The 115,343-nt window shown below is 38.8% G+C and carries 110 protein-coding genes, 6 pseudogenes and 1 riboswitch (1 of these 117 cut by a window edge); of the genes and pseudogenes, 57 read left to right on the forward strand and 59 right to left on the reverse strand.

Annotation, left to right across the window (positions count from 1 at the left end; translation table 11 throughout):
• The 3 genes from BTO21_RS14655 to BTO21_RS19975 form a co-directional block, all read right to left on the reverse strand.
• A partial coding sequence (locus BTO21_RS14655; RefSeq protein WP_170064519.1) for a GIY-YIG nuclease family protein occupies positions 1–666 on the reverse strand: 666 nt, incomplete at its 3' end.
• A gap of 143 nt (positions 667–809) precedes the next feature.
• Entirely contained in the window at positions 810–1,871 is a 1,062-nt protein-coding gene (locus BTO21_RS14660; protein WP_045032013.1) for a protein kinase domain-containing protein, read from the reverse strand.
• Between the two features lie 267 nt (positions 1,872–2,138).
• Positions 2,139–2,279 carry a DUF1367 family protein gene (locus BTO21_RS19975; protein WP_107251652.1) on the reverse strand — a complete coding sequence of 47 codons (141 nt, stop codon included), beginning with the start codon at positions 2,277–2,279 and terminating at the stop codon, positions 2,139–2,141.
• A gap of 393 nt (positions 2,280–2,672) precedes the next feature.
• A riboswitch (TPP riboswitch) is annotated at positions 2,673–2,773 on the forward strand.
• Between the two features lie 108 nt (positions 2,774–2,881).
• Between BTO21_RS19975 and thiD the strand changes: the two genes are divergently transcribed.
• From thiD to thiE, 7 genes and pseudogenes are all read left to right on the forward strand, one after another.
• Complete coding sequence (thiD, locus tag BTO21_RS14665; protein WP_045032011.1) at positions 2,882–3,724, forward strand: bifunctional hydroxymethylpyrimidine kinase/phosphomethylpyrimidine kinase; 843 nt, start codon at positions 2,882–2,884, stop codon at positions 3,722–3,724.
• Positions 3,714–4,481, forward strand: a complete 768-nt coding sequence (locus tag BTO21_RS14670; protein ID WP_045032009.1) for an ABC transporter ATP-binding protein — start codon at positions 3,714–3,716, stop codon at positions 4,479–4,481. The genes thiD and BTO21_RS14670 overlap by 11 nt, the downstream gene beginning before the upstream one ends.
• Before the next feature lie 73 nt (positions 4,482–4,554).
• Positions 4,555–5,277: pseudogene (locus BTO21_RS14675) on the forward strand (ABC transporter permease); the annotation flags it as partial.
• Positions 5,278–5,339: 62 nt separating this feature from the next.
• Positions 5,340–6,302 carry an ABC transporter substrate-binding protein gene (locus BTO21_RS14680; RefSeq protein WP_412779371.1) on the forward strand — a complete coding sequence of 321 codons (963 nt, stop codon included), beginning with the start codon at positions 5,340–5,342 and terminating at the stop codon, positions 6,300–6,302.
• An 11-nt stretch (positions 6,303–6,313) separates the two neighbouring features.
• On the forward strand, positions 6,314–7,033 hold the full coding sequence (tenA, locus tag BTO21_RS14685; RefSeq protein ID WP_045032006.1) for a thiaminase II: 720 nt from the start codon (positions 6,314–6,316) through the stop codon (positions 7,031–7,033).
• Positions 7,026–7,856 (forward strand): hydroxyethylthiazole kinase, encoded by an 831-nt coding sequence (thiM, locus tag BTO21_RS14690; RefSeq protein ID WP_045032004.1) that lies wholly within the window; start codon positions 7,026–7,028, stop codon positions 7,854–7,856. The genes tenA and thiM overlap by 8 nt, the downstream gene beginning before the upstream one ends.
• Positions 7,856–8,512, forward strand: coding sequence for a thiamine phosphate synthase (gene thiE, locus BTO21_RS14695; protein ID WP_239998007.1), 657 nt, complete (start codon positions 7,856–7,858; stop codon positions 8,510–8,512). The genes thiM and thiE overlap by 1 nt, the downstream gene beginning before the upstream one ends.
• Positions 8,513–8,656: 144 nt before the next feature.
• On the opposite strand, the gene BTO21_RS14700 is transcribed toward thiE, so the two are convergent.
• The gene (locus BTO21_RS14700; protein ID WP_045032002.1) at positions 8,657–8,977 is read right to left on the reverse strand and encodes a YkgJ family cysteine cluster protein; all 321 of its coding nucleotides are present in this window, start codon (positions 8,975–8,977) and stop codon (positions 8,657–8,659) included.
• A gap of 242 nt (positions 8,978–9,219) precedes the next feature.
• On the opposite strand from BTO21_RS14700, the gene BTO21_RS14705 reads away from it, so the two are divergent.
• Positions 9,220–9,867, forward strand: coding sequence for a MarC family protein (locus tag BTO21_RS14705; RefSeq protein ID WP_045032001.1), 648 nt, complete (start codon positions 9,220–9,222; stop codon positions 9,865–9,867).
• Positions 9,868–10,077: 210 nt separating this feature from the next.
• Positions 10,078–11,682: an ABC-F family ATPase gene (locus tag BTO21_RS14710; protein ID WP_082056907.1), complete on the forward strand. Its 1,605-nt coding sequence runs from the start codon at positions 10,078–10,080 to the stop codon at positions 11,680–11,682.
• 59 nt (positions 11,683–11,741) lie between these two features.
• On the opposite strand, the gene BTO21_RS14715 is transcribed toward BTO21_RS14710, so the two are convergent.
• Positions 11,742–12,713 carry a Gfo/Idh/MocA family protein gene (locus BTO21_RS14715; protein WP_045031997.1) on the reverse strand — a complete coding sequence of 324 codons (972 nt, stop codon included), beginning with the start codon at positions 12,711–12,713 and terminating at the stop codon, positions 11,742–11,744.
• A 163-nt stretch (positions 12,714–12,876) separates the two neighbouring features.
• Here BTO21_RS14715 and BTO21_RS14720 point away from each other — a divergent pair, with 163 nt between their 5' ends.
• Positions 12,877–13,377: a peptidylprolyl isomerase gene (locus BTO21_RS14720; RefSeq protein ID WP_045031995.1), complete on the forward strand. Its 501-nt coding sequence runs from the start codon at positions 12,877–12,879 to the stop codon at positions 13,375–13,377.
• A 68-nt stretch (positions 13,378–13,445) separates the two neighbouring features.
• Here the strand turns inward: BTO21_RS14720 and BTO21_RS14725 are convergent, their stop codons facing one another.
• The 4 genes from BTO21_RS14725 to BTO21_RS14740 form a co-directional block, all read right to left on the reverse strand.
• Positions 13,446–13,814: a DUF3703 domain-containing protein gene (locus tag BTO21_RS14725; protein WP_232572586.1), complete on the reverse strand. Its 369-nt coding sequence runs from the start codon at positions 13,812–13,814 to the stop codon at positions 13,446–13,448.
• Positions 13,815–13,866: 52 nt separating this feature from the next.
• Positions 13,867–14,181, reverse strand: coding sequence for a heavy metal-binding domain-containing protein (locus BTO21_RS14730; RefSeq protein WP_045031992.1), 315 nt, complete (start codon positions 14,179–14,181; stop codon positions 13,867–13,869).
• Positions 14,182–14,430: 249 nt separating this feature from the next.
• Positions 14,431–14,712, reverse strand: a complete 282-nt coding sequence (locus tag BTO21_RS14735) for a hypothetical protein (RefSeq protein ID WP_045031990.1) — start codon at positions 14,710–14,712, stop codon at positions 14,431–14,433.
• A 138-nt stretch (positions 14,713–14,850) separates the two neighbouring features.
• A complete protein-coding gene (locus BTO21_RS14740) occupies positions 14,851–15,171 on the reverse strand; it encodes a hypothetical protein (RefSeq protein WP_045031988.1) in 321 nt (106 codons plus the stop codon).
• 335 nt (positions 15,172–15,506) lie between these two features.
• On the opposite strand from BTO21_RS14740, the gene BTO21_RS14745 reads away from it, so the two are divergent.
• Positions 15,507–16,628 (forward strand): TDT family transporter, encoded by a 1,122-nt coding sequence (locus tag BTO21_RS14745; RefSeq protein ID WP_045031986.1) that lies wholly within the window; start codon positions 15,507–15,509, stop codon positions 16,626–16,628.
• An 88-nt stretch (positions 16,629–16,716) separates the two neighbouring features.
• Here the strand turns inward: BTO21_RS14745 and BTO21_RS14750 are convergent, their stop codons facing one another.
• Complete coding sequence (locus tag BTO21_RS14750) at positions 16,717–17,616, reverse strand: DMT family transporter (protein ID WP_045032017.1); 900 nt, start codon at positions 17,614–17,616, stop codon at positions 16,717–16,719.
• Positions 17,617–17,839: 223 nt separating this feature from the next.
• Here BTO21_RS14750 and BTO21_RS14755 point away from each other — a divergent pair, with 223 nt between their 5' ends.
• Positions 17,840–19,306 (forward strand): C69 family dipeptidase, encoded by a 1,467-nt coding sequence (locus BTO21_RS14755; RefSeq protein WP_045031984.1) that lies wholly within the window; start codon positions 17,840–17,842, stop codon positions 19,304–19,306.
• Between the two features lie 179 nt (positions 19,307–19,485).
• Positions 19,486–20,619, forward strand: a complete 1,134-nt coding sequence (locus tag BTO21_RS14760; RefSeq protein ID WP_045031982.1) for a ribosomal protein uL16 3-hydroxylase — start codon at positions 19,486–19,488, stop codon at positions 20,617–20,619.
• A 56-nt stretch (positions 20,620–20,675) separates the two neighbouring features.
• Here BTO21_RS14760 and BTO21_RS14765 read toward each other — a convergent pair whose 3' ends face one another.
• Entirely contained in the window at positions 20,676–21,260 is a 585-nt protein-coding gene (locus tag BTO21_RS14765) for a MarR family winged helix-turn-helix transcriptional regulator (RefSeq protein ID WP_045031980.1), read from the reverse strand.
• A 162-nt stretch (positions 21,261–21,422) separates the two neighbouring features.
• Here BTO21_RS14765 and BTO21_RS14770 point away from each other — a divergent pair, with 162 nt between their 5' ends.
• Positions 21,423–22,145: a hypothetical protein gene (locus tag BTO21_RS14770; protein WP_373455604.1), complete on the forward strand. Its 723-nt coding sequence runs from the start codon at positions 21,423–21,425 to the stop codon at positions 22,143–22,145.
• Between the two features lie 111 nt (positions 22,146–22,256).
• Here the strand turns inward: BTO21_RS14770 and BTO21_RS14775 are convergent, their stop codons facing one another.
• From BTO21_RS14775 to BTO21_RS14840, 14 genes are all read right to left on the reverse strand, one after another.
• Entirely contained in the window at positions 22,257–22,931 is a 675-nt protein-coding gene (locus tag BTO21_RS14775) for a DUF3313 domain-containing protein (RefSeq protein ID WP_082056906.1), read from the reverse strand.
• Between the two features lie 163 nt (positions 22,932–23,094).
• Positions 23,095–23,529 (reverse strand): thiol-disulfide oxidoreductase DCC family protein, encoded by a 435-nt coding sequence (locus BTO21_RS14780; RefSeq protein ID WP_082056905.1) that lies wholly within the window; start codon positions 23,527–23,529, stop codon positions 23,095–23,097.
• 96 nt (positions 23,530–23,625) lie between these two features.
• A complete protein-coding gene (locus BTO21_RS14785; RefSeq protein ID WP_045031974.1) occupies positions 23,626–24,738 on the reverse strand; it encodes an NADH:flavin oxidoreductase in 1,113 nt (370 codons plus the stop codon).
• Between the two features lie 228 nt (positions 24,739–24,966).
• Entirely contained in the window at positions 24,967–25,248 is a 282-nt protein-coding gene (locus tag BTO21_RS14790; RefSeq protein ID WP_065191892.1) for a hypothetical protein, read from the reverse strand.
• Positions 25,249–25,337: 89 nt separating this feature from the next.
• Positions 25,338–25,808, reverse strand: a complete 471-nt coding sequence (locus BTO21_RS14795; protein ID WP_181314560.1) for a pyrimidine dimer DNA glycosylase/endonuclease V — start codon at positions 25,806–25,808, stop codon at positions 25,338–25,340.
• 61 nt (positions 25,809–25,869) lie between these two features.
• Positions 25,870–26,340 carry a YbaK/EbsC family protein gene (locus BTO21_RS14800; protein WP_105026886.1) on the reverse strand — a complete coding sequence of 157 codons (471 nt, stop codon included), beginning with the start codon at positions 26,338–26,340 and terminating at the stop codon, positions 25,870–25,872.
• Positions 26,341–26,626: 286 nt separating this feature from the next.
• Complete coding sequence (locus tag BTO21_RS14805) at positions 26,627–26,875, reverse strand: DUF3297 family protein (protein ID WP_045031971.1); 249 nt, start codon at positions 26,873–26,875, stop codon at positions 26,627–26,629.
• Between the two features lie 153 nt (positions 26,876–27,028).
• A complete protein-coding gene (locus tag BTO21_RS14810; RefSeq protein ID WP_045031969.1) occupies positions 27,029–27,619 on the reverse strand; it encodes a sugar O-acetyltransferase in 591 nt (196 codons plus the stop codon).
• 141 nt (positions 27,620–27,760) lie between these two features.
• On the reverse strand, positions 27,761–28,255 hold the full coding sequence (gene msrA, locus BTO21_RS14815) for a peptide-methionine (S)-S-oxide reductase MsrA (protein ID WP_045031968.1): 495 nt from the start codon (positions 28,253–28,255) through the stop codon (positions 27,761–27,763).
• 233 nt (positions 28,256–28,488) lie between these two features.
• Positions 28,489–28,926: a DUF6691 family protein gene (locus BTO21_RS14820; protein WP_065191888.1), complete on the reverse strand. Its 438-nt coding sequence runs from the start codon at positions 28,924–28,926 to the stop codon at positions 28,489–28,491.
• Entirely contained in the window at positions 28,926–29,348 is a 423-nt protein-coding gene (locus BTO21_RS14825; RefSeq protein ID WP_045031966.1) for a YeeE/YedE family protein, read from the reverse strand. Before BTO21_RS14825 ends, BTO21_RS14820 begins: the two co-directional genes overlap by 1 nt.
• Before the next feature lie 12 nt (positions 29,349–29,360).
• Entirely contained in the window at positions 29,361–29,660 is a 300-nt protein-coding gene (locus BTO21_RS14830; RefSeq protein WP_045031964.1) for an ArsR/SmtB family transcription factor, read from the reverse strand.
• Between the two features lie 346 nt (positions 29,661–30,006).
• Positions 30,007–31,014: a transposase gene (locus BTO21_RS14835; RefSeq protein WP_105026887.1), complete on the reverse strand. Its 1,008-nt coding sequence runs from the start codon at positions 31,012–31,014 to the stop codon at positions 30,007–30,009.
• A gap of 107 nt (positions 31,015–31,121) precedes the next feature.
• The gene (locus tag BTO21_RS14840) at positions 31,122–31,763 is read right to left on the reverse strand and encodes a glutathione S-transferase family protein (protein WP_045030357.1); all 642 of its coding nucleotides are present in this window, start codon (positions 31,761–31,763) and stop codon (positions 31,122–31,124) included.
• A gap of 217 nt (positions 31,764–31,980) precedes the next feature.
• Here BTO21_RS14840 and BTO21_RS14845 point away from each other — a divergent pair, with 217 nt between their 5' ends.
• Positions 31,981–32,595, forward strand: a complete 615-nt coding sequence (locus BTO21_RS14845) for a hypothetical protein (RefSeq protein ID WP_045030354.1) — start codon at positions 31,981–31,983, stop codon at positions 32,593–32,595.
• Positions 32,596–32,691: 96 nt separating this feature from the next.
• On the opposite strand, the gene BTO21_RS14850 is transcribed toward BTO21_RS14845, so the two are convergent.
• The gene (locus BTO21_RS14850) at positions 32,692–33,723 is read right to left on the reverse strand and encodes a hypothetical protein (RefSeq protein ID WP_045030352.1); all 1,032 of its coding nucleotides are present in this window, start codon (positions 33,721–33,723) and stop codon (positions 32,692–32,694) included.
• A gap of 246 nt (positions 33,724–33,969) precedes the next feature.
• On the opposite strand from BTO21_RS14850, the gene BTO21_RS14855 reads away from it, so the two are divergent.
• Positions 33,970–34,668 (forward strand): DUF305 domain-containing protein, encoded by a 699-nt coding sequence (locus BTO21_RS14855; RefSeq protein ID WP_045030350.1) that lies wholly within the window; start codon positions 33,970–33,972, stop codon positions 34,666–34,668.
• Positions 34,669–34,811: 143 nt separating this feature from the next.
• Here BTO21_RS14855 and BTO21_RS14860 read toward each other — a convergent pair whose 3' ends face one another.
• Positions 34,812–35,510 carry a pseudouridine synthase gene (locus tag BTO21_RS14860; RefSeq protein ID WP_045030364.1) on the reverse strand — a complete coding sequence of 233 codons (699 nt, stop codon included), beginning with the start codon at positions 35,508–35,510 and terminating at the stop codon, positions 34,812–34,814.
• Between the two features lie 247 nt (positions 35,511–35,757).
• Between BTO21_RS14860 and BTO21_RS14865 the strand changes: the two genes are divergently transcribed.
• From BTO21_RS14865 to BTO21_RS14875, 3 genes are all read left to right on the forward strand, one after another.
• Positions 35,758–36,138, forward strand: a complete 381-nt coding sequence (locus tag BTO21_RS14865) for a hypothetical protein (RefSeq protein WP_045030348.1) — start codon at positions 35,758–35,760, stop codon at positions 36,136–36,138.
• A gap of 120 nt (positions 36,139–36,258) precedes the next feature.
• The gene (locus BTO21_RS14870; protein ID WP_045030347.1) at positions 36,259–36,462 is read left to right on the forward strand and encodes a hypothetical protein; all 204 of its coding nucleotides are present in this window, start codon (positions 36,259–36,261) and stop codon (positions 36,460–36,462) included.
• A gap of 2 nt (positions 36,463–36,464) precedes the next feature.
• Positions 36,465–37,001: a protein disulfide oxidoreductase gene (locus tag BTO21_RS14875; RefSeq protein WP_045030345.1), complete on the forward strand. Its 537-nt coding sequence runs from the start codon at positions 36,465–36,467 to the stop codon at positions 36,999–37,001.
• A gap of 113 nt (positions 37,002–37,114) precedes the next feature.
• On the opposite strand, the gene BTO21_RS14880 is transcribed toward BTO21_RS14875, so the two are convergent.
• Positions 37,115–38,605, reverse strand: coding sequence for a cobyric acid synthase (locus BTO21_RS14880; RefSeq protein WP_045030344.1), 1,491 nt, complete (start codon positions 38,603–38,605; stop codon positions 37,115–37,117).
• 141 nt (positions 38,606–38,746) lie between these two features.
• Between BTO21_RS14880 and BTO21_RS14885 the strand changes: the two genes are divergently transcribed.
• The 3 genes from BTO21_RS14885 to BTO21_RS14895 all read left to right on the forward strand — a co-directional run bounded on the left by BTO21_RS14885 (position 38,747) and on the right by BTO21_RS14895 (position 41,679).
• Positions 38,747–39,598, forward strand: a complete 852-nt coding sequence (locus BTO21_RS14885) for a CPBP family intramembrane glutamic endopeptidase (protein WP_045030340.1) — start codon at positions 38,747–38,749, stop codon at positions 39,596–39,598.
• Between the two features lie 90 nt (positions 39,599–39,688).
• Complete coding sequence (locus BTO21_RS14890; protein WP_045030338.1) at positions 39,689–40,783, forward strand: nucleotidyltransferase family protein; 1,095 nt, start codon at positions 39,689–39,691, stop codon at positions 40,781–40,783.
• Between the two features lie 101 nt (positions 40,784–40,884).
• Positions 40,885–41,679, forward strand: coding sequence for an alpha/beta fold hydrolase (locus BTO21_RS14895; RefSeq protein ID WP_105026888.1), 795 nt, complete (start codon positions 40,885–40,887; stop codon positions 41,677–41,679).
• Positions 41,680–41,732: 53 nt separating this feature from the next.
• On the opposite strand, the gene BTO21_RS14900 is transcribed toward BTO21_RS14895, so the two are convergent.
• The 3 genes from BTO21_RS14900 to BTO21_RS14910 all read right to left on the reverse strand — a co-directional run bounded on the left by BTO21_RS14900 (position 41,733) and on the right by BTO21_RS14910 (position 44,692).
• Positions 41,733–42,551 carry an alpha/beta fold hydrolase gene (locus BTO21_RS14900; protein WP_045030335.1) on the reverse strand — a complete coding sequence of 273 codons (819 nt, stop codon included), beginning with the start codon at positions 42,549–42,551 and terminating at the stop codon, positions 41,733–41,735.
• Positions 42,552–42,640: 89 nt separating this feature from the next.
• Positions 42,641–43,993 (reverse strand): MATE family efflux transporter, encoded by a 1,353-nt coding sequence (locus BTO21_RS14905; RefSeq protein WP_065194619.1) that lies wholly within the window; start codon positions 43,991–43,993, stop codon positions 42,641–42,643.
• A gap of 120 nt (positions 43,994–44,113) precedes the next feature.
• Positions 44,114–44,692 carry a nucleoside triphosphate pyrophosphohydrolase family protein gene (locus BTO21_RS14910; RefSeq protein WP_045030331.1) on the reverse strand — a complete coding sequence of 193 codons (579 nt, stop codon included), beginning with the start codon at positions 44,690–44,692 and terminating at the stop codon, positions 44,114–44,116.
• Between the two features lie 321 nt (positions 44,693–45,013).
• Between BTO21_RS14910 and BTO21_RS14915 the strand changes: the two genes are divergently transcribed.
• The 4 genes from BTO21_RS14915 (at position 45,014) to BTO21_RS14930 (ending at position 48,778) form a co-directional block, all read left to right on the forward strand.
• Complete coding sequence (locus BTO21_RS14915; protein WP_045030329.1) at positions 45,014–45,736, forward strand: glycerophosphodiester phosphodiesterase family protein; 723 nt, start codon at positions 45,014–45,016, stop codon at positions 45,734–45,736.
• A 344-nt stretch (positions 45,737–46,080) separates the two neighbouring features.
• A complete protein-coding gene (locus tag BTO21_RS14920; RefSeq protein ID WP_045030327.1) occupies positions 46,081–47,433 on the forward strand; it encodes a cation:proton antiporter in 1,353 nt (450 codons plus the stop codon).
• Between the two features lie 181 nt (positions 47,434–47,614).
• Positions 47,615–48,334 carry a DUF4336 domain-containing protein gene (locus BTO21_RS14925; protein ID WP_045030323.1) on the forward strand — a complete coding sequence of 240 codons (720 nt, stop codon included), beginning with the start codon at positions 47,615–47,617 and terminating at the stop codon, positions 48,332–48,334.
• A 177-nt stretch (positions 48,335–48,511) separates the two neighbouring features.
• Positions 48,512–48,778: a hypothetical protein gene (locus BTO21_RS14930; protein ID WP_045030322.1), complete on the forward strand. Its 267-nt coding sequence runs from the start codon at positions 48,512–48,514 to the stop codon at positions 48,776–48,778.
• A gap of 37 nt (positions 48,779–48,815) precedes the next feature.
• Here the strand turns inward: BTO21_RS14930 and BTO21_RS14935 are convergent, their stop codons facing one another.
• Positions 48,816–49,682, reverse strand: a complete 867-nt coding sequence (locus tag BTO21_RS14935; RefSeq protein ID WP_045030321.1) for a LysR family transcriptional regulator — start codon at positions 49,680–49,682, stop codon at positions 48,816–48,818.
• A 114-nt stretch (positions 49,683–49,796) separates the two neighbouring features.
• On the opposite strand from BTO21_RS14935, the gene BTO21_RS14940 reads away from it, so the two are divergent.
• The 3 genes from BTO21_RS14940 (at position 49,797) to BTO21_RS14950 (ending at position 53,166) form a co-directional block, all read left to right on the forward strand.
• Entirely contained in the window at positions 49,797–50,864 is a 1,068-nt protein-coding gene (locus BTO21_RS14940) for an HlyD family secretion protein (protein WP_045030319.1), read from the forward strand.
• 35 nt (positions 50,865–50,899) lie between these two features.
• Positions 50,900–51,916 carry a DUF2955 domain-containing protein gene (locus BTO21_RS14945; protein ID WP_045030318.1) on the forward strand — a complete coding sequence of 339 codons (1,017 nt, stop codon included), beginning with the start codon at positions 50,900–50,902 and terminating at the stop codon, positions 51,914–51,916.
• 509 nt (positions 51,917–52,425) lie between these two features.
• On the forward strand, positions 52,426–53,166 hold the full coding sequence (locus BTO21_RS14950; RefSeq protein ID WP_105026889.1) for a siderophore ferric iron reductase: 741 nt from the start codon (positions 52,426–52,428) through the stop codon (positions 53,164–53,166).
• Between the two features lie 68 nt (positions 53,167–53,234).
• Here the strand turns inward: BTO21_RS14950 and BTO21_RS14955 are convergent, their stop codons facing one another.
• A complete protein-coding gene (locus tag BTO21_RS14955; RefSeq protein WP_045030317.1) occupies positions 53,235–55,841 on the reverse strand; it encodes a GNAT family N-acetyltransferase in 2,607 nt (868 codons plus the stop codon).
• Positions 55,842–55,970: 129 nt separating this feature from the next.
• On the opposite strand from BTO21_RS14955, the gene BTO21_RS14960 reads away from it, so the two are divergent.
• The 8 genes and pseudogenes from BTO21_RS14960 (at position 55,971) to fhuB (ending at position 68,010) form a co-directional block, all read left to right on the forward strand.
• Complete coding sequence (locus BTO21_RS14960) at positions 55,971–57,551, forward strand: pyridoxal phosphate-dependent decarboxylase family protein (protein WP_082056876.1); 1,581 nt, start codon at positions 55,971–55,973, stop codon at positions 57,549–57,551.
• Complete coding sequence (locus tag BTO21_RS14965; RefSeq protein ID WP_045030316.1) at positions 57,551–58,861, forward strand: lysine N(6)-hydroxylase/L-ornithine N(5)-oxygenase family protein; 1,311 nt, start codon at positions 57,551–57,553, stop codon at positions 58,859–58,861. Before BTO21_RS14960 ends, BTO21_RS14965 begins: the two co-directional genes overlap by 1 nt.
• Before the next feature lie 250 nt (positions 58,862–59,111).
• Positions 59,112–61,538 (forward strand): GNAT family N-acetyltransferase, encoded by a 2,427-nt coding sequence (locus BTO21_RS14975; RefSeq protein WP_045030315.1) that lies wholly within the window; start codon positions 59,112–59,114, stop codon positions 61,536–61,538.
• Positions 61,539–61,540: 2 nt separating this feature from the next.
• Positions 61,541–61,847: pseudogene (locus BTO21_RS20280) on the forward strand (helix-turn-helix transcriptional regulator); the annotation flags it as partial.
• Between the two features lie 223 nt (positions 61,848–62,070).
• Positions 62,071–64,275 carry a TonB-dependent siderophore receptor gene (locus tag BTO21_RS14980; protein WP_045030314.1) on the forward strand — a complete coding sequence of 735 codons (2,205 nt, stop codon included), beginning with the start codon at positions 62,071–62,073 and terminating at the stop codon, positions 64,273–64,275.
• A 71-nt stretch (positions 64,276–64,346) separates the two neighbouring features.
• Positions 64,347–65,114, forward strand: a complete 768-nt coding sequence (locus tag BTO21_RS14985) for an ABC transporter ATP-binding protein (RefSeq protein ID WP_045030313.1) — start codon at positions 64,347–64,349, stop codon at positions 65,112–65,114.
• Positions 65,108–66,040 (forward strand): iron-siderophore ABC transporter substrate-binding protein, encoded by a 933-nt coding sequence (locus tag BTO21_RS14990; protein ID WP_045030312.1) that lies wholly within the window; start codon positions 65,108–65,110, stop codon positions 66,038–66,040. The genes BTO21_RS14985 and BTO21_RS14990 overlap by 7 nt, the downstream gene beginning before the upstream one ends.
• Positions 66,037–68,010 (forward strand): Fe(3+)-hydroxamate ABC transporter permease FhuB, encoded by a 1,974-nt coding sequence (gene fhuB, locus BTO21_RS14995; protein ID WP_105026891.1) that lies wholly within the window; start codon positions 66,037–66,039, stop codon positions 68,008–68,010. Before BTO21_RS14990 ends, fhuB begins: the two co-directional genes overlap by 4 nt.
• A 353-nt stretch (positions 68,011–68,363) precedes the next feature.
• Here the strand turns inward: fhuB and BTO21_RS15000 are convergent, their stop codons facing one another.
• The 10 genes and pseudogenes from BTO21_RS15000 to modA all read right to left on the reverse strand — a co-directional run bounded on the left by BTO21_RS15000 (position 68,364) and on the right by modA (position 76,091).
• Entirely contained in the window at positions 68,364–69,302 is a 939-nt protein-coding gene (locus BTO21_RS15000; protein WP_045030311.1) for a DUF4268 domain-containing protein, read from the reverse strand.
• A 570-nt stretch (positions 69,303–69,872) separates the two neighbouring features.
• A pseudogene (locus tag BTO21_RS15005) lies at positions 69,873–69,998 on the reverse strand (type I restriction-modification system subunit M N-terminal domain-containing protein); the annotation flags it as partial.
• A 27-nt stretch (positions 69,999–70,025) separates the two neighbouring features.
• A pseudogene (locus BTO21_RS15010) lies at positions 70,026–70,968 on the reverse strand (nucleotidyl transferase AbiEii/AbiGii toxin family protein).
• A 2-nt stretch (positions 70,969–70,970) separates the two neighbouring features.
• Positions 70,971–71,375, reverse strand: coding sequence for a DUF6088 family protein (locus BTO21_RS15015; RefSeq protein WP_045029559.1), 405 nt, complete (start codon positions 71,373–71,375; stop codon positions 70,971–70,973).
• A gap of 166 nt (positions 71,376–71,541) precedes the next feature.
• Positions 71,542–72,134, reverse strand: a pseudogene (locus tag BTO21_RS15020) (tyrosine-type recombinase/integrase).
• Positions 72,135–72,549: 415 nt separating this feature from the next.
• The gene (locus BTO21_RS15025; RefSeq protein WP_052672652.1) at positions 72,550–72,744 is read right to left on the reverse strand and encodes a transcriptional regulator; all 195 of its coding nucleotides are present in this window, start codon (positions 72,742–72,744) and stop codon (positions 72,550–72,552) included.
• A gap of 124 nt (positions 72,745–72,868) precedes the next feature.
• Positions 72,869–73,162: a Bor family protein gene (locus BTO21_RS15030; protein WP_045029560.1), complete on the reverse strand. Its 294-nt coding sequence runs from the start codon at positions 73,160–73,162 to the stop codon at positions 72,869–72,871.
• 176 nt (positions 73,163–73,338) lie between these two features.
• The gene (gene modC / locus BTO21_RS15035) at positions 73,339–74,439 is read right to left on the reverse strand and encodes a molybdenum ABC transporter ATP-binding protein ModC (RefSeq protein ID WP_045029562.1); all 1,101 of its coding nucleotides are present in this window, start codon (positions 74,437–74,439) and stop codon (positions 73,339–73,341) included.
• Positions 74,439–75,128 carry a molybdate ABC transporter permease subunit gene (modB, locus tag BTO21_RS15040; RefSeq protein WP_045029563.1) on the reverse strand — a complete coding sequence of 230 codons (690 nt, stop codon included), beginning with the start codon at positions 75,126–75,128 and terminating at the stop codon, positions 74,439–74,441. The genes modC and modB overlap by 1 nt, the downstream gene beginning before the upstream one ends.
• Before the next feature lie 189 nt (positions 75,129–75,317).
• Positions 75,318–76,091 (reverse strand): molybdate ABC transporter substrate-binding protein, encoded by a 774-nt coding sequence (gene modA, locus BTO21_RS15045; RefSeq protein WP_045029565.1) that lies wholly within the window; start codon positions 76,089–76,091, stop codon positions 75,318–75,320.
• A 355-nt stretch (positions 76,092–76,446) separates the two neighbouring features.
• Between modA and BTO21_RS15050 the strand changes: the two genes are divergently transcribed.
• Positions 76,447–77,853: an amidohydrolase gene (locus BTO21_RS15050; protein WP_105026892.1), complete on the forward strand. Its 1,407-nt coding sequence runs from the start codon at positions 76,447–76,449 to the stop codon at positions 77,851–77,853.
• A 152-nt stretch (positions 77,854–78,005) separates the two neighbouring features.
• Here BTO21_RS15050 and BTO21_RS15055 read toward each other — a convergent pair whose 3' ends face one another.
• Positions 78,006–78,632 (reverse strand): class I SAM-dependent methyltransferase, encoded by a 627-nt coding sequence (locus BTO21_RS15055; protein ID WP_045029567.1) that lies wholly within the window; start codon positions 78,630–78,632, stop codon positions 78,006–78,008.
• 171 nt (positions 78,633–78,803) lie between these two features.
• Here BTO21_RS15055 and BTO21_RS15060 point away from each other — a divergent pair, with 171 nt between their 5' ends.
• Positions 78,804–80,858: a hybrid sensor histidine kinase/response regulator gene (locus tag BTO21_RS15060; protein ID WP_105026893.1), complete on the forward strand. Its 2,055-nt coding sequence runs from the start codon at positions 78,804–78,806 to the stop codon at positions 80,856–80,858.
• Between the two features lie 53 nt (positions 80,859–80,911).
• Here the strand turns inward: BTO21_RS15060 and BTO21_RS15065 are convergent, their stop codons facing one another.
• A complete protein-coding gene (locus BTO21_RS15065; protein WP_045029570.1) occupies positions 80,912–82,066 on the reverse strand; it encodes a M12 family metallo-peptidase in 1,155 nt (384 codons plus the stop codon).
• 289 nt (positions 82,067–82,355) lie between these two features.
• Positions 82,356–83,529 (reverse strand): annotated as a pseudogene (gene cqsA / locus BTO21_RS15070) (alpha-hydroxyketone-type quorum-sensing autoinducer synthase).
• A 211-nt stretch (positions 83,530–83,740) separates the two neighbouring features.
• Between cqsA and BTO21_RS15075 the strand changes: the two are divergent.
• Positions 83,741–84,397, forward strand: coding sequence for an HAD family hydrolase (locus tag BTO21_RS15075; protein ID WP_045029574.1), 657 nt, complete (start codon positions 83,741–83,743; stop codon positions 84,395–84,397).
• Positions 84,398–84,473: 76 nt separating this feature from the next.
• Here the strand turns inward: BTO21_RS15075 and BTO21_RS15080 are convergent, their stop codons facing one another.
• The 3 genes from BTO21_RS15080 to BTO21_RS15090 are packed head-to-tail and all read right to left on the reverse strand — an operon-like array spanning position 84,474 to position 88,020.
• Positions 84,474–85,043, reverse strand: coding sequence for a PqiC family protein (locus BTO21_RS15080; protein ID WP_045029576.1), 570 nt, complete (start codon positions 85,041–85,043; stop codon positions 84,474–84,476).
• Between the two features lie 2 nt (positions 85,044–85,045).
• Positions 85,046–86,686, reverse strand: a complete 1,641-nt coding sequence (gene pqiB, locus BTO21_RS15085; RefSeq protein ID WP_045029664.1) for an intermembrane transport protein PqiB — start codon at positions 86,684–86,686, stop codon at positions 85,046–85,048.
• Positions 86,687–86,697: 11 nt separating this feature from the next.
• Entirely contained in the window at positions 86,698–88,020 is a 1,323-nt protein-coding gene (locus BTO21_RS15090) for a paraquat-inducible protein A (protein ID WP_045029665.1), read from the reverse strand.
• 558 nt (positions 88,021–88,578) lie between these two features.
• On the opposite strand from BTO21_RS15090, the gene BTO21_RS15095 reads away from it, so the two are divergent.
• Complete coding sequence (locus BTO21_RS15095; RefSeq protein WP_105026894.1) at positions 88,579–90,090, forward strand: diguanylate cyclase domain-containing protein; 1,512 nt, start codon at positions 88,579–88,581, stop codon at positions 90,088–90,090.
• A 51-nt stretch (positions 90,091–90,141) separates the two neighbouring features.
• On the opposite strand, the gene BTO21_RS15100 is transcribed toward BTO21_RS15095, so the two are convergent.
• From BTO21_RS15100 to BTO21_RS15110, 3 genes are all read right to left on the reverse strand, one after another.
• Positions 90,142–90,564, reverse strand: coding sequence for a PACE efflux transporter (locus BTO21_RS15100; RefSeq protein WP_045029582.1), 423 nt, complete (start codon positions 90,562–90,564; stop codon positions 90,142–90,144).
• A 114-nt stretch (positions 90,565–90,678) separates the two neighbouring features.
• Positions 90,679–91,674, reverse strand: a complete 996-nt coding sequence (locus BTO21_RS15105) for a RelA/SpoT domain-containing protein (RefSeq protein WP_105026895.1) — start codon at positions 91,672–91,674, stop codon at positions 90,679–90,681.
• 164 nt (positions 91,675–91,838) lie between these two features.
• Positions 91,839–92,051, reverse strand: coding sequence for a KTSC domain-containing protein (locus BTO21_RS15110; protein WP_045029583.1), 213 nt, complete (start codon positions 92,049–92,051; stop codon positions 91,839–91,841).
• Between the two features lie 203 nt (positions 92,052–92,254).
• Between BTO21_RS15110 and BTO21_RS15115 the strand changes: the two genes are divergently transcribed.
• The 4 genes from BTO21_RS15115 to BTO21_RS15130 all read left to right on the forward strand — a co-directional run bounded on the left by BTO21_RS15115 (position 92,255) and on the right by BTO21_RS15130 (position 97,069).
• Entirely contained in the window at positions 92,255–93,244 is a 990-nt protein-coding gene (locus BTO21_RS15115; protein ID WP_045029585.1) for a CobW family GTP-binding protein, read from the forward strand.
• Between the two features lie 116 nt (positions 93,245–93,360).
• Positions 93,361–94,746, forward strand: a complete 1,386-nt coding sequence (locus BTO21_RS15120) for a TldD/PmbA family protein (RefSeq protein ID WP_045029587.1) — start codon at positions 93,361–93,363, stop codon at positions 94,744–94,746.
• Complete coding sequence (locus BTO21_RS15125; RefSeq protein WP_045029589.1) at positions 94,746–96,089, forward strand: TldD/PmbA family protein; 1,344 nt, start codon at positions 94,746–94,748, stop codon at positions 96,087–96,089. The genes BTO21_RS15120 and BTO21_RS15125 overlap by 1 nt, the downstream gene beginning before the upstream one ends.
• Before the next feature lie 179 nt (positions 96,090–96,268).
• The gene (locus BTO21_RS15130) at positions 96,269–97,069 is read left to right on the forward strand and encodes a TOBE domain-containing protein (RefSeq protein ID WP_045029590.1); all 801 of its coding nucleotides are present in this window, start codon (positions 96,269–96,271) and stop codon (positions 97,067–97,069) included.
• A gap of 549 nt (positions 97,070–97,618) precedes the next feature.
• On the opposite strand, the gene fabG is transcribed toward BTO21_RS15130, so the two are convergent.
• Positions 97,619–98,353, reverse strand: coding sequence for a 3-oxoacyl-ACP reductase FabG (gene fabG / locus BTO21_RS15135; protein ID WP_045029592.1), 735 nt, complete (start codon positions 98,351–98,353; stop codon positions 97,619–97,621).
• 236 nt (positions 98,354–98,589) lie between these two features.
• On the opposite strand from fabG, the gene BTO21_RS15140 reads away from it, so the two are divergent.
• Positions 98,590–99,507, forward strand: a complete 918-nt coding sequence (locus tag BTO21_RS15140) for a LysR family transcriptional regulator (protein ID WP_045029593.1) — start codon at positions 98,590–98,592, stop codon at positions 99,505–99,507.
• A 66-nt stretch (positions 99,508–99,573) separates the two neighbouring features.
• Here BTO21_RS15140 and BTO21_RS15145 read toward each other — a convergent pair whose 3' ends face one another.
• Entirely contained in the window at positions 99,574–101,550 is a 1,977-nt protein-coding gene (locus BTO21_RS15145; protein WP_045029595.1) for a DEAD/DEAH box helicase, read from the reverse strand.
• A gap of 745 nt (positions 101,551–102,295) precedes the next feature.
• Between BTO21_RS15145 and BTO21_RS15150 the strand changes: the two genes are divergently transcribed.
• The 4 genes from BTO21_RS15150 to BTO21_RS15165 all read left to right on the forward strand — a co-directional run bounded on the left by BTO21_RS15150 (position 102,296) and on the right by BTO21_RS15165 (position 106,685).
• Complete coding sequence (locus tag BTO21_RS15150; protein WP_045029596.1) at positions 102,296–104,308, forward strand: exoribonuclease II; 2,013 nt, start codon at positions 102,296–102,298, stop codon at positions 104,306–104,308.
• A gap of 106 nt (positions 104,309–104,414) precedes the next feature.
• Positions 104,415–105,011 (forward strand): DUF1415 domain-containing protein, encoded by a 597-nt coding sequence (locus BTO21_RS15155; protein ID WP_082056857.1) that lies wholly within the window; start codon positions 104,415–104,417, stop codon positions 105,009–105,011.
• A gap of 141 nt (positions 105,012–105,152) precedes the next feature.
• Entirely contained in the window at positions 105,153–106,406 is a 1,254-nt protein-coding gene (locus tag BTO21_RS15160) for a nucleotidyl cyclase domain-containing protein (RefSeq protein WP_065191846.1), read from the forward strand.
• 96 nt (positions 106,407–106,502) lie between these two features.
• On the forward strand, positions 106,503–106,685 hold the full coding sequence (locus BTO21_RS15165; RefSeq protein WP_045029599.1) for a hypothetical protein: 183 nt from the start codon (positions 106,503–106,505) through the stop codon (positions 106,683–106,685).
• Between the two features lie 68 nt (positions 106,686–106,753).
• Here BTO21_RS15165 and BTO21_RS15170 read toward each other — a convergent pair whose 3' ends face one another.
• A complete protein-coding gene (locus BTO21_RS15170) occupies positions 106,754–107,053 on the reverse strand; it encodes a PepSY domain-containing protein (RefSeq protein WP_232572575.1) in 300 nt (99 codons plus the stop codon).
• A gap of 285 nt (positions 107,054–107,338) precedes the next feature.
• On the opposite strand from BTO21_RS15170, the gene BTO21_RS15175 reads away from it, so the two are divergent.
• Both BTO21_RS15175 and BTO21_RS15180 read left to right on the forward strand, forming a co-directional pair.
• Positions 107,339–108,724 carry a class II fumarate hydratase gene (locus BTO21_RS15175; protein ID WP_045029601.1) on the forward strand — a complete coding sequence of 462 codons (1,386 nt, stop codon included), beginning with the start codon at positions 107,339–107,341 and terminating at the stop codon, positions 108,722–108,724.
• Positions 108,725–108,914: 190 nt separating this feature from the next.
• Positions 108,915–109,412 (forward strand): hypothetical protein, encoded by a 498-nt coding sequence (locus BTO21_RS15180; protein WP_045029602.1) that lies wholly within the window; start codon positions 108,915–108,917, stop codon positions 109,410–109,412.
• A 175-nt stretch (positions 109,413–109,587) separates the two neighbouring features.
• Here the strand turns inward: BTO21_RS15180 and BTO21_RS15190 are convergent, their stop codons facing one another.
• Positions 109,588–109,830: a hypothetical protein gene (locus BTO21_RS15190; protein ID WP_045029605.1), complete on the reverse strand. Its 243-nt coding sequence runs from the start codon at positions 109,828–109,830 to the stop codon at positions 109,588–109,590.
• Between the two features lie 229 nt (positions 109,831–110,059).
• Here BTO21_RS15190 and BTO21_RS15195 point away from each other — a divergent pair, with 229 nt between their 5' ends.
• Positions 110,060–110,383, forward strand: a complete 324-nt coding sequence (locus BTO21_RS15195) for a hypothetical protein (protein WP_045029607.1) — start codon at positions 110,060–110,062, stop codon at positions 110,381–110,383.
• An 86-nt stretch (positions 110,384–110,469) separates the two neighbouring features.
• Here BTO21_RS15195 and BTO21_RS15200 read toward each other — a convergent pair whose 3' ends face one another.
• On the reverse strand, positions 110,470–110,808 hold the full coding sequence (locus BTO21_RS15200; RefSeq protein ID WP_065207604.1) for a hypothetical protein: 339 nt from the start codon (positions 110,806–110,808) through the stop codon (positions 110,470–110,472).
• 234 nt (positions 110,809–111,042) lie between these two features.
• On the opposite strand from BTO21_RS15200, the gene BTO21_RS15205 reads away from it, so the two are divergent.
• Together BTO21_RS15205 and BTO21_RS15210 are read left to right on the forward strand one after the other, a co-directional pair.
• Complete coding sequence (locus tag BTO21_RS15205) at positions 111,043–111,762, forward strand: HAD family hydrolase (RefSeq protein ID WP_239998031.1); 720 nt, start codon at positions 111,043–111,045, stop codon at positions 111,760–111,762.
• Between the two features lie 395 nt (positions 111,763–112,157).
• The gene (locus BTO21_RS15210; protein ID WP_045029610.1) at positions 112,158–112,925 is read left to right on the forward strand and encodes a DUF2076 domain-containing protein; all 768 of its coding nucleotides are present in this window, start codon (positions 112,158–112,160) and stop codon (positions 112,923–112,925) included.
• Positions 112,926–113,004: 79 nt separating this feature from the next.
• Here the strand turns inward: BTO21_RS15210 and BTO21_RS15215 are convergent, their stop codons facing one another.
• Entirely contained in the window at positions 113,005–113,763 is a 759-nt protein-coding gene (locus BTO21_RS15215) for a hypothetical protein (protein WP_045029612.1), read from the reverse strand.
• A gap of 59 nt (positions 113,764–113,822) precedes the next feature.
• Complete coding sequence (locus tag BTO21_RS15220; RefSeq protein ID WP_239998029.1) at positions 113,823–114,287, reverse strand: septal ring lytic transglycosylase RlpA family protein; 465 nt, start codon at positions 114,285–114,287, stop codon at positions 113,823–113,825.
• 535 nt (positions 114,288–114,822) lie between these two features.
• Between BTO21_RS15220 and BTO21_RS15225 the strand changes: the two genes are divergently transcribed.
• Both BTO21_RS15225 and BTO21_RS15230 read left to right on the forward strand, forming a co-directional pair.
• Positions 114,823–115,155: a DMT family transporter gene (locus BTO21_RS15225; RefSeq protein WP_065192100.1), complete on the forward strand. Its 333-nt coding sequence runs from the start codon at positions 114,823–114,825 to the stop codon at positions 115,153–115,155.
• Positions 115,134–115,343 carry the 5' portion of a DUF1501 domain-containing protein gene (locus BTO21_RS15230; protein ID WP_082056859.1) on the forward strand. The gene runs 81 nt beyond the window's last position, so only the first 210 of its 291 coding nucleotides appear in the window; it begins with the start codon at positions 115,134–115,136; its stop codon lies off the right edge, out of view. The genes BTO21_RS15225 and BTO21_RS15230 overlap by 22 nt, the downstream gene beginning before the upstream one ends.

Genomic DNA, 115,343 nt, shown 5'->3' on the forward strand with positions numbered 1-115,343 from the left:
CATTAAGCACAAATCTTTGAGTAATTCATTACCCCCATGCCCCGTCTTAGAATACTCACTCCAACGTTGCCAAATCCCTTCTTTACCATAGGCAGAACCAATATATTGATTTCCTGTAACTTTATCCAATATTAGATAAATACCATTAATCGAAGATAATTGAAGATACCATTCTCGGTTTGCACTTAGATTTTCACCCAGTTTTTTAAGTTCTGTATACTCTAAAGTAAAATCTAAAAGTCCTGGGAACTCACCTAAATATCCTTTAGGGAGTAATTCAACAATATTTTTAGGGTTACTATCCACCCATTGATGCCAAGTTATAGCACTTTTACCCCAATCTATAACAAGGCGTTCTTTAAAGTCATCAAAACCATCAACTTCATTTAATACGTATTCATAACCACAGGAATTTTCTTTAATACCATCAACTTTAAACATTCCTATAAATACTGCTCTAGATTGTTCAATACCTACAAACGATGCAATATAGTCACATTTTTCAAATACATTCTTGGATTGATCTGCTTGATATTTTAATAACTCGGCACGATCTTTTATTAATTCTCTATATTGCTTTCTGTTATCTTTATGTCTTACATATTTCACTTTATATTTGTCAAGAATATCAGTTTTTAATGATAGAACTTCTTTGAAAGTTAACACCAAACTCTCCAATTAATATAATGTAGCCATAAACGGTATAAAAAATACGGCTATGCTTGAGCGAAACGAAAATACCGTGTGTTTGGAGTCCGATTTAATGGACTTGTTGAACGAAGCTGCAGCACTACACATATCCTTATTTATTATATTTTTGTTTCTTCAACAGTTAAATTACCTTGTTTGGATTCATTATAACTATTTTCATACTCCGCTATACTGCTTTGAAAATACGTAGCCATATCTGGTTCAATTTTACTAAACTCATCAAAAAGAACATAATAACAATCATTTAAAGATGGGCGGTCTTTTGGACAAACAGACAAAAGACTAAGTATCAGGTCTTGGATTATCTTATTCTCGCAATCCACTTTCCTTTCACCAGTTTGTGCCCAACCTGACCAGCCACCTGATTTCTTGTAGCTAGGACTTCGGCTTAATGCAAAAGTTACGGTTTTACCTGTTGGATGTTTACCATCAAATAACAAAGCTAATATAACCCCTAAAGCAAAAAGGTCGGGATCAAAAAACTCAGTTTCCTTAGAATTTTCATATTGTTCAGGAGCACAAAAAGCAAATTTACCACCTTTTCTACCTTTAACTGAATCTTTAACATAATAGTCAGCCATACCAAAATCACTTATCATCATGCGATAACGAAAACTCTTATGTAACTGTTTCGGTGGAAAAGGTTCGTAGTTATCTTTAAAAAATCGAGGTTTCCCTTGTGAGTCAAATTTGTATGCTAAGTCTTCAAATAAGATATTTGGGGGATTTAGGTCTTGATGGTACATCAAGCCAGAGCTTCGCATATCAAGCAGACCTTTTACGATCTGAATTGAGTAATTAAATGCAGATATCGTATCTACACCTTTTTTGATTAGATCGGATAATGTTCCATCTGTAGCACTACGCATACAAACATAAACTTCATCATTAATTTTATGCACGTATTGTATAGGCACGACAAACCTGCTTTTAATTCTCGACCACTTTTCTATTTCCTCAAGAAATATTGGGAAGGAGTCAGGTTTGATTAATTTACATTTTTTGTAAGCGATAAATTCAGGATAAACAAACAACGCACCATTTTGAGGAATATTTTTTACCAAATATACTTTCCCAGAATTACCCTCAAAGGTTTTGAGTACAACCCCTTTAAACACAGGATATAGTACTTCAATTTCGTTGAATATGTTAAGTTTCATCTATACACCCCCAAATATTAACAACACTTATTGCTTTCACGCAAAACATACTCATATATTTCATCAGACATATTCCACTTGACTAGCTGTAATAATATCCTCTTACCTTCATTTTTAACTTTTCCAGCGGAATGTCTTAATACAAGTATCTTCATAGTTACCCGCTAATTAAATACAAAACAATTCGTTTGAATTACTATACAGTACGCTATACCAATAATGCAACATTAGACATAACAATTATATTTATTAACATAAAACACAATACTATAAATACCCCAGCAACCTATTAACAGCCAATTCCACTTCTTGCTCATCGCCAAAGTAACTATTTAAAATGCTATTCCACAAGACCCCGAACGATGCCTGATATAGCTCAATGTCATCCATTTTGGCAAACCAGAACATGGACAGCCATATCTTTATTTTAAAAACTCAACGTGCGGTAAGTAGATTCCCTATCGCCCTCGCGGGCATTCACTGTAGGGAATGACGGCTGTTGTTTGGGTTATCTGAAAGAATGAACATAGGAACATAGGACAGCCATATCTTTATTTTAAAAACTCAACGCGCGGCAAGTAGATTCCCTATCGCCCTCGCAGGCATTAAAACAGTCGTGTCCCATCTGTGCCCCATTTGAAAAAATAACGGTCGTTGATACATAAAAAACTACACCCCATCACAACAATAAAACCTTCACCAATTTAATCTATTATTTATTAACAATCTCGCGTAATATTTGTAACTCATTATTTCTTAATAAAATATAGTGACAATTCAATTATTCTGAATTAGGATAATTGCCATTAGTCGGGGGGCTTTAAGCTGAGATCACTGTAATGGTGGGACCCGTTGAACCTGAACCAGTTAACACTGGCGGAGGGAACTAACTATCAACGGATTACCAACGTTAATAGATGCAAGCTAAGTCAACTGCACACTCTCATACCGCAGTTTACACTTTCCCGCTTGATAACTTGTTCCTGATGCTAGCGCGTAAGGAATAAAGTATGTCACACACCCCATCATCGCATCACACAACGACCCCTATTGTATTGACGATTGCAGGATCAGACAGTGGCGGTGGCGCAGGCATTCAAGCCGATATTAAAGCCATTTCAGCAACAGGTAGTTATGCTTGCTCGGTGATCACCGCTATTACCGCCCAAAATACGCAAGCTGTTAACGGCATCTTCGCCATTCCTCTTGATATGGTCGAACAACAACTGGACGCTGTATTCAGTGATCTCAATGTTCAAGCAGTGAAAATAGGCATGCTTGCCGACAGTGATATTATTCGGCTGGTTGCTGCTAAAATACGCCATTACCAACCTAAGTTCTTAGTTATTGATCCGGTGATGGTTGCCACCAGCGGTGATGTGTTATTACAACAACATGCCATTACTACCCTCAAAACAGAATTACTGCCACTGGCTGATATTATTACCCCTAACCTACCAGAAGCCGCTGCATTAACGGGTTTAGAAATCCCACAATCACTGGCTGATATGCAAGCGATGATCAGTGCGTTACGGGAGATTAATCCTCATGCGGTGTTACTCAAAGGTGGGCATTTAGAACAAAGTAGTGATAGCACTGATTTACTCATTCTCGCCACTGACGTTATTGAACTGACAACCCCTCGTATTCATACCAACAACACCCACGGCACGGGTTGTACTTTATCTGCGGCTATCGCATCTTATTTAGCTCAAGGCAATGATCTTACAACGGCAACTACCTTGGCTAAACGCTACATTACCGCCGCCATAACCGCCGCCGATGAACTCAACATTGGTCATGGTCACGGCCCTGTGAATCACTTCTTTGCAGGTCATCATCATGTCCGTTGATTTGGAAATTACCATAACTAATGGAAGTTTACGCTATCACTCCAACCCCCGTTCAAACGCAAATAAGGCGGTAATTGAAAACCTTAATCTGGCTATTGCCGCCAATAAATGGACTTGTCTGGTAGGTAAAAGTGGTTGTGGTAAAAGCACCTTGATCAAGTTTTTAGCCGGATTACTCTCTGAAAGTACGGAATGGCAAGGTCAACTGACAATCTCAGACAATCAGCCTTTAACGGGGCGAGTCGCTTATATGGCACAACAAGATCTGTTATTACCTTGGTTAACGGTGTTAGAAAATGTCTGTATTAGCAGTAAGTTCGGTCATCACAACTCAACACCCAATCTAAAACAGCGGGCAATGACATTATTAGAACACGTTGGTTTAGCAGATAAACATCAACTACTACCACAACAATTATCGGGCGGTATGCGCCAACGAGTCGCCCTCGCAAGAACGCTGTTACAAGATCAACCGATTGTCTTAATGGATGAACCGTTTTCAGCATTGGATGCCGTCACTCGCTATCGCCTTCAAGATCTGTTTGTAAAGTTACTCAAGCATAAAACTGTAGTGTTGATTACCCATGATCCTCAAGAAGCGATTCGATTAAGTGATCAGCTGTATATTTTGCAAGGCGAACCCGCTTTCGCGACGGCATTATCGTTGCCGCCAACATTGCCACCACGGCGCTTTGATGCTGAATCAGCCAGCCACCAGCAACGTATTTTTGACATATTGGCACACGATCATGACTGATATTACACCCTTACTCACTCCCCAATCGACTCATAAACCACAGCGCTCTCCTCGTGAGCTTGCCGCGCCAATACGGTTTTTGATCAGCATTAGTGTACTCCTCGGATTATGGCAACTGACGGTGGTGGTATTCAACTTACCGAGCTTTATTTTACCGCCACCGCTTGATGTCGCGCAGCGGTTAATAACGCGCTATGACGTATTGCTACGTAACACTTGGGTTACAGGTCAAGAAATCATCCTCGGGCTGATACTCGGTTTATCATTAGGGCTGTTTTTTGCCTTACAAATGCTGTTGTTTAAACCTGTTAAACGGTGGTTATTACCGTTACTGATTGCCAGTCAAGCCATCCCTGTATTTGCTATCGCTCCGGTATTAATGCTGTGGTTAGGCTATGGCATTGGTTCTAAAGTGGTAATGGCAGCGTTGATTATCTTTTTTCCTGTAACTACTTGTTGCTATGACGGCTTACGCAATACCCCCTCCGGTTATCTTGAATTATCCGCCACCATGGGCGCGACCAAGTGGCAACAGCTTAGATATATTCGCTTTCCTGCCGCCTTACCTGCCCTAGCTTCTGGTATTCGAGTTGCGGTGGTGATTGCCCCGATAGGTGCTGTCGCTGGTGAATGGGTTGGCGCAAGTCAAGGCTTAGGCTATTTAATGCTCCAAGCCAATGCGCGGATGATGATTGATGAAATGTTCGCAGCATTATTCATTTTATCGTTGTTGTCGGTATCACTGTATTTCATTACCGACAAATTATTAAAACGCTTTATTCCGTGGCAACTGTAAAGACACACATTAAACAGACACTTAAATATTCATTTTAATACTGACTTTTTAAAGGATTGATTGTGAAACGTATTTTGTTAATTACTGCAACAATGTTGATGTTATTTGGCTTCTCGGTTAGCGCTGATGCGACAACATCACCGCAAAAGCTCACCAAGATAAGTCTGATGCTCGATTGGTTTGTTAACCCTAATCATGGTCCGATTATTATTGCCCAAGAACGGGGCTATTTTAAACAGCATGGTTTAGTGGTCGATATTCAACAGCCCGCAGATCCCTCGTTACCTCCAAAATTAGTCGCCGCCAATAAAATCGATCTTGCCGTTTCTTATCAACCTAGTCTTACGATTGATGTTGCTGCTGGCTTACCTTTAATTAAAACCGCAACCTTGATTGCGACACCGCTTAATACATTAATGGTATTAAAGAAAAGTGGCATCACTGATTTATCACAACTGAAAGGAAAAACGATCGGAATTTCAATTGCAGGTAATGAAGATGCCACCATTGGCACCATGCTGGCTGATCACGGCGTTAAATTAAGTGAGGTGAAAATAGTCAATGTCGGCTGGGCACTGTCATCATCATTAGCATCAGGAAAAGTGGATGCGATTTGGGGCGGATTACGTAACTTTGAAACCAATCAATTAGCGTTAGAAGGCTACCCGACTACATCGTTTTTCCCAGAAGAGAACGGCATTCCTAGTTATGATGAATTGATCTTTGTTGCTAACAGCAAACATTATAACCGCCAAGCAATCACTGCCTTTAATGCCGCTATTACTCAAGCGACCACCTATATCATCAATCACCCAGATGCAGCGTGGAAACAGTTTATTCAATACGCGCCAGATACGTTAGATAACAAGCTTAACCATAATGCATGGAACGACACGTTAACGCGGTTTGCTTTGCGTCCTGCGGCTGTCGATTTTAAACGCTACGATGATTACGCCCAATTTCTATTTAAACACCACGTTATAACGCAACTGCCTCAAGCCAAAAATTACATTGGCAGCTTCTAAGGAGAGATCACATGACATACCAAGATTTAATTGATGCTTGCCAACCCCAATGGACCACCTATACCCAGCATCCATTTGTGATGCAACTTGGTCAAGGCACACTGCCTCACCATTGTTTTATGCATTATTTAAAACAAGATTTTTTGTTCTTAAAACAATATGCGCGTGCTTATGCATTAGCGATTTATAAAGCTCGCACTTTAGCCGATATGCGTCGAGCGCTACCAAGTGTGGCCGCTTTATTGGATCATGAAATTGCTCACCATGTTGATTACTGTGGTGCTTGGCATTTAACCGAACAAGATATGGAACAAGAGCCAGAAGATGTCGCAACAGTGGCTTATACCCGTTATGTATTAGATGCTGGTATGCAAGGGGATATTATCGATTTATATGTCGCTCTTGCGCCGTGTGCGATTGGTTATGCGGAAATTGGCAACTTACTGGTTAATGATACAAAAACCGTGTTTGACAATAATCCCTACCATAGTTGGATTGCGTTATATAGCGGTGAGGATTATCAACAAGGTGTCGCTGCTGCAACGATCTATTTGAACAATTTACTCGCAGAAATTTCGGTTCATAGTCAACGTGGTCAGCAATTAATTCAGACCTTTAAAGTCGCAACAGAAATGGAAATCGCGTTCTGGCAGCAAGGACTCAATGCAGGAGCTATTAACAATAAATCAAAGACTATCAACAATAAATCAGGAGCTGTCGACAATGCATAATCCATCACAGCAAACGCCTACTTCAGCCTCTTTGACCAAAAGCATTATCGCAGCACTGGCGCTAGTCAGAGAACAAAAACCATTAGTGGTTAATATCACCAATTATGTAGTAATGAACAATACTGCTAACGCTTTATTAGCCATTGGCGCGTCACCGATTATGGCGCATTCACGTCAAGAAATGGCTGAGATGATGCACATTGCAGGCTCATTAGTGATCAATATTGGCACCCTTGATAGTGAATGGATTGAACGAATGCTATTTGCTGTTGAACAAGCGAATACTAATAACAAGCCGATTATATTAGATCCTGTCGGCTGTGGCGCGAGTGTATTACGCACTCAAACTGCTCGCACTCTGGCAGCAAAAGCCAATAATCTGATCATTCGTGGTAACGCATCTGAAATCATTGCCCTTGCAGGTGAAACCAGCCAAACCAAAGGGGTTGATGCGCTTGATAGCAGCGATACCGCATTAACCGCTGCACAGGTGTTAGTCACGCAGTACCACGCCAATGTGGTTATCTCTGGTGAAGTTGATTATGTAGTGACAGCGTCACAGACTATCAGCCTTAGCAATGGTCACCACATGATGCCTTATGTCACTGGCATGGGCTGTTCATTAACCGCATTAACAGGTGCATTTGCGGCTATTGGTGAAATTTCGGGGCTAGCGGCGACTGCAATCTATGCTATTGCGGGTGAAATTGCAGCGGCACAATCAGCAGGACCTGCATCATTACAACTCAATATCATTGATAGTTTATATCAAATCAGTGCCGAGCAGATTTGTCAGCGACTTAATATTGCAGTGGTAGCGTGATGATGACGAAAAATCACAATCCTTATTTGTTGTATTTAGTCACCGATGATCAGCAAAGCCTGCCCGCCCTTGAACATGTTGTGCGTGAAGCCGTTGCGGGCGGCGTGACAATGGTGCAAATACGTGAGAAACACGGTGATGTGCGGGCATTTATTCAACGTACTCAAACCGTTAAAGCGATTCTGCAACACGCTTATGCGACAACAGGTCGTCATATCCCCTTAATCATTAATGATCGGGTTGATGTTGCTTTAGCGGTGGATGCTGATGGCGTACATCTGGGGCAAACAGATATGCCAGTAGCGCTTGCGCGACAATTGCTAGGGAAGGATAAACTGATTGGACTGTCAATTGAAACTGAGCAGCAACTGTTAGATTGTGCCAGCCTACCGATTGATTACATTGGGCTTAGCGCTATTTTTGCAACAGCAACTAAAACTAATCTGGTTACTCATTGGGGATTAGACGGTTTACAAATTGCAGCTGCAATTTGTCCATTTCCGATTGTGGCGATTGGTGGTATTAATCACACCAATTTAACTGAAGTAATGGCAGCAGGAGCTAATGGCGTTGCGATTGTTTCCGCGATAAGTCATGCCGACGATCCTTGCCAAGCGACAGCAGGAATATTGGCAGCAATAAGCTCAAGTCAATAAACTCCAATCAATAAAGCGGTAATACATAGAACTGTAACACGATAATATCATCAACAATAATCAAGGTAGCTGAATATACCTTGGTTATTGTTTGGAGGATTATTAAAATATACTGACTATTGTTAATCTTGTTGTGATTAACGTTTAATCTTGCTGTGGTGAGCGTGGCGGCATCGTGGCACGTTCAATGCTGCACTCATATGACCCCATTTCAAACTCACGACAAATCCACGGTCGATTTTCGTAAATAGTACATAACAAAGTATCGCGATCAACAGCGGCACACCAGCCATCATCAAGGCGTAGCATTACTTCACCACCCCATTCATCAATATCAATGTATTCTTCAGGTACACCCGTATCCGTAATAATCATCACTTCTAAACGGCAACAACATGCTTGGCACGTACTGCAAGTCATACTTGGATCGGGTTCAGTGCTTATATTGGTTATATCAATGGTCATCTTTAATCATCGCCATGTTTTCTTGCGCGCATAGTAACTCAAACCCATACTAAAAACACGGTTCTCATGGCATTCAGTCATCGAACCCAATCAATTTTCTCCGTATAAAAAATAAGACAATTATAATATTTAGACGGTAATTCTATTGATTACCCTTTTTGTACAGATATTTACGTTCACCTTCAAAAAATCCATGCTATTGTAATCAAATAAATAACAAAAAATTAACCAAAAGGATGGTTATGCACGATATTACAACAATGATAATTACAGTATTTATGGGCTTTTTTGCCATGATGAACCCGATTGCTAATACTGCTGTTTTTGTCGGAATGACAGGAAATCAAACCCCTGAACAGCGTAGAAAAACCGCCTTTAAAGCCCTTACCGCCGCCTTTTTTATTATCGCCACCTTCTGTCTTTTAGGTAAAGGGATCTTTGAATTATTCAGTATTACTTTACCTGCACTACGATTATCAGGCGGAATTCTAGTCTTTTTAGTCGGTTATCACATGTTACAAGGTGATAGTTCAAAGCTGCATTCAGAGTCTAAAATTGATGACGTCACCGAAGAAAAAGATATTTCTATATCACCTTTAGCATTACCTATTTTAGCGGGTCCTGGCACTATCGCGACCGCGATGAACTACTCAGCATCAGGATCATTTTTACACACTATTATCACGATTGTTGCTTTTGCAACCTTATGTTTAATTACCCTTGTGTGTTTTCTTTACGGCCCGAAACTGGTTGATAAGGTCGGTGAAGCTGGCATTACAATCACGACACGTCTAATGGGATTAATTTTGACAGTCATCGGCATGCAGATGCTAATCCAAGGTGTCCATGACGCTTTCTTGTTGTTTGATACTGCTAATTTAACAAAATAATCACCTCAAATTAGTCCCTTTCCCTCAAGGTAACAGCCTTAGTCTTTCTTTTTACAAGGCTGTTATCTTGCATTGGTTACATTTTCGCCCTCGACATTTACAAGCAAACCTCTGTATAATGCGCCCCCTTTACATCTATCTCTGTTTTCGTGCATCTTCTTTTGGCTTTGCTGCCAAAAAATCATCGAATAAAACTGCTAGGAATACCTCTTGATATCTACCGCAAACATTACAATGCAATTTGGCGCTGAGCCGTTATTTGAAAACATTTCAGCTAAATTTGGTAACGGTAACCGCTATGGTCTTATCGGCGCTAATGGTTGCGGCAAATCAACCTTCATGAAAATTCTTAGTGGTGCATTACCACCAAGTTCTGGCAACGTGTCTGTTTCTCCTGGACAGCGTTTAGGTACCCTAAGCCAAGACCAGTTTGCCTTTGAGCAATACACAGTTGTTGATGCGGTGATCATGGGTGATGCTGCGTTATGGAAAGTAAAACAAGAACGTGACCGTATTTACGCACTGCCAGAAATGACAGAAGACGACGGCATGGCTGTTGCTGAGCTTGAAAGCGAGTTCGCAGAAATGGATGGCTACAGCGCAGAAAGTCGTGCTGGACAATTACTGCTTGATGCCGGTATCGATGAAGAACTGCATTACGGCTTAATGTCACAAGTGGCACCTGGTTGGAAATTACGTGTGTTACTAGCACAAGCATTGTTCTCTAACCCTGATATCTTGCTACTCGATGAGCCAACAAACAACTTGGACATTCACACAATCAACTGGCTTGCTGGCGAGTTGAACTTGCGTAAATGTACCATGATCATTATTTCTCACGACCGTCACTTCTTGAACTCTGTATGTACACACATGGCAGATATCGACTACGGTGAGCTACGTATTTACCCTGGTAACTACGAAAAATTCATTGAAGCATCATCGCTGATTCAAGAGCAACTCTTATCAGAAAACGCGAAGAAAAGTGCTGAAATTAATGAACTTCAAGACTTCGTAAACCGTTTTGGTGCGAATGCTTCAAAAGCAAAACAAGCAAGTTCTCGCGCTAAAAAAATGGATAAAATCAAACTTGATGAAGTGAAATCATCAAGCCGTTTAACGCCATCATTACAGTTCAAACCGGGTAAAGCCCTTTACCGTCAAGCATTGATTCTAGAAGAACTAGGTCATGGCTTTGATGGCGAAACTTTATTTGAAGCTGGCGATTTAATCTTAAACGCGGGTGAAAAATTAGCGATCATTGGTGAAAACGGTGTTGGTAAAACAACAATGTTACGTTGTTTAGTGAATGAACTAAAACACAACCACGGCGTGATCAAATGGTCTGAAAATGTTTCAATCGGTTACTGCCCTCAAGACAGCTCAGCTGATTTTGATAATGATTTAGGTATCTTTGATTGGATTTCACAGTGGCGTACTAAAGAACATGATGATCTAGCCGTACGTAGTATTCTAGGTCGTTTATTGTTCACGGCAGATGATATCAACAAAAAAGTGAAAAACTGTTCTGGTGGTGAGAAAAACCGTTTAATCTTTGGCAAGCTAATGATGCTAAATACTAACGTATTGGTAATGGATGAACCAACCAACCACATGGACATGGAAGCGATTGAAGCACTGAACAGTGCCCTAAAAGTGTATGAAGGTACGTTGATTTTTGTTAGCCATGACCGTGAATTCGTATCATCACTAGCCACCCGTATTATTGATATTCGTGACAAGCAAGTGGTTAACTTCCACGGCACATTTGACGAATACATGTCAAACCTTGCTCTTGCCGGCAAAGTTATTTAATAAATAACATGGGCAGCAAGTTATCGGCTTTAAGATAACTTGCTGTCTTATTTATTTTATTAAGCTAATATCTGTGACATTACCCAACCAGTATGAGTGGCGGTTTTACCTGTCGATGGATGTTGTTGTCCTTCAAAAAGTTGTTTACGCATATTATCAATGTGATACAACTGAATATTAGAGGGGTTTTCAATCGTAATCTGTTGCTGCTTATCACCAATAATGACTTCTATGGGTGCTTCATCAAACACAGAAAAACGTATTTCACCTTGGCTACCATAAATCACCACGTTATCTTGACGTGAATGACCACCAAAATTCCAACTGCCACTTCCAGTCACACCATTCGCATGTAACCAGCAGGCACTCACTGCATCTAACGCGGTGTATAAATGCTGTTGATTGATACCCACGCCTTTAACTGTCGAAAAATCACCCAATAAATACGCGAATAAATCTAAGCCATGACTGGCAAGATCATCAAAATAGCCACCAGCGGCAATCATTTTATCGGTCCGCCAGTTATATTGCTGAGAGATATCCATAGGGTTTGCTGGCTTATTTAAATGCCAACTAATATGACGTATGTCGCCAATATTTCCATCATCAAGCAACTGTTTTATATGATTAAAACGTGGTAAAGATCGACGATAATAAGCAACAAATAATGGTAACTGTGCAGCTTCAAATGCCGCAACAATCGCTTGGCAATCAGCATAATTTGGTGCTAATGGTTTCTCGACGCAACAAATTTTTCCAGCTTGTGCCACCTTTAATGCTAACGCTTTATGGCTATCGGGCGGTGTCGCAATATAAATCGCATCAATTGTAGGGTCATTAATTAACGTATCCGCATCTACATGAACCGTGTCGATATTATGTCGAGCCGCATAATCTTGAGCTAACGTTTGATCACGACGGGTAACTGCCGCTAAAGTGAAATTTTCAACTTTTTGATAAGCTGGGCCACTTTTAACTTCGGTTACTGCACCACAGCCAATCATGCCCCACCGGATCATGTTTGTGTTCATTATCTAAGTCCTTTTCATTTTATTGGTATATTTATTCATTCATTCATTCATTCATTAAAAATAGCGTATTACAACGATAACCAGCGCATATAATCTGCGTTAGCTATAGTTTATGGTATAAATTACGTATACTGCGAATAACCACCCTAACTAGATAATCATCATGACAAGCATTACTTTCATCACCAATGTTGGCAATATCGAAATCAGCCTTAATAAACAAAAAGCCCCTGTCACGGTACGTAATTTTATTCAATATTGCCGTGATGGTTTTTATAACGATACCATTTTTCATCGTGTTATTGAGGGATTTATGATTCAAGGCGGCGGGCATACTGAAGACTTACTAGAAAAGCCAACTCGCGATCCTATTGTGAATGAAGCAAATCGTGGTCTTAAAAACACCATTGGTACGATTGCAATGGCGCGAACAGATGCTCCCCATTCAGCAACTGCACAATTTTTCATTAATCTCGCTAACAATGATTGTCTTGATTATACGGCAACGACAAACAGGGGTTGGGGTTATACCGTTTTTGGTAATGTTACGGCAGGAATGGATGTTGTGACTAAAATAGCCCAAGAGAAGACAACAACGGTACAAGGTTATGACGATGTTCCGTGTCATGCAATAATCATCAAACAAGTGACAATTAACGAATAAGTCTTTTGCTCGTGTTTAAGAGCGTTGAATGATTGTCATCGCTCCTATTACACACTTATCTTACTTAACTAACGAGATAAGGTTTTAGTTTTAATGATAATCTCAGCATGTTTCGCTGAAATAGGCATCACTTTTAACGAATGCACATTACTACCACCAGTATTACCGATGGGAACATCATCAATCGCAGTTAATAATGCAGCACCGACAATGCGTATAAGCTGCCCATTGATCTCTTTAATATCACGTTGTTTTATCGCCCAACACAACATCAAATAATGCACCTTAACATGCCAATAGGTTGATTCCTGACCTAACACATGTGCATTTTCTAAATACCGAAATTCCGTTGCCGGATCATCCCTTTTTTGCGCTCTATATGCATTGATCATTTCTTTTTTTACATAAGGCGCGATATTTTGGCTAAAATTACTCATTATCCCTCCGAGTCATTATTCATCCTTAAATAATTAACCAACGATACATCTATTAGCGTAGTGTAACCGCAGTACCAAACGCTAATAATTCACACGAACCATCCATAATTGCACTGGTAGTAAAGCGAATGCCAACAACAGCATCAGCGCCTAACACTAAAGCCTCTGCTTCTAAACGGGACATGGCTTGAGCACGCGCTTCATTAAACATTTCGGTATATCCTTTTAGCTCGCCACCCACAATACCTTTTAGGCTTGCCATAATATCGCGACCAATATGTTTTGATTGCACAACATTCCCCGTTACTACACCTAGTATAGTAATAATTTCGTGCCCAGGAACCGTTTCTGTTGTTGAAAATATCATGATATGAGACTCTAGTTCAGTTGGCTATCAAACACCGCACAAATATAAACTATTGAGTTTACTTTTTCCACAATTTCAATAACACGTAAAAATACACTTCCACATGGTAAAAAATAACATATAACGATTATTATGATTAAAAAAGGTCTCGTGTGAATAAAAACAGAGATATTTTAGGCGCCTATTTGGCTACAAGCATTATAGTCATCAAAAAAAGCATAATATGCTCTCATTTATATGGATATAGCGTTACGTTTTTTTTGTGATTTTTTTATAAGCTATAAGCACTAAAGAGGCAAATGCCGTTATAAAATTAGCATTGTTATACTCTTCCACTGCATAGATGAAATTGGATTTAAAATGCTCAACAGCTTCTTCCTGCGTATCAGCAAAGATCACATCATCTTCAACTTCAAACCCTGCCGCTAATAATTGCTGTTTTTGTTCCATAAATTGCTCATCAGCCATATCTACATACGTAAATTGTTGGCGATTTGAATTAGGTATACAAAAAAATTGATATTTAGTCATCAGTTAACCCTCCATGTAACTAACATCAATTATGCTAAAATGGCATTTACTTGCAACTATTTATCACATTAAATATGTCAATAATCATACCTAGATCACATCAAAAACAACTTGTTACATCATAAAATACCATCAGTCTTATAAATCACTACAGCTACAAGTTACTGCAGGAAAATACGTCATTTTATTGTCTCGAAATAGCATCATTGCGGTATCAATAAATGACATAATATAGTCACGTTGTTGACTAAAGGGTTGCTCGAAAATCCAACCACCGCATCCATAACCAACCAAAGGCAAACTTTCACGATCAATTGCTGGATCCTCGGCAATTTCAATAATTAGGGTGGTTGATGTCGATGATAAACACCACGAATAGCCTTGTACTATCCCGCTACCGTTGACTTTAGAATCAATACTTATAGCGCCACGATAATATGCATTCTTTATTTCAATCATGATTTAAACCTAATCTTATTCTGAATGATTTCATTGTTATTAATCACATACATTATATTAAAAAACTTAAAATACAATCAGGTAGATTATTTATCATTATAAATATGCAAAAATAATAACTAACAAATCAGGTTAAGTAAAAATTAAACTATTATTAATAATATTCAATTTTACAAAATAAAAAATAAGATTATAGTTTGTCGTATTAAAATCAGTAAAATAATATAAACATTTTATTCTTAATGCTTAAAATATAAGATTAATATTAATGTTTCCTATAAAAGTAGAGATATCACACGCTATATGTGAATCTTCTCTCATTAAAAAGTAATTCTATGACAAATAATAAGCAACAAATTGAACTACAAAAAGAGATGGGACCTAATTGGTTTGCATCAGTCATGGGTACAGGTATTATCGCCAATGCCGCAGTCGGCTTACCATTTATAGGTAAAGACTTAGTCGGTTTTTCAACTGTCGTTTGGTTAATTGCCTTTGCAATGCTGATCTTTATGACTATCGTCAAAAGTTATCAAACCATCACCAAGCCACATATTATTAAACGCCAATTTAATGATCCTGTGATGTCTCAATTCTTTGGTGCACCACCTATGGCGTTCTTAACTGTGGCTGGCGGTACTCTTTTATTAGGTCCTCACCTTTTCGGCCAAAGTCTTGCGCTTAATATTGCTTGGCCATTATTTTGGATCGGTACCATTAGCGGTATTATTACAGCTATTATTATTCCTTATCGTTTATTTACTCATAATGAAGTTCACGATGACGCAGCATTTGGTGGCTGGTTAATGCCAGTGGTACCGCCTATGGTATCTGCGACTATCGGTTCAATGTTCTTAGCTCATATGCCCCATTCTGCTGCTCAACAAACGTTGCTTTACGGCATGTATGCTTGTTTTGGTATCAGCTTAATGGCGTCAATTATTATTATTACGCTAATTTGGAGCCGCCTAGCGCATGCTGGTACTTCAGGTAGTGCTCGTGTGCCAACATTATGGATTGTATTAGGTCCACTCGGTCAGTCAATTACAGCAGCTGGTTGTTTAGGTACAGCGGCACTGATTACCGTTAATGAACCCATTGCGAGTGCAATGAATGTCATGGCGATTTTATATGGCGTGCCGATTTGGGGTTTTGCTATGTTATGGTTCTGTGTTGCCGCGTTATTAACTCTACGTGCAATGCGCCGTAAAATGCCATTTGCATTAACGTGGTGGGCATTTACCTTCCCCGTGGGAACATGTGTAACGGGTACAACACAATTAGCTCACCATACTGGTTTACCTGCTTTTCAATGGGCGGCAATTATTCTATTCGCATTCTTAATTTTAGCATGGGTTACCGCTGCATTAGGAACACTTAAAGGCTTTAAACACGGCAAGATTTTCAATAATCCAACGTCAGTCGTTCATATTAAGTCTAAAAAAGGCAATAACTAACATTAATAAGCTCAGTGACACTTTTCGTAATAACCGTTAGTGATCACTGAGCTTTTTGTCTTTCTGCTTATATTGAAATCAAATAAGATTAAGCCGTTACCGCTTTTTTAGTACGTAAACTTCCTATCACATTAATAAATGCACCTAAAATAATCATGCCTCCCCCTGCTAATGTCCACACCGACGGCACTTCGCTAAAGACCAACCATCCTAGAATAATAGAAAATACCACTTGGATATAGGAATAAGCGGTCGCTTTACTGGCCACTTCTGTTTTCATTGCTTTGGTTAAACCCACTTGTCCAAACTGTGTGAAAATACCTACGAAGAATAATAATCCCAGCGCTTCTTTTGATGGCATCACAAAATCATTCCCCAATAAAACCACCGATAACGGCAGTGCTATTAACGGGAAATAAAGAATGATCACTGAACTATCTTCAGTACTGCTTAAACGTTTTACAATAATATAAGACACACCACTGCCAAACGCGCCTAACAATGCAATGCCAATACTAAATAACGGTAATTGTTGGACATGATTGAGTGTTAATCCTGATCCAACCATCAACAACAAGCCAATAATTGAACAGAAAATACAAATGATGGTACTGATATGTATTTTTTCTTTAAGGAAAAGTATCGCTAAAATCGCCGTAAAAACAGGATTAAGATACTGTAAAATAGTGGCTTCAGCTAAAGGTAAGGTTGATACTGCATAATACACACAAATTAATGCTAATGATCCAGTAACACCTCGGGTTAACAATAACTTACGATTATTCCCCCATACACAAATACTTTTGCGCTTCACGTCAGCATAACTAATCAGTAATGATACAATCGCTCGCGCAGCAACAATTTCAAACACTGGAATACCATAGGTATGGACTAATTTGACGCAACTCGACATCAATGCGAAGGCAAGTGCAGACATCAGCATATATCTAACGCCAATCGGGATTTTATTTAAAGAGATATTTGGCATGGTCAGCAGTTCATTAACATAAACAACCATTTTATGAAAAAAAACCTCAACCTCGCAAGCGTTATATCGTCCACTTCGTTTTCATTCAACATATTATAGATGTCTGTTACTACGACTGAAAAATGAACTGAAAATTAACAAAATGAGATTGCCATTGCTGATCTGTTCATTTCAATTAACAAGCATAGAATAAAAATCAATTTTATAAACTTAATTAATGACTATGAAAAAACTACCTTTATTAGCTTGCGCGATTGCTAGTTTACTTGGCACTCAGGCTGCAAATGCATGTACTACTCTCCTTGTTGGTAACCAAGCTTCAACTAACGGTGCCTATTACATGGCACGTAATGAAGATTACAAAGCAGTATGGGCTAAACATTTTGTACTTCACCCTCGTACTGTTAATGAAAAAGGTGAATTCCACTCCAATACTGATCGCTTTACATACCCGCTACCAAAAGTGTCATTGTCTTACACTTCAATGCAAGATTGGGATACGCATGATAAAACCATGGGTGAAGTCGGTTTAAACTCAGCCGGTGTTGGTATTACCTCAACCGAAAGCCTAACCAATCGTCAAGCGGCTCTAACTGCAGATCCTTATAATATTAAAAATGGTATTAATGAAGACTCTATAGAAAACGTGATTTTACCTCGTATTCACAGCGCTAAAGAAGGCGTTGAATTACTAGGTAAAATTATTGAAGAGCGTGGCGCATCACAAGGCTTTGGGGTTGGCTTTATTGATAAAACTGGCATTTGGTATTTAGAAACAGGCAGTGGTCATCAATGGATGGCACGTAAAATTCCTAATGATGCTTATTTCATTTCAGGTAATCAGGCGCGTTTAAAAGAATATTTACCGAATAATAGCGATTACCTCGCTTCACCTACTTTGGTTTCTTTTGCAGAACAACATGGTTTATATGTTGCAAAAGCCAATCAACCGTTTGATTTCCATGCGGCTTACGGCACCACAGGTGGTAAAGAGAATATCACTTACAACTATCCTCGCGTATGGATTGCACAGCATATTCTTAACCCAGAACTTAAAACCCAAGTTGATCGCGACCAACAAAACTACCCTGTATTTTTAACGCCAACACATAAAATCTCACTGCAAAAAGTTGAAGATATTATGCGTAACCATTACCAAGGTACGGCAATGGACCCGTACGCCAACGCTGATCCATTAGGTCATTATCGTCCGATCTCAGTATTCCGTTGTGCTGAATCACATATAATTGAAGTACGCCCTAACCTACCAACGGCCATAGGTGAAACGGAATACATCAACCTAGGTATGACTGCGCTTGGGGTTTATATTCCGTTCTACCAAGGCACCACTGAGATCCCATATGGTTATAATATTGGAACCGATGTTGCGAGCAACGGTTCTATTTTCTGGGATATGCGTAAGCTACAAACATTAGGCATGGCAAATTGGAAACAAAACGCGCCTATTATTCGTGCCGCCTATGATAAATACGAATCTGACACCGCGATTGCTCAGAAAAAAATGGAACAAAAATACTTAGCCATTTATAAGCAACATCCAAAAGAAGCGACGGCTTTAATCAATAAATTTGAGCAAGTAGCAACGGATAATGCACTTAAAGTGACGAACGAAATATTTACCACGCTGACTCAAAAAGCCGATATGGCATCACATTTTGCCGGTGCTTAAGCAATAGCAATAGCAATAGCAATAGCAATAGCAATTGAATCATCTAAAGCGCCTACATTGGCGCTTTTTTTGTAGATCATCAGTTTCAATACCGACTTGTCAGTTCACCAAAACAAATACTATCCCTAAAAACGGTTTACGTTATAATCGCCATCCAGCTCAACAATAAATAGCGTGTTATGTACCAACTGACGTTTTCATTTGAAGAATTTCTTGCCGAGTTTTGGCAAAAGAAGCCGACCATCATTAAAGGTGGTTTTAAAAATTTTGTCGATCCCATTTCGCCTGATGAACTTGCAGGACTGGCAATGGAAGAAGAGGTTGATTCGCGCTATATCGCTCAATTAGCCGATACTTGGGATGTTCGTCATGGTCCACTGACGTTTGATGATACACCAGAAGATCATTGGTCATTCATTGTTCAAGCCGCTAATCATTGGCATGAAGGTGCTGCACAATTAATTACCCCATTTCGTCAATTACCCGGTTGGTTACTGGATGATTTAATGATCAGCTACTCAACCCCTGGTGGCGGTGTTGGTCCTCATATCGATCAATATGATGTGTTTATTACTCAAGGTTCAGGTAAACGTCATTGGCGTGTCGGCCCTAAAAAAGATGATTACGAAGAAGAATGTCGTCATCCTGCATTACGTCAAATAAAAGGTTTTGATCCTATTATTGATGATATTTTAGAGCCTGGTGATATTTTGTATATTCCACCTGGTTTCCCCCATGATGGTTATGCCATTGAAACGTCAATGAGTTTTTCGGTGGGTTTCCGTTCACCTAAAAAACAAGAATTATTAAGCAGCTTTGCCGATTTTGTGATTGCGAATGATATTGGCGATGTGCATTATCATAATCCAGCGCTTCCAGCCCGTGTAAATAACGGTGCTATCTTGGCAGAAGAAGCAAAAGATCTTGAAAACATGATGCGCAGCTTGCTTGATGATCCACAACGATTAAAGCAATGGATGGGTGAGCATTTAACCCAAAGTCGCCATGAATTAGATGTCATGCCTTCTGAGCCACCATGGCAAGATAATGAAACCTATCAATTTTTAGAAGATGGTGAAGCATTTAAACGCATTGGTGGTTTACGTGCATTTTACCATCCTGATCAAGCACACCTTGTCTATATCAATGGCGAACAATACCAATTACCGCCAGAGTGTGCCGATGCAGCTAAATTGCTGTGTGATGAAGAACAAATAACTTATCTTCAATTGGGTGAACAACTTGATCACCCTGCTTTTCTAGCCATGTTAACTCAACTTATTAACCTTGGTTATTGGTACCCTGTCGAGTAAGCACTGTTGTCGCTTAATGAACTTGTACACCATAATAAGAGAGGCCACCACCTCTCTTATTTGTCTTTCGTGACAGGCTGGTGCTCAACACAAATCAACGTTATATCATCAGCCGTTAATGGCAATTGTGTTAAACCGCAAACATAACCACCGTTACTATTAAGATGATACTTACAACTCGTACAGACCCCAAAAGATCGATACTGATGTTGTTTTTGGATTGATACTAATAATAAGGTTAATTGTTGCTGCAATAACGCAGGATCAAACTCTGTATTTCCGCCCTCACTATCAGAACAAGCAGCTAACAACTTTTCTGACGGAAAATAATCACTTAATAATTGTCGACCTTTTTTAGTCATGATTAGATGTATTATACGTTTATCATTACGATCAGCGATTTTCTCAACATAGCCTTTTATTTCTAACACTTTAATTGTCTGTGACACTGTCCCCTTCGTTAAGCCTAAAAATTCAGTAACCGCTTTGGGTGTATTTGAAAAACGATTACAAATAGACAAATAATATAACGCCTCAAATTGGACGGGTTGTAATCCATGTCCAATAAGTTCTGTACGCATTTCAGTTCTGATCATGTTACTAATGCGCTCAAGTAACTGTTGAATAATGATTATGTACATTAGTTAATGGTATCGACTCAAAACAAAATTGACAACTGTATTTTTATGTTCTTATATAAATATAGTATTGAGTCGATACTTTATTAATGTGTACTATACTCAATTCACTCAACGGAGGATGTTATGAACACTTCAACCACGCGAAAAACGATATTAGCCATCATGGTTACAGCAGTTTTCACTGTCGCAGGTTCCGTTTCTGCCCATTCAACACACAGCGGTGGGCTCCAAGCAAAAGCCAATAACGTTAAACTGGCACCCTTTGATATTATCCATACTAAAATCACCACAAAAGGCAATATCGCGACTTTTCATATTGCTGTTTCAGGCAAAGCTGGAGAAATCACACCCACCCCTATTGGTAAATTAGCCGGCAGTGATGTTTTTTCTTATGTTTGGCCGTTAACATTAAATAGCCATGCGGTCGGTTTTGAAAAGGATGCCGGTATTTTAGCCTTAGCTGTTACTTCTCACCCCGATTTTGATGACACCCCTCAATATGATGAGAATGGTGATGGTAACAAAACTAATGATGGTAATGTATGGCATAGCCACTGGGTTGTATTAGCACCCAATGAAAAATGTGGTCCTAATGCCCTTGGGGTCGTTGATATTCCAAAAGGTGAAAAACCGAAGTTACCTAAGACATGGCCTGGATTACCGTTATTAATTGATAGTCCTAACTACAAGCCAGAGTTTAATGGTCATGATCTTAACGTAAAGGTAAGATTTGATAATATTGATGCCCTTAAAATGGCAAACTTTGATGGTGTAACCGCAGGATTAAGGATCAATGCCAGCGCACATTCACCACTATTATGTGTAAAAAATGTATTTGATGTCGCTTCTGGTGATTTAAGCCTACCCGGTAAAACAAATCACTAATGGCTATCGAACCATCCTTTAAACACTCAAAAAATTAACCTTACTCTCTTATTGTTAGAGTAAGGTTAACTTCATGTGAAAACTCACTGCTCGTTAGGATAAAACACTAATTTATGCTTTATATTGCGTTAATGTCAGTGATAATCGCTTCACCCACCAATTAATCGCATCTTTAATATCATCTGATGAATCAATCATTGTGCTGAGATCTTTATTGCCCGATTTGCGATCAATAGCCGCAATAATAGGCTCTCCTGTTATCGCATCACTGATCAATATTTCCATAGAAGCCGAACCGACATTGGTATGCTCGCCGGTAAGCACTTTTGAAATAGTTGAAATTCCTAACCCGACGGGTAATACACTGCTTGTAATCGCTAAAATAGGGTTTGGGGTTTGCACATTAGTAATCGCAATGGTGACACGTAATGTTTTTGATTGTGGTTTTTCTACCACTTTTAACACTGTATTTAATGATTTTAATTGGTGAATAAAATAATCTTTTATCTCAATAATTTCATCATCAGACAAATGATCACTCTTTTCTTTATCAAGCACGATATAAACTTGGTCGTAAATAATACTGTCGTACTGAGCCATTTTACGTTGCAATGAACGCTCATTAAATATGCCCCGTTTAGCCCATACTAAATCAACCCCATCTTTTGGACCAGGGCGAAAATCTTCAAAGGTTTCAAATGTTTTGGGCTTTAGTATCTTATGGTTATTAGCACAACCTACCGTAGTGATAATGACTAATATCAATAACCAGATCTTTTGTTGCATTCCTTTCACCCTCTCATCCATTGAACGATAAATATATTATCTATAATCGACTGTTACTTATATGTTACCAAAATAACAATATGCCATACTATAAATTAATATTCATCACGATGCAAAGGTGATAGTAGTGATCTTTATTGGACTAAAAGATGAAGTACGCTGTTTATATGAACCGATCACGAATATCATCAGTTGGAAGTAGACATTGACTATTTTTCCCAAATAACACATATCTATTTTTGGCGATTGTTTTATAAATAAAATCACGAATGAAAATTGGAATGTATTTTAACAGACTAAACCAGCGCCATTTCCCCCCTAAGCGATCAGTAATCGCAAAAACAGCATTACTACGTTCAAAGACGATGCCGTCTGAGATTAATATTACAGTTTCATCTTTAAGGGTATTAATCTGATATTGCTGTTGTAAATGTACGCCAATGGCAGACTGAGCTGCACAAAATGAAAATAACCGCTGTGGATCTCGGTTGATAATAAATAACACCGAGCTTTCACATAAATGACAAACACCATCAAAAATAACGATATTTGTGCGTTCATCTATTTTTGCTAGATCTTGATCACTCATATTCATCATAGGTTCTCTATTCAACCAAGCTAACCCAATAATACCAATAAAAAAAGAGCTAACACAAAGGTTAGCTCTTTTTAGTTATTCAAATAAAGCCATTAATTATAAGCGTGCTAATTCTGCTTTACGGGTTTTATTAACTACACAGAAATTACCACGACGAGTACGGCACTTTGAACAACGCTCACATTCAACATCAGCCTTGTAGCCCTCAAACCAGCGTTTAATTAACTTAGGTTCAGACAGCAATGGGCGTGATAACGCGAAAAATTCAATGCCAGTATTGTTTGCCATCGCTTCAATGGCATCAAACTCACTCAAGCCACCAACGGTAATAACCGGTACTTTAACATCTTGGCTGATCACATCACCATACTGATGGAAATAACCTTCTGGCTCAATCGTGTAACCATCATAAGATTCGTCAACCATAGTGTCAGCTTTACCGTGTACGTTACCTGAAATGATAATCGCATCAACACCAATAGCTTCTAGCTTTTTACAAATAAGGCGTGTTTCAGCAAATGTTAATCCACCCTCAAAAAACTCAGACGCAGTTAACTTCACTAAAATCGGGAAATCATCACCGACTAAGGTTCTAATGTTAGCGTAAATTTCTAATAAGAAGCGCATGCGGTTATCAAGGCTACCGCCATATTGATCGTCACGCTGATTATAATATGGGCTTAAAAATTGGTTAATTAAATACGTATGTGCCGCATGAATTTCGACACCATCAAAACCTGCATCTTGGGCGCGTTTAGTAGCTAATGCAAAAGCTTCAACAATATAATCGATATCAGCTTGAGTCATCGCCTGACCCAATGTTTGAGTGCCTTTTTCACAGACTGCACTTGGCGCAAAGATCACTCGCTCACCAAGGTTATAAGTGGTTTTAGTACCACCATAAGCAAGTTGCATCACGATTTTAGAATCATATTGATGAACAAGATCGGTTAATTTTTGATATTCTTCGATGAAAGAATCGTTATACATACCCATCATGCCAGCATTGGGTTTTTCTTCTTCGACAATATTTGCATAACCCGTTACGATCAGCCCCACTTCCCCTTGCGCAAGCTCTTCATAAATAGCATAAAGCTTATCGGTCATATGGCCATCTTCTGTTGCCATATTTTCCCACGTTGCACTACGAACAAAGCGGTTTTTTAATGCCATGTTGCCAATACGGGCTTCTGTAAACAAAGTACTCAAATCATGTCCTCTCAAATATCGTTTAGTCTTATTCATCAGCACGATAAAAACCAAAAAGAACAATATTGTCGTACTGTTCTTTTTATGTGCATTTTTATCATAAACGCTAAGTTAGAATGAATAATACCGTCACTACATCTAAAAATCTTTAATCTGGATTAATATAATGTCAGTTCTATCAACTATACCCTCACGCGCAACTTGCATAACGAGAGTATAAATTGAAGATTAGATAATGCTAACACCGTCAGTTTCAAGCACACTGTTTGCGCCTGCACGATCAATAATTTTAACTAAAACCGATTGAATGGTTTCATCTTCACGTACATCATTTTCACTGACGAATTTTTGTTCTTGAGGCTCTGCACCTTCTGCAAGCGTAAACGTAACAACAACTTCAGTTGCAATATCCGATGTTTTACCAAAATAGGCTAACGAAAGCTGAGGGTAACCTTTAAAGCCTTTTTTAACTTGTTTTGCGATACGTTTTTTAGCTTTATCTACATTCATGTTTAGCCCTTGCTAGGTCTTGAATAAAATCAAAATAGTACAAAATGATATTATGTTACTTACTACTGCGATAATACTTAAATTACGCATTAAGTCACTAAAAACCAAGAAGGTGGCGCACGTTTAGTCCATTTAGCAAAGGCCGCTTTGTCGCCACGATAGAAATTACGATAAGCCTCAATTGCATCAAATTTCACTTTGTAGTCATCTGGCATTGCCTGAACAAATGGCGTTAGTCCGATAGCATCATAAGAATATGTCGATATTTGTGCCAGTACAGCAATCGATTTATGATCAATGCTCTTGTTATAACGATATTTATATTCTTTATTTAACGCTAATGTTAATGCTTTTAGCCATAGAAAATTATCGTATGATTGCTCAACCCAGAGCACACAGGGATGGTTAATATGGGTCGATTTATAAGGCGTCGTGAAGCCTTTTTTATTGAGGGCGGTACATAAAAGCTGGACACTTTCTAAAATCATTTTAACCACATGCTGATCACAGTGGTATTGTGCGCATTTTTCAATATCCTGATCTAATATAAAAATATTCATCGAATCATCCCTTATTAAGGCCATAACAGCTTAGTTCAGCATAGGATATCTATCTTTCATTTTATAATTCTATTTCCGTGTATTGACGTTGATAATGTTCTAAAAGTTGTTGTATTCCCATTATCGGAATCTCTAGCGTTGCGGTATTAGTGAAGGGATGACACTGTATAGAGGAATAATTAAATATACTTTTATCAATGATTAATTCAACTGCACCTTGTGTATCTTTAAGAATATCTAAAATAGAAACAGAGCCAGTACCTAAGTATTTATCTAAGCGGCTACTGGATGCGAAACTTAAACTTGAAACGTCTAATATTTGACTTAATCTTTTAAAATCAACTGTCTTATCATCCACCATGATAATTAAAAAATGGCGATTACCTTTCTTATTTTTAATAAACAGATTTTTGGTTGCTGCGCCATCAATATCTAACGCTAATAAATGCGCTTGTTCACAATTGAACACCGCAGGATGTTGAAACTTTTTATAACTAATACCAAGATCATCAAGTATTTTATATATATTCATGCTTAACTCCATTTTAGCGAATATTTGAATACATTATTACTATTTCACTTATTACCCTATAAGTAAATATGAAAAATAAGCATCAAGCTAATCACAATGAGTCAGCAAAAAATATCTATTTAATAACGGAGAAATTTAAAATAAAACAGGAATATAGCGGCTTAGTGGTTAATCAAATAGGGTCTAATCATGATTAGACCCTAAGATCATCATATCTATTGCTACCTAAACGGTAAACAATGATAGTCATGCAGTTAACGGAAAACCATTAACTCAGTGACGCATCTTACTTATAAAAAGCTTCAACAGTGCCTTTTAGAGTAATAAGCATTGGATTGCCGCGGCGATCGAGTGCTTTAGGTGACGGTACTTTTACCCAACCTTCGCTGATGCAGTATTCCTCAACATCAAAACGCTCTTTACCATTTAGTAGAATGCCAATTTCATATTCAAAAGCAGCTTCTAGGTAATGTGGGCTACGAGGATTACCAGAAAGGTGATCAGGTAAAGTCGGGCGTGATGTAGTATCGTTCATGTTGATGCCTGTTGAAAATCAAAAGTGCGCTATTGTAGACAATCTCAGGCTAACGCTCAAGAGTTGTATTATTTTGAGTGAGTACAAACACAATATCTTTATACTCGTTATCTCTGCACATACACATTTGTATCAAAATCGCTAAATAACCGACTAAAATACCGTTACGTCATCGCTTTTTACGGGTATTTTTTCAATATTAAGTGTTTTCATTACTCGGCAAGGATTACCAACAGCGACACTATTGATAGCAATATTACGCGTTACCACACTACCCGCCCCTATCACACAATTATCGCCGATGGTTACACCAGCTAATATAGAGACATTACCGCCAATCCAAACATTATTTCCAATGGTAATATTCGCACCATATTCCGTATGTTGGCGTTCGATAGGATCTAAAGGATGAGTCGCCGTTGAGATCATCACATGTGGACCAATTAGCACATTATTACCAATCGTCACTTTGCAGACATCAAGAATGGTTAAATTATGATTTGAATAAAAATTACTGCCAACTTCAATGTTATAGCCATAATCACAGAAGAAATTAGGCTCAATGTGTGCCCTATCTTTAATAATAAGCAACGATTTAAGTAATGCCATTTGTGCATGAAGTTGCATTGGATCGGTCATATTAAAGCGATGACAGACGGATTTTGCATGCATGCGATCTATCGATAATTGTTCATCACCCGCATTATAAGTCAGACCCGCTAACATTTTGTCTTTTTCGTTCACATTCAATTCCAGAGTAAAATAAAGCCATCATTAGAGTGTATTTCTCTGTTTTAGAATGTGTGCCATTACTCAGTTTTGATAAATCACTCAAAATAAATGTCATTATTTCAACCACATAATGACACTTATTTATTGTTATAATTACTCAGGCAACACCCAATCTGGACGAGGGAAATGACAGGTATAACCATTAGGCTGATGCAATAAATAATCTTGATGTTCAGATTCTGCTTGCCAAAAATCACCTGCAGGCACTAATTCAGTCACTATTGGTCCCGGCCAAACACCAGAAGCATCCATCCGTTTAATCAAATTTTCAGCCTGTAGTTTTTGCTCATTGGAGGTATAAAAAATAGCAGAACGGTAAGATAAACCAATATCATTACCTTGACGATTCGGTGTCGATGGATTATGTATTTGAAAAAAGTACGTTAGGATTTGAGTAAAACTAGTTTGCGTATTATCAAAGGTGATTTCAATCGCTTCAGCATGGCTACCATGATTACGATAGGTCGCATTTTCAACATCGCCACCCGTATAACCCACTCGTGTTGCGATCACTCCTTGTTGACGACGAATAAGATCTTGCATGCCCCAAAAACACCCACCCGCTAGAATTGCTTTTTCAAGACTCATATCACCACTCCTAATTGCCACGTTGCGTGAACTTATAATTTTTCATACAACCATAAGTTGATATTTATCGCAATTAGAAATTTTACGGATGGATTTCATCGGTGTTCGATAGTTGTACTAAATATTATTAATTAATAACTGATATTGGATTCCATGAGTAATTTAATAATGAAAGAATTTGAGTATTACCCCCAGAAATACGTTGAAGCTTTCAAAATGTTTACGTTCATTCACTAGGATCTTAATGCTAAACATTTATTAGCAATAGCTATACCTAAAATCATAGCAGCAACAAAAGCAAATACTGCATAATTACCACTGCCAATATTTGTTATCGCAGGACCTGGACAAAAACCAGCCAGTCCCCAACCAATACCAAAAACAATGGCTCCGACAGTTAATTTAGCATCAATCTTATTACAATTTTTAGGCGCTATTGCATCGCCATTGATGGCTATTTTACGTTTTTTTATAATCAGATGATAACAAGGTGCAAACACGAACAGAGCCCCGATCATCACAAAGGCAAGGCTTGGATCCCATTGACCAAAAATATCTAAAAAAGCGATAACTTTATGAGGATTAACCATTTCTGAAATAATCATTCCAGAACCAAATATAATCCCAGCAATAGCACCAACAACAATACGGTTTATCTTTAATCTGCCCATTATAAATCACCTAATAAACGACGAATAAATACAACAATAATGGCTGAAATCATAAAAACGCAGGTTGCATAAATTGAACGTTTAGAGAAACGCCCCATGCCAACAATACCGTGACCACTCGTACATCCATTGCCTAATCGGGTACCAAAACCAACCAATAAACCAGCAATTAAAACAATGCCTATATTCTGTTCACTAATAGCAGGTAACGTTACGCCCAACGGTAATAAGGCAAATACACTTACAACCATTCCAACTAAAAATGCAATTTTCCACCCAAATTCTTGTTTCTCTCTCTTAATTACGCCATTAATGATCCCACTAATTCCCGCTGTCTTACCAATAAATAACATCAATATAACGGCAGATACCCCAAGTAACATACCACCCAAAAATGACTGCCAAGGTATTTGAAAAGTCATACTCACCTCACCTTAATCTTCATCACAAAAAATATCATGGAAACTTGTTATAAGTGCTTTAATGCGCTGATCAGCTAAAGAATAAAAAACCAATTGTGCTTCTTTACGGATTTTCACAATATTGTTTTTTCTTAATATCGCTAAATGTTGCGAAAAGGCCGATTGACTTAATGTTGAGTTCAGCTGTAATTGATTGACACTCATTTCTCCATCCATTAACTGACAAAGTACGATTAATCTTTCCGGATGCGTCATTGTTTTTAATAAACCTGCTACTTCCGTTGCCTGTTGTTTCATTTTATCTAATTGCATTTTTATCACTTCTTAATAGGAACATTAGAAATCAGATCTAACTACAACTCACTATATTAGATAATTCTAATTTAGTTAAGCATTTATTAGCATGTTCTAATATATCGTCGTGTTTAAGTGAAACCGCTCTAAGGAAAAGAACATCGGACAGCCAAATATTTTAGTTCTTAAATAGAGCCCCTAAAAAACAAACCATTCCACCAGCAACAAACTCTTTTGCTGTAGAAATTGAGTCTATTATTTAAATTCTTCGTTAAATCTGATCTATTCCCATATTTTAGGATCGCCAAAACCCACAATCCTGACGGTTATTGCAGTATTTTCATCTGATTATAAGAAGTTATATCTAATTAGGATGTAACTGGTGACTCGCAGATTTCCCTTTGCACCAATGCCCACCTGCATATTGTTTGAAAGCACACATTTGTGACCATTTGCCGCTCACGTTGGCATAATGTTCCATAAATTGTTCACTATGCTCAAGCCAAGCGTCTGATGTTATTCCTAATTGCTGCAACATCTTTGGTTGATTCGATGATATAAAGCCTTTTTTATCATTGCGAATACAGCGACCAGTCCAATCAATAAGTTCAAGATAATCTATAAAAGAAAAGTGTATTCCGGCTGTTTTTGCCTGATGTTCAGCACCAACAAAGGGTAATAATTGAAAGTGACCTTTATTTGATGGTGATTGTTTAGCGGAGGTTTTCGGTTGCTGATATTCACGAATGCGCTGCTGAATTGAAGTAAAATCAGACTGTTCGAGTGATGGTGTAACGCCAGCCCTAATCGGATTTAAATCAACGTACATCATGCACGATAATAATGCTTGTTCATCCAGCAAAGCTTGAGACTTAAATCGTCCTTCCCAAAACGCCCCTTTACATTGATCTTCTTTATTAGCTTTTCGCGCTATTTCTTCATTAAGACAGCGCATAAACCAGCTAATACTGCCTAATCGTTGCTGCCATTCAGCCACTAAATTTGATAATGCTTGTTGTTTATCTGTGGCTATTTGACCCTCTTTTAAAAAATCGACCGCAATAGGATGACCATTAAATAACTGCAACCAACGCGAAATTACTTCTTCTGGGGTGAGCTTTTGTTGTTGCTCAGTATCTATTTTAAGCACTAAGTGATAATGATTGCTCATTACAGCATAAGCGCAAACATCAATGCAAAACACAGCTGCCAATTGTTTGATTTTATTTACTATCCAACCACGACGGTGTTGATAATTTTTACCATTATATGGATCATCGCCACATAAATAGGCACGACGTACACAGCGATTAATTACATGATAAAAAGGGGTTATTTGAGGCTCTATCAATTTTCGTCTTGAGGTTGTCATTTATTTTACCATAAGCAACTTGAAGCTTAAGTGTAGTAGCTCATGGTTGATGTACAAGGATATGGCTGTCCTTTGTGCTTTTGTGCTAAGTCCTTTGTGCTAAACGCCTACCCCCTAAACGAAATCAACTCTATCCCCTCAATCTCACAAACAACCTTTATTGTTGAATTGTCACAAAGACGTTTTAAATAAGCTGCAAGGTTTTCAAAAGTCAGTGGAGATCTTGCTATTGGTAGCGACCATTCTGCAAGCATGAATAAAAAATAATCACACGCGGTTAGCGTCTCGCCTAGTAAGTATTGGTTATGTTCGAGTTGATTATTAATAATGTCTAGCGCTGCTGCGATTCTGTCGTCTTGCGCGGCAATAATATTGGGAATGGTTGCTTCATCATTTGTGTGGCGGTGAGGATAGTAACGAACCATTAATTCAGCTTGCAGGGTATTATTTAAAAATGCCAACCATTGATAAAATAATGGACGCTTAGGATCCCCCATCGCTGGCATTAAATTTGATTCAGGATGTAATTCACAAAGATGAATACAAATAGCCGAACTTTCAAAAATGGGCTGTTCACCGACGATTAATGTTGGGATTCGGCCTGCTGGATTTAATTTCAGATAATCTGCTGATTTTTGTGCATTAGACGGCTTATCAACTAACAACAGTTCATAATCTGCATTTAAGTGATGTAATAAAAAGTGAGGCGCTAAACTGGCGTTATTTGGATAGTAATAAAGTTTGAACAATGTCGACTCCTTGTCTAATTGTTTGCTTAATAATGGATTACATTAACCTAACCCGTAGATTACAAGTTAACCATTCAGTTAAAAGCGCGACTCAATAACCTCATTATTTTAAATTTTTGCGAGCTAGCCTACAAAACCGCACTTCTAATCGTTGTCTAATCTCACCCAATGAAATTATTTGAATAATCAAACGATTGTATAGCTAACGAAGACAGATATGAATAATACAACGATAGTACCATCACAAGCCACAATAGTATTAACAACCGATTTACTTGTTGCTCAAGTGAACGCTGAACTGACGTTACACCCTCTTGATTTAGTCAAAATAAAAGGCTCATATTCGCAGTTTTTTGCTTATTTTCATGCCAAATTAGCACCATCCATTGATGGTTGGGTTGATATGGTGAATCGCGATCATGCTACTTTGGCAAATCTTGAGAGTGAATATGGATATTTTGCTTTTGCACATTATCTCGCATGTCAGTACGATCCTACACGCTGGTCAGAAGAAGTGACGGTGATGACGAAAGGCTTTATCAGTATTACTGATGACAAACTCTCTTTTAACCCAATTAGTATTCATCATATCTACGATTATCTAGTTACTGATCTACTTGATATCAATGATTTAAAATGCCAACTTAAACATTTATTAATTACCGATAACATTGACTATTTATACCGTAATACCCCACCGTGTATACACCGATATGCTATTGATAATTCAAAAGATATGGCAAAAAACATTCAGATGAATATCTCAACACTATTTTCGCTATATATCAAAACAATCGCCACGGCGACACAAGCAATCATCAATATTAAATAGCTACCAATATAAAAACGCCACATCATTCAGTAGTAAATATCCATTACTGAGTGACGTGGCGATAAAAAGTGTATGCTGTAACTAATGACAACTAACTTAAAGTAACTGTCTAAGTTTATGTTCTACCAAAGGATCGTTAGGAACAAGTTGCTGCGCCATTTCTAGTAGTTGAATCGCATCTTGTGGGTGATCATCTTGATGTTTAAGGGCAATATCAATCAGAGGTTGTACATCAATTTGAGCCTGATGCTCTTGTACATGTGCTTCTTTTTCATCGATAAGAATATTATGCGCTTTACTCAACAAACCTAACCGATGCTCTGAGTAAGCATTGGCTTTATTGAGACTTTGGTAATAATCTTCTTTAAAACGTAATGTCTTGGTTTGTTGACGAAATTGGGCAATATCAAGTTGTTGATAGCGAATAAAATCAACCGCAACCTGCTTGTAAAAACCAAATTTATTAAGATAAGTGGCATGCGTGCCATGCCCCATTCCAAACACGCGTAAATGTGTCAGTTCGGGATAACGTTTGGCATGTAAGCGATCGATATGATTAGTCGGATCGTAAATGATATAACCTTTGGCTTTGCCTAAATCAAGATCATGGTAATCCCCTTCCCAATCAAATTGCTGCGCCAGTTCGGTACTAGAGCGATTATCCCACGGTGCCAAGGCTTTATTCTTGGTGCTAACAGGATGGAATAATAAAACTTGGTCAAGTTGTAATAAATTAGCAAAAGCACCCACAGCAAAACCACCACGGCTCAAACCATAACCTAAACGATAACTGAATGGCTCTAATAATGTAGTCAGTTGTTCAAGAAAGAAAATTAAGTTACGACTACGAAACCAATTACTCTTTCCTAAGTGTTGAAAAGAGATAACATTCACGTGCTGTTTTTGGGCTAGGTGGTATCCCCAAGGCGCAAAATCCTCATCAATATCTTGCTGCTGTACGTTGGTTCCCGCAGGCGAAAAGGTAAACAGTAGCGGCTTGTTTACATCAACAAACTCATACTTAACAAACACATCATCAAGTAAGTCCCCTCCTGACATTGGAAGTTGCGCTTGCTGCTGTGAACGAGAGTGTGTTAACCACTCATCTAACCAATACAATAATTTCATTTTACCCACCTTTAAAAACGACCGCAGGATTGTAACAAAGACAGGCATTAAACAAAAATTTTAGTTAGAGCACTAATTATTAAAATAGAGCTTATGATTTATAATTGTAAATACAACGATACATTGGTTATTTAAAAATAAACCCGTAAGCCAGCCTAAAGATGAATATTTATAGCATAATCAGCTTGACCTTCTCTATACTGGAAGCTTTATGTTATCGCACATATAACACATATCGAGATCATCATGAAAAAATTATCTTTAGCTATTCTTTTGTCAGCACTACTCTCTACTACTGCATTCGCAAGTGAAAATGCCGTCGATCATAGCAATCATATGGCAACTAAAGCGACAACGAGCCTAGAAGCATCAAAAACAATGATGGATGACTCTATGGCTGCCATGTCGGGCATGCATACATTAAAATTAACGGGTGATCCTGATTTAGACTTTGTGGCGGGTATGCTTCCTCACCATGAAGGCGCTATCGTGATGAGTGAGTCGATCCTACCGACGCTCACAGATCCTGCTGTACATCAATTAGCTGTCGACATTATCAAATCACAAAAAGAAGAAGTGGTTTATATGAAGCATTGGTTAGCAACCCATAAAGAAATACCACAAGATCAGCGTGATATTGCTAACTCAAAAGAAATGATGACTAAATCAATGAAAATCATGCACAACATGATGGAAGTTAAACTAACGGGTAACCCAAATGTTGATTTTGTGGCGGGTATGATCCCTCACCATGAAGCCGCAGTAGAAATGGCCGAAGTCATCATGCCTTACCTAAAAGACCAATCAACAAAAACATTTGCGACTAACATTGTTAAAGCACAGCTTAAAGAAATTGCGTTCATGAAAACATGGCTAAAAGCCAATGCTCCAGCGATGCAAAAGATAACGCCAACGAAAGAGATGGCAGGTCACGATCACCATTAATAATAATCGTTAAGCTTATTATTAATGTATAAAAATCCGGCTTATTTAAGTCGGATTTTTTTCTTGGTGTCGTTAATTACCACAATAGTTAACTACCACAATCGGTATTAGCTGCAACAGCAAGCTCTTGGTTAATTTGCTAGTTAGCCTATTGTTTTATCAACAACAAATTCTCTATATTCTCCAACCTCAAGTCCCTCTAAAGACATTGTACCCACTGAAACACGATGCAGTGCTAACACTTCATTTTGAAAAAATCCAAACATACGTTTCACTTGATGATACTTACCTTCAACTAATGAAAGCCTTGCTTGGTACTCTGACACTATTTCTAAATGCGCAGGCTTGGTGGTGATATCTTCATAGCTAAAATAAATACCATCTTGAAAGACTTTAATATATTCATCAGTGACTGGCTTTGACAAGGTGACTTCATATACTTTTGCGAGCTTTGTTTCAGGTAAACTTATTTGACGCGACCATGCACCGTCGTTAGTTAACAACACTAACCCTGTGGTATTAAAATCTAACCGTCCAACAATGTGTAATTCATCTTTCAAAGGATGGTCAATAAGATCTAAGACTGTCGTATGTTTTAGATCTTTGGTTGCGCTAACAATACCTTGGGGTTTATTCAGCATGATATAAATGGGTTTATTATTCTGCAGGCAGTGTCCATCTAATTCAACATGAGTAAATTGCGTCACTTTTTGTTGATTTGACGACGCTACCACCCCATCGACGATGATCCTTTTTTGAGCCACTAAAAGACGCGTATCCGAAATGGAATAAATACTATTTTGACTAATAAAACGATCGAGTCGATTGGTATAAGATTTCATGAAATAATTATCGTCACTGTATATAAGAAAATTCACTGCGGTAAATAATAACAGAAACAAGACCATCATATTTTTATAAATCAATAATGCATACAATGCTGGCTTCAAGCAATAAGGGCAATGCTACCGATATCAACGTTATATTTAATTCTATTAGTTACTTTTCATAACAATTTAAATATTGCTTAATTTTAATGATACAAATAGGATAATATCTGGTTAATTATCTCAGCATAGAATTAATTTTTTGAATTTCTCACTTCTACAATATAAGCGTCAGACACTCGCTTCATGGTCACTAATCTTAGTGAGTATTGTGCTATTAGTGTGTATTTCTCAAAATTTAGGATTCTCAACGCTATGCCCTTTAACCCCTGCGGTAGAAGTCACTGAGCATCTTCAGTCACAAGAACAGCATCCATCTGAAATCGATACACAATGCAGTAATAGTGAACACCTCGTTAATGCTAATACCATTAATATCGATTTTGCTATTCCGATGTTTATCCTCGCCCTCGTTATTATTGCGGCGATTCTTAAACAATCTGGTGTGCGTTATTTTTTCCCTGAACCGCCCACGTCCTATGGTGTTCGGCGACATTTAGCTTTCTGTACCTTTCAAGAATAAACACAATCAGGGTTTAGTCATCTTGCATTATCACGCCTGTCGTAAAGTGAATGATAATGTTCGATTACAGCCCCTCCTACTACTTATATCTTTTTATATAATTATTTTTGGAGTACAACCGTGTTTAAAAATCAAACATTTAGCACTATTTTATTTACTGTGTCATTAGTCTCTGTGCTATTTCTAGCCACGATCCCTATCGCTACGCCATCACTAAAAACAGGCGTATTAATCCATCCACCAGCACAACTTTGTTTAATGCTAACGGAATTACTCAATCACAATACTGTTGTGCAAACACTAGAATTTGGAAGGGGAAAATAATAATGATAACCAAAAAAACACAGTCTAAAAAAGCGAATAATGTAGCAACTAAATTGTGGCGATGGACTAAAGAAACCATAAAATTGGTACTCATTTTATCACTGTTTTCTATCGCTATTGATTTTTGGCGCAGTAAAGACATGCCGTCAGAAACCATACCCACATTAGCAACCAATACAATTGATCAGCAATGGGTTGATATAGAAAAGATGAGTTACGATAAACCAGTATTACTCTATTTTTGGGCAACATGGTGTTCTGTGTGTAATTTGGTTAGCCCAAGTATCAACTGGCTTGCCGATGACCATCAAGTTATCTCTATTGCGATCACATCTGGTGATGACCGACGATTATCGCAATTTATGAAGTATAAAAAATATGATTTCCCAGTCATCAATGATCCAACAGGAAAAATCAGTCGAAAATGGGGAGTCACTGCAACCCCTTCTATCGTGATTGTAAAAGAGGGGCATATCTCATCAATTACAACTGGCGCTACAACACCAATGGGTTTGTGGTTACGTCTATTTTTCGCTTAATAAACTAACATCCGTTCACCACTTTTAAATACCTCGTTACTACCAACAGTTATTGTTGGTAGTAACGTTCTAAAGAGCAACTGCACTTAAAAATCAATCACAACAGAGCAAGATTAACGCTGAAATTTATCCGCCCATTGTGGCCATAACGCAGCGAGATCCATATGTTCTTCGATGGTGTCGGCAATGCGATCAATACCTTGTTCTCGAATTTCATCAAAATCTGGCGTTTGAGTGGCTTCTAACCCTGCCCAACGCAAAATAGCATCACAGGCGGCTTGTTGTTCGAAAATACCATGTAAATACGTTCCAAAGACTTGATTATCACAGCCTAATTGCCCATCAGGACCATCGGTTAATTGCAATGGCGCATTAGCACTCACACCTTGAGTAACCCCTGCATGAATTTCATAACCTTTTACCGCAACAGGTGCTTGATCGGGCATTGTTAGCGTACCTTCCGTTTGTTGCAGACATTTGTTGTGCTCAATCGTTGTGGCAATCGCTAAATAGTCTAAACCACGGCTAACCCCAGCTTCTCCTTCAATACCATGTGGATCAGCAATAGTTTCACCTAGCATCTGATAACCACCACAAATACCCATGACTTTACCGCCTAAGCGTAAATGACGTTGGATCTGTTTATCCCACCCTTGTTGGCGTAAAAAGGCTAAATCGCTACGGACACTTTTGGTGCCTGGAATAATGATTAAATCTGCGGCAGGAAATGGCTGTCCTTTACCGACAAACTGTAAATTAACTTGAGGGTGCATACGCAGTGGATCAAAATCGGTATGATTACTCACCCGTGTAAGAACAGGCACAACCACTTTTAATTGGTGTTCTGCCGCTTCAACTTGTTGACAATTTATTGCATCTTCAGCTTCAAGCATTAGACCATGCAAATACGGTAAAACACCTAATACTGGCTTACCTGTTTTTTGTTCTAACCACTCTAATCCTGATTCAAGTAACTTAATGTCCCCACGGAAACGGTTAATCACAAAGCCTTTCACTCGCGCTTGTTCAGATTCAGATAACAATGCCAACGTGCCGTAAATATGTGCGAACACACCACCGCGATCAATATCCGCAATAATGATCACGGGCACATCGGCTTTTTCCGCAAACCCCATATTAGCGACATCATTTTCACGTAAATTGATTTCAGCAGGGCTACCCGCACCTTCAATAATAACGGTTTGATATTGTTGTTGCAGCAGTGCGAAAGATTCCATAATTGGCGTCATCACTACTTTTTTATAATTATGAAAACCCACCGCGTCCATGTCAGCCAAAGCGTGACCCTGTACGATCACTTGGGCGCCAACATCGGTATTGGGTTTAAGTAATACTGGGTTCATGTGCACACTTGGTTCAATACCACAGGCTTGGGCTTGAACTGCTTGTGCTCGCCCTATCTCACCACCATCTTTGGTTACCGCACTGTTTAGCGCCATATTTTGAGATTTAAACGGTGCAACATTAATACCTTGGCGTGCCAATACTCGGCATAGTCCTGCCACCAGCACACTTTTCCCTGCGTCAGATGTCGTCCCTTGTACCATTAAAGCGCGTGTTGTAGGTTGTAATGTATCCGTCATTTCTTCATTCCATTTTATATAGTAGGGCTGTTGTAGTGGCTGATCATCGAAATTATTTAGCGGCAGCTCATCAAAATAAGTTTAAATAACCGCCACCATGGTGTATATAGTAACGATTATCATTTTTATTCACTCTTTTTTATGAATTATCTTATTTTCCCAACCATGTTGGTATGGCTGTTGCTGGCGATCAGTATCGGTTGTGTATTAACTAAAAAATCTTATTGGCAACTACCACTAACACTCACATTAATAGCAGCGGTTACATTTAATGTACTGACACCCATCGGCGCTGCTATTATTATCAGTGGCCTTGCGATTGCTTATTTTACTGCACGACAACATACCAAATCACTCATCTATATCGGCCATGGAGCCGTTATATTATGGGTAATAGGCTTAATTGTTCACCTTTATCCTGGTATCAATAATTTATTAGTACTTGATCAAGTCAATAGTGGCCCGCTCAGTCGCCCATTTACACTTTACTTTAATATTGATAAACCGATGCTTATTTTTGCACTACTACTCTTAGTGCCCAATATAGTAAGCAATAACGAATACAACTGGCACCAACTTTCACTTTCTCGTCTTCAAAAATGGATTATTGGTGGTGGTTTAATCACACTACCGTTATTGGCATGGGGATTACAGTTAGTTAAACCCGAATTTACGATCCCCTCATGGTGGTGGATCTTTGCCATTAATAACCTCATCTTCACCTGTGTTGCTGAAGAAGTGCTGTTTAGAGGGTATATTCAAGGCTTTTTATGTAAAAAATTATCGCCTACCGTGGCGATTATTATCGCGAGTGTTTTATTTGGTTTAGCGCACCTGGCTGGAGGACCTTTATTTGTCATAATTGCAACACTGGCTGGCATACTTTACGGTGTAAGCTATTATTGGACTAAGAAGATAACAGTCGCGATAGTGGTTCATTTTGCATTTAATTTATTACACTTAGCCTTTTTTACCTACCCACTACCACTGTAACACTCTCTGTTCAGGGAAGGTTAAATGCTTTCCCTGAGCAGACGATAAAATGATTTAAGCCACAAAAACTGAGACAAGGAGCAAGGTGCAATGTCGGAATTATTGCTCATTGATGTTCTCAATAACCCTAATAGATTACTGAACATCGATGACAAACTCAGTTACAAAATCATCACCGAAGCCCGTCACTTATCATTATTAGGGCAATTAAAAGCAAGTTGCGATCGGGCACACATCGAACAAGATTTGCCACTACACACCCAGCAGCAATTACAGTCAGGGTTTCACAGCTACCAAAAACAACAGCAACAATTATTACTTGAACACCAATATTTAAGTGAACAATTACATGGTGTTATTAACTCATGGCGTTATTTGCGTGGCAGTGCATTGCAGCTACTCGATAATAATATGTTCGCTGGCAGAATTAAAAATAATATTGATATTTACGTTCCACAGCAGCATGTCGCTAACGTTGAAAAAAAGCTGTTAAACAATGGCTGGCGTTATAAAAATATCGCTGACTATGAAGAAACCTTTTATCGCCGCTGGGCACAACAAACAACGCCATTGATTCACAAACAACGCCGCACTGAACTCGCGATTCACTTTCAATTATTACCGAAAACATTATCCAATAAACTTAATTCAGCGCCATTGCTGCACCATCATTTATCACCCTCAATTTGTGAGCCCGCTACACTATTATCACCCGATGCCATGGTGCTTCATCAAGCGATTATGTTATTTAACCAAATTGATTATCATTATGGGTTACGCGATATTTATAATTTATATTTGCAGTTTGTTTACTTTAGTCAGCATCCGACTTTTTGGCACCATCTAATTCAACTCCACCAGCAGCTTGGTAATGATAATAGCCTTTATCTTGCCGTCAGTTTATGTCAGCGTTTATTTAATTTATCAGTACCTGAAACAGCACTCGCCTATTTTCGACGACATAAATTAGATCGCTTTTCCTATTGGCTATATCGACAACATTTTATCAATGCGTTTCGTCATCAGTTTCCTTTACACCATAATATAGGTTATCGAGATTCGGTAAAATCACTGCGTTTTCGAGGGCGTTTAAAACAAATGCCAATCTACTGTATTGTGCCTCATATCATTAAACGATTAATTATAAATAATATTCCTCATGATGATGAAGAGGTGATCTACTAAACACAATAATGCCTTCGCTATCTATAAGACAGTACCTGAATTGAATTCTCATGCTACTATGCAAATATCATTCTCAAGGAAGGCAGAATAATTTGAATAACATGCTGTTTTACAAAACATATCCACATAAAGAAAGTAAAGAGTGGGTGGTTTTTGTACATGGTGCAGGTGGGAGTTCTTCGATCTGGTTTAAGCAAATAAAAGCCTATAAACAGCATTTTAATTTATTGCTACTTGATTTACGTGGCCATGGTAAATCTAATACCATGTTTCAAGATGTAATGAACAATAATTATACGTTCAAGATGGTGACCAAAGATATTATCGATGTGCTTAATCACCTCAAAATTCAATCAGCCCATTTTGTCGGTATTTCATTAGGTACGATCATTATTCGTCATCTTGCAGAACTTGCCCCTGAACGGGTTCAAACGATGATCCTTGGCGGTGCAGTCACGCGGCTAAATACGCGCTCTCAATTTCTGATGAAGCTCGGCAACCTGAGTAAACATATTCTGCCTTATATGTGGCTATATCGTTTGTTTGCTTATGTGGTTATGCCACAAAAAAATCAGCGCCAATCGCGGCACTTATTTATCCGTGAAGCTAAAAAATTATGCCAACAAGAATTTAAGCGGTGGTTTAAACTTGCCACTGACGTTAATCCAATCATGAAATATTTTAAAGAAAAAGAACTCATGATTCCAACCCTCTATTTAATGGGTGAGCATGATTATATGTTTCTTAAATCAGTAAAAGAAATGATTAAACGCCATCAAAATAGTGTTTTAACCCAACTTGCGGGTTGTGGTCATGTGTGTAATATTGAGCAGCCAGACGCATTTAACCGCCACTCAATTGGATTTATTCAACAACACTGTCAACTAACTAACTAACATAATAAGCCACAGTGAGGCATTGCACACTCACTGGGCTCAAATCTACGCATTTAAGCGGATAATACTTTACTTAAAAAACGCTGTAATTGTGCAGTTACAAATTGCGGTTGCTCAAGGTTACTAATATGCCCTGCTTCTGGAATCAGCACATATTCACTGCCATCTATTGCATCATGCATCAATTGTGCTTCAAGTGGCGGACGCGGGTTATCTTCTAGGCCAGACATAATAAGAGTAGGAACGGTTAACTGCTCTATATCATCAAACGTATCACGACGACCAAATACCATCCGTCCCATTTCAGACACAGCCACAGCACGCTCACCGCGCAACTCACTTAAATAATTGCGGAAGTTACTGACCAACTGTGGATTATGAAGATGACCATCACGACGGAAAAATAATGGTGCTATCATATCAATAACGGCAGTAGGTACATGTTGCTGATCACGCAACGTATCTAACATCGCAAAATATCTTGTATGTAACACCTCAGGTTCATAACCTAAGAACGTATCCATTAACACCAATGCCGTAACACGCGTTGGGGCTTTAAGGGCTAGTTCTGCACCCCACATGCCACCAACTGATAAACCAATCACTGCAAATTGTTCAATCTCTAAATGATCCAATAATGCCAATACATCATCGGCATAATCACGCAATGTACGCGTTGCTAACGGCGCACTATCAGAACCACCATGCGCCCAAAAATCAGGCACAATACACCGGTAATGTTGGCTTAATACCGCTATTTGAGGTGCCCACATTGCACTATCCCATAAATAGCTATGACCAAAGACAAGCACAGGGCCCGTACCTTGATCACGGTAAGTCATCTGTTGACCATCAATAGCGAAGGTTTGCATTGCAGATATCCTTTCTTGGTTAATTTATTTGTTGTTTGGTTGTTAAGCTCTGTTATTACAACACGTTACCATAATAGCAATTATAATAGTTATGCCATCGATGTAACTCGGTACTTATTACGAATACTGGCTAATCCTTGACGATAAAATCCCCAAGCACATAACCCCGCCGCAATATTACCTAACATTGCGCCCGTAAATAGCCCAGTTAATCCCGCAAAATGCACACCAAGCCATAATACAGGTAGATAACACACAAATAAGCGTAATGCCGAAATCAGCAATGCTCGCATCGGTAATCCCATCGCATTACACACTGAAACCATTAGCATACAAATCCCTAATGCACCCAAACTAATAGGTACACGGGTTAAGTGGATCATCAAAATATGCTGCACTGAGGCATCAGATGTTAATAACTGCGTTAATGACGGCGCACTAAAAAATAGCACCGCAGCAATGGCAACTTGCCAAACCAAGATAAAGCGCACCGCAATCATGATCAAGGTTTCAATACTGGTGATATCTTTACGACCGAGTAGACGCCCAACCATAGGTGGCATCGACATCGTTAACGCAAGTACAATCACTAATGAAAAGAACTCTAATCGTGATCCCAACGCCCAAGCGGCAACTGTTGCAGCACCAAAACCTGCAACTAACTTAGTGGCTAAAATTGCCGATACTGGCGGCAACAATTGACTCAACATCGCCGGTGCCATAATGTGAATGAGTTCTTTAATGGCTTTATAAACGGCTAACCCACGCCAATCAAAACTCAACCATTGGCGTTTAATCAACAGTGGATACACCACTAGCATACCAATACTAAACGATACAATTGTTGCCCATGCCGCCCCGTTGATACCCATATTAAACGTAAACATAAACAGTGGATCTAAACCAATGTTAAGCACACTGGTGATCACCATCATGATACCGGGTAACAAGGTATTGCCATTAGCACGACAAATACTATAAGCAAAGTACACCATCGAACCGCACCAAGCACTTGCCAACCATACGGGCCAATAACTATCAATCACCTCAAACACATTAGAAGGTGCGCCAAGTAGCCATAACAGTTGATGACGACCAAACCATATTGCCGCACACAATGCCATGATCCCTAAATCACCAATAATGACCACCACACCACCGAGCTGACGCGCACGATGATGATCATTATTACCGAGTACGCGTGAAATTAATGCGGTAGTCGCAATACCAAGTCCGACTTGCAAACCAATAACGAGCATTTGCATCGGTAACGTAAAGCCTTGTGCCGCTAAAGGTAGGATGCCGAGTTGTCCAATAAAGGCACTATCGACTAATTGGAAACTCATTAACGACAATACCCCAAATAACATTGGCCATGTCATGGTGAACAACTGATGCGCTAAACTGTGAGAGCCTGAGGGAGTGGTCGTTTTTACATTCATAATAATAACTTAAATAAAACGTTAACAGAAAACACCTAGCGTCAAGCCACAACCTTGTACTTAATACCAATAAAAAATCCCCGCTATTGCGAGGATTATAAAATATTTTTATAACTTAAATTAACGTATGACTAATTTTACTAAATCTGCAGGACGGTAATAAATAGATTTTAATACTTTACCTGTGCGAATAAGCTTGCCATTAACATCAACGTCTTGAGCACATTTGGCAATGATATAATCGCCTTTAGTGCTCGCCATTAAAACAACGCCTTGCTGAGCATAGAAAGCTTCAGTCTCGTCATATTGTTGCTGACTACGGCAGACTTTACTCATGTTGCTTGAATGGACTTCATTCCAACAGTCGATAAACGTAAAGCCTAAACGCTCAGACATCTGCAATAAAATATCAATTAAGTAACTGATGCCGATATTATCCGTGATTTTTTTATCACCAAGATGAACCAAACGCCCCATGAGTACATACACTGAATCAACAATAGCATCCGCTTGTTCGACTAATGAGTCCGCTTCAGCAAGTTCAGTCATCTCTTCAACCGCTAGTGACGTGTGTAACGCATCCGCTTGAGCATCAAGGCTAGCAGGATTTTCAATATCTAAATCAAAGGTGGAACGAAACTCTCGAATATCGCTGTAAAGGTGATCGAAAAGGGATTGGTCTAGCGCAGAAAGCTTCATTCGAATATCCTTGTTTCAGGTTTAAAGGGGGAACGTTATTTTGTCATCCATAAGCACATTACTATGCTCAACAAAATCACGTAACGGCCAAAGATACTAATCCAATCCTGAGCCAGATACAAAACCAATTATCTAAAAACAGTCTGCTTGATGACAAAATAGACTTAACCTTTGTGAGTCTGCACTAAAACCCAACAATTGAGATATCATTATTCGTATTTAATCACTTGCGAATTAAAGTAAATTCCATAAAATTTCGGTCATAATTATCTATACCGTAACGCTCTATATTGCGGTAATCATATCGATGTTGGAGAAGTGATGATTGCAGGTCACCGTGGCGCGCGCGCAGTCGCCCCAGAAAATACATTAATATCCATGCAAGCTGCTGCTGATGCTGGTGCGACGTGGATTGAGACAGATACTCAGCTTTGCGAAGACTTAATTCCTGTCATTATTCATGATAAAAGTGTCCGTCGCTGTACTAACGGCTCTGGAAGTGTACGTCATAAGCCACTCAATGAATTAAAGCAATTAGATGCGGGAAGCTGGTTTGCGCCTGAATTTGCAGGTGCAAAAATTCCAACGTTAACTGAACTACTCCAAGCCTGTGATGATTATGGACTAAGCCTTAATCTTGAAATCAAAGTCCATTATGAAGAAGAAGTTGAACTGCAAGTCAGTAAAACAATTGAAGCAATTAGAGCTTATGGTTTCGACACCGATCGGCTTATTCTTTCCAGTTTTTCCTATAACGCTGTCAAGCAGTGCTTAAAGCAATGGCCAAAAGTTCGCCGTGGGTTGATCATTGAAGATTGGGTGCCCGATATTGCACGTTTAGATGAAAAACTTGATCTCTATAGCATTCATTTGGATCATCATCTACTAAATAAAACACTGGCTAAAGAAATTACTGGTGCCGGTAAAGTGCTCCAAATCTGGACCATGAATGATCCTAAGCAAGTAGATAAATTTACCCGTTGGGGAGTGAGTACTATTATTAGTGACGATCCTGGTTTATTAATCTCTGCAGCAAAAAAATAATACTCATCACCTAACACTTTGTTTGCGAGTCAGTTTATTATTCATATTGACTCGCAGCACGCTGCCACTTTACTGCCCAGCCGTTATTATTCTCATCAAAATCCTCACCCTATTTTAAGCGGTGTTTATACTAAACCTCATCACACTCAAAAATGGGTCTTTACATTCCAAAATAATGTGAACATTTTATATCTGAACTCATTAATATATAAATATATGTTTATAGAGAATATAATTTAATGTTTGTTTATTTATATCTCTCTTTTATTACACACAACATCAGATAATTATGCTAACAACTGTCAAACGACAACTTATTTGATATCTAGTGGAGCACACTATTCATGTCAGCCTATGACACAGTATGTATAATGGCAGCCATTGCTGTCTTTATTTCAATTATTAATAACCGTATTGGTAAATTCCAACCCACAATTGCCATTACAGGCTGGTCGATAGCGATATCCTTTATTCTCTTAATATTAAGTAAGTTAGGTTATATTCCACTGAATAATGAGCATGAACTGATTCAGATGGTACAAGGGGTTAAATTTGATGACTTCTTACTCAAAGGTGTCTTAGGCTTCCTTCTTTTTGGTGGCGCATTAAATATCCAATTGCCTCACCTTAAAGATCAGAAGTTTGAAATATCGTTTCTTGCGCTTGTCGGCACCGTCTTCTCAACCTTCTTTATCGGTACGGTGCTATGGGCACTGTTTAAGATATTAACTATTGATATTGATTTTATCTATTGCTGCCTCTTTGGTGCATTGATTTCACCAACCGATCCTATTGCCGTATTAGCCATTGTTAAAAAGCTTAATGCCCCGCAACGGATCTCAACACAAATCGAAGGCGAATCACTGTTTAATGATGGTGTCGGTTTAGTCATTTTTGTGACGCTATTTGAAATTGCATTTAGTAAAACTGCCCCAACGATAGCCAGTACCACAATGTTGTTTATACGTGAAGCATTAGGGGGAATTGCATTTGGTGCGGTGCTTGGGGTGGTATTCCACTTCTTGATTAAAACCTCGCATGACAATATGTTCCGCTTAATTTTAACCATTTTAGTGCCAACATTTGGTTATGTCGTTAGCGAACATATTGAAGTATCAGCACCGCTGGCAATGGTTGTGGCGGGTATTATCATCGGTAACTGGACCCGCAATACCATTTCAGAAGCGGCTTCCCATCAGATCTCGCATTTATGGGAACTTGCCGATGAAATTTTAAACGCCATTTTATTCTTATTGATCGGCTTTATGATGATCACTTTCTCTTTCCACATGATTGATATAGTGGCAGTTGTGATTGCTATACCATTAGTACTTTTAAGCCGTTACCTCAGTGTGAAATACGCTTATAAAGTCTTTAACCGCCACCGTCAATATAATCCATTATCCGTTAAAATATTAACCTGGGGTGGCTTACGTGGCGGATTAGCACTGGCAATGGCGATGGCGATTCCAGCAGGGATCCCTATTGGTTTTAGCCCTGATATTGATGTAAAAGAAATCATTGTATTAATGACGTATGCAGTGGTTATTTTCTCCATTATTGTGCAAGGCTCAACAATTACACCAATGATCCACAAAGCAAAAGAAGAACAAGCAAAAATGGATCAAGCGGCGATGAACCCTGCCTCAAAGACAGAAACGTCAACAACCGATAACGCTAATAACAGTAATCGTTAATCGTTAATCGTTAATCGTTAATCGTTAATCGTTAAACACTAGCCACCGCTGACAACGGTGGCTATTTTTTTGCAAAGTCGTTATCAAATAAACAGCTTAATGTAATAAAAATGTTGACCATTAGAAAATTAATCCTATGATGATCATTATCTATTAATTAACCGTTATGACGCTTATGAGCATGGATTGCACTCTCGTTGAATGGACTAAAGATCGTATCTGGTATTGTGATATGCCATATCTATTAGCGGGAGCGCCTATTGGGCACCGAATGACGGTGATCCGATTAAATAACAACAAAATTTTTATTCACTCCCCAATTGAAATCACACCGACATTACGCCAACAAATTAGTCAACTTGGTGATATTGCCTATGTGGTTACTCCCAATAAAAGCCATAATATTTATCTGTCTGATTGGTGGCTAGCCTATCCTCAGGCTTACTTTTATGCGCCACCAGGACTGATTCATAAACGCAGCGATTTAACCTTTGATGATGCACTAGGTAATAAAACCTCCCTTCATTGGCAAGGGCAATTACTGCAAACAGTGATCCGTGGCAGTGATACGATGGAGGAAATTGCTTTTTGTGATCCGCAATCAAAAACACTTATTTTAGGCGATGCCTTAGCGTGGATGGTAGAAAGCACGCATCCACTGACCTTTGCAATTGCGGTTCTTAATGGCTGCTATTTTAAACCCGCAATGCCTTTGTATTGGCGTGTCACGTTTCGAAATCACACCCAACTACGACAATCGATTCAAGAAATCCTTACTTGGCCTTTTGAGCGTATTATCTTGTCGCATGGTAAAGTAATTAATAGTGATGCTAAAGCACATTTTTCCACCGCCTTTAGTTGGCTAATGCCACATAAATTGAAGATGACAACAACAAAGTAGATGTAAAAAATCACGCTTATCTATTATTTAAATATATAAGTCTTAATTGATCCCAATTCATGTGCAAGATCAATATCGCTCTTATTCTGAAGGTGCATAGTAATAAAATAACAGTAGATACCATAATCTTTATTACGATTTTAATAACAACAAATCGTCGAGGTTAGGAGTGAATTAATGAACCTATTTAAGCTTTATTCTCGTGATATTCTTGGTCTGAGCGTTATCGGATTTTTTATCTTAAGTGTGCTTGGGATAATTTTTGGTACCATTGCGTTATTCAATTATACCAGTGGTAATACAGCATTGGCGTTATCAAACGCACACCTTGCTGCGATCCACGTTACCTTTGTTATTCCCGCATTGATCATCGGCCATTACATCAATCGTCCCACTTGGGTCACTGCAGTCGAAAAAATAAAATTTGCCCGCGAAATAAAATAATTTTAAGTCTTATTTAATATAATCGCGCACCATGTTGTTATTGTCCTGCAAATTTTTGATGTAATAATGTCACCATTGCGCGCGTTTTTTCTGGTAAAAAACGCCGTGATGAATACACCAATGTCATCATAATATCGGAGTAATTAACATCCGTTAACACTTGTACTAATTTTCCCTGCTGCAAAGATTCTTGCATTAGAATATTAGGCAGTAACGCAATACCTTGCCCCAAACTTGCCATCTGCTGAATCATATTTATATCTTCAGACACCAACCGTAACCGCGTCCCTTCAGGTAACAAAGTTGCATTATGTCGACTGGCTAATAACCAATGTTGTTGCAATTCCACCATTGTTTTCGGCTCAGAATGTTGCTGTAAATATGCTGGCGATGCAAATAATCCATTACTCGATGTTAAAAATGCTTGTTGTACATAATCATGATTAATAATCTCAACCATATTAGGTAATAGTTGCAAATCAACATTTTCTCTTTCTAAGTCAATACTTTCTTGAAAATGAAGTAACTCTAATCTCACCAATGGAAACTGGCGTGCATAGGTATCTAATACCTCAACAAACATCGGCGATGAAATAAAAGAAACGGTGACAGCTAATCGTAATACACCCTGAAAACTATTTTGCTGACTTTCTAATAAATTAATAGCGTGATTAACATCTGTGAATGGCTGACTTATATGCTGATACAGTAGACGTCCATTTTCAGTTAATTCAATATGCCGCGTAGTACGAATTAATAACTGGCAATGCAGCGCTTTTTCTAATTCTTGTAAACGACGACTGACTTTTGATCGCTGCAATCCATGGGCTGTTGCAGCGGCACTGATACCACCATGTCGTACTGTTAGTATGAATAAATACAAATCATCCATTGATGCTTTCATTAAAAAAAACCTATCGTCCTATTTTTAGCTCATAAGTGTGACATTCATCACGGTATTTAATCAAGCTAATTTTACTTATACTGAGCAGCTTGATCGTGACCACTGGAATATCTCATGCCTCATTCTCACACCACTTTTCAGCGTTGGATGCGTTGTCTTATTATTGTTTTTATTTTGTTGATGACCTACATCATTATTGCCGATAGATATGTGCCTTTAACCAGTGAAAGTCGTGTTCAAGGTTATGTGGTACAAATTGCTCCTGAAGTGTCAGGCATCATTACCCAAGTCGATATTAAAAATAATCAAACAGTAACAAAAGGCGAACACCTTCTTAGTATTGATGATCAGAAATATCGCTTAGCGGTTGATCAAGCACAAGTCGCTGTAGAACAAGCACACCAACAAGAACAAGCACTGTATGCACAGGCCAGTGTTGCCCAAGCAAATATTGCCACCAGCCAAGCCAATTATAATAATGCTCATCGCGATTTTAACCGCATTAACAAATTGGCAAAAAAACAATTGGTTTCAGCATCAATGCGCGATAATGCTTATGCTAAATATCAAATGACACAAGCAAATTTAGCCGCCGCTAAACAGCAAGCAGTGGTAATACAAACTCAATTGGGCACTACACCGGGGCAAAGCACCCTTGTACTTGCTGCTGAAAATGCCTTAGCACAAGCCAAACTTAATTTAACCCATACTCAGGTCATCGCACCAAGTAACGGTGTGATCACTAATCTTCAAGTCGATATCGGTACAATGGCGAATGCTAATCAACCAATGTTGACCTTTATCCCAACGGATTCAATGTGGGTTACGGCTGATTTTAGAGAAAAATCGATTGCTAACTTTCATTCTCATTCGATGGCGTATGTCGCCTATGATGCTCTGCCTGGTCAAGTATTCCCATTAACAATCAATAATCGCGATTTTGGTGTTGCTGCCGCCCAACAAGTAGCGAATGGTCATCTTACAAATATTGTCACCAGTAACCGCTGGGTACGTGACGCTCAACGAGTACGCGTCAATTTCATCAGCGAACAGCCATTACCACCCCAATTATTTGTAGGATCTCGTGCAACAGTCGTTGTCTATCCTCAGCAAGATCCTATATGGAAATTGTTCGCAAAAATCGAAATTCACTTAGCCAGTGCGCTGCATTTTATTTACTAAACCAACTCAACTAATTATTCACGGAGTCATTACTCATGAAAACAATGCGTCTTTGGTTTGGTTGTGTTACAGGTTTAGCCGTTACTATGATATTTGGCTGGTCATATGGCTTTTTCGCCGCTTTATTACCTATTATCATTATGACAAATGCCGATCATTGGCATTGGAATAGTTTTCAGCAACTTATCGTGGGCGTTGTTTGGGTCACGATTGAAGTCAGTTTTATTAGCGGGTTTTTTCAATCATCGCCCTTGCTATTAACTGTTGTGGTAGGAATATTATTTCTCGAAAAATGTATTGCGATGAGCCATAAAAGCAGTTATTTATTTGGTTTTGTAGGCTTACTTGTCGGTTCTATTGCACTTAATTTTGCCAGTTATAGCAGCTTTGATTTAGAAGACTTTTCAATTACCTTATGGTGCTGTGCGCTTGTGACTGTTCCTATTTGTGCTCTTGCCTATTTGCTGTTTCCAGAACCAATAGCCGAAACTGCAGTAGATACAACCCACGACGCACAACGTTATGATCATATTGGTATGATAAGACAAACGGCATTAGGATGGATCATTGCCATGCTGGCATTTTTGGTGTTTCAAGTCGGCGATCTCAATGATTCGTTATCAGCACAGGCATCAATTATTATCGTACTAGCACCAATGACCTTAATTGGTTCACTGACTGCTGCCAAAATACGTATTATTGGTACTTTTCTTGGATGTTTAGCTGGCTTAATTATTCAAGTAGGACTCTATACGTGGTCTGATAACGGCATATTACTTATTATGGCTTATGCAATTGCTGCTGGATTTTTCTGCTCGTGGTTAGCACTAGGTACCATCAAATCAAGTATTGGTCTTTCAGCTATGGCTGCACTAAGTGTTCCACTTACAACATCATTAATACCTGATCAAAAAGATGCTGTATTTGCTATTTTCTATCGCTTTAGTTCTATTTTTGTAGCGGTCGTTTTAACCTCAATGGCTATTTGGATCATCCATCACTTTCTCGTTCGAGTGATTAAATCACCCACTGAGCATTTTAATCATGGTTAAGATATTTAGTAAAAATATAGTGAATGGACAAATTAACTATGCCACTTCACTCTCTATCATTATCTATCCAATTTAAATCAACGAAGCAATGTAAGACTACATCTGATTGTTGGATTTCACCCTTATCTGGAAACACTATTTACAACGCATCTGAAATCGATATAGACCATGTAGTACCTCTAAAATGGTCATGGGATCACGGTTCCAGCTTCTGAACAGATGAGAAATGTGAGAAATTTGCTAATGCTCCTGAAAATCTATTAAGCGTAGAAGCATCACTTCATCGTCAGAAAGGCGCTAAAGGTCTACCACCAAAAAATCAGTATCGTATATTGTGAGGTTTATTCGTGTATCTAACTCAATAGCCTTACAGTAAAAAGGAAAAACCAGACTATTGCGTGCTTGGTCGACTTAACGACAATCAATAATGAGAATTATTTGCAATTGTGTGATCGTTTATTTATTCTTTGCCTACGACAACAATTCGAATAGAGTATCCATACCTTCAAATGAGTAACTCATTATTCTTCAAACGTCTTTTCAAGTATTCCAAACAAGTCACGCCTTACCTTGATGGACAAATTAAAACTCTAGCCAGCAACAGCGTTGAACAAAGCATTATTCAAATTGAGTACAACAGTTCCGAAGTTATTCGCAACCTATATGAAAATTTAAAGCACTCTAACCCAGAAGCTGGAGCAGCTTATTGGCTAACTCGTACCTGGGGTCTGCTTTGTTGGCAACCTATTTACACTGCGTTTATTTCGATCTACGCCTGTCGCGGATTGCCTCAGTTATCCTCTATAGCTCAGCACGTTCATGAAGGTTATGTCGCAGGTTATCAGCTTCAATCACAATCCTACATCAAAGGAACAAACGAAGAACTTATCCTGGAAGCAGGAAAAGAACTCAACAAACTTTTTAATTATTTCCGCAACGAGATAAACTCTTGGACGCGCATTCGCCCGGGATTTACCGCACATTTATTTGCTGATGCAATATTCGGTTGTTTAGTAAAACTTAGCCAATTTTATCCTTCACTATCGGAACAATACCTGCTAAATCAAGCTCAGTTATGGTTAAAAGCTTGCAACTTACCAGAGAAATTATTGAAGTCGCTCAACTACAACAAGCAATCAAAAGAGCTTGTTCTCGTGAGAACAAGCTGCTGTTTAGTCTATAAATGCCAAGGACAAAACCTTTGCAGCGACTGCCCCAGAGCTTGGAAATCGGCTAATCATTCCCCCTAGAAGACGATAAGCCTTCAAAGCCAATAAGTTCTATGGCTTTTAGGCTCAGTCTCACCAGACAAACTTTTCTATCGCACTTCGCGTTCAAAATAAACCAATTGAGCGGTTTTGGAGGTTAACTCCACTTGTTCACCAAACACAAAGCCTAAACGTTCAAATCGACTTAGCGCCTTGATATTATGAGAATCTGGCTCAGCAACAATTCTCTTGTTATCTGAATTAGAAAAAACGTAGTCTTTAATCGTATTGAATATACCTTGTGTAAACCCAGCAACAGGATTTTTAGCGGGAGCGACAAAAATATGTAAGCCGATATCCCCAGCTTGAGTTACAAATTTATCCCCGACCTCTTCATATCTTGGGTCATAAAGCTGGACAAGTGCCACTGACTGATTTTCAAACGCGATAAAAAATATATCGTGATGAGGGTGCACATCTAAATATTGGTAAATAAACTCGATATACTGCTTATCATAATTTGCCATCCCCCAGAATTGAGCACGCTCTTGTGTCACCCAAGAATGAATTAAGTCACTGTCATGTTTAGGGTTAACGGGCCGAACTTCAAACCTTCCCAAGCCATTCACTGCATGACTGTAATTACACAGGTTAACTTCACTAAGCTCAACCGTTGACTCTAAGCGCATCTCGTCCCATTCGACCGAAACTGGAACAAGACTTCCTTGACGCCAAATATCAAATTGATTGCTGAAGTGTTCATGCACTGGGTCATCATTTGCGCCAAATTGAACGATCCACTGGCTATTTTCAATATTCTCGAGATCCCAAATATATCGCGCTACTGGCGCTCGCCAACAGCTATGCGTTAAGCCTGGGACACTATATGACGACAACACGCAATCATGATCACCACCAATACCGGGCCAAGAATTTAAACGTTCGTCTCTGTAAGTATTCCAAGGTGTAATTGTATGAATCTCTGCCCACGTCTCATCAAGATGCTGTTCGGCTGACAAATCAATCAATGATTTTCTGACGATAGATGTTACATCTAAACCAAGATCTTCGTTGGTCAACAAGGTGTTTAATGCAAAAGCAATACGTGAGGTCAAACTTAACCAAGGGTAGAATAATTCGGAGTATTCGCTCTGTTCGATGATTGAGTTCATCACTTGAAAGTCAGGCACTTTAGATACTTGCTGAACAACATTCGCGCGTAACTTGGAAAAAAGAGCAGCCTCAACGCTATTCGCTTCCATATTACAGTCCCAACGAATCAAAATTTGTTGAAGCCTAAACGCCGCTTGAGACAAATCTGACAAAGATACAACTATATCTAAAATAATTGGGGCTGTGCTTAAATAAGTGTCGGTATGTATTTGCTGCACTTCGCCTACAGACCACAAGTCTCTAAAGTTGACCAAAGATAAAATGCGATTCGCTCGATGTTCTGGAGAGAATTCTGTTCCCATCTCAGAAGCTAAGCCACGTTGGTTAGCCATTACCACCGCTTGCTCGCTGTTGTCACTTCGTTTTCCTTCTATACGTCCAGTCCATACAGAATCAGGGCTCCAAGCAGGTACTATACGTTTGAAGTTTTCTGTCGAGCGCTCAGGCACATGCCCTACAACCTTACTGATAAATTTACCATTAACATCAGATACTTGAAGAACATTAACTGGCTCAACCCAATATAAAAATGCTTGCTCGACATCATCAACAGACTCAGCGTGTAACAAAGATCTTAACGCTTCAAAACCCGAGACCGAATATTTTCGCGCTGGCAGTTGAATACTGATAGGCAAACGCGCATCTCTACCTTCAACAATAATCGGGCCCCGTGGCGTTTCGAGTACATCAATTTTTACACTCTTTTCACCCCGGACTTCAATGACTTCTTTGCATATATCTACAGGCTCTTCACCTTCGGGCCCTTGGCAATAGTACGCATCACCTTTTTGATAAATACGCTCAAAGAATAAATCTTGATAATCAGCCATAGCATTGGTAATCGACCAAGCAACTGATCCTGCATGCCCGAAATGTGCAATCCCAGGAATACCGGGAATTGCAAAGCCTAACACCGTATATTCGTCACACGATAAATGAACCTGTTGATAGCAGCATGGCAATTCAATAACTCGATGAGGATCGCCGGCCTGAATAGACTTACCCGACAAGGTCTTAGAGGGAGGAATATACCATCCGTTGCTTTCTGCTCGCCACAAATCTTCAGAAGTAAAGTAATCAAGGTACTGCTCACCTAGCCTTTGAATGAGTTCCTCTCGCCATATTTTGCTCGGGAACCCTCCCATCAAAATATGAGTTGAAAACCAAACGCTAATTGGTGTCCAAGGCTCCCATGCTTGCGGTTCAATAGCATGCTTCTCAAAAGCTGTATTTTTATTTTTCCCAAGTGCTGAATTGACACCTTTCACATACTCGCATAGCCATTCACGAGTATCCGAATCTAGTTGTTGAAAACAGTTTATTGCAGTCTCATCTAACTTAGAACGTCTGGCGAACTTATCCCATTCTAGATATTCCTTGCCTAAAGCAGCAGCACTAACCCCTTTTGATCTTAAACGCTCTACTTCCAGTTGCCATCCTCGATCTAGAGCTACGTTAACCCCTTGAGCATAGGCAAGTTCAAGTTCAGAGCCCGCTCTTATGTGTGGGATTCCCCATTTATCTCGATAAATTTGAAACGACATAATTGTTATATTCCTTTAACCAATATGCAAATCGTAATGATAATCATTATTATATACACTTGAAAAATTTTATGTTAATTATAAAAGATTAAAAATCAATCATAAAAATCAATATAAAGGGAAATTAAAATGATAAGTACTGATTCGCTCAACGCAGTACACTCTGGCAGTCAAAAAACGCCAGAACCCACCGAGTTTATTTTTAACCAAGCTAACCTTCAAGCCTATGAAGCCTGCCTGATTCAAGGCCTAAATTTAGTAAGAAGTCGTTTGGAGAACACTAGTAAACCGTTCAGTGGCATTCTTCCAAAAGAATTAGCCCTTCAATTTACCAACTTAGAGCTCGATCAACCTCTAGAGTCCATTTCCGATGCATTAAAAGAATTGGAATCACTTTACCTAAAAGATGCCATTTATTTTCACCATCCTAAATACATGGCTCACTTAAACTGCCCTATCGTCTACCCTGCCATTTTGGCTGAGCAGATCCTCTCTTCGATCAACTCATCTCTCGATACATGGGATCAAAGCGCAGGTGGCACACTTATTGAGCAGAAACTGCTTGATTGGACTGCGAAAAAAATTGGTTACAATCGTCAGGCTGACGGAATTTTTACTAGTGGTGGAACACAATCCAACCTAATGGCGATGCTATTGGCGCGAGACAACTACTGCGCTAACAAAGGCAGTCATAATGTCCGAGAGCAAGGCCTTCCCTCCTATGGGCACAAATTCCGTATCTTCACTTCAGAATTAAGCCACTTCAGTATTCAAAAATCGTCAGCTCTATTAGGGCTCGGATACAACTCAGTGGTACCCGTTGCGGTTGATGAATACTTCAGAATGGACATCAATGCTCTAAGAAATGAGGTCAAAAAAACCATCGACCAAGGACTGATTCCATTAGCCATTGTTGCGACAACGGGAACAACTGACTTTGGTAGTGTCGATCCAGTTCACGAGATAGCCCAGCTTTGTCACCAATTCGATATTTGGATGCACGTCGATGCGGCCTATGGATGCGGCACTTTAGTTTCAGAGAACAATCGACACCTTCTATCGGGTATCGAAAATGCAGATTCCGTCACCGTTGATTATCATAAATCTTTCTTCCAACCTGTCAGTTGCGGCGCTTTTTTCGCTAAAGACAAGTCTAAGTTAAGCCTTATCACACACCACGCCGAGTACTTAAACCCATTGAGTCAAAAGCAAGAAGGCACACCCAACCTAGTCGATAAAAGCTTACAAACGACTCGACGCTTTGATTCGTTAAAACTATGGCTAACATTGAGAATTATGGGTGCAGATAAGATTGGGGCTATCTTTGATCAAGTCATGCAACTTGCCAAAGATAGTCACCGACTTTACCAAGACGACAAAAGCTTAGAACTGCTGCATAGGCCAGAAATCAGCACACTGGTATTCCGATTTGTGCCTTCTCACCCAACAACTGATGAAGAAATCGATAAAGCCAATGAACATATTCGCAAAGCAATTTTCCGTAGCGGAGAAGCGGTTATCGCCAGTACTCAAGTTAAAGGGAAACGCTACCTAAAATTCACCTTGCTCAATCCAGCCACTCAAATCGAACATATTGAGGAAGTAGTCGAGCTAATCAAAACGCTGGGTCAGCAATATTTCTCAATCACAAATGATCAAAATCTCGAACAAAGTTCTCAACCTAACGCAGTTTGCATGGAGTCTCTGTAATGAACAATCCCGTCTACGATTTTATCGCGATCGGCTTAGGGCCGTTCAATCTTGGTTTAGCCGCGCTTACCCACACTTTAGATGATGTAAATGGCTTGTTCCTAGACAAAAATGAAGGGTTTGATTGGCACCCAGGCATGATGCTCGAAAACGCCCACCTGCAAACGACTTTTATGTCAGATCTAGTGACGCTAGCTGATCCAACTCATCCACTTAGCTTTCTTAATTATATCAAGCAACAAGGCCGACTTTACTCCTTTTATATCCGCGAAGATTTCTTCTTAATGCGTAAGGAATACAATCAATATTGCCAATGGGCAACTAAACAAATTTCCACTATACGTTTCCAGCACAATGTCACCTTGGTTAACTACGACCGAGAAAAAGATATTTACCAAGTTGAAGCACAAGATTTAGCAAACAACTCTTTAGTCACATTTCATTGCCGACATCTAGTGCTTGGTACTGGTCCAACTACGCATATTCCCGACACATGTAAGGAATATGCAGGTAACTTAACCCACACTTCCAACTATTTATTCAACAAAAATCAATTGCAACAAAACAAATCAATCACCATTGTTGGCGGGGGGCAAAGCGCTGCTGAAATCTATTATGATCTTCTCCAAGATATTGATAGCAAAGGCTATCAGTTAAACTGGATCACACGCTCGCCGCGATTTTTTCCGCTTGAGTACAGCAAGCTCACATTAGAAATGACCTCTCCTGAATATGTTGACTATTTCTATCACCTGCCACCAGCCAAACGCGATCAACTGATAGCGAAACAAAAGCATCTTTATAAAGGCATTAATACCTGTCTTATCAACGATATCTTTGACCTACTTTATGTAAAAAAACTCGATGGTGAAGTGAATACCCGCCTAATGACCAATACCACCTTAGAGCAAGTTTCCCGTTCAAACGATAATTTTACACTTGGTCTATATCAAGACGAGCAAGAGTCGGCATTTAAGCTGGACACACAAGGACTGATATTGGCAACAGGTTATACCTACCAACTGCCGGATTTTTTAGAAGGGATCAATAGTGAGATTAAATGGGACAACCAAGGCCGATTTGATGTAAACCGCAACTACAGTATCGATAAGCGAGGCAAACGCATATTTGTACAAAATGCAGAATTACACACTCATGGTTTTGTTACGCCAGATCTCGGAATGGCCTGCTATCGCAACTCAATTCTAATTAAAGAAATCACAGGAATAGAACACTACCCAATAGAAAAGCGCATCGCCTTCCAAGAGTTCGCTACACCGGTACAAGAGGGAGTGCTAACAACGATATGAGGAGCCTAAAGTTTTCTCTCATTGTTCTTACATTGGCGTCTGTGGTAGCAGACTCCATTTTCTCGAGTGTATCTTTTTTAAAACATTGGTGTTATCGCTGCGTCCTTCGCGGTCGGACACATAGTGCAAAGCAGTCCACTGGCTTCTTTTTTTTTGCCGCCGCCATTGGCCTATCAGGCAGCTTAATATACTTAGTCTTCGCGTTTAAAGATAAAATCCGTATCACTTCGACTGGCATTCAGGAGGCCCAATGAAGATCCCTTTTACTATGATCGATGAATTACTTGGTGAAATTAGTTTCGAGCCACTAAACCTAGAAAATCATATCCAACAAGTTCACACCTGGACAACAGCGAAGCACGCCTCATTCTGGGGAATGCAGGGTTATAACCAGCAACAAGTGTTCGAATTTTATAAGGACTTAGAGCAAGGCAAGTACACCGACACATTTATTGGTTCTGTGGCTGGCGAACCTTGTTTTTTGGTTGAGCTCTATGACCCGAGACTGGATCAAGTCGGCAAACACTATGACGTGCAGATTGGCGATAAGGGCATGCACATACTGATTGCCGCAACAGAAAAACCTCAGTCAGGTTTTACTTATGCTGTGTTTAAGTCGGTACTGCACTTTATGTTTCAAGATTCGAGTATCTCACGAGTTATTGTCGAGCCCGACCACAGCAATCACAAAATCCATCGACTCAACAAGCGAGCGGGATTTCAACACATTAAACGCATTCAAATGGGTAACAAGTTAGCCAACTTAGCATTTTGTACCAAGCAACAATTTTATACCACGTTATCTCTACAAAACGAGGCACAAAATATGGACATTCAACAACAGCCAGAACTCGCCACGGCTTCAATCAACACCTCTACTTGGGACAAGATAAACCGACTCCATATTAGAAAGTGCCTAGCTGAGCTCAGTCACGAAAGAATATTGCATCCCGAGCAGATCTCCCAAAGTGGTGACTGGGGTGGATATACACTTTCACCTGAAGATGGAAGCATTGAATACTCTTTCAAAGCAAAGCGACTTGCGCTGGAACATTGGCTCATTGATAGCAACTCGATTAAGAAGCGAATTGATAGTATCGAGGCAAAACTAGACTCAGTCAGCTTTATTATTGAGTTTTCATCAATATTGCAAATCCCACAAAAGCTGCTTCCAACATACTTGGAAGAAATCACCAGCACCTTATATTCAGCAGCCTTTAAAGAAAACAAGCAATGGCTTAGCTCAGAAGAGCTTCTTAACGCCGATTTTCAACAAGTTGAATCCGCTATGAGTGAAGGCCACCCTGCCTTTATCGCCAACAATGGTCGAATTGGTTTCGATGCACACGACTTTGTTCACTATGCTCCTGAAGCAGGAAAACCAATATCTTTGATTTGGCTCGCTGGGCATAAAAGTCGTACGGAATTTTCGCATAGCCCCGAAATCAGCTACGACTCTTTATTAGAACAAGAGCTGGATATCACTACTCAAGAAGCATTTGCTGCAAAAATTTCTGCCAAAGGCCAAAACCCTGAAGAGTATACCCTGATCCCTGTTCACCCTTGGCAATGGTTTAACAAGCTAGCTAATATCTATGGACCAGATATTGCCTCAAATAATCTAATTTGCTTGGGCTATGGAGATGATAGCTACCAAGCTCAGCAATCGATCAGGACTTTCTTCAACCGAAGCAATCCAAATAAATACTATGTAAAAACTGCACTATCTGTTCTCAACATGGGTTTTATGCGCGGACTATCGGCCTACTACATGCGCACAACTCCTGCGATCAATGACTGGGTTTATTCGCTAATAAAAGAGGATAGCTACCTGAAAAACAAAGAGTTTCATATCCTTAGAGAGATTGCCGCAACGGGTTATCGCAATCCTTACTACGAGCATGAGACTCTAAAAGACAACCCTTACAAAAAGATGCTCGCAGCGTTGTGGCGCGAAAGCCCTGTTAAATTGCTTGAGGCTGACCAACGTTTAATGACTATGGCATCGCTGCTCCATGTTGACCCAAGCAACACTGCGTTGTTACCAACTTTGATAAACGCATCTGGATTGTCGACAAAAACTTGGTTAGAAAGATACTTGGATGCATACCTTTCACCACTGCTGCACTGTTACTACCAACACAGCTTGGTATTCATGCCTCACGGTGAAAACCTCATATTAATCTTTGAAAACCATGTGCCCGTCAAAGCTATCATGAAAGACATTGGCGAAGAGATTTACTTACTAAACTCAGATACTGAACTACCAGAGAATGTACAGCGAATCTCCATTCGAGTGCCCGCTGAAGAGGAAACCCTATCTTTCCATACCGATGTATTTGACTGCTTCTTCCGCTACATGAGCGCAATTTTGGTTGAGCACGGTGATTTCCCTGAAAATAAGTTTTGGCAGCTTGTGGCAAACTGCATTCATCAATACCAAGCGAGTAACTCTCACCTACAAGACAAATTTGTCAAACATGATTTGTTCTCAGATGACTTTGCACATTCTTGTTTGAACCGTCTGCAACTGGCGAACAACCAACAAATGGTCGACCTCACTGATCCTGCTGGAAGTTTGAAATTTGCAGGTAAACTAAAAAACCCAATTGCTCAATTTGCTCAACGAGCACCAAACACAAATTCTGTAACATCTAAGCAAAGTGCTGAGGTTTAAGAATGGAGGCTTTTTCTCAACCGAATATTCCTATGTTTGTTACCGTCGTACCCAACAGGCCACTCATGTTGGAGGACATTGCAGATCATAGTTGTTAGCCTCGCTGGCAGCTACAACGGGTCTTTCAAAAAGAGAGCGGTTATATAGCGTAGTAAGTTATGTGCGCGAATTTAAGCTCAGTGAGGCGGCCAACCGCCTTACTAAAAACTCAGATAGAGTTATTGATATTGCAATGGCTTTGGCTCGGAAATCAGTTTCAGTCGCTCTTTGAAACAGGTTTACTGCATCAGTCCTAGTGCCTATCGAAAGCAAAATAACCCTATTATTCAACCTGTAGTTAACCTTCAACTTCGATTTATACCCTTAGGCATAGTTACTTAATGGCTATGCCTATAAATCCTCACACTTCAGGTGGTTATAAGTTTGTTAATAAAAATTAACCAACTTGCACAAAATTGTTAGGTTTTCCTTTGTTGCCAAGCTAGAATGCAAATGATTTTTATTCTCATTGATAAGAACAGTGGAGGAAAACATGGATATTCCAGCTGCAGGCCTAAAGCGGACAATTATTGCGCCTTTATTTTTGGCACTTTTTTCAACATCACTTTTCGCTGAAGACCAAAATGACACAGTCGCTCACCCCAACAATAATAAATCGACAAAACAAGACGACGCTATCACCGTATACAACACTATTACCGTATATGGTCAAACTTACCGCAACACCGCGACCAAAACCACGTTAGAGCCAGAGGAAACACCACAAGGTTTAACCGTTATTGATAACGAACAGCTTCAGCAACGCGAAGTTCAATCACTCAACCAAGCTTTACGTTATACACCGGGCCTGGTCACCGAAACCAAAGGTGCGTCAGTGACCATGTACGATACATATAAAGTGCGTGGTTTTGATGTAAATCAAAGCTACTACGACGGATTGGTTCTGCCCTACTTAAGTGGTTGGAACTTCCAAGCTCAAGCCGACCCTATTGCTGTCCAGCAAATTGAGGTATTTAAAGGCCCAACATCGGTACTTTACGGGGCGATGAATCCCGGCGGCATGGTGAATATGATTGCCAAATCGCCACAAATGGAACACTCAACGACAGTGGATGTGGGTGCTGGTTCTCGCAATCTGATGAAAGCCTCGGTTGATACCACAGGTCAGATAGGTGATAGCAACTTATCGTACCGTTTTATTGGCTTAGCTAGAAAGCAAGATAGCCAAGTCGATACGGCCACCAATGAACGCTATGTCGTGGCTCCGTCGCTAAACTGGCAGGTTTCGGATAAAACTCTGGTTAACTTTAACCTGTACTACCAAAATGATCCTGCAATGGGGATCAACTCGGCTTTACCCGTATCTGGAATGTTTATTAGCAATTCAAATGGCTCAACATCGCCTTCTACTTTCGCTAGTGATGGGAACTGGGATAGCTTTAAGCGCGATTTCGTTATGGCGGGCTATAAAATCGACCACCAATTCAATGATCAGTGGTCGTTTTTACAAAATGCACGTTATACCAATGGCTCGCTGCACCAGAAAAATACTTATTCAATGTCGTTTACAGAATCCGGAAGCAATGCTGGCCAATTGCAACGGAACATATATAGCACAGATGAAAACCTGAAAGCTTTCACGATAGACAACCAATTTTCTGGCAAATTAAAGCTTAACCGCTGGGAACATAATTTATTGTTTGGACTTGACTATCAAACAATGAATGGCAGTTCAAATTACAAAGAATATGACACCAGCAGTATTGCCAATTGGAATCAATTTAATATTTTTAGTCCAAACAATAACCTCATCGTCAATCCAAGATCTTTATCAGTTAAGAGCACAACCATTACAGATGTTGACTTATACCAAACGGGATTCTATCTCCAGGATCAAATTCGTCACGATAAATTAGTTCTCCTTACAGGTGGCCGTTTTGATACCTATAAGTTAAATACTCTTACCAATGGCACTATTCCTTCATCAATCGATCAGAATGCTTTTACTTACCGTGTAGGAGCTTTATACACCTTCGATAATGGTATAGCGCCTTATGTTAGCTATGCGACTGGGTTTGAGCCGACGACGGGTACGGACAGCAACGGAAATGCTTACAAGCCAGAGACAAGTGAACAAGTTGAAGTGGGTATGAAATATCAAGCCCCTGATCTGTCGAAAAGTGCCTCGATTTCGCTGTTCCATATTCTAAAGAATGACACCTTGGTCGCAAACCCAGATAACTACACAAATCCAAAACTTCAAGTGGGCCAAGTTCGCTCTCAAGGGGTTGAGCTACAAGGAAAGTGGTTTGTCACTTCTAATCTGGATATCTCGCCAAGCTATACCTACACGGATATGCAAATTACCAAAGATGCGAGCTCGAATCTTAAAGGCACAACGCCAATTTATGTACCAACTCATGCCGCATCGATTTGGGCAAACTACAACTTCTACGACGGAGCCTTAGCAGGTACTCGTGTCAGTGGCGGTGCGAGATATGTTGGCACAATGCAGATGGATTCAACCAACACCGAAGGCAAGGTTCCTACTTATACGATTACCGATTTATCGCTTGGTTATGACTTAAGTGAACTTAGTCGCGGCTTATCTGGCGTAACTGCTAATTTCCTAGTTAATAACGTATTCAATACAACGAACTATACCTGTTTCAACAGCACAAACTGTTGGTATGGAGAAGAACGTTCTGTAGAGCTACATGTCAAATATGAGATGTAAATAGACTCAAGCTCAAGTTAACCAAGCAGCCCAATACATGGGCTGCTTTTGTCGTCATATGGAAATCCAACATGTACAAGTTAAACAACATTTTAGTGACGCGAGAACAAAGGGATATCCTTAACATTGGCTCCCTTAAGATCCCAACAGATAAGATGACCGTTATCTTAGGCCATAACGGCTCTGGTAAGTCCACCTTGGTTAATCTACTGGCTGGGCAAACCAAACCGGATTCAGGATCAGTTGAACTAAATGGGTATCCCATCCATGCTTTAAATAACCGCAACTTGGCTAAACAAGTCGCTTATCTACCACAACATTTACCCCAGGCTGAGGGCCTATCCGTTCGTGAGCTCGTTAAGCTCGGACGCTTTCCATGGCTAGGCACATTCGGTCGAATGAAGCCAAGCGATCATGAAGCCATCGATCTCGCGATGCAAGCCACTAAGGTAACTCAATACGCTAAGCATAGCGCAGAAAAACTCTCGGGTGGAGAAAGACAACGAGCATGGGTTGCGATGTTACTTGCTCAGCAATCACCGCTATTGATATTGGATGAGCCGACATCTGCTTTAGATGTGCACCACCAATATCATCTTATGGAGCTACTCTGCCAACTCAAACGGGAGCAAGGCAAAGGTGTAATCATAATTCTGCACGATCTCAACCTGACCTTGCGCTACGCTGAGCACATACTTGCCTTAAAACAAGGCAAAGTTGTATTTTCTGGAAGCAGCTCAGAGCTAATGGATTCTTCTCGATTAAGCGAGCTTTACAATACTGAGATTCAACTTCTCGATCACCCAACACAAGACAGCAAGGTTGCGGTAATATGTTAACTATCCGTTTTTTTTCATGGACTAAGGTTCTTTGCGCTACCTTAGCTATTCTGTTCTCTTTCTCAGCTCTAGCCTCCTACCAAGTTGTGGATAGTGAAGGAACAAAAACACTGAATAAAATCCCAAAGCGTGTTGCTGTATTAAATTGGGGAGTGGCTGAGCAAGTGATCGAGCTCGGCATCACTCCGGTTGCGATGAGCGACGTAAAAGGCTACCAACAATGGGTCGTCAAGCCAGCAGTACCAGAAGGCGTGATAGATATTGGTACTCGTGCTGAACCGAACTTCGAACTGCTGGCCGAATTAAAACCCGATGTCATTTTTATTGCTTCCCCACAAAAAGATCTTCAAAAACGTTTAGAAAAAATCGCACCTGTCCTTTACTACCAAACCTTTAGCGAAGATCATAATAACGCTCAAGCTGCGATAACTAACTTTTTGCGGATCGGCCATGTGCTCGACAAGGAAAAGCTTGCACAAGAAAAATTGGTGCAAATGAAACAAAAGATACAGGAGCTCAAAGAGCAGCTCGATGCAGCTTATCCAAATGGGAAACCTAAAGTCACCGCTTTTCGCTTTGCCAGCACAACTTCGGTTTATCTATACGGTAACAACTCCATCCCTCAATACGCGTTAAAGGAGCTCGGCTTTCAGAATGCAATGATCCAACCGACCACTCAATGGGGAGTGACTCAAAAACGTCTTACTGATTTAAAAAATATTGGCAATGGTATCGCACTTTACTTCCTCCCTTTTCCCCAACAATCCCAGTTAAACCGTTCAGTAATATGGAACGCGATGCCATTTGTGAGAGATAAGAAAGTAGCCAGTGTTTCCTCAACATGGAGTTATGGTGGCGCAATTTCAATCCAATATAACGCTGAAGCTTTGGCTAGCAGTTTACTTAAATTAGCAGGTAATGGATGAGACGTTGGATCTTATTACTGACAGTGACATTCGCCGCTGCTATTTTGCAGATTGCTGTCACACAAAGTCAATTTGGCTCGAGTTATCAGCTCCTATTAGCTGTACTTAACCACCAGCTAGACTTTTCAAACTCTTTTGAATGGACCGCTTTCCTTCACGCTACGCTGCCCCGTTGGGTGATGGGTTTAGCAGTTGGCGGCTCATTAGGTTTAGTTGGTAGCCTATTCCAACAACTAACCCAAAATAGAATGATGTCACCACTAACGCTTGGTACCTCTTCTGGCGCTTGGTTAGGCCTTGTCATATTGAGTGTGATGGCTCCGCAATTAGTGGGGGTTTATCCAGCGCTGTTTGCCATGACTGGCGCTCTTGTTGCCATGGGTTTGGTAATTGCGATCGTGGATATTCGAAACTTAAGCGGCTTACCTATTGTTCTCGCTGGGATGGCAGTAAATTTACTGCTTGGCGCATTCGCCACTGCGATAATCTTGCTACACAACGAATACGCTCAGAACTTATTCATTTGGGGTGCGGGTGACCTGAGCCAAAACGGCTGGGATTGGGTCACGTGGCTTCTGCCTAAACTTGCCTTAATTATCCTTCTGCCTGTTTTCGCTCCACGTCTACTCACTTTAATGAGTATCGGCTCCTCAGGCGCACAAGCCCGCGGCCTAAATGTAGGTGGCGCTTTTCTTGGGTTAAGTCTGATTGGCGTTTGGTTAGTGTCTGTATCGATTACCTCTGTTGGCGTGATCAGTTTTGTTGGGCTTATCGCCCCTAATATTGCTCGCCACATTGGCTTCAGCAAATCTCGAAGTGAACTTATCGCAAGCTTTATTCTTGGCTCAACTTTACTTATGCTGACCGATACATTAGCTATATTCTTAAGCTTTTGGTCACTCGATATTATTCCTACTGGGACAGCAACCGCTGTAATTGGCGCACCAGCACTGATTATGCTCGCGCGCAAAAAAATGTCTGCTCAAGATAATATGTCACTAACCTTCCCAAAAGGACGAGACAAACTGCGACCAAAAATTACACTATTTTCGTTGCTCACAGCATTTGTCGTTGTCATTGCTATCAGCACTTTTGTTCAGCCGGAGATCAAAAGTTTCATTTGGCAAATACCGAACGCTTTCAGCTGGTCAATAAAATGGCCTAGAATGCTAACAGCTGTAAGCGCTGGAGCAGGTCTAGCCGTTGCGGGGGTAATCTTACAACGGCTGGTATACAATCCACTCGCAAGCCCAGATATTTTAGGGGTATCCGCCGGAGCAGTGCTCGCCCTCGTGCTAGCGAACTTAATTTTTGGCTCGTCTATTCACACATTAGGGCCATGGGTTGCTCTACTAGGCAGCTTAGTTGCTTTAGGTGTGTTGCTCGTCTTAGGCAGAAAACATAACTTTGCCCCATCGATTTTAATTCTCTATGGTATTGCGCTAACTGCGATGATAGAAGCTTTAGTACAGTTTTCTCTAACGCGTGTGGGACAAGAAAAGTTTGTCTTGCTGCAATGGTTAGCAGGTTCAACGTATCGAGTCACTCCAAATGCTGCTATTACTTTGTTTCTATTAGTAACCGGTTTGGTTATCGCAGCGTTATTACTCTCACGATGGATGACACTGATAGGTACAGGCAGACAATTTGCTTTTGGTCGAGGTTTGAATGTCTCTTGGGCTTACATTGTTTTGCTGCTTATTGTTGCTTTGCTGTGTGCTTTCATCACAACAACGATGGGACCAGTGGCGTTTGTTGGCTTAATCGCCCCTCATATCGCTGTGATATTAGGAGCGAGACAGGCAAAGGTACAATTGTGGGTCGCCGGGTTACTTGGTGGTTTATTGCTACTATCAGCCGATGTCATTGGGCAGCTTTGGGTTCATCCCGCCCAAATAGCAGCAGGCGTTTTAGTATCCGTTATCGGTGGGGTTTATTTTGTTTTCTTGCTAATACGAGAACGCCACTAGAGCGTGTACAAACTATATGGACAAATCATCAAACAATGGCAATGCCACTGTTTGATGCATTCGAAAAACTAGGTAACTTGAACTCGGGATTGGTAGTAAAACAGAGAACTTCTAACGTTAGAGTTCAATAAAATTTGATAAATTTCTAGCGCAGTTTTGGACAGAAACTATTTAGGTTATTTGCTCTATTTTGGCTGGTAGGTATTAGGAAAAGTAAGGTAATGCCATGTTCGACTTTTCAGCATCACCCTCCATAATATTTCCAATATTTACTTATATAAGATCGCTTGGGCTTATCCAACACTTCAGGATAGGTGTCGGCTGCGCGACACATATCCTTATCTGTTATATGATTATCGCAAATACTGACGGAGTCTTTTATTAAAGATACTTTTGAATTTGAGTAGATTTGTAATATGCCAAGATTTAATTTCAACAAGCTCATTTTCAGTTGTAATAGAACCATCACGATAAATTGCTATCCTTGTAGCTCTCTTACCGTCAATTGGCTCCCATGAAAGATCACTGCCAAATTCGTTTTCAATATCTTTTTTACTTTCTAGAAAATGATTTAAACAAGATACATTATCTTCTGCGCTACCATTATCAATGTATAACTCAGTACGAACTTTATTACCTTGGCAAAAATTAGCACCATAATTGATACCTGAAATTCCCGAAGCAAACGCATACCAATTTTGAGGTTGACCCGCTTTAGCCGATGTGAATTTATGTTCAATTCTCAAATCATCAATTAAGTCTTGAAAATATTCTCGATATTGCTCCGACTTGGTGCTAGTTTTTTGAGTTGTTTTATTACCAGACTTACTCTTTTGCCACTCATTTGGGAAAACAACAGGTTTTAAATTGAATGCTGGTTTTGAATTGTCAATTTGTATAACTTCGACAACTACAGCAAAAAATTGAGTTTGATTGTCAGTTCGATGGTTTAGCCAATCCAAAGCCTGACGGTGCTCCTCACGAATTGTTTCAGCCACCCAAATTACGAATGAAGCATCAAAACCCGCGGCATAAGTTAACAATTTACCTAAGTGATCATGATCAGTTTGTGAAAATTGATTTTCAATAATAACATTTTCTGCCGAACCAAGATCCTTAGCTAAAATATCTAGAGAAAAGCTTCCAACACTGGCCTCCTCTTGGACAAGCTCAAGTTCTAGTCCAACAGCATTGCCCAAGGCTTCAATATTTTCAGCTAGCCATGGCGTAAAATCCTGTGCTTCGTGCGCCCAAATATCCCTTAAAGGTACTTTCTTCAATTCGCCAAACATATGTAAATTTCCTTATTTCCCAAACTAGCATATAACAACTTACTCGAATTTGTTCTTTGAACATGCGCCCGTATTTATCTTTTCATAATATAAAAAGCATTATAAATCAGATACATTTTCACTTACAGAATATAGGGCAGCTACAGAATATAGGACAGCCATATCTTTCCTTTAAAAACTCAACGTACTGCAAGTAAATATCCTATCTCCCTCGCAGGAATTTACTTCAACGGTAGGGAATGACGAGGTTGGGCTTGTCATTTATTGTAAATAATCACGATCGTTAGGTGTGGCATTCACTCAGCCCAATATCCGTCATCTCGAAAGTCGAGAAACGAGGCTATCCGTGATCTACTCAACGCGTGATTGAGCCTAAAAGACACCAGTGAAACATGTTAAATTTTACGGAGAAACATAAACTCTACAACACGTGGACAGTAGATTCCCTATCGCCCTCGCGGGCATTCACTGTAGGGAATGACGATAATCAGCGCTGACAATAGCGTTAATTCTTATCTACTTTCTAAAGGGAAAATTATGGATGTCCTATATTTTCTTAATATTTTCTTACTTTAAGAACAGCATGGTCAATACGAAGTCTTTATAGATTGATGGGTCTACGGTGCCACGGAAGGTGTCACAGGCACTCCACACCGTTTTATTGATGTCGTCTTGGTTGATTGGGGCATTTGGCATTTGGCATTTAGTTATTCTCTAATAGCGTTAAATTGTTTTAATTAGTAGTTCAGCAATGCGCTTAAATGAGGCAAAGCAGCTATCAAAATCGTGTGGTTGTTGGTTAAAAACCATCGGTGTTACAAAAGCATCAAAGCGTTGGCGATAAAGTGGATTATTTTCTAGTTCTGATAAGCCATCTTGTAGCTCTTTAGAAGGATTATTTACAAATTCAGTATGTTGATTACCAAAGCGAGTGATATCTTCTTGCAATACTGCGTTAAAGAGTAGTGATAATGATTTGATATCAACTTGTTGTGCTTTGTCTATGCAGTAAACATCGTAGATATGACGAACTAATGTTTGATCATCTTTACGATTTTCATCACGTTTAGCTAACATGGTACGGCGAAGCATTGAAATAATCTTTTCAACCAAGGTGGCATGAACAGATATACAAGCAAATGCTTTAACTTCTTTCGTGTGTTGGTAAAGTTCAGCCACTAATGATTGTATGCTTCGCTGCTCTGTTTCTTGTAATGGAATGGTCTCCATTAATTCAAGTTTGATAATGGGGGCGTAAACAAGGTGCCTGACTAAACTGTTGTGGATATTTTAAGTCATATTCCACATAACGGTATTCGTCCCATGCTTGTTTGTTTTCAATCAAAAAGGTATTTGATTCCCTAATCGATTTTTCAAGTGTCTCAAGCAATGATTTACGAACGATTTTTTTCTTACTTCTGCTTAATGTATGAAAGTCGGCATTAGGGATCAGCTTGATATCAACATCTTCAGACATACGCATGATCTTCACATTGGATTTTGCCAATGCCGTTCCGCCAGAAAAAACCAGTTGATGAGAATCTATGATGAGTTTTTCAAGTTGTGCTAGTAGTGCCACAACCCAATAGTCTTTCTCAATTATGGCTGGGTTTCCGAGCGCTAAGGCATCGGAAACCTCAAGAAACTGCTGTTTCAGTTTATTCATGGTTAATTTGGAGAGTGTATGACACGGCTACCCACTACCAGTTTTCGATTAAACTGTTTTGAGTTCCATGAGTAATTGATGGATGAAGGGATTTGAGTGTTTTCACCCGATAAGCTTTGAAGAGACAGACTATCTATCTCAAAGTCTACGCCTTTCATCTTAAGGATTTCTCGCATAAGCGCGTCCGTCCCACCTGGATGAGTTGGCATTGGCTTACCCGTTAAACTATTCATTCGTGATTTGGTGTAAAGGCCATAGCCGATTTTCATTAATTCGCCTTGATTTACTAATTGTTTCAAAGCGCGACCGACTTGATCATAACAAGCCACACCTTCAAAGTTTTTACGTTCAAAAACATAACGTCTTGAACGTTTTATCTTTTGATAAATACGATCAGTTGTAGTCATTTGAACCTCCATACTCTGACTTGCAGTGAGTATAACTTACAGACTTATTTTAAGGAATAAATACGACATTAAATACATTAAGATTGTCGCCATCCATATGTTATTTATATACTTTTATATTTACCACCTAAAGGTGACATATGATTTAATTTTATGCCGACATGCTTTATGAGTCTATCTTTTCTGAAATATTAAGAGCATCGTCAATCTCTACTCCTAAATATCGAACAGTATTATCCAACTTCACATGGCCAAGTAACAGCTGTACAGCACGTATGTTTTTAGTTTTTGCGTAGATGAGAGTTGCCTTTGTTCTGCGCATTGAATGCGTTCCGTAAAGGTAGGGACATAACCAAGCTGAGTAGCCCATCGTCTAATGACTTTTAAATAGCAGCTATAACTCATAGCTTTATTTTGATTTCTGACACTAGGAAATACAAAGTCAGAAGGTGTTAAATTATCTTGTGCAATCCATGTTGCTAATGATTGTGCAGTCCGAGATGTAATTTCAAATTGTACTTCTCTATCTGTTTTACTTTGGCGATACAAAACCCGACTTTGAATAACACCGCCGGATGAAATATCTCTGATTTTCATCCGAAGTAAATCACAAGAGCGTAATTTGCTATCTATCGCAAAGTTTAATAATGCTAGTTCTTTTATGTTTTTTTCAATTTCTAAGCGCGTTCGTATGCGCCAAATATCTTCTAGCTTGAAAGGTTTTTTCTGTCTGATTAAATGCCCTAATTTTGTCCACATCATAAAGCACTTACATTTGAGGTAAACGCTATTTAATTTTAGGAAACATAAAATTTGTTTTGCATATTAATGCGGACTTGGGAAAGCAGCGTTAGAAGACAATAACACCGATTTTATTATGAATGAGTATTTACTCTAGCCAATAAATGGGCAATTATGAGTTAGCTGAATAGCTAACTCACATGTGATCACCAAGCGATTCTGTCGTACTTTAACTACCAAGCGGCTTTAAATACCCAAATTGATCAAACTTTTTTGTATCTGGACAATTTTTATTGTGGTCGATCAGACTATATTGTCAGCTGACAGCTAACCGAGAATATTGAAATAGTGGCGAGAGTCAGCGCGGTGATTAAAGGCCAGATAAAATAAACCTCCATGCTCGGCGGTTTTATTAGCGATAGAACAGCGGTTATTAATCAATGAAGGTTTCAAAAGGTAAATTGAAATACTCACTGAGGCCTTTTACTTGAGCTAAGTTAATATCTCTTTTGCCATTCAGAATATCGCTGATCACGCTTTGAGGCGCGATATGTTTTAAATCAGATTGTTTAAGCTCCTTAATATCCATCAAGCCCTTTAGCATTTCTACAGCAGGAACTTTAGGCATAATTAAATGGTTCGTTTCAAATTCTTCGATCCGGTCTGAAATTTAATGTACCACTAAAAAATAGACTCTTTAAACGCAAAAAGCCTCCACTGCTGGAGGCTTTGTATGATGCAAATACTGACTATTACTTACAGAATACGCGTGCTTGGCGTGGTGTATAAACACCAAATGTAACGACACTTAATAGACCATTAACAAATGTCTGTTGTACTTCAACTTTAGCAACCTTATCCGCACCGCCACATAATTTTGCTGCATCTACTGTTTTACGCTGACCAATACCTGACACAAAAAATGGTTGAGAACGATTCAATTCTGCTGTTTTTGTTGGTGACACAGGAGACATAATGAAAGTTTGACGTGCACAACCGCTCATTACGGTTGCTGCAATTACTGTTGCTAGAATGATCTTTTTCATTAAATAAACTCAAAAATGGAAACATAAAAGTGTTATTCATTTAAACACATAAACAATCACCAATACATCCCTTTAAGGCATAAATATGCCGCATTGTTTATTTTTACCTCTTAGCGTTCACATTTTGTTCATTTTTGGCGCTATCTTTATAAAATATATAGTTATTTATAATAAAATTACGCTAAATCATCTTTGGTTACACTGACACCTTTAATCTGAGCAAAAACTTGATCGCCCACTTTAAGTGCTAATTCATCGGCTGCCCATGCGGTAATATTAGCCCACAGATGTGTCTCACCAATCCGTAACTTTACTTCTACACGTTCATCCTCACCATAATGGATTTTATCAATCCGCGCAGTGAGTATATTACGAATACTGCTTGCTTGAGGATAATGGCGCGCAATTGACACATCGTTAGAAAATATTCGCACTCGCACCCATTCTCCTCGTTGATGAGGTAACTGGGTCACCCATAACGAAGCATCATGACTGAGCATGACTTGGGTTAACGCATACCGTGGATGATTGACATTCACCCGCGCACTCAACAACGAACTCTGCTCTTTTGCTGGTAGCCACGGACGCATTTCAGGTGAACTCCAAACAGAATTCACATGACCTGAAATCAGCACCTTGCCTTGATTAAGCATCACCATAGAATCAGCTAAGCGTAGAATTTCATCTAAACTATGGGTCACATAAATAATCGGTGTGTTCACTTCTTTTGCCAATTTCTCCAAATAAGGCATCAGTTCTTGCTTACGTGGCATGTCTAACGATGCTAAGGGTTCATCCATTAATAACATATCAGGCTTGGTCAGTAATGCTCGCCCTATTGCCACCCGTTGCTTTTCTCCACCCGATAACGATGCAGGATAACGCTGTAATAATGCTTCAATACCCAATAAATTAACTACGTCATCAAAATGTTGCTGATCAGAATGTTTGACGCCGTAATTTAAGTTACCTTTAACGGTATAATGCGGGAATAAACGCGCATCTTGAAATACATAGCCAATATTGCGTTTGTCTGCACTTAATGCGATGCCTTGTTGACTATTAAATAATACCCGTTCACCAAGGCGTATATAACCTTGATCGGGATGATTTAAGCCACTCAGTACATTCACTAACGAGGTTTTACCTGCGCCAGAACGACCAAAAATAGCCGTAATACCTTGCATGGGTACATCAAGATCAATCGCCAACGCTAAATCACCCAATTGCTGGGTAAAACACATTTTTAATCGTTTTTGCGCTATGTTAGTGCTCATTACGCTGCCCCCAATCGTTTTCTCGCCACACGGGTTAGCCATTCAGAAGCAAATAATGATAACAATGCAATCACAATAGCAACGACACACAACCTTGCCGCTTCACTTTCAGCACCAGGGGTTTCAATAAAGGAATACATCGCTAAAGGGATCGTTTGAGTTTGACCAGGAATATTAGACACAAAGGTAATCGTTGCGCCAAACTCACCTAATGCACGCGCAAAGGCTAAAATAGTCCCCGTAAGAATGCCAGGGATCATTAATGGCAAAGTAATGGTGATAAATACCCGCATCGATGAGGCACCTAAAGTCCGCGCTGCTTGTTCAAGCTTCTTATCGACACCTTCTAAGGCTAATCGAATCGAGCGTACCATCAACGGAAACGACACCACCGCTACCGCCAATGCCGCACCGCGCCAACTAAAACTAAAGCTAAAACCAAACCATTCATAAAGCCACTTCCCAATCGTCCCTTGACGTCCCATGGTGATCAGCAATAAATAACCAATAACCACCGGTGGTAACACTAACGGCAAATGAATCAAGCCATCTAATAGTGACTTTCCCCAAAACTGACGTCGAGCCAATAACCATGCGCAGCCAATCCCTAACGGTAAACTGAAGATCACCGCCACACTGGCAATTTTCAAACTTAAAAATAACGCTTCTAATTCATATTCAGTTAGCACTAACAACAGCCCTGTAAAACTTTTCGTGTGATAGCAATAGCATAGGTAATCATTGGCTTTCAGTCAGCAATGATTCGATTTCTACGTTTTATTCGCCGAATTTTTAAACATTATAAAGATAAAACACAAAAGGTACTCAGCTTTCACTCAGTACCTTATTCTTTATCGACTCTTTACGGTTATCGTTAACTACTGTTTTGTTACCTGATCAAAACCATAAGATTTGAAAATTGCAGCAGCTTGAGGTTGTTGTAAATACTGATAAAAACCTTTTGCAGCAGGTGTAGCATTACCTTTCACCAATGCCATTGGGTATACAATAGGTTTATGTGAATCTGCTGGGAATTGATAGACAGTTTTTACTTTTTTAGAAATTTCAGCATCTGTTTTATAGACTATACCCAGTTGGGCTTCACCACGCTCAACTAACACCAACGCTGAACGGACGTTATTAGCACTTGCCAATAAGGGTTGAGCTTGCTTCCATAATCCTAAAAACCCTAACGCTTGTTTGGCGTAAATACCAGCAGGCACATAATTAGGATCACCGACAGCTAAACGAGTGCCATCTAACGCTTTGGCTAAATTCCAACTAGCACTAACGTTGACTTTATTTTGTGGGTACGCCAACGGTGCAACCATCACTAAACTGTTTTTAACAATATTTTTACGACTATTATCTACTATTGCGCCTTGCTGCTCAGCATAATTCATCCATTTTTCATTAGCCGATAAATAGATATTGGCAGGTGCACCTTGGCTCACTTGACGCGCTAATGTCGATGATGAAGCAAAAGACAATGTCGTTTCTACCCCAGTTTGCTGCTGATATTTCGCGGCAATATCATTTAAGGCATTGGTTAATGATGAAGCGGCAAAGACGGTAATTTTATCAGCCGCGAAAGCAGGTTGCGCAAAAATAGATAACACCGCAGCAGTAAGAACAACAGATTTAAGTGACATAACAGACTCCATAATATTTCGATATATAGTAATGTATACACCGATATTTACCAAGCATAACTTTTATACTGATAAGTAATAATAACCAATAAAACATTCGCCAATACACCAAAATTCTTAATCGTTTTATTCAACAAGGCGATTAAGACAGAAAATGACGCATTTAAAATACGTCAAAGTCAAAAAAGCAAACGATTACTATTTTTAGAAATGAGCATTTTTATGCCTTTTATTTATTAACATACCACCCTCAACAAGATCTTGATCACAAATAAAAGTAATGTATTAAATAGTTATTTTCATTCACTTATTGCGCTGTATTATCGGCAAAAATCCATCGTCACGGTAATACTTCATGTTTAAAAAAACGTTACTTGCTGTTTCTCTAGCTGCTGCTTCGCTTATTAGTACATCAGCTTATGCCATCGAAAATGTCGATTTATTGATAAAAAATGCAACTGTTCTAACCATGGATCAGGACAAAACAGTATTTGATAACGGCTTAGTTGCAGTGAAAGGTAATAAGATTTATGCCGTTACTGATGGTTCAGATTTAAACGAATATCAAGCAACCAAAACCATTGATGCTGATGGTGATATCGTCATGCCAGGTTTGATTAACTCACATACTCACGCTTCAATGACGGTTTTCCGCTCAATGGCAGATGATGTGCCAGATCGTCTACACCGCTATATTTTCCCATTAGAAAAGAAATTAGTGTCGCGTGATATGGTACGTATCGGTGCGCAACTTGGTAACGTAGAAATGCTAAAAGGTGGTGTTACCACTTACGCTGACATGTACTACTTTGAGGATGAAGTTGCAAAAACTGTTGATCAAATAGGTATGCGTGCCATCCTAGGTGAAACCATCATTCAATTCCCTGTTGCTAGTGCAAAAACACCTGAAGATGGTATTAAATATACGCTGAACTTTATTGAGCAATACAAAGATCATCCACGTATTACGCCAGCATTCGCACCACATGGTCCATACACTAACTCAACAGAAACACTGCAAACCATTGCTAAACTGTCACTAAAACATAATGTCCCCGTGATGATGCACCTTGCTGAATCTGATCGTGAGCGTGAAGTGATTGCAGAGCGTTCAGGCGGTCTATCTCCGGTTAAATACATGGAATCTATCGGCGCATTAAATGCCAACTTCTTAGCCGCACACGTGATTGATGCCAACGATGAAGATATTGCGATTTTGAAAAAGCATGATGTTGGTATTGCCCATAATATGAGTGCTAACATCAAATCAGCAAAAGGCGTTGCGCCAGCATTAAAAATGTTTAATGACGGCTTACGCATTGGTTTAGGCACTGATGGTCCAATGTCAGGTAATACATTAAGCACCATTGATGAGTTTAACCAAGTTGCTAAAGTGCACAAACTGGTGAATAAAAATCGCGCGGCAATGCCTCCAATCAATGTAATTGAAATGGCAACCATTGGTGCTGCACGTGCTTTACACATGGAAGATAAAATTGGCTCTTTAGAAGTCGGTAAATTGGCTGATATCATTGTTATTGATACTAAAGCACCTAATATGATCCCTGTTTATAATCCATATTCTGCGTTAGTGTATTCCGCTTATGCGACCAATGTTAAACACTCAGTGGTTGATGGTAAGTTGCTAATGGAAGATCGTAACATCCTAACGATTAATGAAAAAACAGTCCGTGATGAAGCATTAAAGTTTGCTGATGTTGTTCGTAAAACCGTGATTGATAGCGGCGAAATCGTTCAATAATGACAAGATAAACCCCAAAAATAAAAAGAGTGTGAAAGCACTCTTTTTTTATCTTCATATCACATAGCATAATTTTTTGTTCTTTGTTCTTTGTTCTTTGTTCTTTGTTCTTCAATAGCATAAAACCTAAATAGAATACAATCTCAATAATACTAGGGCGCAATTCTAGCGATACCTCTAATCGTCGGTTGCACAACCGCTATCATTTTCTGCATCTTTTCATATTGAATATCTTCAATCACAAAACCAGCATCAATAATAGATTGTTCGGTGGTTCGATTTAAATGGCAATTATCCGCTACGTGACGCCACATAAAATTAAGTCGCTGTTGCCAATGATAACAACTAGAACCAGGCTCGGCTGCAACATGCTCAAGGAAAATAAACCGCCCAGTAGGTTTTAATACCCGCTTAATTTCTTGTAATGACGCAGCAACATCTTTAACGGAACAACACACTAATGATACAAACACATAATCAAAAAAGTTATCATCCGTTTCAATATGCTCTGTTGAACAAGATAACACTGTCGCTTTAATATTCGGTTGCGAATGTAATTTTTGCTCTAACTGCATCCGCATATGTTGGTCAGGCTCTGCTAAATAAAGCGCTAATGATGATTTTTTAGGATACAGACCTAAACTCGCTCCAGTACCCGCCCCTATCTCCAACACATTACCGTCAACGTTTTCAAGCAATGTTCTACGCCACTCAATCAAACAAGCTTCTTCTGTATATTTCATTACTTTGTCATAAAATAAAGCGCTAAAAAAAGACATAAAACAATCCACAACGTTAAAGGGTCACAATAACACTTTCAAAGCGACAAACAGAGCCTTTCGAAAATCTTTATAGTTAACAATAAACAAACAACAACAACGTAAAAACTTGCTAATCATTGACGGCACAGATAACATTAACAATAGTCACCTATAGGCACATATAATTCAATGAATATTAAGCAAAGAATAACCAGCGCCTACCGCTATATTGAACCAAATTTATTTATTATCGGGCTGCTTGGTAGCATCGGTTTTCCTGCTTATTATTTCATCTGGACTTATCTTTTCCCTCAGCCTTATGAGAATTTACTCTTACGCTTAGTGTGTACACTACTATTTTTACCCTTTGTAATAAAATCATTGATGCCAAAATGGTTTTATCGCTATAAAGAAAAGCATTTTGTATTTAGTATTTGTTTTAGCTTACCTTTTTTCTTTTGTTATATGATGATACGTAATGAATGGTCGGTGGTATGGATAATGTCATTCATGGCTGCCATTTTTTTATCTATTATGATTATCTATGACTGGCTACTTATTCTTATTTTTACCACAATAGCTGCATGTACTGCTGCTTTAATCGGCTATATGACAATGGGCCATATTGGGGCTGGTTTTCACGCTTCATATCTTATTGTATTCAGCTTTTCTTATTTCACCGGTATTTGTTTTAATTATCGAAACCGAATAGAAATTGAAAGTAAACAATTATTTTCTCAATCATTTAGTAATGGTATCGCCCATGAGATGCGTAACCCCCTTGGTGCTTTATACGCATCTCAAGAAGTATTATTAGAATTACTGCCTGACACTTTAACGACTGATCCGCAACATAATCGTTTAATTTCAAATGCTGAGGTTAGTAAATTACGAGATATCATTAAAGATAACATTTCAGTAATCAACAATGGGAACAACACCATAGATTTATTATTAAATTCTATTGATAATCAAAAAATATCATCACATTCATTCCATTATACTTCTATCAATGATGTCATTAATAATGCACTTAATGTATACGGCTATAAAAATAAAAATGACCGTAATCTAGTATTTTTTCAAATAAATAAAGACAGTATGTTTTTTGGCAATAGTATTTTATTACGCTATGTTTTCTTTAATTTATTGAAAAACTCTTTTTATTATAAAGAAAAAACTGATTTCAAGATCATTATTTCAGTTTATAGTAAACATAATGAAACAATTATTAGTGTTAAAGATTATGGTAAAGGCATACCATCAACAGCAATTAAAAACATATTTACTGAATATTATACTTCAGGGAAGAAGAATAATTCGGGATTAGGATTATCTTTCTGTAAAAAAGTGATTGATGCTTTTACTGGGTCAATTGAATGTTATTCGACAGAAAATATATCGACCACATTCATTATTCGATTACCTATTATCACTTCACCGACAATAGATAAAATTAAATATGATTCAATGAGTACGAAGAAAATATTATTCATCGGTAATCAACCGCAAATTTTAACCGACCTGAATCATCTTGCGTATTTTTATAATTTCACGCTTTGTTATGAACAAATATCTTCAAATAATATTATTAGTATTGATGAAAAGAATTATGATTGTATCATAATTGATATAAATTTAATCAACAATAGTTTACTAAAAAAATTACAAGATCAAATAGATACAACCTCTATTAATATTATACTAATCTCACATAAGGATTATGATACAAAGATAATACCAACAGAAACATACAAGCCTTACTTTTTTGAATATGATCATATTGATACATTACAAAAAAAATTAACCACTCAATGTTTTACAAGAACAAAACAAAACAATACTTTATCATCACCAATAAATGTGAATAAAACAAAAATAATGATTGTTGATGATAATGTTTCATTACGTCTCTATTGTGGTATTTTATTAAAAAATGCTGGTTATGATGTTATTGAAGCAGATAATGGACTAACAGCCCTCAATTATTTACAAGAAATTACCGTTGATCTCATTTTGATGGACTCGCAAATGCCAATCATGTCGGGTATTGAGGCAACCAAAGAAATTAGAACTAATATTCAATATAACTTACACCAATGTATACCCATCATTTGTTATTCAGGCTTACTTGATGAACAGCATAAAGAACACTTAATAACTGTCGGTATTTCTGATTTTTTAGTAAAACCCTCATCAAAGGCAGCATTGTTAAGTATCGTAAACAAATGGCTTAAGTCATAAATTAACCGTTAAAAGTAGGCACCCTAACGGGTACCTACTTTCAAGTGTCGATTTTATTGTGCTATTTTACGACGACTATAAACAACTAATGACAACATCATAATCCAAAATAAAGACAAGCTACCACCTGAACTATCGCCGCCATGATCATTATTTTTTGGCCATTGCGTATTATAATCTAACAAATTAACACTCGCAGGCATTACTTCATCAGATGTAACAGCCACTAAATAAGTACCTTGTTTAGCATCCGCATTATCAAATAATGGATACACTTGATCAAAAGGCAACGTAACAACGGCAGTACGACTCCCTGCGCTAAACTGAATCTCTTTGGGTGCTAAAGCAGCCTGTTTATGGCCTTGTACTTTCGTTGCAACATAAACCGTTGCTTGCTGTGCGTTATCAATATCTTTACTTCTTGTAAAAGTGACTTCAAATTGTTGAGCATTGATATCTTCACGCGGTGATGCAACTAATGTTTGAACACCAGTTAGCTCCATTATTGCTGCTTTCTTTATTGCTGTATGGTTAAGTAACGCAACAATATCAGCACTACCTTGATCACAACCCAGCTGACCGTTGATAAATGGTAAACCATTCGCTGAATTATAACTGGTAAATCCAGACATTAAGCTCGCTGTACCTTTTACATTACAGAGCTTAGTGCCATAACCGTTTTGATAAAGTTCTTCTGTACTATCGGCGGTATTCGCTTGAGTATGTTTAGCACCAAAAGTATGCCCAACTTCATGAGCATAAACAAATTGATAGCGTTTATTAGTAACACTATCTTCACTTAACACCAATGGCACATTATTCATACTTTTGAGCTGATAGTCACCTACAGGCGAGCGGGCATGGCCTTTGGTTGTCGTTGACATCTTTGATGCAAAAGTCGTTAAAGTATTATTAATAAGCGGTGAACCCGTATCGAACATCAGATCAACATTATCAGAAACCTCTTCAATACTGGCATAAGGATAATCAAAATAACTAACCATCGCCGGTAAAAGAGTAATATCAACGTTATAATGAGCCCAAACTTTATTGGCTTGTTCAATATTTTGATAATGGCCAACAACCCACTGTGAAGCGACTTCTGTATGAGCAATCTCTGTTGGTAAAATTAATGGTGATTCAAAATTAGCAGCATTTACTGTTCCGGTAAACATTGCCAATAATAGCCATACTTTTTTATTTTGCATGAGTCTCCTTTAATACATCACTGTTGTGATTATTTAATTCAATATTTATTACGTATGATAAAATAAATACTACAGATGATTAAAACAATATCAAGATTTAATTAAAATAATACTTTCACTCTTCATTTTAATGTTATTTACCGTTTAAAAAACATAAAAACCTGATATCTAATAACAATTAAAATTGTATTATAAAAAACAAATAAGCCCACTAAATATTATTAGCAGGCTTAATACTATTAAATAAATTAATACAATCTATTTAACCGTTAAAAAATATTAACTATTATTATGAAACCACTTCAACTCTCATACTCATCAAAGAACATGCTTGTAATATAATATCGATTTCTTCATCCGTTAATCCACTATTAACAGAAAAACGAATTAGATTTTTATTTTTTGGCGTTGCTGGTGAACAAAAAACAGAACCAAAAACATTCATGCTTTCTAAATGATCTCGCATCATTTCTGTATTTTCTTCATTACCTGTTTCAAGAGCAATAATTTGTGACTGGCTTTGAATCTTGAACCCAAGTTGAAGTAATCCATATCGTAATTTATTAGATTTTTCAATCAACAATGAACGCCGATCATCACTGTTTTTTATCACCTCTAATGTTGCTTGTAACACTGCAATTTCATGGGGTAATAAAGCAGAACTAAAAATCGCAGGACGAGCGACGAAGGGTAATGCTTGGCCTACTTTGTGACTGCATAATATTGCCCCTGCCCGATAAGCAAATGCTTTAGCCAAGCTAACGGTTATAAAATCAACATCATCAGTTAAACCTAATTGAGCAACTAATCCTGCTCCTTGTGGCCCATGTGTCCCTAGTGAGTGCGACTCATCAACTAAAATAGCACAACCATAAGACTTCGCTAATGCAACTATTTCAGTTAAAGGTGCAACGGTACCTAATGTACTGTAAACCGAGTCAACTAAAATTAATCCAGGTCCATTACGCTTAATTAACTTCTCTAAATGACGAATATTATTGTGTAAAAAGCTATGAATCTGCGCTTCTGCAACCCGAGCCCCTTCCCATAATGACATATGAGCAAAGAAATCAATGTAAACTGGCGTATTAACAGGCAAAATTGTTTGAATTAAGCCCACATTCGCCGCCCATCCAGATTGAGACAATATACAATGCTCAAAGCCAGTATAACTCGCCAACTGATGCTCAAATGAATGATCATCTTCTTTATGTAAAAATATAGCGGACATAACAATGTCTTTTTTATTATTACTGAGCGACTCTATATATACTTCTCGAATGTGATCATGATTAGAAATGGCAAGATAGTCATTACTCTGTAATAACACCCCATTTTCTGTTGGTTTTTTACCTAAAACTAAATGTTGTTGGTTTTTTCGAGGATAAATAAGTTCTTCAAGATGAAATTCAATTTTTTTTTATAAAGTCTGGTAGTGGCTTAGATAGGTTATGGTTTGTCATGGTATATTCCTTTTTAATTAAAATAATATTATTTACATATTTATAAATAACAAAGATATATTATTATCAAATAAAAAATACACAACCTATTATTTGCTCATCTTATAAAATCATCCTGATAAAACAATTATCATTATTTGTTATATATAACCTATTCTGAATTTTAATATTATGAGAGACTACCTAAAAAAATAACCACACTGAGAATATGATGAAATATAGTGCAGCAATTTTTGATATGGATGGATTACTGCTTGATACCGAACAAGTGTGTATGACTGCTTTTAAGCAAACATGCTGTGAGATGAACCTTCCTTTTAAGCAAGAGGTTTATCTTTCTATGATTGGACGAAACCAAGCTGGGATTAAACCTATCATTAAGCAAGGCTACGGTGATATGTTGGATTATAGCCTTTTTCACCCTCGCTGGATGCAGCACTACCACGCCGTTGTTGAACATCAAGCCATTCCCGTTAAACACGGTGTCATCGAATTATTAAACTGGCTACAAGCCCAAAAAATCCCCATGGTTGTCGCCACTTCCACTCACAAAGCACTCGCACAGAAAAAACTTCATCTCGCTGGATTATCAACATACTTCTCACATATAACCTGTGGCGATGAAGTAACTCAGGGTAAACCTCACCCTGAAATATATTTACTCGCGGCACAACGTCTGCATGTAGAGCCTAATCAATGTATTGCCTTTGAGGATTCAAATAACGGCGTCAAAGCGGCAGTCGCTGCCAATATGGCTACGTTACAAATTATCGACCTTGTAGAGCCTGATACTGAAACTCGCGCTTTAGGACATGATATTTTTAACACTATGGATGATGCATTAACGTTTTTACAAACACACCAATAAAACGTAACTACCACATTAAAAGTAATAAAAAAGCCCACAAGCTATTAACCTGTGGGCTTCTTTTTAAGTGAATATATTACTTCACTGCATTCGCTATTTGAGTCGTTAACTCACCAACAGCTGTTGATAATGCTTCCACTTGAGCGCTATAACCATTTTTGGCCAAAGGCACGCTAAACTCAAATGGATGCACTGCTTGCAAATCACCATTCGCACCAATGATCATCCACTCACCAGCAACCTTCGCAACACCGGTATATACACCATTAAATTGGTTTATACGGACTTGTAACCTCTCCGCACCTGTCGTTGACAATGTTGGTGTTAACTGTGTTGCCCATAATTGATGCTGCTTTTGACGCAAATCATGAGTGATACGACGCGTTAGCTGTCTTGCTAATGCTTCTCCCCATAAATTTTGTTGGGCTTCAACCATTTCAGTTGCCGACGTTTGATAAACCAAACCATTACCAGCTAAGTGCGCTGCCACTTCAACCGGGCGTACAATCAATAATGGCTGATTATTGGCGTGTGATACTGTTAGCGTCTTACCCGCTGGTAATAAGAATGTATTTACGCCTTCAGGTGCGCTGCTACAACCACTTACGGCTAAAGTCATAGCTGCGATGATGAACCATTTTTTCATTATTAACGACCTCCAACAGGCACTGGATCTTTTGTTTTCTCATCACCAAACACAAGTGAATTTGGTTTTTCATTTAATTGACGTAACACCGGTTGAAGTTCAGTCATCACAGCTTCAAAACGAGTTAAAGCACCTTCAAGATTCTGATAGGGTGCTGCATCAGGACCAAAACCATTAAGTGTTGTCTGAATTTGTTTAAGGCTCGCACGTACATCACCAGGTAATGCTTGCGTATCTTTTTGCTTTAACAACCGATCTAAATCGTTGATCGTTGTTTGCATCGTAGCCATGGTTTTTTCAGACGCTTTTAACGTTGCCGTCATTGAATTTAATGTATCTTCAACAGGCAATTTATTAAATTTATCCAATAAGTTTGTTAGCTGCTTTTGTACTTCAGCTAAATCACCCGTTTTAGTTGGGAATATGTCATAACCATCATATTCCAACGCGTGTATTGGTTTTTCACCTTTATAGACATCAGTACCAATATATAACGCGCCCGTCAGCAAATTACCGGTTTTCAATGTTGCCCGTAAACCTTGCTTAAATTCTTTTTCAAGATTTGCATGCAATGACGCTAATGTACCTTCATCGGTATGATCATAAACACGCCCAAGATCAATACGAACTAACACTGGAATCTGCTTGCTGGTGAAACCTTCTTGGCTTGTAGGTAGACGTAATGGTACTTTTTGAACCGTACCAATTTGAATACCGCGATATTCAATAGGAGCACCTGCTTTTAAACCACGAATGGATTCACTAAATAGCATCACAAAATCAAGATGTTGTTCAAACATTTTTTCACGAACTTCAGCCGCATTATCATATAAGCGATAGTATGCTTTTTGCTTTAATTGTGAGCTGCCTTGATCATCAACAGGGGTCGTAAATGTCACACCACCTGTAATGAGCGATTCTAATGAGCCAATTTTGACGTTGAAACCTTCAGCACCCACCTTAACTTGAACACCTGAAGCTAAGATGAAATCACTACTAGTACGTACCAAACTATCATAAGGTTCGAAAATAAATAGTTGATAATTAGCACGTTTACTGTTGATATCAAAACTCACTTGTTCAACACGACCAACAGTAAATCCGTCATAAAGAACGGGATCACCAACGCCTAATTTACCCGCTTGGCGACTGGTTAAAATAACCCGTAATCCTTTTGCATCCGCAGGAGCAACAGGAGGGACATCTAAAGCAACAAAATGGTGCTTATCTTGTTTTCCTTCACCCGGCTGCATTTCTATATATGAGCCAGAAAGCAAAGTATCTAAACCTGAAACGCCCCCTTTTCCTATACGTGGCTTAACCACCCAGAATAAGGTGTCATTTTTAAGCATACGCCCAGTATCATTGTCCATCTGAGCCGTTACGGTAATATAACTATAGTCTTTACTTAATTGGACTTTAGTTACAACACCGACTTTAACATTTAACGATTTAATCGCGGTTTTACCCACTTCAATACCCGATGCATTCGGTAATCGAAGAGTAATCACCGGTCCTTGGCTATTAAGGTATTGAACAAACATCCAAATACCAATAGCTAGTGCAACTAATGGAACAATCCATATTGGCGACACTTGCTTCAAACGTTGTACTTTAGCCTCAGTCGGCTGGTTATCACTCATCATCTGCTTTCTCATTTATGTACACTAGGCACTACTGAATTGGATTCAGTAGCATCTAACTCTGAATCTTGTTTACACACTTTACTTTTAGATGTCCAAAATACTCGTGGATCAAAGCTCATGGCTGATAGCATTGTAAATATCACTACAATTGCAAAGCATAACGCTGCCGGACCAGGAGAAATTGCCATTACATTTTGTAACTGAACTAAAGCCACTAATATGGCAACCACGAAAATATCAACCATTGACCAACGACCAATAAATTCTGTTAAACGGTATAACTTCAACCGTTTAATTGCTATATGGGTTGAATCATCCGGCCGTTTACCTGCACAAAAATATAACCATGCTAAAGTAAACATTTTCGCCATCGGAATAAAAATACTTGCCATAAATATCACTAACGCAATCGGCCACGACCCCATTTTCCAAAGTAATACCACCCCGCCAAGGATCGTTGAGCCTTCAGTTTGTCCTAAACTCACGGTATACATCATTGGATATAAATTAGCAGGAACATAAAACACGATTGATGCTAATAAATACGCCCATGCATACTGTAAAGAGTGATTGGCATTAAAAACATGCAATCGACTATCACAACGTAAACAACGCGCATGGTGAGTTGTCGGCATAGGATTTATTTGATTACAAGCATGGCATCCAACATGGTTGTTATCTACATGAGTATCACCATTATGGACACCGTCTATCGACTTCATCGCAAAAAACTGATCCCACAACCATGTTCTATCAACTAACGAAACACATTTAATAACTAATACGCTATAAAGACAAAAAGCCCAAAATGAATAGCCTAAGCCAATATGTGCTAGTGCTGATATTTTAACAAGGCTCACTAAAACACCAATTAAAAACACGTCAACCATTAACCATGGTTGGATTTTAAATAATATTCTGCATAAAAATTTAATCCAACGATGTGCATGATTAATATGACCAATATGCTTTACTTTATGGGCACAAAAATAAAGATATAAGACTAATACTATATACGCTGCTGGAAAAACAATTACCGTTGTCATTAACAAAATAGCTAATACACTATTTTCAAAATGTTGTAATGTTTCTGCTGCATTTAGGAGCGTTATTTGATGCCCCATCCCATTAACAGTAAAAGATAAGAATGGAAATGAGAGACTTAATGCTAACATGATCAAACACGCAACACCGTAAGCAACTGGGCGCTGAAAAGGCAAGCTAACCGCTTTTATTAAAGTATGACCGCACCGAGGGCAAGTCGCTTTTTCACCTTCATTTAAATTAGGAATGTCAACGACTAAGCCACACTCTTCACACGCAATCATCATTGATTGTTGCACGTCAATCGCCTTTCGTGCGAGTTTAATTTCTTTACTCAACGTACATCACCTATGATAAAAAATCTGATAGTATAATTTACTAACATGCTAAATATCATTAAAAAAACAAACACCTGTCCAACGAAATATCGCCGACCAACCCAAACTACGTTATAAATAAGACTCATAGTAATAAACAGTATTTTTTATGTCCACTAACACATTACAATCACGAGTTATCTCACGATGAGACTTTATTTTGAACGGTATACATTATAGCAGTATTCTTAGTTAATATTGTATTACATTTAATCTCCATTCGTTTTCACTTATCGTCAATGCATAAGAAGGAACAACATGAGGCCATAAAAAGACAGTCATGTAACACCTAATCATTTTATACTCAAAAGACATTAAACCTCACTGGTTAAACCAGTGTTTATCACTACATTTAATTTAAAGTATGATTAATTGTTACAAATAAAGACTATTTATAAGTATATGAAAACATGTAAAATAATTATTCATATGTATAGATACATTATCTGATTAAAAAGACACCATCGAATGAACATTAGCCATAGTATTAGAAAAAAAATAACCCAGTACATTTTACTATGTCTAAGCTTATTAATCATATTCAACATTACCTATTGGTCATATAACCAATATAGTAGCATCAATAATTTACTCACAAGGAATAGAACTGTAACAGAAAATAATGTTGCTACTATTATCAGTAAACATACAAACTTACTCACAGCTATTTCTAATGATGATATCGTTAAAAATCCATCACTATTACTATCGCAACGTATTGAGTTTGTTCGCTCTTACCAAGAAGCTTTTAATATCGAAATATTAGGTATTAGTGACATAAATGGCAATGCTGCCACAACATACCGTGATAGCATGGAAAATATAAATTATCGTAGTTATTTCAAACAAGCCATACAACAAAACAAACTGATTATAAGTAACTTAATCTACTCCCCTATTTCTAATAGTTATATTTATATCATATGTATACCTTTTTCTAGTTCAAGCAATGATGGGGTTATTTTTGCTTCCGTATCATATGCTGAAATAAAAAAAGCACTGGCTTACCAAGAAAATACGAGTATTAAAAATAATATTTTAAATGAATGTATTGCTGGCAATAATAATTGTAGAAATATAAATATACTCAAGAGTGATAAACTTTATTCGTCACTAGATAACAATAAAATATCTCTTAATATTAGAAACAAAAAAATATTCAGCTATCATGCTATTAATAGTAACCATCAACTTGAACTATTAACCCTCCGCCCTCTAAAAAACACACCATGGTATTTAGTATCAACACTTAATTACAATCAATATCTAAACGAACGATTTATTTTTGTTATTATTAATATTTTAATATCTATACTGACATCAGTGGCTATTGGCTATTATTTAATGAAAAAAATCGCCGTTATCACATCACCTATTGATACATTTATCAAAGAAAGTACATTTATTGTACCGATGCAATCTGAATCAAAAAACGACAATATCAATATAAATCATCACTTTAATAATATTATCAATACAACTAAAGACGGTGTCTATTGCTCTCGTACCAATTTATTGAACCGTAAATATTTTATTCAACACGCTAATATCATGATTCAAAAACGTCATAATGACTTTGCTTTACTCTTTATTGATCTTGATAACCTTAAAACAATCAATGATACTTTAGGTCATCATTATGGTGATGATGTTATTAAGATGTTTGCTCAACATGTCACATCATTTTTTAATCAACCGAGTGATTTAATGGGTCGATTTGGTGGCGATGAATTTATCGTATTAACAGATAACTTCAGCAGTGAAATAGATTTAATCGCTAAATTACAATCACTTAATACTGAACTCAGTGGTTCAGTTAGTAATGGTAATATAATTATTCCATTTTCAGCATCCATTGGCGTTGCACTCACTGACAACAATACACGAGATATCGAACAATTAATTATTAATGCTGATAAAGCAGTCTATGACAGTAAAAAGAAAGGTAAGAATTGTTATAGCTTTTATGTTAACCATTAAAAAAGCCCCTAATGTTATTAGCATTAGGAGCCTTTATCAAATGGTTATCTTTTAATCTTGTTGCACTTCTGGTATTGGAAATAAGCGGTCATAAGCAATGTTATAAACATATGCATAAATAAGATAAAAAAGCACCATACCTATATCAAGAACAAAAGCCTGCCATAAGGTAACTTTTAGTACCCATGACAAAATAGGAATAGTGACAAAAAGAAGTCCAGCTTCAAATCCAAGACTATGAATAATACGGATAACAGTTGTTTTTACTGCTGTTTTATAACGACGATAAAGCATACGATCAAACCATATATTATAAATATAGTTCCAACCTGTCGCTAAAATTGAAAAAGCAATCCCTACTACGCCAACATGACTACCATCAAATCCTAATTGACTTAAGACACCCACCAATAAAATTAAGCCAATAATTTCAAAACAAACCGCATGGCGAATACGATCCAACCGCGTTCTCATCAAAAATTTCCTCAGTACATTTATTTTTTATAATCGATAGCTTTTGTGGATATCACTATAAATGTTTTTTTACTCTTAACAAGCTAGAATCCATCCGAAAAACGGATAGATGACCTATTTGTCTAACAATTCAGAAGCCTTGTAACAACGAGGAGCCACCGTGGTTGTCGATGCTAACATATTTGAATACATTGATTTTTGTAATACTTCTTTATCGGCTTGCAGTTGCATAACTCGCTGGCGTAACTGTTCTATAACCACTTGAGAATCATGCTGTTTTTTTGATTTACGTTCTAATTCAAGAAAGAGTTCTTCCACATCAAGACTCTCCGTTTCAGTTATCTTTTGTGATGCAATCAATGTGTGTTGTCGTTGTTCAGCCTCAATCGCAAGCTGTTTTACAAACGAACCCATTTCATCAGCAGATCCAACCAAACGATTAAATATCAATAAAAAAGAACAAATTTCCTCATCTGTAGAAAAATTGGGATAACGTATTTTATGATCGATTTCAGTCCAAGCTTCTTCAAAAATAGTTCTAACTTGTACTTCTGTAAAAATACGTCGTTGCTGTAACTCACTGCCAAAGACATAATGTAATGACCGATAGCCCGCTGGGTGTATTTTTACTTTAATATCTTTGGGTAATTTGGCAAAAACTTCATCATCGCCACTTCTTACATAAAAGACAGGCGGCTCTTCATACTGCCACTTGCTGATTAAATAATCATGAATCGCTAACCCATCATCTTTAAATAAATGTAATGCTCGTACCCCAATAAGGTCAGTAACAATTTCATCATAATTATATTGATTAATACCGAGATATTTAGCTTTAAACGTTACACTATGAGACTGCGTCTTTCTGACGATTTTCTCCATGAGATGTTGCGGGTTTTTTACTCGCCAGCGTACAGAATGAACATGAGAGCACTGCTGAATAATACCAGCATAGGATTCAGCAGTAAGATTCAACGCTTCTGTTCGTTGCTCATGACATAGCCCTATCGCTTTTAATGTCGACCACGTAATTGGGCTAGCTTGCCACTGCTGTTGGGTAATTCGATTATTGTGCAGAAACTCATCTTCTGTCAAAAGAGCAATACTCATTGCTAACTCACTTATTGATAAATAACACTTATATATAAACGCTAACGATAAATTAAATAATACATCGTATGTTATTTTAATAACCGAATTAAATTATGCCTTTTGCACATTAACTTCAAGTTTATACAAATTTTAAAATGATAACAAAGTTACCACTAATAAAATTAACCCATGATTGAATAGCTGGTTTTAATGACTCGCTGGTAATAATCATCAATCGAAGCCGCTAATGAAAAATGATAAAAAGCATATAACGATACATGGTCATATACCTCATATTCACTACGCTGCCAAAAATCGATATAAAGACAATCTTTCTCTACATCATGACCTATTTTTTTGATTACATCAGAACTCACAACAGACCAATTAATCATTCACATTTACACCAATATTATTGAATAATTAATCATGCCAAAAGCGCTGTAATATACCTACATTTTTTTGATTTTCACTATTATTGCAGTCAAAAACGGCACTTGAGTAACGCTTAATCGAGTTCTACTAGTCACTTTAATGTCGCTCACGTAAACTGAGGATATTATTTTCGTGCTCAATCGTTTAAGGATTTAGTCACAACATGAAACGTATTCCCACTAATATCATTACAGGTTTCTTAGGCGCAGGTAAAACTACCTCAATTCTTTCGTTACTGGCACGTAAACCTGAACACGAAAAATGGGCGATATTAATCAATGAATTCGGCAATGTCGGTGTGGATGGTGCTATTTTAGAGCAACAAGGGGCTATCATTAAAGAAGTCCCTGGCGGTTGCATGTGCTGTGTTGCAGGCTTACCGATGTCTGTTGGCATTAACGCGCTACTGGCGCAAAAACCTGACCGACTATTGCTTGAACCAACAGGCTTAGGTCACCCTAAAGAAGTGATCCACAAATTAACCTCAGAAAGCTACCGTAACTATGTTGATCTTCGCGCAACGATTACTGTTGTGGATCCGCGCCATTTTGCCGACAACGTTTATACTGATAACGTCAATTTTCAAGATCAACTCGCACTCGCCGATGTGGTCGTAGCCAATAAAATTGATCAATGTGACGATTTTGATTTATATACTTTTCAAACCGCAATGGAAAAAGCTGAACCTAAAAAAGCATTAATTGCCGAAGTGGAACATGGTCGACTTGAGTTGGAATGGCTCGATATTGAACGCACAGATCGCCAAGCGCAACATAGTCACCATCATCATGGGCATGACCAAACTGAACCATTACCTGAACTAGAATTAGCCCCTGGTCAGCAATTTATTCGTAAAGAAAACCACGGTCAGGGTTATCACAGTTGTGGTTGGTTCTTTGCCGCTGATCAATTATTCGAATTTTCAAAATTATTCAGTCTATTTTCTAACCTCAGCGCTAACCGTATTAAAGCGGTGGTTAATACTGAAAATGGCTGCTTTGCCTTTAACGTCGTCAATCAAGTGGTATCGGTTAACGAACTCTCACTTGAAGGCTTTGAATCACGCATTGAAGTAATTGATAACGAGATCCTACCGTGGGATGAATTAGAGAATATTCTATGTTCGATTACAGCCAATACTGTCGCTAAATAATCCCATTTATTAGCACTTATCGATCCATTGCTTATACCGATTGCAGTAATAGTGAGAATTTTTATCACTTTACTGCTACGTTATAAAATAGAGCTCATAAAAAGAAGGGAGCACAGATGCTAAACCCTAATACTGCTAAAACAGTCATTGATCACGCGCTATTTCTTGGGGCTGACTTTGCTGAGTTATTTGTCGAGCACCATCAATCAAGTTCAGTCCAACTTATCTCTGCTGAGATTGATAAAGTCAATTCAGGCATTGATTTTGGTATTGGTATCCGCCTATTCTTTGGGCATAAAGTCCTCTACGGTTACACCAATAGCACTGATGAAGAAGAATTAAAACGTGTTACTTCTTTACTGGCTGCAAAAGATAAACGCGACCAAATATTAACGGCTGGCTCTTTAGATTTAAGCCGTTATAACAATAAACATAGTTGTCAATTACCCCTTAGCCAAGATACCAATATGGCGGCTAAAATTGCCTTTTTACGCCAAGCAGATCAAGCTGCTCGTGCTGAAAATGAAAAAATAGCCCAGTTTATTGGTAGCGTTGCTCAACGTGAACAGCAAATCGAAATTTTTAACTCCGATGGCCTTCATATTGGTGACACTCGCCACTATACCCGTATTTCGGCTAATGCTGTGGCGCAAAATGGCACTGAGCAATCTACAGGCTATGAAGCACCCGGTGCGTTTACTGGTTGGGAATTTAATACTCATGTTGACGCACAGAAACTCGGCCATGATGTCGCCCAACAAGCCATGGTTAAACTGTTTGCAGAAGCCTGTCCATCCGGTGAAATGCCCGTCATTATAGGCAATGGATTTGGTGGCGTTATCTTCCACGAAGCCTGTGGTCACTTACTTGAAACAACCTCTGTCGCTAAAAAAGCCTCAGTTTTTCACGATAAAATGGGTGAAATGATTGCCAATTCGGTTGTTAGTGCTGTTGATGATGGCACTATGACCAATCAATGGGGTTCAATTAACATTGATGATGAAGGTATGGAAACTCAACGTACTCAATTGATTAAAGACGGTCAACTGACCAGCTTTATGGTTGATCGTATGGGGGGGTTAAAAACAGGCTTTGCACGTACAGGATCAGGTCGTCGTGAGTCTTATAAGTTCGCCCCAACATCGCGTATGCGTAATACCTTTATTGAGCCAGGCACAAGTACACTCGATGATATGCTCGCCGGTGTTGAGCGTGGTATTTATGCTAAGAAAATGGGCGGCGGATCAGTTCAGCCTGGTACGGGTGAGTTTAACTTTGCCGTCCAAGAAGCATATTTAGTTGAGAATGGTAAAATCACTAAACCACTAAAATCTGCAACCTTGATCAGTACGGGTCCTAAAGTATTAAAAGAAATTAGCATGATCGGTAATGATTTTGCCCTTGCTGCTGGTATGTGTGGTTCGGTTAGTGGCTCAGTACCGACAACCGTGGGTCAAGCGGCATTAAAAGTGGATAATATTCTTGTGGGAGGTGGCAACTAATGGCAGATCAAAACGCACTACAACAGGCTATCGATTACGTCCTTGATCGTGTTCAAGCAAAAAATGCCGCTGCCGATGTCATTGCAAACCGCAGTAATAATTTTTCATTGAAAGCCAACCAAGGTGAACTTGACGAATATAAAGTCACTTCAGGTCAAGTGATTGGTGTGCGTGTGATTAAAGATCAACGTACAGCCACCAGTTATTCTGAATCACTGGATCTCGCAAGTCTTGACTTAATGGTTGATAATGCCCTAACCAATACACAATATTCTCAACAAGACCCGCATCAAAACATCAGTTGCCTTGATAGCCAACTGGCGACAATAGACCCTGAAGTTTATCAACTTGAAACCGCAACCGTTGATGAAAAGATTGCGCTTGCATTGTCCCTAGAGCAAGGTGTCGTTAGCAAACCTCACGCAACCAGTGCGCCTTATAATGGTTTTGCTGAATCTGATAGCCATGTCATTTTAGCCAACACTCAGGGAACATTGTGCAGCCACAGTGAACGCTCAACATATTGTTATGCTTATACGCTTTATGAAAAAGACGGTAAACAAGCAATGCATGGTGGCATGTCATCAGGACGTGTATTTAATCAGTTAGATTCAAGTTACTGCATTAACCATGGTTATGATATGGCACAAGCATTGTTGGACGGTGCTCCGATTGCAAGTAAACACTATTCAGTGATCTTTACACTCAGTGCATTAAGCAGTTTATTTTCTGCGTTTGGGATGTGCATGTCTGGACAAGCGGCCATGAAAGGCATCAATCCTTGGCGTGATTCGCTTTACACTCAAGTAGCCAATCCATTACTAACAATCACAGATACCGCTTATATTAATGGTGGTTTTGCCATTAAAGCATTTGATAGCGAAGGTTTTGCAACACGTGACACGTTATTAATCGGTGACGGTAAACTGCAAAGCTTATTACACAATAGTCATACAGCGAGTTATTTTGGAATTGAGAATACCGCAAATGGATCTCGTTCAGCCAAAGGTGGCTTAGGCGTTAGTGCTCGTCATACAGTTATCAGTGCAGGTACTAGCTCTGAGGCAGAAATCACCGCGGGTGAATACCTCGAATTAGTAGAATTGCAAGGTGTCCATTCAGGTGCTGATGCGGTAAGTGGTGATTTCTCATTTGGTGCTAGTGGCTTTTTATGCCGAGATGGACAGCGAGTACAACCTGTACGAGGCATTACGGTTGCAGGTAATTTCTATCAAATGATCAAAGAAATTGAGGCGGTAAGTAGTCAATTAGAAAATGATTACAATCGCAGCTTTTATGCTCCGAAGATCCGTTTCTCTCGCTTGAATATTGCAGGAAAATAATACAATTTAACTAGATTAAACCTTACTGATGATCTTCTTCAGTAAGGTTTTTTTTTGCGCTAACTCAAATACTTGTCCATTATTATCGTTACAACTAACAATCCCTATTATTAGATTTAAAATCTTTCACAAAATGCGATAACATAGAAAAAACACCTAATAAGAATGAGAATAAGACCATGAATCTTACCGCCATTGCGACACTACAAATTGATAATAAAATGTTTGCTAATCCTCGTCGTATCGCGCTATTAAAAGCCATCGATACCACAGGCTCAATCAGTCAAGGTGCAAAATTAGCAGGCATTAGTTATAAAGCGGCTTTTGATGCGATTAAGGATATGAATAGTAATAGTGAACAACCACTTGTTAATAGTGAAAAAGGCGGGAAAGGTGGCGGAGGTGCAACACTGACGCGCTTTGGTCAACGTTTAATACAAATGTATGACCTATTAAATAAAATTCAAGATATGGGCTTACAAGCACTCAATGACGATAATGCTCCGCTTGATAGTCTACTCGGTGTCATGAGTCGCTTTTCATTACAAACCAGTGCGCGTAATCAATTATTTGGACATATCTCTGCCATCGAAACCCATGACTTGCATGATGTCGTAACAATTGCTATTACAGACCAGCATTATATTCAAGCAACAATCACCCATGGCAGTACCCTACGTTTACAGCTAAAACAAAATAAAGATGTAGTAACGTTAATTAAAGGCCCTGCAATTACTGTTTGTAGTGAGGAAAATCTCATTCATGGTAAGCGTGATCGGTTCGATAACCAATTACTCGGTACACTGACTGCGATGAAGCAAGATCGTCAATCAACAGAAATAACGATCAATCTTACCGATGAAATAAGTATTTGTGCTTTTGTTGATAATCAAGATCTTATGGATGAAACCTTACGCTTAGGAATGCCAATTTACGCATTATTCCATTCAACTCACGTTATTGTGGCAAGTATGTACTAAATAACACTCAGTCATAACCCAATGCTCAAAGGAGTGAGCGTATATTATTGGATATTTTTTATGACCCTACGCTACATTTAGTTGAAAATGCATTGTAATTAAACCCCTTATTAATACAGTTGGTAAAATTAGCATAGTCTTCATATTGCTGCATAATAAGCAAGCCACAGGCAATCAAGACAAATCCTAACGTCATTATATTCAACCATATTTTCTGTTGCTTTAATGAACATAAAAAAAGCACGACTGATAATGGCACACAGGCAAGACTGAACATCCATAGTGTTGATGATGAAAATATCATTAAATAACCGTTAAACTGCAACTAACACTTAAAAGCATTTTAAGGCTTTTTCTGCAAAATATCTTATCATGAATCATAAATATACTTATTTGACAAAAAAATGACACAAAAAAGGATATTTTAAAATTTAATGCTGTTTATATGAACTATTGATACTGACTAATCATTGTTCCTGTCGGTATAAGTTACCAACAGATACAATGATTTTATAATAACGTTGCATCATAGGCATCATAGATTGAGAGTTAAATAACAAGCCCACCATCCACTTTTAATACTTGCCCGGTAATAAAGCTTGATTGAGCACTAGCTAAAAATAATGCACAGTTGGCAATATCTTGTGCCTTACCCATACGCTGAAGTGGTGTTTTAGATGTCATATGGTTAATCACTTTTTCTGGTAAATCAACCGTCATTGGTGTTTCTATAAATCCAGGAGCAATACAATTTGCACGTATTTGCGCCCCTTTACGCGCAAATTCTTTCGCCCAAGATTTTGTCATGGCAATCACACCCGCTTTGGTTGCGGCATAATTGGTTTGACCGATATTGCCGTCAGTACCTACAACCGATGACATGGTAATAATTGACCCCGTCCCCGTTTGCATCATCATCGGAGCAATAGCCTGAGTCATGTTAAACACCCCTTTTAGATTAACATCCATGACCAAATCCCAATCAGACTCTGTCATTTTATCAATCAAATTATCACGGGTGATCCCTGCATTGTTAACCAACACATCGATATGACCATATTGTTCTGTTAGCTGTCTCACCGCTTCTGCTACACCTTGCCGATCACAGACATTGAGTTCTAATGCGGTGACGTTTGGAAACTGCTGTTCTAAATCTGCCATCATGCCCATGTTCATATCACAAGCAATAACACGTGTTGCATTTTGACGCGCAAATGTTTCAACAATACAACGGCCAATTCCTTGAGCTCCACCTGTTACAAGACATACTTTATCTGTTAGCATATTTTTCCCCTTATGATATTTATTCCCTTCCTATGGCCTAATCAAACTAAACCTTAGCGCTTACTATGAGTCTAGATAACTCTGGCCTAAACATTAGGCTCAATATTGCAAGACACAATTTCAAAAATAAGACAGTTACAATTAAATTTAACCATTAGTGAATGCAACAAAACACGTATTACGTATACTTTGATCATAGGATGTAATCTCAATAAAGCGATGACGCAGGGAAAGCAATGTTAGATAAAATTATTTTTTTTCTTCATGTAGTGCGATGCCAGTCAGTCACGGAAGCGGCCAAGCAATATGGTATTTCGGCATCTGCTGGTAGCCGTTGGATCACTGAACTCGAAGAAATGATGGGAATAAGCCTTGTCAAACGCACCACTCGAAAGATTTCAGTCACTCAAGCCGGACAACATTTATTTCAACGCTTTACGCAAATTAATAATCAAATTACCGATGTACTCAATGAAATTCAAAATATCAGCCAAGAAGATAGCGGCACCATAAAAGTTGCCTGTACACCGTTGTTTGCTAAATATTATTTAAGTGAAATTATCGGGGAATATGTCAGTGATAACCCCAATATTAATTTTGTGGTCATTGAAACAGCATTTGAAGTTGATAATGTTCATGAAGTCGATTTTGCGATACGTGCTAATGCCACTTATCGAGGCTTTCAAGACAAAGATAGCTTATTGGTAAAACGAACCTTGTTACGCGAACCACTGAAAGCCTGTTGCTCTCCAGCGTACATAGCACGTTATGGACAACCTGTTGTACCTAATGATTTAAAAAAACATTTATGCTTATTTGCCACAACGTTAGTGGGCGGTAATCGTTGGATTTTTGAACAAAATGGCGAATATAATTCAGTTCAAATTTCACGTACTGTTGAAGTCGATGACAGTGAAATTTTAAAAAACATTGCACTTGCTGGCGGGGGAATTGCGTATTTACCCTACAGTTTAATTCAAGATGATTTACAACAAAATAAATTAGTCTCTGTACTTAACAACTATATTAGCAGCGAATTTGAACTGAGTTTGTATTATAAACCAAGAAAATACATGCCAGCCCGCTGTGCTAACTTTAAAGAACATTTACTCAAACGAGTGACGGATATAAACCTAAGCCGTAATGTTACTTAACGTTGTCAAAAAACACATACAAAAAAGCCAGACTTTCGTCTGGCTTTTTTATTGTACTAGCGCAAATTATGCATCAGTACGTGGTTTACGGTCGCCCGCTGGACGTGCTGCAGCAGCACCATCACGGTTACCACGGTAGCCACCACGAGTGTCGTTACCACGGTTGCGATCGAAACGACGCTCGCCACCACGCTCACCACCACGGTTGCCTTCGCGATTGCCGTCACGGCTACCACGATGACCAGTACGCTCACCGCTACGGTTTGCATCACGGTTACCAGTACGTGGACGATGTTCACGTAGTACTTCACCTTCAACAACAACTGCTTTAACGTCATTCTGGCGAATACGTAGTTTCTTCAGTTGCTCTGCCACTTCTGCAGTCATCTTCTTAGGAAGTTGAACAAAAGTATGAGAAGGAGCAAGTTTAATCGCACCGATGAACTCTTTGCTTAAGCCAAGTTCGTTTGCGATTGCGCCAACGATATCTTTAACTTGAACACCTTGCTCACGGCCAACTTGTAATTGGTAAGTATCCCAATCAGCGTTGTTGAAAGTGCGACGTTCGCCACGCTCACCACCACGCTCAGGACGATCACCACGACGCTCGCCACGATCAGGACGGTCACCACGACGGTCGCCACGATCACTACCACGGTCATCACGGTCACCACGACGCTCACGACGTTGTGATTCACGCTCAATAGCAGCGATCATTGGATCTGGACCTTTATAGAATAAAGGACGGTTACCTTGCTGACGCTGAAGAAGCATTGCCGCTAGTGTCGCTGCATCAACATCAATTGACTCTTGTAGTTTTGCTACAAGTTCAACGAATGCTTCAACATTAGTTTGTTCTTTTTGTGCAGCCAGTTCTTCACCTAAACGGTTCAGACGAGATGCAGCAACTAGATCACGTAGAGGAAGTTGAATTTCTTCCATACGAGATTTAGTAACGCGCTCGATAGTACGTAGCATGCGGATTTGGTTAGTACGAACCAATAGGATCGCTTTACCTTCACGTCCAGCACGGCCAGTACGACCAATACGGTGAATGTATGATTCAACATCGAATGGGATATCGTAGTTGAATACGTGTGTAATACGTGCCACGTCTAGGCCACGTGCTACAACGTCAGTTGCAACTAGAATATCAATCACGCCACGTTTGATATGATCAACAGTACGCTCACGTAGCGACTGAGGAATATCACCGTGAAGTGCCGCAGCTTTAAAGCCACGAGAAGATAACCAATCAGCTAGACGCTCAGTATCTTGACGAGTACGAACGAATACGATTGATGCATCAGTGTTTTCAGTTTCAAGAAGACGACTCATTGCTTCGTCTTTCTCTACGCCTTTAACAATCCAAAATTGTTGAGACACTTGAGCAACAGTACGGTTTTCACCTGCAACGTCAATGCGTGCTGGTTCACGTAGGAAACGGTCAACGATTTCTTTAACGATTGGAGGCATAGTTGCAGAGAAAAGCACACGTTGTGCAGTTTCTGGCGCTTGTTCCATGATCCAAGTAACGTCGTCAACGAAACCCATTTTTAACATTTCATCAGCTTCATCAAGAACGAAAGTTTTTACTTCGTCTAAGAAAAGTTGCTTACGTGAAATAAGGTCTTTAACACGACCAGGAGTACCAACAACAATGTGAGCACCATTTTTCAGTGCACGCATTTGATCAACGATTGAAGCACCGCCGTAAATCTCAAGAACCTTAAGGCCTTTGATATTTTGACCAAGTACTTTGATTTCTGCAGCAACCTGAATTGCAAGCTCACGTGTTGGAGCCATAACAATAGCTTGTGGCTTATGCTGAGAAAGATCAATTTTGTTCAGTACAGGCAACGAGAACGCTGCTGTTTTACCAGTACCTGTCTGTGCTTTACCAAGCGCATCAGTACCAGTTAAAAGTAGAGGTATTGACGCGGCCTGAATAGGAGTAGGCGATACAAAACCCATTGAGTCAAGTGCAGACAATAGTGTGTCGGCCAAATCTAGTTGGCGAAATTCTGTAACAGTTTCTTGCATTGGGATCCCAATATATGATCAACTTAAAAACGGGGCCCCTTTGCTACAGAGGGTTCTGCAACAGCAACCACTAGCACGGGCCTCGACTAATAGGGGGCGTATTGTGGGCTAATACTTGATAAAAAGCTAGAAAAAATTGAACAACGTCACAAAATAAGTCACAAATAACCATTTATTGAACAAATAGTACACCTGATAAACATTTTGATATTTCTTATAGATTATCAATTGACTATGTTGTTGAAAATACGAGCAATCCTATTAATACAATTCTTGGCTTTTCCCATTAAAGCTAATTTTTTATCAGACGAAGGTAATCTTTTATCCCTCTTTTTATATTACAGCCCCAGTATTCATGTCTGTATAGAAGGTTATTTTTTATGTTTTACTCTTTAATTTAATAATAGTTAGCCACTAGCTATTTAACACATTGTTTTTCAATGACTTTAAAAACAATGTCTGATGCATACTTTTTCACTTCACATAGTGTCATAAGCGAAAAGTGTAAAATATATCGGCTTAAGGCTATTTTTTGTTTCGAATTGATATTTTTATCATAATTGATATTTTTTGTCATATATTGTCATGATTTTTTTATTTCTTGATATAAAACACCAAAAACAACACCTAACCTATTGATTCTATAAATGATGATGAAGCCAAATGAAAAATTAAACAGTCAAATCTTGGTTTTAGATGACCAAAAACGTATAGTGTCTAAGTCGATAATCTGAGACCAGACATAATGTTTCAAGATAACCCGCTGTTAGCGCAGCTAAAAAAGCAAATCCAAGAGACACTTCCTAAAAAGGAAGGTTATATCAAAGCAACAGATCGTGGCTTTGGCTTTCTAGAAACTGATAACAAAGAAAGCATCTTCATTCCGCCGGTATATATGAAAAACGTTATGCACGGTGATCGTGTTATCGCCGTTCTTCGTACCGAAAAAGAGCGCGAAGTTGCTGAACCGCAAGAGCTTGTTGAACAATCAATTACACGCTTTATTGGCCGTGTAAAACTGATTCGTAACCGCCTGCATGTCATTCCTGATCACCCACAACTAAAAGAAGCGATTAAGGCACGTGCAGCAAAAGGTCTTAATCCAGAAACATTAAAAGAAGGTGATTGGGTTGTTGCAGAACTTACTCGCCACCCTCTTGCAGGTAGCAATCAGCCATTTTTCTGTGAAGTGAATGAAAAGATCACTGACAGTAATGACAAAATTGCACCTTGGTGGGTCACACTTGCTCGCCACCAACTACCCAATGCAGAGCCTGCACCACAAGATAGCTGGGCGATGCTAGATGAAGGCATTGAACGCCAAGACTTAACCGATTTACCTTTCATTACTATTGATGGTGAATCAACTAAAGATATGGATGATGCCTTATATACTGTCGCTAATGATGACGGTAGCTATGAAATCACCATCGCGATTGCGGATCCTACCTCTTACATTGCCGTTGGCGATAAGATGGATGATGAAGCACGTGAACGTGGATTTACCATTTATCTTCCTGGCCGTAATATTCCAATGCTGCCACGTGAATTAAGTGATGAATTATGTTCACTTATCGAAAATGAAAAACGCCCTGTTTTATGCTGTCGTGTTTCGATTGATAATACCGGTGTTATTCAAGACGATATCACGTTCTTTGGTGCATGGATCAAATCTCAAGGCCGCTTATCTTACAACAATGTGTCTGATTTCCTTGAAAACGGCCATTGTGATAACTGGACACCGAATGCCGTTATAGAGCAACAAATTGTTGCACTACAAGGTTTTGCAATATTACGTTCTGATTGGCGTATGGCAAATGCGGTGGTATTCCCAGATCGCCCAGATTATCGCTTTGAGTTAAGTGAAGATAACGACGTTGTCGCTATTCATACTGACTTACGTCGTATTGCTAATCGCATGATCGAAGAAGCGATGATCACTGCCAATATTTGTGCAGGGCGCGCTTTACAAGAGAAGTTTGCAACGGGTGTATTTAACGTTCATAGCGGTTTCCATCAAGAAAAACTTGATACTGCAATGGAATTTATTACCAATGCCGAAGCACCGTTTACTAAAGAAGAAATTGTTACTTTAGAAGGCTTCAGTGCGTTACGTCGTTGGTTAAATACCTTAGATAGCACTTATCTTGATAACCGTTTACGTAAATTCCAAGCTTATAGCGAAGTGGCTAATACACCAGCGCCACACTATGCAATGGGACTGGATGTTTACGCAACATGGACATCTCCGATTCGTAAATATGGTGATATGATCAACCACCGTTTACTTAAAGCCCTAATCACAGGTAACGAGCCTTCGCAAAAACCTGATGATAACGTGGGTGATGAGATTGCTAATCATCGTCGTCATCACCGTATGGCTGAACGTGACGTATCTGATTGGTTATATGTGCGTTTACTTAAAGATGCAGTGAAGAAAGAAACTATCTTTAAAGCTGAAATCTTTGATATCAACCGCGCAGGTATGCGTGTGCGCCTACTTGAAAATGGCGCAGCGGCCTTTATTCCAGGCTCGCTCATTGTTGATAACAAAGAACGTATTGTCTGTAGCGGTGAGCTTGGTATTATCAGTATTGATGGTGTTAAAGAATACCAACTAGGTGATACTTTTGATGTGAAACTAGCGGAAGTTCGCGCTGCAACACGTCAATTAGTAGCTAAACCTGTACAGCAATACCCAGCGCCTAAAGTCACTCCAGCGCCGGAACAAGCTGCAGACGCACCAGAAAAAGCATAACGATGTAAATCGGCTTTACGTTACTACAAGGCCAGTGTTCACTGGCCTTTTTTTTACCTTTGACACTATTATTCCAATATAAATCATTCAAAGAAGCCAGCACTCAATGTCAAATCATACTCCAGCAAGCGATAACAACAAAAACAACACGCCAGAACAAATCCAGCTTATCGAGCAACAAGTAAAACAGTGGCTTGAAGATGTCGTCATCGGGCTTAATTTATGTCCATTTGCCGCTAAGCCTAATCGCAATAAGCAAATTAAAATATTTGTGAGCGAGGATGATAATGAAAATGACCTGCTTGAAACCATTTACATGCAGTTCAAAGAGCTAGATGAAACCCCACCAGAAACACTGGAAACCATTTTAGTGGTAGCACCTTTCTTATTTGAAGAATTTGATGACTACAACCAATTTCTAGATCTTATTGAAGGGCTTGTAGTGCAATTAGGTAAAAGCGGCACCTATCAAATTGCGAGCTTCCACCCTGATTACTGTTTCTATGGTGCTGAACCTGATGATGCGGAAAACCTAACTAACCGTTCCCCCTACCCTGTATTTCACCTTATTCGTGAAGAAAGCATGGCAAAGGTGATCAAGCACTACCCTAATCCAGAAGCCATTCCAGATCGTAATATCGAATGTGTTGAAAATTTAACCCCAGAACAAATGCGTCAGTTATTTCCTTACCTGATCAAATAACGACATGCTTTACATTACCCACTGCCATTCAATCACGCGTTGAATCTGTAGCAATAAAATGACGGCAATATCGAGTTATTGTCGTTATTTATTTGTTATATTAATAACCTACTCGATTTTTTGTTTAGGGCTCATTGTTAAATGTTATTATTATCTCATTTGCGTTCACCCAATACTCGCTTTGTCCTCCCCTTTTTCATCACCGCATTGATGGTTATGAGCTACCCTTTGTTGACCCCTTTTATGGTGACTTATTCACAATTATGGATCAACCTGCCTTTTATCTTGCTCGGTGCCGTCATCATACTCAATAACAAGCAACCTCAAGCTCAAAGTGGGTTTGTTGCTATCATCATGTTGGTTGCTTATAGCGTTATTCTTTTTTGGCTACAAACCTCATTAGCCAACACTGACACTAAATTGATTTTTTGTCTTTTAGCCGCATTATTACCGATTAACCTGCTGTTGCTCCGCATTATTCCTCCTTTTAAACTCCTCTCGTTAGCGACAGTAGCACTATTATTAGTACTTGCCATCCAATGCGGAATTGGCGCAACTATTAGCTATTTCTATCAAGAAAACTTTTCAAGTTGGCAACAGATCCACCTCTTTACCTATCACAACATTTCATCATTACCGTTGATTTTAATTATCTTTAACCTTGCCGTCTGCTGCGGTTCTGGCGCATTAGCCATTAAATATCATCGGCGGATTGATCAGCATATCTTTATCTGTAGTTTATTAACGACAACCACATTTATCTTTTTCCACTACCTGTTTATCTCAAGCAGTGCATTTATTGTCTGTGCTCTCTTTCTCTTATTCGATCTCGGCTATGGCTACTATCAACAACAATTCCGCGATCCATTAACCCAACTTGCTGATCATCGAGCTTTTGCGCAAGCACTACCGCGATTACCCCAAAATTACACGATGGCAGTCATCGATATTGATAACACCACTAAAATTATTGATAAACATCATCCACAGGCCATTAGTGATATTCAACGTTCTATTGCTTCCTTATTAGCTCAGCACACTCAGCTTTCAGCACATCTTTATTTTGTATCACAACAGTTTATCGTGATTTTTGAACATAAAAAAGTCATTGACTGTCAACCGATAATAGAACAACTACAGCAAAGTATTAGCATCGAAAAACATATTATCGAGCCCATTATTATTGAACCGCAGTCAGACCAAACTGAAACTAAAATAAAAAAAATACGTAAAAAAACAATAAAAGTAAGTGTCAGCGTGGGGATCTGTGTATCTCATGTCGAGCAAACGGCGACGGCGGTTTTACAACAAGCAATCGATGTATTACAGACAGCACAGCGAACCAATAAGAAAAAAAACCAAATCTATATCGCTGTTAATAATAACAGCGTTTAAAAACACATACGGCTCCGCCAACTACCTCATTAGAAATTTGGTATAAAATGATAAGGGGTAGTTAATTTATCGAGAGCAACTCATGGGAGGATTAAAATGAACAACCAAGATAGAATTGAAGATATGGAACAAAAAATATCCATTGCCTATCAAGAAGGTCATTTTGAGCAGGCTAAAGCCCTTGAAAAAACACTCAAACGTATTCGTGGTCATCATAATTTATACGATGAAAACGATCCATACTCCCTAGAAGGCCGAATTTTTAACGACGATGAGTAATATATCAATGGATAAGTAAAGATCTTTATCTTTCTTATCCATTGTATAAATTTATCCATTTGGCACGACTACTGAATCTCAGCATTATTCGCTTGTTCGTGTAAAATAGCACCTGTATACAAATCCATTTCTAATTCAACAGCTTCGCCGGCTTTATTACGCGCTTTGATTACAATTTCATTATGCTTACGTTCGACTTTTATCATTCTAAAATCATAATAACCATTCGATTCAAGTTGTTTCATTGCAGAAGGAACGCTCAGCATTTCCACCACAGAGGTATCAATCGGATCAGCATTAACCACATAGCTTTGTAATAAACAGCACATACTACTGCTAATAAACAATACTTTTATACTTCGAATCACCTCTACCCCTTAATAGCATGATTGCTATGCTTAGCATTGACCATTTGAGTATTACTTTCTTTCAAGCAATAACTGCACCAATAATTGAAATAAAGTGATGTGATTTATACTTTTATCAGATTATATTAATACGAATGATAATGTATTCGCAAACTATGATATCAATAAAAATCCATCCAAACAGTAGCCTATAATAACTTATCGTTTCATGGCAATGAGTACTAATAGTGCTATATCCACCGATATTGCCATTATGGAACATCATCTATTTATAAGGATAACATTATGTCAGTATTACATCGTATCGAAACTGATAGCATGGGTGATATCGAGGTGCCCAAAGACGCGCTTTATCAAGCACAAACACAACGCGCAATCAATAATTTCCCTATCAGCGGCTTAACGATGCCAAGTGCCTTTATTCAAGCGTTGGCCTATATTAAACAAGCAGCGGCACGTACTAACCTTGAACTTCAACTACTTGAGGATCAAACAGCACATGCGATTATTGATAGTTGCCAATTGATTATTGATGGCAATCACCATGACCAATTCCCCATTGATGTATTCCAAACCGGATCGGGTACCAGCTCCAATATGAATGCCAACGAGGTGATTGCAACATTAGCCTCACAACAATTAGGGATCACGATCAGTCCTAATGATGATGTTAATCGTGGTCAAAGCAGTAACGACACCATTCCTACCGCTATTCAAGTCAGTGCTGCCTTAACGTGCCACCAGCAATTATTACCCGCTTTGATCCATTTAGAACAAGCATTAGAAAAGAAAAGCCAGCAGGTAAATCATTGTGTAAAAACGGGACGTACTCATTTAATGGATGCGATGCCGATTACTCTTGGACAAGAACTCAGTGGCTGGCAGAGTCAAATTGAACATGCTCGACATGGTATTGAACTGGCATTAGAAAATGTTTCTGCATTAGCACAAGGTGGTACTGCTGTTGGTACAGGTATCAATACCCACCCCCATTTTGCGGCTATCTTCGCAAAAAATATCGCCATCGCAACAGCAGTGCCTTTTTGTACCAGCAGTAATTTCTTTTACAGCATGAGCAGTCAAGATGCTGTCGTGGCTTTATCGGGGCAATTAAAAACCCTTGCCGTTGCTATCATGAAAATATCCAATGATCTTCGTTGGATGAATGCAGGCCCACTGGCGGGTTTAGGAGAAATAGAATTAGAGCCACTCCAGCCTGGTTCATCAATAATGCCCGGCAAAGTCAATCCTGTGATTCCAGAAGCAGCGGCAATGGTAGCAGCACAAGTAATAGGTAATGACGCAACCATTACGATTGCAGGTCAATCAGGGAACTTTCAACTTAATGTTATGCTACCTGTTATTACCTATAACTTACTCCAAAGTATTACCTTATTAGCCACAACGGCCACTCAATTAGCAGACAAGGCGATTACAACATTCACTGTCCGCGAAGAACATCTTAAACAGGCTCTCAGTAAAAACCCGATTCTTATCACGGCATTGAATCCTGTTATTGGTTATTTAAAAGCGGCCGCAATTGCCAAGAAAGCGTATAAAGAACAACGACCGATTATTGATGTCGCAGAACAAGAAACTGATTTAACGCGCACCGAGCTTGAATCATTATTAGATCCTAAAAAACTCACTCAAGGTGGCATTGCTAAATAACGTATATTCTCATCGTTAAATAGAAAACATTGTTCAGTTTTTAGGCGTTACTCTACTTAATGTTAGTATTAAGCAATAAATCACTGTCATTACTTGTCCAAAAATCAAACTGGATGTAACGTATAATATAAATAGACGCCAGTTCAACACTGTGTACTGGGTATCTTTATACAAGCAAAGAGCATTCTTAATGAAAAAATTTGTTTTAGCCGCCGCTATCGCATCAACACTATTTTTAGCAGGTTGTAGTGATAAAGTTGACGAGTCCACAATTACTAATGTTGTTCAAACAAGCCAATATGAGCAACCTAATCTAGGTATTACTGCAGAAACGACGCCTTTCGCAGTGAAAAACCTTAAGATTACTAAAGTATTACTTGATACTAAAACAGACTATAAAGCAGAAGTAAGCTACGATTTAGTTGCTAACAAGAGCCTAGAAGAATTTAAAAGCTCAATGAAAGCACTAGCAGCTAAACCAAAAGTGCCTGCAACAGATTCGACAACCGAAGCTAAAACAGACGACATGTCATCAGCGTTACATACATTAAAAAATAATCTAGCAGCTGAAGTAATGGTTGTTGCATTTAGTGCTAAATACGGTGATTTCAAAGCAGGACAAACCGTTGATACTGTTAATGAAAACGTATCACTGAAAAAAGTAAATGATCAATGGGTTAAAGATTAATTTTCTAACCATAAATCACAAAAAACCGCCTCTTTTGAAGGCGGTTTTTTTATACATTTTTAAACACTCTATAGTAAATACTATTTATCGATTGGAAATAATTTCCCTTCAAAAACAGTACCATAAATTGGAATGTCTTTTAATTTTTTCAACTCAACCTTATAAGGGTCTTGTTCTAAAATAGTAAAGTTTGCAATCTTACCTGTTTTAATGCTTCTTGCTCTGTACCAACATAAACAATCTTACCATATTGGCTCGTTACTACGGCCTCAGCTGTCGGTTGTTTGTTTTCCATAGTGATAATTGGACCACCATAAAAAATCGTTGTCATTGGTGCTTTTGATGGTGTAGCAAACGCAGAGTGGGAAGCTACTGATGCTAAAAACAATAACGAAGATGCTATCTTGGTATATTTCATAAGTATGATTTATCCTTAAATCTATAATCCATTAAACATATACTAACCACCTGTAAAAACAGAAAAAAACTACTGATTTTAAAACATCGTTCACAATAAATAATTCAGCTTTAATTAGATAAAGTCTTACAATATTAAAGAGGGATATTTATATTTAAAGCTAGAGAGAAGCGATAAACTCAGTTACAGTTATTAGTAGATGAATGGATATTATAAGGAAGAATATACGATGAATCTCACTCAAGCAGTTCTGACAGTACCCTCACATATGGTACCTGGCGGCATGCCACGGCCTGATCTCAAACAACTGGGGTTCAGTGATTTTGAGCGTTGTTCGATCGTCGATACAACAATGTTAACTCGCTTTGAATTCTCACGCCCCACTAAGCATGCAACTGAAGCACAATTTGACGAAGCTATTGAACAATTTATTTGGTTATTTGCTAAAGGCACGCCCTATGTTATCGATAAGGCATTTGCTGACAATACGCCTGATAGCCACCATCGTTACTATTACACCAATAATAAACGTATCTGCGAAGCGATCAGCTAACTTATTGCTCTTTGATGGCCAATCTATAACATTTATTCTAGATTTTCTGTAACCAGATTGGCCATAGATAGATAACACACGTCGTTTTATAATTTTGCTAATGTGCCACGATCACACTGCATTCGTAACCAGTCACCATCATCTTTCAATAATAATAATGTTCCATCAATATTGACCGATTTTTCAGTAAGATGATTAAGTTGATGCTCATTATTGCGAAATACTCGCTTTAAATTCATGCCTAACAACGTGTTTAGATAATGCTGTAATGCCGCATCTTTTTTAAAGACTACCGTGGTGTTATTCGCTAATTGAAAATGTATTTGTTCAATATCAGTAACAACTACTTGTTGCTGGGCTAGCTCAGTGGCCAGATTAAGGTCATTAATGCAGTTTGTTGTAATAGTGATTATCGCATTACTCATCGTCATTCCTATCTAAATAACTGTATCGTGTAATCTAAACTACACCTACCATCGCTGAAATAACATAAGATCATTTTTATATTGCAACAACTTAGCATTACAGCTTATCCATCGACTACGCTATGTCGTCAAAAAGCCACAAGAACATCATAAAACTGTCATCATTATTTCCTACTCTAACAACCATTGCACCACAATGATAAATATAACAATGAACCAATTAAGGAATTACACGTGTCATTTACTCCCCGAACAACAGAAAATATCAAACCAATAATGCCAACTTACCTTGCTATCTTTGATTTAGATGAAACCTTGATTGCTGCTGACTCAGCAAGCCTGTGGAATAAATTTATTGTCGCTAAAGGATTAGCTCCGCTTTCATTATTAACCCAAGAACACGCCATGATGACAGCCTATAGCAAAGGCACACTCGATATGGACAGTTATATGACAGCGACACTTGCTCCCCTCAAAGGTAAAAGTCACCACCAAATCCAACCTCTTATTGATGAATTTATTACCGATATTATTACTCCAGCAATATACCAACAAGCGCTTGAACGCATTGAATGGCACCGCAAACGGGGTGATCATATTTTAATTATCTCTGCGACAGGCGAGCATCTTGTCAAACCGATTGCTGCGGTTCTTGGGGTCAAGGATGTTATTGCGATTCATGTAGAGCAACACAATGGGATCTATACCGGAGCAACAACGGGTATTCTGAGTTTTAAAGAAGGTAAAGTTGAACGTTTAAAAATATGGCTGCAACAACAAAATCATAATTATAAAGGCAGTTATGGCTACAGTGACTCCATAAACGATTTACCACTGCTTAACCTGGTTAATAAACCGTTTGCCGTTAACCCCGATCCGACACTAGCGATGCATGCCCAAATGAAAGAGTGGACGATCATGAATTGGCGTCATGACAATAATATTCTACGCTAACGATTAATCCTCCCTCCCTCACAGCATATCCCTCCATTTTATGTAGCATTAACGCTATAACAGGATCTCAATAATGAGAGCATGTTAACAAACGATAAATAAATCCTGTGACTATGCTTGATAATACATTTTCAGTACCCATTTACAGATAGTAACAAACTAAATGAAATATCTTGTAGCAAACTATAGATGTAGTACAACGAACGTAATACAGTATTCGCGCATTCTATTTCGATTTACAAATTACAATGGTGCGTTCATCGCCAGTTCAATATATTTATGTGAATAATGTAATTTGTGAGCAATCTTATTTAGCAAGGTTGGTGTAGATAATCTCTTACCAGCCAAGCAACGGTACACCCTACCAATGACAGGGTATTGAGAAGGTAATAATCATGACTCCACAAGAAAAAGAACTGATTCAAAGCGTTGCTGCTAAGCTCCAGAAAAGCCCTGAAAGCAAAAAAGATGCGGACGCAGAACAACTTATTAACACTGAAATTGGCGCACAGCCAGATGCTATCTACAAACTAACACAAGCAGTACTTGTGCAAGAGATGGCACTGAAGCAACTAAAAGAAAAGAACGATTACTTAGAGAAAAACGCTGAGTATTACAAAGAAGAATCAAACCGTGGTCCAATGAGCCGTATGTTTGGTGGCTCTCGTCAAGCGCCACCTCAACAGCCACAACCACCCGCTCACCAGCCAAGTGCTTTTGGTGGCTTCATGCAAACAGCAGCCGGTGTTGCAGCTGGTATGGTTGCAGGTAGTGTCATTAGCAATATGATCTTTGGTGATAAACCCGCAGAAATAGCGGCAGCAGATCCAGCAGCAGATGCAGCCCCAGCGGCTGATGCAACTGATGCGGCAACGGATACAACTGACACTGCACAAGCAGATACTGCGGCTGATGCAACCACTGATCCACAAGCTGATAATGAAAGCTTCCTTAATGATGACTCAAACAGCTTTGCATCTGACTACACGGGTGGTTTCGGTGATGCTGGTTTTGGTGACGATAACGGCGGCTTTGGTGATTCAGGTTTCGGTGGCGATGATAGTGGCTTTGGCGGCGATGATACATTCGCTAACAATAGCGGTTTTGGTGATACCGATGGCGGCTTTGGCGGCGATTTCGGTGGTGACGACGAAGATTTCTAAAAGAATTATTGTCCATCAATCAAAAAAGAGCGCTTATGCGCTCTTTTTTATATTACGAGATACACAGATACTTAAACGCTTACGCGGGATTTGAAATTTCAGTTGCTTTTGATTTATCCATTAAAGCCCGATAAGCCGTCGCTTCAATTGCTGCAATAATAAATGGGATAGCAATAACAATAACGCCCCAGATAAAAATATAAATAAACTTCAATCCCATCGCTAAATTAGGATTAGCAAACAATAAAAATATTGGCAATCCAATAAATAGCATATAAAAAGCAACGGGTAGTAAACCGGCAATCACAAATGCATATAATTTTTTATCTTTGGTTATTGCCCATGCATCTTTAAATGACGCTTCTTTTCCTGAGGCAATGGCAGGTAAAACAAAAGATAAACGTGAAAATATCACCCACCCAACGACACTTAATACCAGCATCACACTATAGACCAAGCCATTCGTCGCTATTTTATAATCAGCTTCAATTAAAAGAAAAATAGCCTGTAACAAAACAAATAACACCAACAAATAGCCACTATAACGACGTTGCTGAGAGTCAAATTTAAGCCATTGCCATGGTGCATCTACGGTGTCATCGGTATCATGTTTATCTAATATTTGTTGCGTTCGTAAACAAATCATCGAAGAGGTCAAAAAGATCGCTATATTAAAGATAACAACCAATATCTCACTATATAGCTCATAACCCGCTACCGACACTTTCATTGAGCGTAAGCAATACGTTACTAGGAAAGGAATCAGTAAGGCTTTCAATAACCTTTTTTTATTATGTAAAACCGTCGATACAGACTGGCTTAACGTTTCTAGAATCATAACCTTACTCCCTTATTAACCTAACAATACTGACTATTGCTACGTTAACTTCCTTGTTCTTATTTTAAAATTTCCACTGTTACGTTTAATACTCCTGAACGAGTATTACCAATAGCTCGAAATGCTGACTTTGATAAATCGATCATACGCCCACGAATAAATGGCCCACGATCATTAACCGTAACGATCACACTTTTATTATTGCTTACGTTGGTAACTTTCACCTTTGTACCAAATGGCAATGTGCGATGTGCTGCCGTTAATTTACCTTGGTCAAAAATTTGTCCATTGGCTGTTTTACGTCCCTGAAACATATTGGCGTAAAAAGACGCTTTACCGTAGATCACTTTATTATTTTTGATCTCTGGATTGTCTTTTTTATACGCACTCGGTTCGATGATTAATACTGGACGTTTAGTTTCGACAGTTGGTTGATTATGGTGTTGATCAGAAGTCGTACACCCTGATGTAATGATAAGGGCTAATGCACCTACCCCCCAATACCACATAACAGACCCATTCATACTATCACCCTCCCGCTAATCAAGCTTATTCAATCAATCACTTATAAACCAAGGAAAACGAACACTTGGTTGTTAAATTCTATCACTAAATGTTACTTAAAACCGAACAAGATCATATTTGTATGTTTTTTAAAGAAAAAAAACCGACATCATAATAATGTCGGCTACAAAAGAGAATAATAAAACATACTGTATACACCCATCTTTATTTTTACTTCCAATGTAAAAATAAATAATGACAATATAATTAAAGCAAATTACATACCAAGATTTGGGAACTTAAAATAATCTGGCCGCGTTAGCATCAATACCACTTACCGCCACCAACTGCAGTTCCCTATTCTGTTCTAAAATAGGGACTCAAATAATTGCATCGCAATATACATAGCAAAATGCATCACTGACTTCGGTGTATTGTTGATGTCATGTAAGAATTAATTACTTAAAATTACACTAGTCGCCCACTAAAAAGACCTTTAGAATGCGCGTTTTCAGTCAGTATAGAAAAGCACCCATGTTCAAATTATTAACCTCAATGCCACCACAACTCGCACTCGCTATTGCGATTATTTTTGAAGTCATTGCAACATCGTTTATTCCCAAAGCTGAACAATTTACCAAATTAGTACCGAGTGTGATTATTATTACGGGTTATGCGATTGCCTTCTTTTTATTATCAGTTACAGTCAAAACCATGCCAGTAGGTATTGTGTATGCCATTTGGAGTGGTTCAGGTATTGTGCTGGTTGCAACCATTAGCTACTTTGCCTACGGACAACGTTTAGACTTACCAGCCATTGTAGGTATCGGACTGATTATTGCTGGCGTATTAGTGGTTAACCTTTTATCGAATACCGTTTCACACTAAACAGCAATGAATCGGGAACAGATCATGGTTGGGGTGGACATCAACTGGTGATGGGAGGCGCGGTTCAAGGTGGGCAAGCTTATGGGCAGTGGCCAAATCTTACACCTGGCAGTGAAGATGATTATAACCACGGTCGTATTATTCCAAGTATGGCAGCTGATCAGGTCAATGCTTCTTTATGTCGTTGG

This window comes from Photobacterium phosphoreum, from assembly GCF_002954725.1.
Classification (GTDB): Bacteria; Pseudomonadota; Gammaproteobacteria; order Enterobacterales; family Vibrionaceae; genus Photobacterium; species Photobacterium phosphoreum.

Excerpts from the sequence above, each read along its gene's own strand:
- BTO21_RS15050 (WP_105026892.1), top strand. The coding sequence starts at position 76,447 with ATGTTTAAAAAAACGTTACTTGCTGTTTCTCTAGCTGCTGCTTCGCTT.
- BTO21_RS14660 (WP_045032013.1), bottom strand. The coding sequence starts at position 1,871 with ATGAAACTTAACATATTCAACGAAATTGAAGTACTATATCCTGTGTTT.
- BTO21_RS14730 (WP_045031992.1), bottom strand. The coding sequence starts at position 14,181 with ATGATATTTTCAACAACAGAAACGGTTCCTGGGCACGAAATTATTACT.
- BTO21_RS14905 (WP_065194619.1), bottom strand. The coding sequence starts at position 43,993 with ATGAATGTAAAAACGACCACTCCCTCAGGCTCTCACAGTTTAGCGCAT.
- BTO21_RS14705 (WP_045032001.1), top strand. The coding sequence starts at position 9,220 with ATGCACGATATTACAACAATGATAATTACAGTATTTATGGGCTTTTTT.
- BTO21_RS14790 (WP_065191892.1), bottom strand. The coding sequence starts at position 25,248 with ATGAATGTAGATAAAGCTAAAAAACGTATCGCAAAACAAGTTAAAAAA.
- BTO21_RS15075 (WP_045029574.1), top strand. The coding sequence starts at position 83,741 with ATGAAATATAGTGCAGCAATTTTTGATATGGATGGATTACTGCTTGAT.
- BTO21_RS14765 (WP_045031980.1), bottom strand. The coding sequence starts at position 21,260 with ATGTACATAATCATTATTCAACAGTTACTTGAGCGCATTAGTAACATG.
- BTO21_RS14845 (WP_045030354.1), top strand. The coding sequence starts at position 31,981 with ATGAATAATACAACGATAGTACCATCACAAGCCACAATAGTATTAACA.
- BTO21_RS14670 (WP_045032009.1), top strand. The coding sequence starts at position 3,714 with ATGTCCGTTGATTTGGAAATTACCATAACTAATGGAAGTTTACGCTAT.
- BTO21_RS19975 (WP_107251652.1), bottom strand. The coding sequence starts at position 2,279 with ATGTTCTGGTTTGCCAAAATGGATGACATTGAGCTATATCAGGCATCG.
- BTO21_RS15145 (WP_045029595.1), bottom strand. The coding sequence starts at position 101,550 with ATGCAAGAAACTGTTACAGAATTTCGCCAACTAGATTTGGCCGACACA.
- BTO21_RS14895 (WP_105026888.1), top strand. The coding sequence starts at position 40,885 with ATGCTGTTTTACAAAACATATCCACATAAAGAAAGTAAAGAGTGGGTG.
- BTO21_RS14910 (WP_045030331.1), bottom strand. The coding sequence starts at position 44,692 with ATGAAGCTTTCTGCGCTAGACCAATCCCTTTTCGATCACCTTTACAGC.
- BTO21_RS15150 (WP_045029596.1), top strand. The coding sequence starts at position 102,296 with ATGTTTCAAGATAACCCGCTGTTAGCGCAGCTAAAAAAGCAAATCCAA.
- BTO21_RS14775 (WP_082056906.1), bottom strand. The coding sequence starts at position 22,931 with ATGCAACAAAAGATCTGGTTATTGATATTAGTCATTATCACTACGGTA.
- thiM (WP_045032004.1), top strand. The coding sequence starts at position 7,026 with ATGCATAATCCATCACAGCAAACGCCTACTTCAGCCTCTTTGACCAAA.
- BTO21_RS14975 (WP_045030315.1), top strand. The coding sequence starts at position 59,112 with ATGAAGATCCCTTTTACTATGATCGATGAATTACTTGGTGAAATTAGT.
- BTO21_RS14750 (WP_045032017.1), bottom strand. The coding sequence starts at position 17,616 with ATGCCAAATATCTCTTTAAATAAAATCCCGATTGGCGTTAGATATATG.
- BTO21_RS14955 (WP_045030317.1), bottom strand. The coding sequence starts at position 55,841 with ATGTCGTTTCAAATTTATCGAGATAAATGGGGAATCCCACACATAAGA.
- BTO21_RS14855 (WP_045030350.1), top strand. The coding sequence starts at position 33,970 with ATGAAAAAATTATCTTTAGCTATTCTTTTGTCAGCACTACTCTCTACT.
- BTO21_RS14900 (WP_045030335.1), bottom strand. The coding sequence starts at position 42,551 with ATGCAAACCTTCGCTATTGATGGTCAACAGATGACTTACCGTGATCAA.
- BTO21_RS14805 (WP_045031971.1), bottom strand. The coding sequence starts at position 26,875 with ATGAACGATACTACATCACGCCCGACTTTACCTGATCACCTTTCTGGT.
- BTO21_RS14825 (WP_045031966.1), bottom strand. The coding sequence starts at position 29,348 with ATGACTTTTCAAATACCTTGGCAGTCATTTTTGGGTGGTATGTTACTT.
- BTO21_RS14920 (WP_045030327.1), top strand. The coding sequence starts at position 46,081 with ATGTCAGCCTATGACACAGTATGTATAATGGCAGCCATTGCTGTCTTT.
- BTO21_RS14830 (WP_045031964.1), bottom strand. The coding sequence starts at position 29,660 with ATGCAATTAGATAAAATGAAACAACAGGCAACGGAAGTAGCAGGTTTA.
- BTO21_RS15015 (WP_045029559.1), bottom strand. The coding sequence starts at position 71,375 with ATGACTACAACTGATCGTATTTATCAAAAGATAAAACGTTCAAGACGT.
- BTO21_RS14925 (WP_045030323.1), top strand. The coding sequence starts at position 47,615 with ATGGATTGCACTCTCGTTGAATGGACTAAAGATCGTATCTGGTATTGT.
- BTO21_RS15215 (WP_045029612.1), bottom strand. The coding sequence starts at position 113,763 with ATGATTCTAGAAACGTTAAGCCAGTCTGTATCGACGGTTTTACATAAT.
- BTO21_RS14945 (WP_045030318.1), top strand. The coding sequence starts at position 50,900 with ATGAAAACAATGCGTCTTTGGTTTGGTTGTGTTACAGGTTTAGCCGTT.
- BTO21_RS14715 (WP_045031997.1), bottom strand. The coding sequence starts at position 12,713 with ATGAACACAAACATGATCCGGTGGGGCATGATTGGCTGTGGTGCAGTA.
- tenA (WP_045032006.1), top strand. The coding sequence starts at position 6,314 with ATGACATACCAAGATTTAATTGATGCTTGCCAACCCCAATGGACCACC.
- BTO21_RS14940 (WP_045030319.1), top strand. The coding sequence starts at position 49,797 with ATGCCTCATTCTCACACCACTTTTCAGCGTTGGATGCGTTGTCTTATT.
- BTO21_RS14735 (WP_045031990.1), bottom strand. The coding sequence starts at position 14,712 with ATGACTAAATATCAATTTTTTTGTATACCTAATTCAAATCGCCAACAA.
- BTO21_RS14915 (WP_045030329.1), top strand. The coding sequence starts at position 45,014 with ATGATTGCAGGTCACCGTGGCGCGCGCGCAGTCGCCCCAGAAAATACA.
- BTO21_RS15065 (WP_045029570.1), bottom strand. The coding sequence starts at position 82,066 with ATGCAAAATAAAAAAGTATGGCTATTATTGGCAATGTTTACCGGAACA.
- BTO21_RS15155 (WP_082056857.1), top strand. The coding sequence starts at position 104,415 with ATGTCAAATCATACTCCAGCAAGCGATAACAACAAAAACAACACGCCA.
- BTO21_RS15095 (WP_105026894.1), top strand. The coding sequence starts at position 88,579 with ATGAACATTAGCCATAGTATTAGAAAAAAAATAACCCAGTACATTTTA.
- BTO21_RS15200 (WP_065207604.1), bottom strand. The coding sequence starts at position 110,808 with ATGAGTAATGCGATAATCACTATTACAACAAACTGCATTAATGACCTT.
- BTO21_RS15140 (WP_045029593.1), top strand. The coding sequence starts at position 98,590 with ATGTTAGATAAAATTATTTTTTTTCTTCATGTAGTGCGATGCCAGTCA.
- BTO21_RS14800 (WP_105026886.1), bottom strand. The coding sequence starts at position 26,340 with ATGAATATATATAAAATACTTGATGATCTTGGTATTAGTTATAAAAAG.
- pqiB (WP_045029664.1), bottom strand. The coding sequence starts at position 86,686 with ATGAGTGATAACCAGCCGACTGAGGCTAAAGTACAACGTTTGAAGCAA.
- BTO21_RS15090 (WP_045029665.1), bottom strand. The coding sequence starts at position 88,020 with ATGATGATTGCGTGTGAAGAGTGTGGCTTAGTCGTTGACATTCCTAAT.
- BTO21_RS14780 (WP_082056905.1), bottom strand. The coding sequence starts at position 23,529 with ATGATGAATATGAGTGATCAAGATCTAGCAAAAATAGATGAACGCACA.
- BTO21_RS14875 (WP_045030345.1), top strand. The coding sequence starts at position 36,465 with ATGATAACCAAAAAAACACAGTCTAAAAAAGCGAATAATGTAGCAACT.
- BTO21_RS14885 (WP_045030340.1), top strand. The coding sequence starts at position 38,747 with ATGAATTATCTTATTTTCCCAACCATGTTGGTATGGCTGTTGCTGGCG.
- BTO21_RS15220 (WP_239998029.1), bottom strand. The coding sequence starts at position 114,287 with ATGAATGGGTCTGTTATGTGGTATTGGGGGGTAGGTGCATTAGCCCTT.
- BTO21_RS14950 (WP_105026889.1), top strand. The coding sequence starts at position 52,426 with ATGAGTAACTCATTATTCTTCAAACGTCTTTTCAAGTATTCCAAACAA.
- BTO21_RS14700 (WP_045032002.1), bottom strand. The coding sequence starts at position 8,977 with ATGACCATTGATATAACCAATATAAGCACTGAACCCGATCCAAGTATG.
- BTO21_RS15120 (WP_045029587.1), top strand. The coding sequence starts at position 93,361 with ATGCTAAACCCTAATACTGCTAAAACAGTCATTGATCACGCGCTATTT.
- BTO21_RS15000 (WP_045030311.1), bottom strand. The coding sequence starts at position 69,302 with ATGTTTGGCGAATTGAAGAAAGTACCTTTAAGGGATATTTGGGCGCAC.
- BTO21_RS14935 (WP_045030321.1), bottom strand. The coding sequence starts at position 49,682 with ATGAAAGCATCAATGGATGATTTGTATTTATTCATACTAACAGTACGA.
- BTO21_RS15025 (WP_052672652.1), bottom strand. The coding sequence starts at position 72,744 with ATGCCTAAAGTTCCTGCTGTAGAAATGCTAAAGGGCTTGATGGATATT.
- BTO21_RS15175 (WP_045029601.1), top strand. The coding sequence starts at position 107,339 with ATGTCAGTATTACATCGTATCGAAACTGATAGCATGGGTGATATCGAG.
- thiD (WP_045032011.1), top strand. The coding sequence starts at position 2,882 with ATGTCACACACCCCATCATCGCATCACACAACGACCCCTATTGTATTG.
- msrA (WP_045031968.1), bottom strand. The coding sequence starts at position 28,255 with ATGAGTCTTGAAAAAGCAATTCTAGCGGGTGGGTGTTTTTGGGGCATG.
- BTO21_RS14835 (WP_105026887.1), bottom strand. The coding sequence starts at position 31,014 with ATGACAACCTCAAGACGAAAATTGATAGAGCCTCAAATAACCCCTTTT.
- BTO21_RS14745 (WP_045031986.1), top strand. The coding sequence starts at position 15,507 with ATGACAAATAATAAGCAACAAATTGAACTACAAAAAGAGATGGGACCT.
- BTO21_RS15210 (WP_045029610.1), top strand. The coding sequence starts at position 112,158 with ATGACTCCACAAGAAAAAGAACTGATTCAAAGCGTTGCTGCTAAGCTC.
- modA (WP_045029565.1), bottom strand. The coding sequence starts at position 76,091 with ATGTCACTTAAATCTGTTGTTCTTACTGCTGCGGTGTTATCTATTTTT.
- BTO21_RS15225 (WP_065192100.1), top strand. The coding sequence starts at position 114,823 with ATGCCACCACAACTCGCACTCGCTATTGCGATTATTTTTGAAGTCATT.
- BTO21_RS15055 (WP_045029567.1), bottom strand. The coding sequence starts at position 78,632 with ATGTCTTTTTTTAGCGCTTTATTTTATGACAAAGTAATGAAATATACA.
- BTO21_RS15165 (WP_045029599.1), top strand. The coding sequence starts at position 106,503 with ATGAACAACCAAGATAGAATTGAAGATATGGAACAAAAAATATCCATT.
- BTO21_RS14880 (WP_045030344.1), bottom strand. The coding sequence starts at position 38,605 with ATGACGGATACATTACAACCTACAACACGCGCTTTAATGGTACAAGGG.
- BTO21_RS15060 (WP_105026893.1), top strand. The coding sequence starts at position 78,804 with ATGAATATTAAGCAAAGAATAACCAGCGCCTACCGCTATATTGAACCA.
- BTO21_RS14770 (WP_373455604.1), top strand. The coding sequence starts at position 21,423 with ATGGTTACAGCAGTTTTCACTGTCGCAGGTTCCGTTTCTGCCCATTCA.
- BTO21_RS15100 (WP_045029582.1), bottom strand. The coding sequence starts at position 90,564 with ATGAGAACGCGGTTGGATCGTATTCGCCATGCGGTTTGTTTTGAAATT.
- BTO21_RS15105 (WP_105026895.1), bottom strand. The coding sequence starts at position 91,674 with ATGAGTATTGCTCTTTTGACAGAAGATGAGTTTCTGCACAATAATCGA.
- BTO21_RS15195 (WP_045029607.1), top strand. The coding sequence starts at position 110,060 with ATGAATCTCACTCAAGCAGTTCTGACAGTACCCTCACATATGGTACCT.
- BTO21_RS15130 (WP_045029590.1), top strand. The coding sequence starts at position 96,269 with ATGAATCTTACCGCCATTGCGACACTACAAATTGATAATAAAATGTTT.
- BTO21_RS14760 (WP_045031982.1), top strand. The coding sequence starts at position 19,486 with ATGTACCAACTGACGTTTTCATTTGAAGAATTTCTTGCCGAGTTTTGG.
- BTO21_RS15125 (WP_045029589.1), top strand. The coding sequence starts at position 94,746 with ATGGCAGATCAAAACGCACTACAACAGGCTATCGATTACGTCCTTGAT.
- BTO21_RS15190 (WP_045029605.1), bottom strand. The coding sequence starts at position 109,830 with ATGAAATATACCAAGATAGCATCTTCGTTATTGTTTTTAGCATCAGTA.
- BTO21_RS15160 (WP_065191846.1), top strand. The coding sequence starts at position 105,153 with ATGTTATTATTATCTCATTTGCGTTCACCCAATACTCGCTTTGTCCTC.
- BTO21_RS15110 (WP_045029583.1), bottom strand. The coding sequence starts at position 92,051 with ATGATTAATTGGTCTGTTGTGAGTTCTGATGTAATCAAAAAAATAGGT.
- BTO21_RS14990 (WP_045030312.1), top strand. The coding sequence starts at position 65,108 with ATGTTAACTATCCGTTTTTTTTCATGGACTAAGGTTCTTTGCGCTACC.
- BTO21_RS14890 (WP_045030338.1), top strand. The coding sequence starts at position 39,689 with ATGTCGGAATTATTGCTCATTGATGTTCTCAATAACCCTAATAGATTA.
- BTO21_RS14985 (WP_045030313.1), top strand. The coding sequence starts at position 64,347 with ATGTACAAGTTAAACAACATTTTAGTGACGCGAGAACAAAGGGATATC.
- BTO21_RS14740 (WP_045031988.1), bottom strand. The coding sequence starts at position 15,171 with ATGATTGAAATAAAGAATGCATATTATCGTGGCGCTATAAGTATTGAT.
- BTO21_RS14820 (WP_065191888.1), bottom strand. The coding sequence starts at position 28,926 with ATGGGCAGATTAAAGATAAACCGTATTGTTGTTGGTGCTATTGCTGGG.
- BTO21_RS14725 (WP_232572586.1), bottom strand. The coding sequence starts at position 13,814 with ATGAGTAATTTTAGCCAAAATATCGCGCCTTATGTAAAAAAAGAAATG.
- fhuB (WP_105026891.1), top strand. The coding sequence starts at position 66,037 with ATGAGACGTTGGATCTTATTACTGACAGTGACATTCGCCGCTGCTATT.
- BTO21_RS14960 (WP_082056876.1), top strand. The coding sequence starts at position 55,971 with ATGATAAGTACTGATTCGCTCAACGCAGTACACTCTGGCAGTCAAAAA.
- BTO21_RS15080 (WP_045029576.1), bottom strand. The coding sequence starts at position 85,043 with ATGAAAAAATGGTTCATCATCGCAGCTATGACTTTAGCCGTAAGTGGT.
- modC (WP_045029562.1), bottom strand. The coding sequence starts at position 74,439 with ATGAGCACTAACATAGCGCAAAAACGATTAAAAATGTGTTTTACCCAG.
- BTO21_RS15115 (WP_045029585.1), top strand. The coding sequence starts at position 92,255 with ATGAAACGTATTCCCACTAATATCATTACAGGTTTCTTAGGCGCAGGT.
- BTO21_RS14980 (WP_045030314.1), top strand. The coding sequence starts at position 62,071 with ATGGATATTCCAGCTGCAGGCCTAAAGCGGACAATTATTGCGCCTTTA.
- thiE (WP_239998007.1), top strand. The coding sequence starts at position 7,856 with ATGATGACGAAAAATCACAATCCTTATTTGTTGTATTTAGTCACCGAT.
- BTO21_RS14860 (WP_045030364.1), bottom strand. The coding sequence starts at position 35,510 with ATGAAATCTTATACCAATCGACTCGATCGTTTTATTAGTCAAAATAGT.
- BTO21_RS15180 (WP_045029602.1), top strand. The coding sequence starts at position 108,915 with ATGAAAAAATTTGTTTTAGCCGCCGCTATCGCATCAACACTATTTTTA.
- BTO21_RS14930 (WP_045030322.1), top strand. The coding sequence starts at position 48,512 with ATGAACCTATTTAAGCTTTATTCTCGTGATATTCTTGGTCTGAGCGTT.
- fabG (WP_045029592.1), bottom strand. The coding sequence starts at position 98,353 with ATGCTAACAGATAAAGTATGTCTTGTAACAGGTGGAGCTCAAGGAATT.
- BTO21_RS14755 (WP_045031984.1), top strand. The coding sequence starts at position 17,840 with ATGAAAAAACTACCTTTATTAGCTTGCGCGATTGCTAGTTTACTTGGC.
- BTO21_RS14965 (WP_045030316.1), top strand. The coding sequence starts at position 57,551 with ATGAACAATCCCGTCTACGATTTTATCGCGATCGGCTTAGGGCCGTTC.
- BTO21_RS14720 (WP_045031995.1), top strand. The coding sequence starts at position 12,877 with ATGACAAGCATTACTTTCATCACCAATGTTGGCAATATCGAAATCAGC.
- BTO21_RS14795 (WP_181314560.1), bottom strand. The coding sequence starts at position 25,808 with ATGAATATTTTTATATTAGATCAGGATATTGAAAAATGCGCACAATAC.
- BTO21_RS15030 (WP_045029560.1), bottom strand. The coding sequence starts at position 73,162 with ATGAAAAAGATCATTCTAGCAACAGTAATTGCAGCAACCGTAATGAGC.
- BTO21_RS14850 (WP_045030352.1), bottom strand. The coding sequence starts at position 33,723 with ATGAAATTATTGTATTGGTTAGATGAGTGGTTAACACACTCTCGTTCA.